Here is a 113696-nt window from a genome sequence, read left to right on the forward strand (position 1 = left end):
CGGCCGGGATATGCTCGCCCTTCATCACCAGGGTCAAGGGGCCCAGGCGCGCGTTGTCGCCGACTTTGGCGCTGTACAGCACCGAGCTGCGCGGCCCCATATAGACGCGCTGGCCGATTTCCACGTGGTCGATCTTCATCACGCGGTCTTCGAACAAGTGCGTCTGCGGGCAGGTCAGCGCGTTCAGTTCGCTATGGTCGCCGATATGCACGCAGTCGAATTCGGTGAGGTCGGTGGTGTCCATGTAGACGCCGCGGCCGATCTTGCAGCCGAGCAGGCGGAAGGCCAGCGGCAGCCACGGCGTGCCGCGCAGGTAGCGCATGAAATTGGGCACGGCGATGCCTTCGTACAGGTTCGTCACGCCTTCGGACAGCCACACGAACGGCGTCCACATCGGCGCCGCATGCTTGCGGTAGCGGCCCAGCAGCAGCCATTTGAGCGCCACCACCAGCAGGAAATTGCCGATGCCGTAAGCGACGCCGGCCATCGCCAGGTCGGCTACCACTTCGCCCCAGCGCCCGGCGCCGGCCAGTGGCATCACGTCGAGCACCAGGGTGTAGCCGACCGCGATCACCAGCGCATGCGGCGCGACGATGCGAAACGCTTCGATCAGGCTGCGGCCCAGGCGCCGTGCCGCCGACGGCTTGAAGGTCAGGTGTTCGGCAAAGCCGCTCACCTGTTCGCGCGCCGGCAGGTGCATCGGCGGCGAGCCCAGCCAGGTGTCGCCGCCATGCATCTGTGCATTGCGCGGCGCATGCGTGTGCACGCCGATCAGCACGTGTTCGGGCAGGATGGTGCCGTCGGGGATATAGCTGCCGTTGCCGACAAAGCTGCGGTGCGAGATGACGGTGGGGCGCATGGTCATCCAGCCGCCGTCGATCTGCTCGTCGCCCAGCATCACGGCGTCGGCGATAAAGGTGTCGTCGCCCAGTGTGAGCATGTCGGGCACCACGCCCAGCGCCGTCGAAATCTCGGCGCCCTTGCCGACCTTGGCGCCCAGCAGGCGATACCAGTACGGCGCGAACACGGTGGCGTAAATGCCGTGCAGCACGTTCAGGCTCGACTCCTGGATATGGCTGACCAGCCATTTGGCGCAATAGATATTGCTGTGCACGGCCGAGGTGCCCGGTTTCAAGCGCGGCAGCGCGCCCCAGCGGATGGCGGCCGACAGCAGGGCCGTCAACACGATCAGCACGGCGCTGGCGGGAAACGCCAGGATAAAATAGCGCGCCAGCTGGACGGTCGGGTCGCGCCCCTGCAGCCACGGCATCATGTCGCGTTCGTCGAACCAGTCGATCAGCACGAAGCTGGGGAACACCGGCATAAAGAACAGCACGGCGATCAGCACCATGCCAAAGCAGAAGAACAGGGTTTCGCCGGTCAGGCGCGCCTTGGATACTTTCGGTCGCGCCGGCTGGCTGGCCGGGTCAAACGCGCCTGTGTCGCGCGCCGGCGAACCGGTCCAGATGCGCCCGGCCGGCACTTGCCCGCCATCGGCCAGCGCCGACTGGCCTTCCAGGTGGCCGAAGTCGCCCACTGCCGTATTGCCTTCCAGGATCGCATACGAGCTGATGCAGGCGTCGTTGCCGATGGTGATTTGCCCCAGCAGCAGACGGCCGCGTTCGACGCGGGCGTTTTCAAAGTTGACGGCGTTGCCGACGCTGACGTTGTCGCCGATGGACAGCAGTTCGGGCGCGCGCAGGGTCATCGAGCCGATCACCACTTCCTTGCCCACTTTGGCGCCCAGTGCGCGCAGCCACCAGCTGTTGAGCGACGAGCCGCTCAGCAGATACGTGGGCGCCGATTCGACCAGGCGGTCGGCCAGCCACCAGCGGTAGTAGGTGATGCCCCACAGCGGATAGCTGCCCGCCTTCAGGCGCCCGGCGATCAGCCATTTGCCGGCGATCGCGATGGCAAATTCGGCCAGGGTGGCGAGCAGGAACACGCCGATCGAGGCGGCAACGGCGCGCGCCACGGTGTCGCCCGGGTCGCCCGTAAAGAAATGATAGGTAAAGAAGGGCGCCATCCACTGCGCCATGCGCAGGGTCACTAACACCGGCACGGCCGCAGCCTGGGCCGCGCCGCAGACCCAGCGCTTGACGCGCGACGGCGGCGTCCAGTCGGCCTCCGGCACGGCCGGCGCGGGCGCTTCGGCCAGCACGGCGGCGATTTTGCCCACCTGGCGGTTGTGATAGATGTCGCGCACCGTCATGTGGGCGTAGCGGGGATCGGCGCGCAGGCTCGACGCCAGGCGCGCGGCGAGAAAGGAATGCCCGCCGAGGTCGCTGAAAAAGTCGGCCCGACGCATGATCGGCTGGCCCGGGAACAGCTGCGCCAGCGCCGCGAACAGCGCCGCTTCGGCCGGCGTTTCCGGCACGTCCGATACACCCGCTTCGCCCGGCGGCGGGGCGCACAAAGGCAGCGCTTTCAAGGCTTTCCTGTCGATCTTGCCCGAGGTCAGGCGCGGCATCAGCGGCAGCAGTTCGAACCGGCCCGGCACCATATACGGCGGCAGATGCAGGTTCAGCGCGGCGCGCAAGGTCCTGGCCGTCAGGGCGTCGTCGGGCGCGTCGTCGCTGCCGACGATATACGCCACCAGCTGGTCGATGCCGTCATCCTTGCGCAGCAATACCGCCACCGTGCCGACGCCGCCTTGTTGCGCCAGCACCGCTTCGATCTCGCCCAGCTCCACGCGAAAGCCGCGAATCTTGACCTGATCGTCGGCGCGGCCCAGGCACAGCACCTGGCCATCGGCATCGATGCGGGCCAGGTCGCCGGTGCGGTACAGGCGCGCGTCGTCCGGGCCCGTCGCCCAGGGGTTGGGCAGGAATTTTTCCACTGTCAGGTCGGGCCGGCCCAGGTAACCGTCGGCCAGGCCCGGACCGATAATGCACAGTTCCCCCGTTTCACCGCGCGCAAGCAAGGCCAGCGGACGATTTTCGCCGGGTTCCGCCACCTGTATCACCAGCAGGCCATAATTGGGCAGCGGCGTGCCGATGGTCACCGGCTGGCCCGGCTGCAGGCGTGCCAGGCTGCACGAGACGGTCGCTTCGGTCGGGCCATAGGTATTGAACATGGCGCGGCCAGGGCGCGACCAGCGCTCGACCAGCGATTCGGGGCACATTTCGCCACCGAGATTGATCAGGCGCAGGCTCGGCACTTCCTCGGCAAACAGCGCCAGCAGGGTCGGTACCGCGTGCAGCACCGTGACCTGGTTGGCACCAAGTGCGCGCGGCAGCGCTTCCGGGTCGCCCGAGATTTCTTTCGGTCCCAGCCACAGGGTGGCGCCCACCAGCCAGGCGATCCAGATCTCTTCAAACGACATGTCGAAAGCGACCGAAAAGCCCTGGTAGACGGTATCGCTTTGCATGACCCCCAGCACCGCGTTCTCGCTGCGCAGGAAATGGCAGATGCTGCGCTGGGAGATCAATATGCCCTTGGGCTTGCCGGTCGAGCCCGAGGTATAGATCACATAGGCCGGGTGTTCGGGCAAGCTGGCATGGCGAACGTGCAAGGTTTCGCCGGGAGCTGCGGGCGCCAGCAGGCTTTCCGCCGTCCACACGGGACGGGTCAGGCCGGCGTCCAGCAGGCGCGGCGCGAACTGCTCGCAGCTGACAATGCCGGCGCCATTGGCGTCATCGAGGCAGACCTGCAGGCGCTCGACGGGCGTGTCTTCATCGACGGGCAGCCAGGCGGCGCCCGCCTTGGCAATCGCCGCCTGCATCAGCAGCAGATCGGCGCCGCGCGGCAGCCACAGGCCGACGATATCGCCGGGCCGCACGCCGGCCGCCACCAGGCGCGAGGCGGCCAGGCTGGCGCTGGCATCGAGTTCGGCATAGCTGATGCGGCGCTCGCCGTCGATCAGGGCAATCTGTTCAGGGCAGCGCCTGGCGGTCGCTTCGAGCAGGTCGGCCAGCACCTCGTTTTGCAGCAGATCCGGTCGTGGCGGGCCGTACAGGATATCGGAATGAAGAGGAAGGCTCAATGCCTGGCGGTCTGCGGTGAAATCGTTCATGGATGACGCTTATCTGTGATGCTGGGTGAGAGATCAAACTTGCGCCAACTTGGTGCGCGGCGCAGTTTGATACATTACAGCAAGCAGGGCATTTCAGCGTTGCGGAACGATAGCATTTCAAACATTTATTGCATGCCGGCTCAATGGCCGCCATTACGGAATGTAAAACGCGGAAACATCGCGCCGATTTGCGCCAGCGTGGCGGCGGCAGGGTAGCCTGGCGTCACGCTGGCGGCCAGGCCGGCATCGGCGCAGCCGTCGGCCCTGAACTGCTGCAGCACATAGTGTTCGACCCCTTTTCCGGCCAGGGTAGTGGCCAGCGCCAGCAGCGCCTCGTCGGGCAGCAAGGCCGGGTGGATGGTGGTGCGGCATTCATAAGCGACGCCGCAAGCGAGGATGGCGTCGAGGCAGGCGCGCGCCGGATCGCCGCTGTTGGCAATGCCGGTAATGGCGCGATACTGCGTGAAAGCGGCTTTGATATCGAAACCGATCCAGTCAACCAGCGGCAGCACTTGGCGCAAGCGCTGCGGATAGATGCAGGCCGTATGCAGGCCCACGCCAAATCCCATCGCCCTGACGTCCTGCATGGCGCTTGCCAGGGCCGGGTCCATGCACGCTTCGCCGCCGCTGAAGACCACCGCGTCAACCAGGCCCGTGCGTCGGCGCAGCAGCGCCAGCACGTCATCCCAGGCGATGGCGCCATCTACTGTCCTCGGCTGCAGGTGCGGATTGTGGCAATAGCCGCAGCGCCACGGGCAGCCCTGCACGAACACCACGGCGGCCAGCTTGCCCGGGTAATCGGTGGCGGAGAACGGCGTGACGCCGCCCACCTTGAGGTTCTTTGCCATCAACGGCAGCGCACAGGCCCCGAGACGCCCGCGCGCGCTTCGCTGAAATACTGGCGCTCGTGGAATTCGCCCTGCTTGCCGATATTGAACGAGGCGACGGGGCGGTGATAGCCCATCACGCGGGTCCAGATTTCGCAGCGCTGGCGTTCGCTGTCGTCGAGTTCAATCACGGGTGTCAGATGTTGTCGTGCGTTCATGGTGTTTCCTCCAGTAGGGTAGTCAGATTGGCCTGCTTGCGGGCGATCAGCTCGGCGTCGCAGGTGGGGCAAAACTCGTGCTTGCCGGCCAGGTAGCCATGGCGCGGACAGATCGAAAAGGTGGGCGTGACGGTGATATACGGCAGCGAAAAGCGGGACAGCGCGCGTTTCACCAGCTCGCGGCAGGCGTTGGCGTCCGACAGCGCCTCGGTCATATACAGGTGCAGCACCGTGCCGCCCGTGTATTTGCGCTGCAGCGCGTCCTGCAATTCCAATGCCTCGAACGGATCGTCGGTGTGGCCGACCGGCAGCTGCGAGGAATTGGTGTAATAGGGATGGTCGTCGGTGCCGGCCTGCAGGATGGCCGGATAGCGCTTGCGGTCCTCGCGCGCGAAGCGGTAGGTCGTGCCTTCGGCCGGCGTCGCTTCCAGGTTGTACATATGGCCGGTCTGCTCCTGGAACTCGATCATGCGCGCGCGCACATGGTCGAGCAGGCGGATCGCCAGCGCATGGCCCTCGGCACTGGTGATGTCATGGGCGTTGCCGCTGAAGTTGCGGATCATCTCGTTGATGCCGTTCACGCCCAAGGTGGAAAAGTGGTTGCGCAGCGTGCCCAGATAGCGCTTGGTGTACGGGAACAGCCCCTCCTGCATCAGTTTTTCGATGGTGGCGCGCTTGATTTCCAGGCTGGTCTTGCCCAGTTCGAGCAGCCGGTCGAGGTCGGCCAGCAGCGCCGCTTCGTCGCCGCGCCACAGGTAGCCCAGGCGCGCGCAGTTGATGGTCACCACGCCCAGCGACCCGGTCTGCTCGGCGGAGCCAAACAGGCCATTGCCGCGCTTGAGCAGCTCGCGCAGGTCCAGCTGCAGGCGGCAGCACATCGAGCGGATCATGTTCGGTTTGAGTTCCGAGTTGATGAAGTTCTGGAAGTAGGGCAGGCCGTAGCGCGCCGTCATCTCGAACAGGCGTTCGGCGTTCTCGCTGTGCCAGTCGAAATCCGCGGTGATGTTATAGGTCGGGATGGGGAACGTGAACACGCGCCCCTTGGCGTCGCCGGCCATCATGATCTCGATGTAGGCCTGGTTGATCATGTCCATTTCACGCTGCAGCTCGCCGTAGCAAAACGGCATCTCCACGCCGGCGATCACGGGAATCTGCTCGCGCAGGTCTTCCGGGCAGACCCAGTCGAAGGTCAGGTTGGTAAATGGCGTTTGCGTGCCCCAGCGCGACGGCACATTGAGGTTGTAGATCAGCTCCTGCATGTATTGCAGCACGTCTGCATAGGCCAGGCCATCCTTGCGGATAAACGGCGCCATATACGTGTCGAAGGAGCTGAAGGCCTGCGCGCCGGCCCACTCGTTTTGCAGGGTGCCGAGGAAATTGACGATCTGGCCGATGGCCGACGACATGTGTTTCGGCGGGCTCGATTCGACCTTGCCCGGCACGCCGTTCAGGCCTTCGTGCAGCAGGGTGCGCAGCGACCAGCCGGCGCAGTAACCGGCCAGCATGTCGAGATCGTGGATATGCAGGGCCGCCTCGCGGTGGGCCGCGCCCACGTCGGGCGGGTAGACCTGGTCGAGCCAGTAGTTGGCGATCACCTTGCCCGACACATTGAGTATCAGGCCGCCCAGCGAATAGCCCTGGTTGGCGTTGGCGTTGACGCGCCAGTCGCGCCGCTCCAGGTATTCGTTGATCGATGCGGCGACGTCGACCTGGCCGCTGTTTTTTGACGGTGATGCGGATGCTGAACTAGCTGACATAAAACCTCCAATGACCACAACATGCGGTGTTTTATTGAAGGTTATCGACTAAATGTAGTGCCGTCAAAGGACTTGTGCCAGCAATGGCCAGAACCTTGATCCAGGTGAAAAACGGCTGGCCGTCACTTTTTGTCCCAGCGCTTTTCGCGCAAAATCAGCAGTGTCGTTGCAAAGAACGCGCCGCCGCAGATGGCGATGCTGGCCAGGGAAGCGGGCAGTACTTGGCCCCAGATTTCAGCCGGCGAAAACGTGCTCCAGGCGGCCACGCGGATGCCGAACGTGATGTAGTTCGCCAGCAGCCACCAGAGGGCCAGGATGGCGGTGCAGATGGCGCTCTGGCGCGGCAGCGGCATCTGGCGGCGCGCAAACACGGCCAGCAGGAACAACAGCAGCACGCCCGGATACACGCCCAGCACTTCGGGCGAGAACAGGTGCGTGCCGTCGATGTCCTGGCCTTCGGGACACGCCCATTGCACTTGCAGGGCGGTGAGAAATAGAGTCAACAGCAGTATCAGCAGGGGTTTGCGGGTCATGGCGGTGGCTGGAATGAATAGGAGTTAGGCACGATGGCAGTGGCGCATTCTACAGCGCAAGGAGGGCGGCCATGCGTCCATTCCTTCACCTGCGTCAAGGACTGCCCACATGGCGCGGGGCTATAGTCTCGACCCTGAGCCGATACAGGAAATCATCATCATGCAGCTTGAAAAATCCACTCCTTGCCGCGTGGCCGGAGCACTGGAACTGGTTTGCCCGGCCGGCAGTTTGCCGGCCCTGAAAGCGGCCGTCGACAATGGCGCCGACACCGTCTACCTCGGCTTTCGCGACGCCACCAATGCGCGCAATTTCGCCGGCCTCAATTTCGATGAAAAGGCCATCGCCGAAGGCGTGCGCTACGCCCACCAGCACGGGCGCAAGGTGCTGCTGGCATTGAATACCTATCCGCAGCCGCATAACTGCATGATCTGGCGCAGCGCCATCGACCGCGCGGTTGATGCGGGCCTCGACGCCATCATCGTCGCCGACCCCGGCCTGATGGCGTATGCCCGCGAGCACCATCCGCAGCTGCGCTTGCACCTGTCGGTGCAGGGCTCGGCCACCAACTACGAGGCGATCAATTTTTACCATGAACACTTCGGCGTCTCGCGCGCCGTGCTGCCGCGCGTGCTGTCGATGGCGCAGGTCGAGCAACTGATCGCCAACACCCCGGTCGAGATCGAAGTGTTCGGTTTTGGCAGCCTGTGCGTGATGGTCGAAGGGCGCTGCGCGCTGTCGTCTTACGCCACCGGCGAGGCGCCCAACACCCATGGCGTGTGTTCGCCGGCCAGGGCGGTGCGCTGGGCGGAAACGCCGGCCGGACTCGAATCGCGCCTGAACGGCGTGCTGATCGACCGCTACGGCCCCGGTGAAAACGCCAGCTACCCGACCCTGTGCAAGGGCCGCTTCGATGTCGACGGCGAGCAGTATTACGCCATCGAGGAGCCGGCCAGCCTGAACACCCTGGCGCTGCTGCCGCAGCTGGTCGCCATGGGCGTGAAAGCCGTGAAGATCGAAGGCCGCCAGCGCAGTCCCGCCTACGTGGCGCAGGTCACGCGCGTGTGGCGCGAAGCCATCGACAGCCTCGACGCCTGCCGTACAGGCCAGCAGCGCTACGCCGTCAAGCCGGGCTGGATGGCGGCGATGGACAAACTGGCCGAAGGCCAGCAGCACACACTCGGCGCCTACCACCGCTCCTGGAAATAAGAAAACCTGCTGCGCGAACCGCTCGCTACGGTTTTGTAACTATTAAATGAAGGAAGAGGTATGCTAAAGCTGTCATTAGGCCCATTGCTGTATTACTGGCCGCGCGCCACCGTGTTCGAGTTCTACCAGCAGATCGCCGGCACCGCCGTCGATATCGTCTACCTGGGCGAGACGGTCTGTTCGCGCCGCCATGAGCTGCGCCTGTCGGACTGGCTCGATATCGCCGACCTGCTGGCGGCCAGCGGCAAGGAAGTGGTGCTGTCGACCCAGGCGCTGATCGAATCGAACGCCGAGCTGGCCACCTTGCGCCGCATCGCCGGCAATGGCCGCTACGCGGTCGAAGCGAACGACTTTGGCGCCGTGCACTGCCTGGAAAAGGGGCATTCCTTTGTCGCCGGCCCGCACCTGAACCTGTTCAATGGACCCAGCCTGCAACTGCTGGCCGGGCTCGGTGCGCGGCGCTGGGTGATGCCGCTGGAAATGAGCCAGGCATCGCTGGCCGAGCTGCTGCGCCAGGCGCCGGCCGGCCTCGAGACGGAAGTGTTTGCCTACGGCCGCATGCCGCTGGCGTTTTCCGCGCGCTGCTTTACGGCGCGCAACCGCAACCTGCCGAAAGACGATTGCCAGTACAGCTGCCTGCAGGAGCCCGACGGCCTGCTGCTGCGCACGCGTGATGCCGAGCCCTTCCTGGTGCTGAACGGCACGCAGACGCAGTCGGCGCTGGTGTATAACTTGGTGCGCGAACTGGGCGCGATGGCCGCGCTGGGCGTGGGCGTGGCCCGTCTCAGCCCGCAGGAACAGCATACGGTCGATGTGATCGCCATCTTCGACCAGGCCCGGCGCGGTGAGTTGTCCGCCGACGAGGCGCAGGCGCAGCTGGCGCCATGCCATGCCGCCGGCACCTGCGACGGCTACTGGCATGGCCAGCCCGGCATGCACAGCCAGGCCGCCTTTCACCATTGAGCTTACGGGAATCACATGCAAAACAAGATTGAAACACTGCCGCCATTTCGCCTGCCATCGCCGTTCGCCGCGCTGCTGGCCAGGCTGCCGCCTTATCCGGCCTCCTGGGCTTTCGTGCAGGGACTGAACCGCTTGCTGGCGCCGCAACTGCCCGACGATGTGCGCGCATTATTGCAGGGGCGCAGCCTGCGCCTGCGCGTGCTCGACGCCGGCGTGGCCGTCGATTTTTGCTGGCAGGGAACGGCGTTCGCGCCGGCCCGCCATGGCCAGGCGCCGGACCTGACCATCGGCGCGGGCGTCCATGATTTGCTGCTGCTGGCGCGGCGCCAGGAAGACCCGGACACCCTGTTCTTCAGCCGCCGTTTGCTGCTGGAAGGCGATACGGAACTGGGCCTGCTGTTCAAGAACACGCTCGACGCGCTGGAGTTGCCGCCGTTCGATGTGCGCTCGCTGCATCCGCGCCGCGTGCTGGCGCGGTTGTGCGGGCAAGTGGAAAAAACTTAGGCCCTGGAGCAGCGGCCGCAGGCGCCCGTGCACGGGATCGTCGCCTGCGCCTGTTCCAGTTCGCCGATAAAACCGGCCTCATTGACGGCATTGATTACGCAGTCCAGCAGGCGTTCCTGCTTGGCCACCGTTTCGTCGAACTGCAGCGTGGCGTCATTGCGCGCCAGCGACACGCACACCGTTTTCACTCCCCTGATCCCTTCCAATACCTGCGTCAGTGCGTCGGCGCAGCCCTCGTGGTCCATGCCGGTAATTGTCAATCGCGCTGTTTGCATCGCTTGCCTCTTGCTTTTCAGATAAAAAAACAGCGTAGGCGAGGGGCCCGCATGCCGTCCAGAGGTGCGCGCAAGATTTCTTTTCTATTGTCGGTTTTCTTGACCTGGATTAATTGCGCTGCTCCTGGCTGGCCGGGAACTGCTGTTTTTCCAGGCACGGATACCTCCTGCTCAGGCCTGTTCCGGCAACTGGCCAGGGCAGATAACGCTGACGAATCAAGCACTTTGCCAGCGCTCAAAACATTACTAATGGTTTTGTTGATTTGCGTCAAACGGTTACGGCTATCGTGCGCAGGATATCTGCTCGAACGCAAAGCGAGCTCAACAAACGCCTGTTGACACTTATAAAATTATCACCGAATATGATTCCACGAAACAACTTTTCTCCAGCGCCAGCCTTCAGGAAAGGCGCGTCACGGGACCCTGTACGCCTCTTTTAACGCCAGCGCCAGCCGGCCCTGGAAGGCGTCGCCATCGGCTTGCATCACCGACATTGTTGGCCTGAGCGCCATCGTCATCGCCAGCGGCCGGCGTGTTGCGCTCCCGCTGCGCGCGCAAGCCGCCCTCCACGGGCTGGCAGCAAAGAATTCCTTCAAAACGAAAGGCGGTCCGCATGGAATGGTTGCACGAGTTATTCAAGAAGTCCCCTGAAATTGCCTTGTTTCTTTCGCTGGCAGTCGGTTATTACGTCGGCAAGATCAAGTTCGGCTCATTTCAGCTGGGCGGCGTCGCCGGTTCCTTGCTGGTGGCGGTCCTGGTCAGCCAGGTCGGCGTCGCCATCGACCCCGGCGTCAAGTCGGTGCTGTTCGCCCTGTTCATTTACGCCGTGGGTTATGAAAGCGGACCACAGTTTTTCAATTCGCTGGGGCGCCAGTCGGTGCGTGAAATCATCCTGGCCGTGGTGCTGGCCGTGACGGCGCTGCTGACGGTGGTCATCCTGGCCAGGATCTTCGGCCTCGACAAGGGCCTGGCGGCCGGCGTGGCGGCGGGCGGATTGACGCAATCGGCGATCATCGGCACGGCCGGCGACGCGATCGCCAAGCTGGGGCTGGCGGCCGACGAGGTGGCGCGCCTGCAGGGCAATGTCGCCGTCGGCTATGCCGTGACGTACGTGTTCGGCTCGTTCGGCGCCATTATCGTTTGCGTCAATATTCTGCCAAAACTGATGGGGCGCAGCATCCGCGAAGATGCGATCAAGGCGGAAACGGCGCTGCAAGCGGGCGTGCAGGTGCTGGGGCCGGGCCAGACGCCGGCCGCGCCGGACCTGATCGGCCGCCTCTATTGCGTCGGCCCTGGTGCCGGCCGCTCCGTGGCGGACATCGAAAGCGCCCATCCGAACACGGCCATCACCATCGAGCGCGTCAGGCGCAATGGCCAGATCAGCGACGTCACGCCAGACCTGGTGCTGGCGGCCGACGATATCGTGTTGCTGGTGGGACGGCGCGAAGCCATGCTCAGCGTCTCTTCCCAACTGGGCAAGGAACTCGATGCCGTCGAAGGCATGGAACTGGTCATGCAACGCCGCGACATAGTGCTGACCAACAAGGCTTATCACAACAAAACGGTGGGTGAAATCCGCAGCGCCACGGCGCCAGGCGTGCGGCACGGCATCTTTGTCGTGCAACTGAGCCGCATGGGCAAGATCTTGCCCATGCAATCGGAAACCGTGGTGCAGACGGGCGACGTGGCGACCATCTATGGCGCCGAGCAGGACGTCAAGCGCGTGTCGGCCGAGGTGGGCTATATGATCCTGCCGAGCGCCAGGACGGACTTCGTCTACATGGGCGCGGGCCTCGTCGTGGGCCTGCTGGCGGGTCTGCTGGTGGCACGCATCGGTGCGATTCCGCTGACCCTGGGCAGCGGCGGCGGCGTGCTGCTGTCGGGCCTGGTATTCGGCTGGTATCGCGCCAGGCGCCAGAGTTTCGGCTACATGCCCAGCGGCGCCGTGCAAATCCTCAAGGACCTGGGCCTGGCCGGTTTTGTCGCCGTGGTCGGCCTCACGTCCGGCCTGCAAGCGGTGCAAACCGTGCGCGAACATGGCCTGACCCTGTTCGGCGTGGGCGTCGTCGTCACCCTTCTGCCGATGATGCTGACCATGCTCATCGGCCGCTACATCCTGCGCTACGACAACGTGGCGGTGTTTGCCGGCGCCTTGTCCGGTTCGCGCAGCGCCAATCCCGCGTTCGGCGAAGTGCTCAATGCGGCGCAGAACGCGATTCCCACCGTGCCGTTTGCCATCACCTATGCCTTGGCCAACGTTTTCCTGACCTTGCTGGGGCCGCTGATCGTGGCCTTCGTCTGAGTCCCCAGGTCGTTGCAATAACCCGAACAATGTCATTCTGAAGGAGTAGCAATAATGGATTTCAGTAACCCCGCCAAACTCGCCCTGTTGAGCCCATTCGAATTGAAGGATGCGCTGATCCAGACGGCCAGGAAAAGCAACCGCCTGATGCTCAATGCGGGCCGCGGCAACCCGAATTTCCTCGCCACTACGCCACGCCATGGTTTCTTCCAGTTCGGCCAGTTCGCCATGACGGAAGCGGAGCGTTCCTATGTGTACATGGACGACGTGGGCGGCTTTCCCACGCGCGAGGGCATCGAGGCCCGCTTTGAAATCTTCGTGCGCCAGCAGGCCGCCACGCCGGGCGTGCATTTCATCGAGGCGGCCGTGTCCTATGTGCGGGACCAGATGGGCCTGAGCGCGGGCGACTTCATCTATGAAATGTGCGAAGCCATACTGGGATGCAACTATCCTGTGCCGGACCGCATGCTGCGCCTGTCCGAGAAAATCGTCGGCCAGTATATTCACCGCGAAATGATCGGCAAGCATCCGTTCGTGGGCAACTTCGACATGTACGCCGTCGAAGGCGGCACGGCGGCCATGACGTACCTGTTCGCCAGCCTGAAATCGAACCACATCATCAAGGAAGGCGACACCATCGCGCTGGGCATGCCGATCTTTACGCCATATATCGAGATTCCGCAGCTCAATGACTACAAGCTCAATACCGTGCACATTGATGCGCCGCAATCGAACAACTGGCAATTTACCAAAAAGGAACTGGACAAGCTGCTGGACCCGACAGTGAAGGCCTTCTTCCTCGTCAACCCCAGCAATCCGCCGTCCGTCAAGATCGATGACGACACGCTGGACTACATCGCCAACATTGTCCGGCAGCGCCCGGACCTGATCATCCTGACCGATGATGTGTATGGCACGTTCGCCGACAATTTCGTCTCGCTGTTCGCCATGTGTCCGTTCAACACCATCCTCGTGTACTCGTTCTCGAAATACTTCGGCGCGACGGGCTGGCGCATGGGCGTGGTGGCCACGCACGAAAACAATGTGATCGACGACAAGATTGCCAACTTGCCGGAAGCCATCAAGGAACAGCTGGACGAGCGCTACCACTCGATCACCACCGAGCCGCGCGAACTGAAATTCATCGACCGCCTGGTGGCCGACAGCCGCACCGTGGCGCTGAACCACACGGCCGGCCTGTCGACGCCCGTGCAGGCGCAGATGACCCTGTTCTCGCTGTTCTCGCTGATGGATGAAGAGCAGAAGTACAAGCAATCGATGCAGCGCATCGTGCTGCGCCGCAAGGAAGCGCTGTACCGCGAACTGGGCCTGCCGATGGTGCACGACGCCAATTGCGTGCGCTACTACCATTTGCTGGACATGGAGTTGCTGGCCGCGCAGATGCATGGGGTGGAATTTTCGCAGTGGCTGCTGAAAAAGCTCAAGCCGAACGAAGCGCTGTTCCGCCTGGCCGAGGAAACCGGCGTCATCCTGTTGCCGGGCCGCGGTTTTGGCGCCACGCATCCGTCGGGCCGCGTCTCGCTGGCCAACCTGAACGAATACGACTACGCCAACATCGGCCGCGCCATCCGCAATATGGCGACCGAGTTTTTTGCCGTGTTTGAAAAGGAAAATGCGGCAATGATGAGCTGACGTCAACGCGCCAGGCGCCAATGGGCAGACAATGACGGTGACGGGCGCCTTCGCAAGAGGCGCCCGTTTTCGCCTGGCGGCAGTGTCCTGCAGTGCGCGCCGCCATGGACGACCTTGCATATAATTGCTATTGTGAAAGTATAAACTTGGCCATCCCGTGCTTTTGCTTTTTTATGGACAGGACACTACATGGGCCCCACCGCCGCACCTTGTTTTCGACTATTTGCCAGCGCCGTGGCGTTGCTGGTGGCGGTTCCCGCCCACGCGCAAATCCTCAGCCTTGACGAAGCGCTGCGCCAGGCGGCCGGCGCCTCGGGCGCCGTGCAGGGCGCCGTGCTCGACGTGCGCGCCAGGACCCTGAAAGCCGAAGCGCTATCGAATATCGACGGCCCTTCGCTGGACCTGACGGCCTTTCGCGGCCGTCTGTCGACCGATCTGAGTCTCGACACCAGCCGTTTGTCCGGCGTGGTGGGCGGCATCGGCGCGGCGCTGCCGAACTTGCCGATTCCCGAGATACCGAATTCCCTGGAGCGCGAGGTGGTGACCAATCTGACCTCGTTCGGCCTGGTCGGCATGTGGCCGATCTACACGGCGGGACGGCTCGACGCCGTCAAGGGCGTGGCGGCCGGCATGGCCCGGGAGGCTGATGCCGAGCGCGTGGAAGCGGAAGAAAAGCTGGCGACCCAGGTGGCGCAGCGCTACTTCCAGCTGCTGCTGGCGCAACGGGTGGTAGCCGTGCGCGCCGACGTGACGGCGGGCGTGGCGCAGCACCAGCGCGACGCCGTCAAGCTGGAAAAGGGCGGCCTGATTTCGAAGGCCGAGCGCCTGCGCGCCGATGTGGCGTTTGACAGTGCGCGCAGCGAAGAAGCCCAGGCGCGCAGCGACGCCGAAATCGCGCAGGTGGCGCTGGACCGGCTGCTCGACGCGCGCAGCCAGGTGCGCCCCGCCACGCCGCTGTTTGTCCATTCGCTGCCGGTCGGCTCGCTGCAGTCCTTTATCAGCAGCGGCCTGCGCGAGAACGCGGCCTGGAAAAAGATCGCCAGCAAGCGTTTGCTATCGGAGCAGGCGCTGCGCCTGCACGGCAAGGAATACAGCCCCACCGTGCTGGCCATCGGCAACTACAATCTGAACCGGGGCGGCGAACGGGTGGTGCGCTCGAACTGGGCGGTCGGCGTGATGGTGTCGGTGCCGCTGGTGCACCGCATCAATACGGGCAAGCTGATCGAAGCGGCAAAGCTGGACCAGGAAAGGGTGGAAGTGACGGCGCGCCAGGCCGGGCGCGATATTCCCACCCTGATCGAAAAGCACTGGCGCGCGCTGGAAAACGCGCGCATCCAGTTTCTGTCCACCGGCTCGTCGGTGGAGCTGGCGCGTGAAAATATCCGCCTGCAGACGGTCGCCTTCCAGCAGGGGCAGGCGACCTCGCTGGAAGTGGTCGACGCGCGCCTGAACCTGGCGAAAATCGAAACTCAGCGTGCGCAGACGGCCTACAACTATGTGCTGGCGCTGGCGCAGCTGCTCGAAGCGGCCGGCGCGACACAGCGCCTGGCCAGCCTGGCCGCGCAGGCCGACCTGCATCTCCCTCTGGATACCCCACAATGAGCATCTTCAAAAAACAGCTTGCCGGGCTGCTCGGCATCGTCATCCTGATCTTTGTCGCCTGGGGCCTGCACCAGGCGTTCCAGCCGCAGCGCCTGCCCTTGCAGGGGCAGATGGATGCGCAGGAAGTCAATGTCTCGTCCAAGGTGGCGGGCCGGGTCGGCCAGGTCAAGGTGAAACTGGGCGACACGGTCAGCCAGGGCCAGGTGCTGTTCCAGCTGACCAGCGCCGAGGTCGATGCCAGGGTCGCGCAGGCGACTGCCGCCGCGCAGGCGGCCGACGCCGTGGCGCAAAAAGCGCAGGCCGGCGCGCGGCCCGAGGAAGTGCGGGCGGCCAGGGCCAACTGGCAGCGCGCGCAGACCGGCGCGGCCATCGCGAAAACCACCTATGACAGGGTCAACGCCATGTTTGCCGAAGGCGTGATCGCGCGCCAGAAGCGCGACGAGGCCGAAGCCCAGTGGCGCGCCGCCGAACAGCAGGCGCAGGCCGCGCGCGCCCAGTACGATATGGCCAATGCCGGCGCCCGACCCGAGGACAGGAACGCCGCCAGCGCCCAGGCGCGCCAGGTGGGCGCCGTGCTGAAGGAAGCGCAGGTGGCGCTGGCGGAAACGACAATCGCCGCGCCGGTGGCCGGCCAGGTCAGCAAGATCCAGATCCAGCCTGGCGAGCTGGCGCCGCAAGGCTTTCCCGTGATGACCCTGGTCAACCTGGCCGACGCCTGGGCCGTGCTGCAGGTGCGCGAAGACGAGATGGCGGCGTTCACGATGGGCAGCACGCATACGGCCAATGTGCCGGCGTTGAAACAGCAGCTGACCTTCCAGGTCAGTTCGGTGGCCGTGATGCCGGACTTTGCCACCTGGCGCGCGGCGCGCCCGGGTGGCACGGACCTGCGCACCTTCGAGATTCGTTTGCGTCCGGCCATCAGGGTCGAGGGCCTGCGCCCCGGCATGTCGGTCGTGTTTCCGCCGCTGTGATTGCGCATGACTGAAGCGATCATGCCGCAGCCAGGCGCCCTGGCGCGCGAATGGGCGCGGCTGCGTGCCGACTTCTGGGATTTCGGCATGCTGAGCTGGATACCGCTGCTGCTGTGCGGCCTGCTGTGGTGGATTTTTTCGGCCGGCATCGCGCGCGATCTGCCGATCGCCGTGATCGACCACGACAACTCCGCCTTGTCGCGCCAGCTCACGCGCTGGCTCGACGCCTCTCCCGGCGTGCAGGTGGCCGCCAGGGTGGGCTCCAGCGACGCCGCATTGCAGCTGCTGCGCGAGCGCAGCGCGTATGGCTATCTGGTGATTCCCTCCGACTTTGAAACAGAACTGCTGGAAGGGCGCCAGGCCACCGTGCAATGGCTGTACAACGCGCAGTTTTCCTCGCATGCGGGGTCGTTATTGCGCGACGTGCGTGCCGTGTCGAGCACCTTGTCGGCCGGCGTGGAGCTGACGGCGCGCGCCAAGAAGGGCGTCTCCGCCGTGCAGGCCAGCGCGCAGTTCGAGCCGATCCGCACGCAGTTGAACAGCTTGTACAACGAGAACCTCAGCTATGAAGCGTTTTTGACCCTGGCGCTGATGCCGTCCATGCTGCAGATCTTTATCGTGATCGCGGTGGTCACCACCATCGGGCGCGAACTGCGCGACGGCAGCGTGCCGCAATGGCTGGCCTCGGCCAAGGGCAGCTGGTGGCGCGCGGTGGGTGCCAAGCTGCTGTTTCCGCTGGCGGCGTACACGGTGCTGGCGCTGTTGTACCTGCTGTTTTTCAGCGTGGTGCGCGGCTGGGCGGTGGCGGGCAGCCTGCCTGGCCTGCTCTTGGCCATGCTGCTGCTGGTGCTGGCCTATTGCGGCCTGGGCCTGTTGCTGATCGCGGCCACCTTGTCGCTGCGCCTGTCGCTGTCGGCCACGGCGTTTATCACCGCGCCCGCGTTTGCATTCGCCGGCCAGGCCTTCCCGCTGATGGCCATGCCGCCGGTGGCGCGCGCCTGGGCGCAAGCGCTGCCGCTCACGCATTACCTGGAACTGCAGACGGTTTACTGGCTGGGTGGCGCGCCCTGGCGCCATGGCGCGGCGCAGTTGCTGGTGCTGGCCGGCTTTGCCGCCGGCTGTGGCCTGCTGGGCATGCTGCTGCTGGCGCGGCGCGCCAATGCGCCTGCCGCCTGGGGGAAAACATGATGTGGACCGCCTTTTTTGCCACCTGGCGCGCCATGCTGACGGACAAGGGCGCCTTGACCTTGCTGTTCGTCGGCGGCGTTTTGTATTCCTTTTTTTATCCGCTGCCTTATGCCAGGGAGATCGTGCAGCGCGTGCCGGTGGCCGTGGTTGACCAGGACCGCAGCAGCCTGTCGCGCCAGATGACGCGCTTTGCCATGGCCCATCCGGCCCTGCGGGTGGTGGCCGTCACGCCCGAGCTGCCCGCCGCCCAGGATATGCTGTGGCGCGGGCAGGTGATGGGCGTGCTGATCATTCCAGAAGGCTTGCAGACGGACGTGCTGGCCGGCCGCGCGGCGCAGGCCCAGGTGGCGGGCAATGGCCTGTACTTGATGCTCAACAAGGTGGCTTTGAGCGGCCTGGCCGAAGTGGTGGGCACGGTCTCGGCCGGCATTGAACTGAAACGCCTGGCAGCGGCTACGCCATCAAGCTACCAGGGCGCAGAGCAGCGCGCGCCGATCACGTTTGACGCCGTGCCGCTGTTCAATGTGAAGGAGGGCTATGGCGCCTATGTGGTGCCGGGCGTGGCCACCCTGATCGTGCAGCAGACCCTGTTGATCGGCATGACCATGCTGTTCGGCACCTGGTACCAGCGCAAGACGTTTCCACTGGAGCGGCGCACGGCGGGCGGCTATGCCGGCATGCTGCTGGCGTTCGCCTCGGTGGCGTTGTTGAACTGCTGCTATTTTTTCGGCTTCGTGTTCTGGTTCCAGGACTATCCGCGCGGCGGCAACGCTGGCGGCCTGGCGCTGCTGCTGGTGCTGTTTTCGCTGACGGTGGCCGCCTTCGGCCTGCTGCTGGCGATGCTGTTCCGCACCCGCGAACGGGGCACGCAGCTGATGATCGCCACCTCGATGCCGATCCTGTTCCTGGCCGGCCTGACGTGGCCCGTCAGTTCCATGCCCGTGGCGCTGCAGGCGCTGCGCTGGCTGTTGCCGTCAACGGCCGGCATCCAGGGCTTTGTGGCGCTGAACCAGATGGGCGCGTCGGTGTACGATATACGCCATGAGGTGGCAGGGCTGCTGATGTTGCTGGTGGCGTGCCTGGCGCTGGGATGGCGGCGCTGGCGCACGGCATGACGAGGCCGCACATTGATCGTATTTGTACATCATACAGAGAGGAAGAGACCATGATATTGATCGGAATGCTCGATTCACCCTACGTCCGGCGCGTTGCCATTGCCATCAAAGTGCTGGGCCTGGAGCATGAGCACCGGCCCCTGTCGGTGTTTGCCGATTTCGACCAGGTGCAAGCCATCAATCCAGCCGTCAAAGTGCCGACCCTGGTGACCGACGACGGCCAGGTGCTGATGGAATCAAACCTGATCCTGGCCTATCTTGAAGAACTGGCGGTCGCAGCTCCCCGCCTCAGGCCGGAACCGGGCCCGGCCCGCCTGCGCGCGCTGTGCCAGACCAGCTATGCGCTGGCGGCCTGCGACAAGGCCGTGCAGATCGTCTATGAACGGCGTTTGCGCCCGCAGGAAAAACAGCACCAGCCCTGGCTGGACCGCGTCCAGCTGCAGCTGCATGGGGCATGGCGGCAGCTTGAAGCGTCGTTGCGCGAGGAGACGCCGGACTGCCTGAGTATGGCCGGCATCACCATTGCGGTGGCCTGGAGCTTTGCGCAGCAGCTGGTACCCGACGTGATGGCTGGCAGCGACTATCCGGCCGTGGCCGCGCTGACGGCCCTGGCCGAGCAGCAGCCGGTGTTTCTTGCCACGCCGATGGTTCGCTGAGCTTGCCAATGACGGGCTTTGCCTTGTGCCGGCGAGGCGTAAAAAGTCGTAAGGGGTTGCAAAAGGTTGCAATGAGCGCCATAATAATCTCACTATTCGGAGGGTTTATGGCGATCGCGTTGAAATTGTCTGACGAACTGGTTGAAATGGCCAAGCCGCATGCCGCTGCCGAGCACCGTTCGGTGCCGAAGCAGATCGAGTATTGGGCGCGGCTGGGCAAGGCCGTGGAGGATAATCCTGGCCTGCCGCTCCAATTCATCAAGGATACCTTGCTTGCTGCACAGGAGGCCAAGGCCGACATGCTGACGCCGTATCAATTCGGGGCGTGACAGTGCTGGAAATTCTCGTTACCCCGACCTTTGCCAAGGCAATCAAAAAATTGCATGCCAGGGATAAGCTCGTGGTGGACAAGGCCGTTTTGGCCATCGCCACCGATCCTGCAACGGGAGAAGAAAAAAAAGGCGATCTGGCGGGAATTTTTGTGTACAAGTTCAAGCTCAACAAGCAAGAGGTTTTGCTGGCATATCAGTTGCATCCGGAAAAAGTCTCGCCCGTTTCCGTACGACTGCTAAGCCTTGGTGCGCATGAAAATTTTTATACAGAATTGAAACGACAGGGCTGATATGCCGGGGGGGGGAGCTTTGCATGCGAACCCATGCTTGCAGGCGGCTTGTGCAATAATTTCATTTCCTTAACGGAAGAGTATTGCCATGCCGCCCTTTAACCTGTTCCAGCGCCTGTCCCAGGCCCCCACCAGACCCAAGGCGTCGCCCGTTGCGCGGCAGTTCGATGTGGCGGACCTGTACCACGGACCGGTGGCGCTGAGCGGAGAGGGCGAAGTTGCAAAGCGGCCGTTCGACGAAAAACTGCGTCAGGCCTATTTCTGGATCGTCAACCACGCCATCATCAGCCCCCATTACGATATCGAATACAACGACGGGCCGTCGCAGACCTATGCGGTGGGCGACAGCCGGCGCGTGCTCAATTTGCCGTCGGCACAAAGCTATTCGAGCTTTATCCTGCTGCCGCTGCTGACCTTCGCCACGCGCCGCAAATGCCTGTTTGTCGGCGGTCCGGGACGCGGCAAGACGGCCAGCGCGCTGTTGATGGGCATTTTGGCCGGCTCCTCCGTGAAAGAGGTCAAGCGCGCGATGCAGCACGGCCATCCGCAGATGACGATCGCCGACTTGCTCGGCAATCCGCTGCCGTTTGATCTGGTCAACGCGCAGAGCATGGACGAGATCCGCATCGCCTGGCGCGCCTGGCTGGGCATGCGCGTGAAAATCGTCGACGAATACAACCGCATCCCCACCCGCACGCAAAGCGCGCTGCTCACCGTCATGGGCGACAATTATGCGGAAGTGCTGAACCATATCTACGAATGCCCGGAGGCGGCCTGGTACCTGACGGCCAATGACGACCAGGGCGGCGGCACCTACCAGGTGATCGAGGCGCTGCGCGACCGGGTCGACGTCACCGTGCAGGCGCTGGCCTTCAATCCGCGCTTTTTGAACGAACTGCTGCTGCGCGTGGAGGAAAACGTGCGGCCCGAAGAGCTGGTGCCGCCCGAGATCATCTTTACTGAAAGCGAAGTGGACCAGATCGGCAACGATATCCGCCAGGTCAGCGTGCCCGACGCCGTGCGCCGCCGCCTCGAGTTTTTCGCCAGCCAGTTCGAGCTGTTCGAAACGGCCGGCGGCCAGTTCGAATACATGACCAAGGATACGGCGCGCCTGTCGGGGGCAGACCGCAATGCCGCGCAGGCGGCCGACAACGGGCGCGACCGCCTGAAGGACCTCGGCTGCCAGACCTTGAACGGCATCTCGGTGCGCACCCTGATGGCGCTGTTAATCTACGCGAAAGCGATGAGCTATTTCCGTGGCAACGGCGAAGTGGAACTGGAAGACCTGCGCCAGGTGCTGCCGTTCGTGCTGCACAACAAGCTGCAGCCGGACCTCGATGCGCCGTTTTTTGCGCTGCCCGAAAACGCCGCCTACCGCAGCGACAGGCTGGGCTGGCTGCGCCGACTGTTCGACCTGTCCAACGACGAGTTCAACCGCCTGGACCTCGATCGTGACGATCCGGTCGGCGTGCTGTCGGCCCAATTCGACCTGGGCCTCGATGGCTTGAGCGAGCGCGAGACGCTGGCGCGCCTGAACCGCATCGAAAAACTGATCGGCGAACGCACCAGAGGGCGCAAGCTGTACGGCCCGCTGTACGACGACCTGTTGAAGCTGAAGTACCTGCACCAGCGCTATACCAATTACCGCAGCTGGCTGCGTTCGCAATAAGCGGAACATGATTTCCCCCGTCTTTGCCGCCATCCTGGCCAGCGGCCGCGCCCAGTTCAACGCCCGCGCCGTGGAAGCCCGGCGCAGCTTTCCCGCGCTCGACATGCAGGCCTTTGCCGGCTTCTTGCAGGACGGCGTCGATCCCGTGGTGCAGGCGGTGGCGGCCAGCGTGCCGGAGCGTGCCGGCAGTTTTACCTTGGCCGCCTACGATATGGCACTCGAATTGGTCGGCCATGGCCTGGCCGGGCCGGCGGCGAAAAAGCCGTTTTTGGGCGCCGTCTGGCGCGAGCTGGCGCCGCGCTTTGCGCCGCTGCTGGCGGCAAACCCTGTCGATGCGCTGGGCATGCTGAGCAACGCTGCCATCCACCTGGGCGGCGTAGCCAGTGCGCGCACGCGCCAGTGGCACGACGAGATGGCCGCCATTGCGCCGCAGGTGGCCTCCCTGGCGCAGCTGCGCGCCGTCGGCCAGGTGCTGGCCTGGCGCGCCGGCGTGGCGCACTTTCGCCTGGGGGCGATTGCCGCCGCTGACAGTTTGCCGCCAGCGCTGGCCTTGGCGGCGTTCGGCGAGCCGCAGCTCGATTGGCCGTCGCTGCGCGAGCAACTGTTGACGCAGCCCTGGCGCGGCAATGCGCAGGGCATCGAGTTTGGCGCCTTTGCCGGCCTGGGGGGCGAGTTTGCCACGCCGCCGCGAGTGCGCGCCACCGGCAACGGCTTTATCGTCAGCGCCGGCGAGCGCTTTTACCTGTTGATGGCCGATGCCCACGGCGCCGTATTGCATGGCGCCAGCGACGACGACTATGCGCAGGCGTCCACCAAGCTGCCTGCGTCCCTGCGGCTCGACGGCGCCACCTTGCATCTGGGCGCACGCACGATGGCGCTGGACCTGCCCGCCGCTGGTATCGCCCTGGCCGCCAACGCCCATACGCTGGCCGTCACCTCGCCTTATACGCATGCAATACGCCTGCTGCCGCTGTCATGAAAGAGGCGCATGCTGAACTGACCGAACAATGGCGCGCGGCGTGGCCGCAGGCGCTGGCCGTCTGGAGCAAGTTCACGCGCTTGCGCGACCCGGCCCTGTGCACCAGCCGCGTGCAGGCCGCCATGGAAGGCCTCGCCGGCAGCTTTGCCATGATCCGCCTGCTCGACCAGAGCGTGGTGGTCGACCTGCCGCTGGTGGTGGAACTGGGACTGCAAGACTATGGCCTGGAAATCCTGGCGCACGAGATCGGCCACCATATCCTGGCACCCGGCAGCGCCGGCGACCAGTTCCGCCTGCTGGCGCGCATGCGCCGCGCCTTGCCGACGCTGGAACAGCACGCGCCCATGGTGGCCAATCTGTACACCGACCTGTTCATCAACGACCGCTTGCTGCGCCAGGCCAGCCTGCGCATGGCCGATATCTATCGCAAGCTCGAGCAGGGCAGAGCCAAGGATAGCCCGGCGTCGGGCAAGGTGTGGCTGCTGTATATGCGCATCTATGAAAACCTGTGGCAGCTGGAAAAAGGCGAGCTGGGAGGCGGTGGCGATGAACGACTCGACACGGACGCCTGGCTCGGTGCGCGCCTGATCCGCGTCTACGCCCATGACTGGATGTCGGCGGCGGGGCGCTTTGCCACCTTGCTGCTGCCTTACCTGGTGGACGACACGGGCGCCCTGCAAGGCAAGGACCCGAGCCGCTATTTCCACGACACCCGCGACGCGGCGCGCGGCTGCCAGACCTATGGCGCGCAGCAGATCGAAGACGACGAAGAGAACGGCGCCATCCATCCCGTGCACGACCAGCGCATCTCGGGACTCGATGACGATGCCGTGGGCCAATCCGACGCAACAGCGCAGAAGCAAAGCGGCGGCCAGTTGCGCGAGCCGTTCGAGCTCGGTGAAATCCTCAAGGCGTCCGGGGTTGACCTGAGCGACCATGAAATCGCCATCCGCTACTACCGCGAGCGCGCCTTGCCGCACCTGGTGCGTTTTCCATCGCGGCCCGCACCCGAGTCCAGCGAGCCGCAGATGGAAGGACTGTCGCCGTGGGAGATCGGCGACCCGCTCGACGACATCGACTGGCTGCAGTCGGTGATGCAGTCGCCGCGTCCGATCCCTGGCGTGACCACCGTGCGCCGCGAATACGGGCGCGAACCGGCGCGCGATATCGACCATCTCCCGGTCGACCTGGACATGTATGTCGACAGTTCCGGTTCCATGCCCAACCCGCAGCAGCACACCTCGTTCCTGGCCCTGGCCGGCGCCGTGATTGCCCTGTCCGCGCTGCGCGCCGGCTCGAAAGTCCAGGTGACCTTATGGAGCGGCAAGCACGAGGTAATGCAGACCCCCGGTTTCGTGCGCGACGAAGACATGATACTGGGCGTGCTGACCGGCTTTTTTGGCGGCAGCACCGCCTTTCCCATCCATTGCCTGCGCGAGACCTACGCGGTCAAACGCAAGCGGCCCGCGCATATCCTGCAAATTTCCGACAGCGGCATCACCACCATGTTCGACCAGGATGAACTGGGCAACAGTGGCTGGGATATCTCTGCCAGGGCGATGGAGCATGGCGGCGCTGGCGGCACCATGGCGCTCAATATTGCGGCCGATTGGGACCAGGATGGCGGCAACAAGTGGATGCGCGATATATACGGCGACCTGCAACGCGCGCGTGACGAGCAAGGCTGGGACATCCATGCCGTGGCGCAGTTCGAGGATCTGCTGGAATTTGCGCGTTTGTTCAGCCAGCGCCATTATGTGAAGAGTTAAAGCATGAAGCAAGCCGGTCCCCATCTCGAAGTGCTCACCCACCGCCTGGCCGACACGCCCGCCGACTTCCTGCGCGAGCCGTGCATCGCCGGCGTGCATAACCGGCAAGCGGTAGTTGTCGCCGCGCTGGTCAACGACATCCTGCTGCTGCACGGCGCGCGCGCAGCGGCTGTCTCGCTGCAGGGTTTTCACGGCGCCCAGGTCAGGGCCGACCGCAACCGCCTGGCGCTGGCCATGATCATGTGCTGGCTGCTGGCCGACGAGTGGTTTGTCGCGCGGCAACTGGCGCAGACTGAGTTGCTGCAGGTGCTCGGCGAAGCGGCGCGCGAGCTGGCCGCCGCCGCGCCCGCCCACCAGTACACGCAAGACCCGGAGCGGCGCGAGGAACTGGCGCGCATCGTGCTGGCACGCCTCGGTTTTCGTCCCGGCGACGAAAGCGAGGCGCAGGCCATCGACAGATTGTCCGCCATCAGCGGCACCGAGCGGCGCCGCCTTTTGGCGGCGAGCCGCGCGGCCGAACAGCGCTCGCGCGAGATTCGCGAAGCGCTGGCCAAAAAGGCCGCCGAGGAGTCGGCCGACAAATGGTCGCGCGAATGACCTCCCCGCACCCGCACCCGCACCCGGAGGCGAACCTGCCGGCCGGCGCCTGGGACAGCGATCTCGCATACTGCCCCACCCTGACGGACGCGGGCCGGCGCATGCTGGCCCAGTTGCGCAATCACGCTGCGGCGCCGCTCTACCGCAACCGCAGCGGCAACAAGCTGCTCGCTGGCGAGGTGGCGGCCTTGCGCGCCCATGAACGCGAAGTGATGGACGCCGTGATCGCCTGGCAACCCGGCGAGCCGCCAGGCTGGATGGCGGCCTTCCTGCGCCAGGTCTGGGCCACGGTGCCGCATTACCGCGACTGCGGCTCGCCCCCGGCGCGCCTGGGCGACGTGCCTTTGATCAGCCGCGCCGACCTGTCGCACGATATTGCCGCCTTCGTGCCGGACGACGCCGACGTGTCGCGCATGATCAATTTCCAGACCACCGGCACCACCGGCCACCCCTTGCTGATCGCCTCGCACCCGGTGGTGGCGGGGCGCTACCTGGCCTACCACAAGCGCGCCTTGAAACGCTTTGGCGTGACCTTGCGCCATGGCGCCGGGCAGGTGGGAGTGATGCTGCTGGGGCACCAGCGGCGCTGCTTTACCTATGTCTCCGTCACGCCCACCATGGGCGAGTCGGGGCTGGCCAAGCTGAACCTGCATGTGGACGACTGGCGCCAGCCCGGCGACCGCGCGCGCTATCTGGACGCGATGGCGCCCGAGCTGATCGCGGGCGACCCGATCTCGTTTGCCGAGTTGCTGACGTTGCCGATGACGCACCGGCCGGCTGCGCTGATGTCGGTGTCGATGATGCTGTTGCCGGGCATGCGCGCGCGCCTGGAACAGCGTTTCGACTGCCCCGTGCTCGATATCTATTCGCTCAATGAAGTCGGGCCGGTGGCCGTGCATGACGACGCGGCCGGCGGCCATGTACTGCTGCAGCACCGCCTGTACGTGGAAATCCTCGATGGCGAAGGCAAGCCTGTAGCGCAGGGTGCGCGTGGCGAAATCACGGTTACGGGCGGCTTCAACTTCTGCCTGCCGCTGCTGCGCTACCGCACGGGCGACTATGCCTCGCTGATGCACGGTCCCGATGGCCCGGTGCTGGTCGGGCTGGCCGGGCGCAGTCCGCTGCGCTACCGCACCCGCAGCGGTGCCTGGATCAACAATATCGATATCACGCACGCTCTCAAACCGCTGGCCATCGCGCTGTTCGGCGTGCACCAGCGGCAGGACGGTTCCATCGTGCTGCGCCTGGCCCCCGGCGCCATGGCGCAGGCGCCACAGGCGCGCGCCCTGCTCGCACCGTTCTTTGGCGAGATCACGGTGGCGGCCCTGCTGGCGGAAGACAAGATCATGCAATACACCTCGGATCTGCAGGAAGCGGCGGCATGAACCTGTACAAACGCGCCCTGGTGGTCGGCAAATTCTGTCCGCTGCACCACGGTCATCAACTGCTGCTCGATCGCGCGCAAGGCGCCTGCGAAGAACTGCTGATCGTCAGCTACACCAAGCCCGAATTTCCGGGCATGGCGCCGGCGCGCAGGGAAGGCTGGCTGCGCGCCCTGTATCCGCAAGCGACTATTCTTGTGCTCGATGATGAGCGGGTAGCCGCCTTGTGCGCGGCGCGCGGTGTTGCCGCCCGTACCTTGCCGCACAATGAACTCGACGATGGCGAGGTACATCGCCATTTTATGGGCTGGCTGTGCTGGACGGTGTTGAACTTGCCGGTCGACGCCGTGTTTTCCAGCGAAGACTATGGTCCCGGCTTTGCGCGGGTGCTGGGCGAGTGCTATGCCGGCGCGCCGGTGGCCCATGTCAGCGTGGACCAGGCAAGACACCTGGTGCCAGTTTCCGGCACGGCCGTGCGCTGCGACCCGCACGGACAGCGCGCGTTTGTGTCGCCGCTGGTGTACGCCAGCCTGGTCACGCGCATCTGCGTGCTCGGCGGCGAATCGAGCGGCAAGACCACGCTCACCGCTGCACTGGCCGCGCATTTCGGCACCAGTTGGGTGGCCGAATATGGCCGCGAACTGTGGGAAAGCCAGGATGGCGTGCTGGAATACGATGACTTGCTGAAGATCGGCCGCGAACAGCTCAAACGCGAGGCGCAAGCGACAGGGCAGGCGCGGCGCTGGCTGTTTTGCGATACCTCGCCGATGACCACCTTTTTCTACTGCGTCGAGATGTTCGGCCGCGCCGAGCCGGAACTGGCGCGGTTGGCCGAGCACCGCTATGACCTGGTGCTGCTGTGCGCACCGGACTTCCCGTTTATCCAGGACGGCACGCGCCGCGACGAGCATTTCCGCGCGCGCCAGCATGCGTGGTACCAGGCGCAGCTGGCGCGGCGCGGGATCGCTTGTGTGGAGGTGGCGGGCACGGTGGACGAGCGCGTCGCCCAGGTGGCCCGCCTGCTGGCGTAAGGAGCCTTACGCCGCCGCCAGCGCCTGCTCCAGGTCCTCGCGCAGATCGTCGATATGCTCGATGCCGACCGACAGGCGCAGCATGTCTTCCGACACGCCAGCCTTGGCCAGTTCTTCCGGGTTCAGCTGGCGGTGCGTGGTCGACGCCGGATGGGTGGCCAGCGACTTGGCGTCGCCGATATTGACCAGGCGGGTAAACAGCTGCAGCGCGTCGAGCACGCGGGCGCCGGCCGCGCGCGGATCTTCCCCGGCCGCCAGCTTCAGGCCGAACGACAAGATGCCCGAGGCGCGGCCGTTCATGTATTTTTTTACCAGCGCGTGGTCCGGGTGGTCTTCCAGGCCGGCGTAATTGACCCACGCCACCTTCGGATGGTGTTTCAGGTGTTTGGCCAGCGCCAGCGTGTTGTCGCAGATGCGGTCCATGCGCAGAGCCAGCGTTTCGATGCCCTGGATCAGCTGGAAGGCGGAGAGCGGCGAAATCGCCGCACCCATATTGCGCAGCGGGACCACCCTGGCGCGGCCGATAAAGGCGGCCGGGCCGAACGCTTCCGTATAGACCACGCCGTGATACGACACGTCCGGTTCGTTGAGTCGATTGAAGCGCTCTTTATGTTCGGCCCACGGGAATTTGCCGCTGTCGACGATGGCGCCGCCGACGGTGGTGCCGTGGCCGCCCAGGTATTTGGTCAGCGAGTGCACGACGATATCGGCGCCATGCTCGATCGGGCGGAACAGATAAGGGCTGGGCACCGTGTTATCGACGATCAGCGGAATGCCGTGGGCGTGCGCTATTTCGGCCAGTTTCGCCACGTCGGTCACATTGCCCAGCGGGTTGCCGATCGATTCGCAAAAAATCGCCTTGGTGCGGCTGTCGATCAGCGCGGCAAAGGTGTCGGGCTGGCGCGCATCGGCAAAGCGCACTTCGATGCCGATCTGCGGCAGGGTGTGGGCAAACAGATTGTAGGTGCCACCGTAGAGCTGGCTGGCCGAGATAAAATTGTCGCCCGCTTCGGCGATGGTCTGGATCGCATAGGTAATGGCCGCCATGCCCGAGGCCACGGCCAGTGCCGCCACGCCGCCTTCGAGCGCGGCCACGCGTTTTTCCAGCACGTCCTGGGTCGGGTTCATGATGCGCGTGTAGATATTGCCGGCCACTTTGAGGTCAAACAGGTCGGCGCCGTGCTGGGCATTGTCAAAAGCGTAGGCCACTGTCTGGTAGATGGGGACGGCGGCGGCCTTGGTGGTCGGGTCTGGGGTATAGCCGGCATGCACGGCCAGGGTTTCGATTCTCATGTTGGGTCTCCGGTTTTGAATTTGTGGGGTTGAAATCCGCCGCCATTGTGCCATGCGGCGCTTGCCAGGTCGGCATGCTTGATAGAATTTTAAGTCATAAGCTAGTGCGGTCCTGATCTAAGCGCAGCAGTTCTGCCCGCGTCACGAAGCGCTCATGCGTGCCATGCCGGGAGCAGGCGAACGTGCCGGCCGGCTGGCGCAAGAAGGCCAGCAGCAGCGCCGAAGCCGTGCTGATGGCGGCCAGCACCTGCAGCAGATGGCGGAACGCCGCGCCATAGGCTTGCGCCAGTTCCTGCACGCTGGCGTGCGGCAGCAGCGCGGCGGCCTGGCGCAAGTCGCCGATCGCCAGCAGGGGCGCGGCGAGGACGGCGGCGGATGAATCCACGCCGGACAGCGCACGCAGCGCCGTTGCGGTGAATGTGGCCAGCAGCGCGGCCACGATGGCCAGCGCAATGCCTTCGCCGGCCACGCGCGTGGTATTGAAAATGCCGGCCGCCATGCCGGCCCGCTCCACCGGCACCACGCTCACCGCCAGGCCATCCATCAAGCCCCAGGGCAGGCTGATGCCGGCGCCGATCAGCAGCAGCGGGCCGAGCAGGGTGGCGGCCGGCACGCCGGGCGCACATAGTGACAGCCACAGCAGGCCGCCGCTTGTCAGCAGCAGGCCGGCGCTGCAAATATGCGCCGCCAGCAGGCGTTGCGCCGCCAGGCCGGCCAGGATCGGCAGCACCAGCATGGGCGCCGACAGGGCCAGCATCATGGCGCCGGCCGCATAAGCGCTGTAGCCCTCGATGCCGATCAAACGCGCCGGCAGCAGCACCAGCAGCACCACATAGGAAAATGCAGGCGCGGCGGCCAGCAGCTGCACGCCGGCAAAGGCGGGCAGGCGGAACAGCGACAGATCCAGCATGGGCCGCGCATGGCGCCGCTCGACCAGCAAGAACAGCGCCAGCAGCAGCGCCGCGCCAGCCAGCAAGACGCAGCTGCTCGGGCTGCTCCAGCCACTGTGGGGCGCCTGCAGCAAACCATAGGTCAGGAGCGACAGCGCGCCGGTGAAGCTGAGGGCGCCTGCAATATCGAGCCCGGCCGCTTGCGGATCGCGCGATTCGCGCATGGTGCACGCCGCCAGGATCAGCGCCGCCAGCCCCGCCAGCGCGGTGAGGGCAAACAGGCTGCGCCAGCCGAGGGACGCGACCAGGCTGCCTGCCGCGATGGGGCCAAAGGCCAGGCCGGTGCCAAAGGACGTACCGATCAGGCTGAAGGCGCGCGCCCTGGCCGCGCCGTCGAATTCCTGGGCCAGCGCCGCCAGCCCGCTGGACAAGGCCAGTGCGCAACCGAGGCCCTGCACGGCGCGCAGCAGGCCCAGCACTGCGATGCTGGGCGCATAGGCCAGGGCCAGGGCGGCGGCGGTGAATACGGACAGGCCGAGCAGGAACAGGCGCTTGCGGCCATGGCGGTCGGCCAGCGCGCCGGCCGCCATCAGGCAGCTGCCAAAGCTGAGCATGAAGGCATTGCTGATCCAGGCCAGCGCCAGTGGGCTGCCGTGCAGATCAAAGGCAATCGATGGGATGGCAATTGCGGGGCCGGTGAAACTGAGCGGCATGCACAGCGCGGCCAGGCAGACGGCGGCCAGCACCAGCCGGCGCCGTGTTCTTGGGGAAACAGAAGTCATGGGAGGCATCCGGTGAGAGAGGAATTCCATGATAGGATGGCTTGAATGATAGAAAAAGTGGCTGAAAATCCATTCATAACGGACAAAAACGCTCTAATTATGGCGATCGACAACCTCAACGGCATTGCCGCCTTCGTGCATGCGGCGCAAACCTGCAGCTATGTGGCGGCCGCACGCAAGCTCGGCGTGTCGGCTTCGGCGGTGGGCAAGAGCGTGGCGCGGCTGGAAGAGAAACTCGGTGTGCGGCTGCTGAACCGCAGCACGCGCCGCATCAGCCTGAGCAACGAGGGCGCGCTGTTCTACGAACGTTGCCAGCGCATCCTGGCCGATATCGACGATGCGCAGGTGGAACTGTCGCATCTGGCCGGGGCGCCGCGTGGCAAGCTCAAGGTCAGCCTGCCGGTGATCGGCTACCGCATTATCCTGCCGCTGCTGGCCGAATTTACCAGGCTGTATCCCGAAATCGAGCTCGATCTCGATTTCAATGATCGCCTGGTCGACGTGGTGGCCGAAGGCATCGACGTGGCCGTGCGCAGCGGCGCCCTGACCGACTCGCGCCTGATGGCGCGCGAACTGGGGCCGTTTGCGTTTGCCATCGTCGGTTCGCCTGCCTATTTTGCCCGCCACGGCGTGCCGGCCACGCCGCAGGCGCTGGCCTCGCAATTGCATGCCTGCGTGCGCTACAAATTCCCCGGCACCGGCAAATTGCAGGAGTGGGCGCTATCGCATGGCGAGGCGCCTGCCGCACCGGAGTTGCGCTTGCGTACCGTGCTCACCTGCAACAATATCGAAGCGCTGATCGGCGCGGCCAGCATGGGCGTGGGCCTGGCTTATTTGCCCGACTTTATCGTGCGAGACGCCGTGGCGCGGGGCGAACTGCAAGCGGTGCTGCAGCCATACCTGCTGGCGTCGAGCAAGTTCTGGGTGCTGTGGCCATCGAGCCGCCATCTGTCGCCCAAGCTGCGGGTATTCGTCGACTTTCTGTGCGCCCATCTGCATTTCTCCGCCGGTTCCTGAGACTGCGCTTCCGGCACGGTTCTGAAGTTGCCAAATTTTCCATGCAGCAACACTTCTTGACAGTCTTTCATAATATTTTTTTTGCTGCACTGCAACACCGGCAGGCCGCATGAACACTGCTTATGGTATTTCTGAATATCGCATATACGACAACTAAATTGCCATATGGAATTAATTTATGTTAATTTAATATCGCATTTTGCAACATTGTTTCACTAAGATAGTGTTGCGGACAGCACAAGCGATTATTCATCCCAGGGGCGCATGACTGCTCCGCCATTCAGGAGTGTGCATGAAACCTAGCAATGTAAAAGTCCCCGCCGTGGCTTCGATGCCGGCCCGCAAGACCGGTTTGCTGCTGGGCGGCGGCGCCCCCAATTCCACCCTGATCGCCGGCGCGCTGGCCGCCTTTGTCGACGAAGGGATCGAGTTCGACGTTATCTCCGCATCGGGCGCGGGCGTTCTGATGGGCTTGCTCTACACCACGCCGCACGAGGCGACGCCGCGGCAGGCGCTGCAAAGCTGGGCCGATACCGGGGTCGCCGACAGCATCTACAAGATGATCCCGATTAACTACAAGATTTTCCAGAAGCCGGGCATGCAGGCCAGCACGTTCCGCGACGTGTTCCAGCCACCTGCCAGCAATCCTTTCGTGCAAGCATTCAAGCAAACGTTTGCGGGGGCGCCTACGGCCTGGTCGGACTGGGGCAAGCTGATGCTGTCGTCGCTGTCGCCATCGGATCTGTCGTCAAAAAGCCTGGGCCTGTGCGCGCACTTGCCCTTCCTGGAAAAAGCCGTGGATTTTTCGGGCGTGAAAACCATGCGCCCGCAGTTCTACATCAATGCCTACAACCTGACCGAACACCGCATGCAGAACTGGGGCAAGCATGAAATCGCGCCCGAACACGTGCGTGCGGCGCTGTCGTTTCCGTTCCTGTACGCACCGACCACGATCGACGGCAACGACTACATCGAAGGCGCGGCGCTCGACACCCTCAATTTCGATCCGTTTATCGAAGGCAAGGGCGAACATCACGATGCCGATACCCTGGTCATTCTCGACATCCTCGGCGATGAGCGCCTGCTGCGCAAGCCGCGCAATCTGTACGACGCCTGGGTGCGCTCCATCATTACGCCGCTGGTGAAAATTTCCAAGTCCGAGCTGCGCCTGTTCGAGCTCGAGCACAACACGGACGCGCGCACGGGCCAGCCCAAGCGCCGCCTGCTCAAGCTCGACCTGATGGGGGGCATCCCGGAGCAGCACTGGCCCGACACCCTGGACTGGTCCAGCTCGAACATGCAGTTGCTGTTCGACGTGGGCTACAAGGCCGGCGCCGCCTTCTGCCGCGAGCATGGCGACTTGTTGCGCCGCACGCCAGAACAGTCGGCGCTGGCCGCATAAGCTGTCGCCGCGCCGCTCCGCTCCGCTCCATTCATTTCAATCATTACTCCTGCTTCACTGACGAGGACACCATGAATATCACCAAGCAATTAATCCTCACGCTATCGATCGCCTTGCTGGCCCTGCTGTTGCTGGGCGCCGGCGGCGCCATCGAGCTCAAGCGCGCCCAGGCACGTTTCGATACGGTCCAGAACCGCATCATTCCCAGCATCCAGGGCCTGAACGCGGCGAAAGCCGCCCTGACCGACTCGCGCCTGGCCGGCTACCGGCTGTCGGTATTTTCCAACCTGGCCGACAAGACCGCGCTGGACAAGGCGCTGGCCGCTGCCAACAAGGATTTCGACGACCTGGTCGCCAAATACCGCGCCGAACGCCTGTACGACGAGACCGACCGCAAGATGCTCGATGCCGACCAGGCCGCGATGGAAGCCTATCGCCGCGCGCTGGTGCCGTTCTTCGCTGCCGCCTACGCGGGCGACATGGACGGCGTGCGCGCCACCTTGCTCGCCGGCACGCCGCTGGCCCTGTCGGCCGCCGCCGCCAAGAAAAGCATGGATGACCATATCGCCTACAACAACAAGCTGGTCGCCGACGTGAAAGCGGAAAGCCTGGCCGCCTATGACATGGCGATCAACACCATGCTGGCCGTGCTGGCCGTGGCCGTGCTGCTGACGGGTGCGCTGGCCTGGCATATCTACCGCACCATCAGCGGCGGCCTGGGCAATATCCAGAGCACGCTCGAGCGCGTCAGTTCCACGCTGGACCTGTCGGCCGCCATGCCGGTCGAGCGCATGGATGAAGTGGGGCGCACCGCCACCGCCTTCAACCAGTTCCTCGCGCGCATCGTCGAAGTGATCGCCACCGTGCGCACCTCGGCCGATACGGTCAGCGTGGCCGCCGGCCAGATCACGGCCGGCAATGCCGACCTGTCCGTGCGTACCGAGCAGCAAGCCTCCAGCCTGGAAGAAACCGCGTCCAGCCTGGAACAGCTGACCTCGGCCGTGCGCCAGAATACGGACAATGCGCGCCAGGCCAATACCCTGGCCGTGTCGGCCTCGGAAGTGGCCAGCAAGGGCGGCGCGGTGGTGGCGCAGGTGGTCGGCACCATGGGTTCGATCAATGCATCGGCCAGGAAGATCGCCGACATTATCGGCGTCATCGACGGCATTGCCTTCCAGACCAATATCCTGGCGCTGAACGCGGCGGTCGAAGCGGCGCGCGCCGGCGAACAGGGCCGCGGCTTTGCCGTGGTCGCCACCGAAGTGCGCAACCTGGCCCAGCGCAGCGCGGCGGCGGCCAAGGAAATCAAGGGCCTGATCGAAGACTCCGTCGAGAAAGTCAACACCGGCAGCGCCCTGGTCGACCAGGCCGGCGCCACGATGGAAGAGATCGTGACCAGCATCCGCCGCGTGACCGACATCATGGGCGAGATCGCCAATGCCAGCGGCGAGCAGAGCGCCGGCATCGAGCAGGTCAACAAGGCCATCTCGCAAATGGACCAGGTGACGCAGCAGAATGCCTCGCTGGTGGAAGAGGCCGCTGCTGCCGCAGCCTCGCTGGAGGAACGCGCCGTGGAACTGGTCGACGTGGTGGCCGTGTTCCGCCTGCGCGGCGAAGCGGGTGCACGCAAGCTGAGCGTGGCCGGTGGCTTGCCGGTGTCGACGGCGCCGCGCCGCGTGGAGCGTGCGCAGCGCCTGCTTGCCTGAAAAGTTTGCTGTAGTCAATTCGCAGCAAACAGTGTCAAATTAACGTGCCGTTGCTGCCGTGATGGAATACAATTCCTCGTGGCAGCAGCTTGCCTGGTCTTGCCAGGCAGGGCGTCACGCTTGATGACCACGAAAGATGTTTGATGATGAATTTGCAGTACCGCCTGCCACTGGCGCCTCGCGCCTGCCTGCTTGCCTTGTCCCTGACCCTCGCCTTGCCCTTGTCGTGCCTGGCCGCAGCGTCCTCGTCCAGCGTGATGCTGGAAGAACTCACCAGCAGCGAATTGCGCGAACGCATCGCGCACGGCGCCACCACGGCCATTGTCCCGATCGGCGGCGTCGAGCAGAGCGGCCCGTATATCGCGCTGGGCAAGCACAATACGCGCGCCGGCATCCTGGCGCGCCAGATCGCGCAAAAGCTGGGCAATACCATCGTCGCGCCGGTCGTGTCCTACGTGCCGGAAGGCGCGATCTCACCGCCGGCCGGCCATATGCGCCATGCGGGTACCATCTCGATACCGCCAGCCGCCTTTGAAGCCGTGCTCGAAGGCGCGGCCGCCAGCCTGCGCCAGCATGGTTTTCGCGACATTGTCTTTATCGGTGACCATGGCGGCTACCAGAAGAACGAACAGAACGTCGCGGCCAAGCTGAACCGCGCCTGGAGCACGGGCGGCAAGGGGCAGGACGCGCGCGCCTGGGCTTTGCTCGACTATTACGACATCACCCAGACAAAATTCATTGCCGAGCTGCAGAAGCGCGGTTTCAGCACGGCCGAGATCGGCCTGCATGCCGGCCTGGCGGACGCGGCGCTGATGCTGGCGACCGAGCCGGCTATGGTGCGCAGCGAAGCCATGGTCCATGGCCCCAGGCCGGGCGTGGCCGACGGCGTGCGCGGCGACGCCACGCGCGCCACCGCCGAACTGGGCCAGATCGGCATCAAACTGCAGGTCGACACCTCGGTGGCGGCCATCAGGCAATGGCTGCAGCACAAATAACTCTTTCCTCCCGGACGCCAGCGGGCGCCCGGCATTTGCAACGACAATATGCGAACTGACATGAAAACACTCCAACGACGCACCCTCGTCACCGTTTCCGCCCTGGCCGCCGCACTGGCCGGCCTGGGCGTGGCCAGCCAGGTCATCGGCGCGGCCGTTTCTGCACCCGCCTCGGCACCTGCAGCGGCGGCGCCCGCTTATTCGCCACTGCCCGGCATGCCGCCGCTGGTGGACCCGAAAAACGTCTATGGCAGCATCGGCGCGGCCAACATGAGCGCCGTGGTCAAGGACCATCTGCCGCGCGTCTACGTACCCAATCTGCGTTCGAACGATGTGTATGTGATCGACCAGGAAAGCTTGAAAGTGGTCGACAAGTTCAAGGTCGGCCTGGGCCCGCAGCACGTGGTGCCGTCGTGGGATTTGCGCACCCTGTGGGTGGCCAACAATGCCGAGCGCACCGACAAGGGCAGCCTGACGCCGATCGATCCGCTGACGGGCAAGCACGGCAAGGAAGTGGCGGTCGACGATCCGTACAATATGTATTACACGCCGGACGGCAAGTCGGCCATCGTGGTGGCCGAAGCGCGCCACCGCCTGGACTTCAGGGATCCGCAGACCATGGCGGTGCAGTATTCGATCGACACGCCGCAGTGCGGCGGCATCAACCATGCCGACTTTTCGAACGATGGCCGCTACGCCATGTTCACCTGCGAATTCGACGGCACCATCGCCAAGATCGACCTGGTGGGTCGCAAGGTCGACGGTTACCTGAAGCTGCAGATGCCGGCCAAGCGCTTTGCCGAGTCCGGCCCTGTCGGCGGTCCGGCCAATGAAATCTGCAGCGTCAAGAAGGGCATGCCGCAGGACATACGCATTTCCCCGGATGGCAAGAAGTTCTTTATCGCCGACATGGACGCCGACGGCGTGCACATCGTCGATGGCGCCACCCTGAAGGAAATCGGCTTTATCCAGACCGGCGTCGGCGCGCACGGCCTGTACCCGAGCCGCGACGGCAAGAAACTGTACGTGGCCAACCGCGGCACGCACCGCATCCATGGCAAGCGCAATGGCAAGGGCAGCGTCAGCGTGATCGATTTCGCCACCGAAAAAGTGGTGGCGCAGTGGGTGATCCCGGGCGGTGGCAGCCCCGACATGGGCAATGTCTCGGCCGACGGCAAATACCTGTGGCTGTCCGGCCGCTTCGACGACGTGGTCTACCGCATCGACACCGCCAGCGGCGACGTGAAGAAAGTGAAAGTGGGCCAGGAGCCGCATGGCCTGACCGTGTGGCCGCAGCCGGGCCGCTATTCGCTCGGTCATACGGGCAATCTGCGTTAAGGATGGCATGAAAGCAGGCAGTACCTTGTACGCTGACGGCAGTGGCCGTTACGCGTACGTGCATGCGGGCTTTTCCTGGCCCGCGTTTTTCCTCGGTCCCCTGTGGGCGGTCGCCAAGCGCCGCTGGTGGTGGCTGCTGCCCATGCTGTGCCTGGACGTTGTGCTGTCGGCCTGCGCCGAGCTGGCCGATATCCAGGGCAGGGAGGCGGCGATGCTGCTGGCCAGCTGCGTGCAGCTGTCCTACCTGCTGCTGCGCGGCTGGTATGGCAACCGCTGGCTGGCGGCGTCGCTGGAGCGCCAGGGCTATACGCGGGTCGGTTGAAACGGCCTGCCCGGCCCGTATGGCGTCTTCTGCTCTGTCTTGCGCCTCGCCAAGGGTGCGCAGGCCCTGCTGCATTCTTTGCGCAGCCTTGCGCATCTTTGAGCCAGATCAACCCTGGCCCGTGGTGCTCACGTAGCCTTGTGACTCGCGTTGTAAAGCAGCTGTCCTCCATGCAGTCATGTTTCTCGCGTATAGCCTGATGCCGTTTTGGCGTCTCAATCCCATGTCACGTTAAAGGAAACTCCATGTATCCATACTCGCGTAATGTCACTCCTGCCGCAAAAAGCCACCTGGAAGCCCAATTGTCGTTCTTTAACGGCATCACGAAATCGTTGTTCCATTCGGTGCAGCAAATCAGCGACCTGCATGTGCAACTGGCGCAAAGCCTGCTGGAAGAAGCCACCATCGCCACGCACAACATGATCACGGTCGAGCGTCCCGAAGATGCGCTCCGTGTGGCTGCCGCCTCGGGCCAGCCGGCCGCCGAACAGCTGCGTGTGTATCAGCAACAACTGTCGCGCGTGGCCGCCGACACCCAGGTGGAACTGGCCACTGTGGCCGAGCAGCACGTGTCCGAAACCAGCCGCACCGCCAAGGCCCTGGCCGAGGAAGTGGCCCGTACGGCTTCGGAAGAAACGGAAAAAAACCTGCGCAAGCAGCAAGAAACCATGCAGCGTATCGCAGAGCCGTTCCAAGCTTTCCAGAACGGTAACGGCTACAGCCGCGACCAGCGCGCCCAGGGTCGTGAAGGCCAGAGCCTGCAAAGCGGCGGCCAGGGCAGCGCCCAAGGTGGTGGCCAGTCCGCCAGCGAAAGCGCCAGCGGCGGTGCACAAGCATCGGCCAGCCATGCCACGGGCAGCCAAAGCAAGACCAGCAGCCGCAAGGAGTAAGAAACAGCATCGGCCTGCCAAGGCAGCGCTGTCGGCACGGGGACCGAGACCCGGGCAGGCAGCGCCATCCTGAACCCTGGCTGATGCGGTAGTTCGCCTGCGCCCGTCCCTTACCGGACGGGCGTTTTTGTTTCTGGCCCGCTGTTGGCGTCGATAAAGGCGCTGATATGGTCCAGCGTGGGCGCCAGCCTGCGCAAGGGACCGGCCAGCGAAGCGACCAGGGTAGCGTGGCTGACGCCGTCCAGATACTGTTCCGTCACGGGACGGCCTTGTGCGCGCAGGGCGGCGGCCAGGCCACCGGTGTTGCGCCTGGGATCGACCAGCTTGTCGTGGCCACGCCGGGGCGCGATCAGCAGCGCCGGCGGCGCCGTTGCCGTGACATGGTTGACCGGCTGCGAGGAGGCGGGCGTGTCGGGGAAGAAAAACACCGGTTTCGTATCCGGGTTCTCGATCGGCAGGAAGTCATACGGGCCGGCCAGGCCGATCCAGCCGCGCAAGTCTTGCTGGCGCATGCCGTGCCGGGCCAGCCAGCTGGCGTCGAGCGCCACCATGGCCGCGTTATAGGCGCCCGCGCTATGACCCATCACGAACAGACGGGCCGGATCGCCGCCGTAGCGGCGCACTTCGAGTGACGTCCAGGCCACGGCGCGCGCTGCGTCCTGCAGTATTTCCGGGTAATGCACTTGCGGATACAGGCGGTAGTCGGCGATCACTGCCACATAGCCGCGCGAGGCGAGCGCATGGCCGACAAACGCATAGTCGGCGCGCCCGCCGCTATTCCAGTTGCCGCCATAAAAAAACACCACCACCGGCGCCAGGCCCGCGTGGTGCTTCGGTGCATACACATCGAGCTTTTGCCGGGACAACGGTCCATACGACAGGTCGGGCGTGACTGTCGATGCGCTGCCTGAGGACAAGGCATTGATGGCGCTCAGCGGAGAACAGGCCAGCAGGCCGGCCGTTACGGGAATAAATGCGAGCAGAGTCAATATCGTGCTGCGTGCAATGCTCATGGAATCTGCCTGTGTTGAATTGTTGCTTGATTGTTGTATCAGTGTAGGCCTTGCGCGGCGGCAGGCGCACACTGCTGGCCAGTAGTCTTACGGTTGCAGCAGCCATGTGCGGGCCGTGGCGATCACCGCATCGGACAGGGTGCGCGTGAGCGGCGTCTGGATATCCCAGGCGTGCCAGATCAACGGCACGTCGAGCGCCTGGCCGGCCGCCACGTCGACCAGGCGGCCGCCGGCCAGCGCCGTTTCCGCCTGCAGCAGCGGCACCATGCCGTAGGCGTAGCCCATTTCGATCAGGCGCACGAAGTCGCGCGCCGAGCCCAGTACATGGTGCGGATAGCGGCCCGTATAGCCGAGCCGGTGTTCGAGGTAGCGTTCATGCAGCGCATCCTTGCTGCCGAAGGTGATGGCGGGCGCCTGGCTGACGGCTTCGGTCGTGAAACCGTCGGCAAACCAGCGCCTGGCAAACGTGGGCGAGGCCACGCACAGATAGCGCATGGCGCCGAGCGGCGTGGCGGTGGTGCCGGCCACCAGGTCGGTGGCGCTGGTGACGCAGGCAAACACGCGTCCCTCGCGCAACTGGCTCAGGGTATGGTCCTGGTCGTCGAGGCGTATGTCGAGCAGGCACGACGGCGGGTTCAAGAGCGGCCCCAGCGCTTCGGGTATCCAGGTGGCGGCGCTGTCGGCGTTGACGGCGATCGCCAGTTCCGGCAGGCGCGTGCTGGGGCCGGGCTGGGTGTCGAGCGCCGCTTCGAGCAGCTTGACTTGCCGGTAGTGGGCAATCAGGCGCTGGCCCGCTTCGGTCGGCGCCGGCGGCTGGCTGCGAATGACCAGCAAAGTGCCTTCCAGGTTTTCCAGCGTGCGGATGCGCTGCGAGACGGCCGGCTGGCTGATGGCCAGCGCCTGCGCCGCTTTTTCAAAGCTGCCCAGTCCGATGACGGCGTCGAGCGCGGCCAGCCCCCGGTAGTCGACTACGCGCATAAACATCTCTTATATAAGGTTAGAATCATTGATTATACTTATATTTACTTTTCCTTTACACTGATGTCTTAGGGTAACAACTTCCTTCGCGCGCGGCACCGCCGGCACAGCCGGCAACGCCAAGATCATGGCGCCCACCGTCCTTCTACCTTTTACAGCCTCGGCTAAGTAAGTGCCAAGAAATTATTGTGAAATTATGACGAACAGAACCGGATGGCGGAGCAGGGAATTCGCGGGACCTGTCCCGCGCCTGCGCAACGGTATCGCCTTGCAAGGCGATACTCCCGCAAAGGCGCCCGATGCGACGCAGTGCGGGCACTGCGAGCAGCGGGCAACGCCGCAGAGCGCCGGTTATGGAAGTCAGAATCCACAAGAATTTATGCGTACTTGCTTAGCCTCTTGCCGGCCGGGCGTGGGCGGCTGCGCGCGAACGGAAAGCACTGGAAAGGAAATACCATGGATAGCGCAATTTTTTTGAAAGGCATGGGCCTGGGCGCCAGCCTGATCGTGGCCATCGGCACGCAAAACGCTTTTCTGTTGAAACAGGGCCTGAAACGCCACTATGTGCTGACCTGCATCCTGGTCTGCCTGCTGTGCGACGCCCTGCTGATTTCGGCCGGCGTGGCCGGCATGGGCACCGTTATCGCCGACAACCCCAGCTTCCTGCTGTGGGCCAAGGCTGGCGGCGCCACCTTCCTGATCGCCTACGGCTTGCGGGCAGCGAAATCGGCCTGGCGTCCCGCCGCCTTGACGGCCTCGACCGCCAAGGCGCCGGACGGCTACTGGGCCGTGATCGGCGCGGCGCTGGCCTTCAGCTTGCTGAACCCGCACGCCTTTCTCGACACGGTGATACTGCTCGGTTCGATCGGCGGCCAGCACGAAGGCAGCGGCCGCGTGTATTTTGCCGGCGGCGCCATCATGGCCTCGGCGCTGTGGTTTTTCGTGCTCGGTTTCGGCGCGCGCTACCTGGCGCCCGTGTTCGCCAGGCCCGTCGCCTGGCGCGTGCTCGACGGTATTATTGCGCTGGTGATGTGGGCGATTGCCGCCTCGCTGTTCCTGTAAGCTACGCCTGCGGAAGGCGGCAGCGATTTCTGCTAAGGTAGGGTTTTTATGAATCAGCCAGCGGCTCCATTATCATGACCTCGACCACGCCAGAAGCCCTGCATATCGTCTGCCCCCATTGCGACGCCGTCAACCGGTTGCCGCCGGCGCGCCTGCGTGAGCAGCCTGCCTGCGGCAAATGCCATAAGGATTTGTTTACCGGCGCGCCGGTGGACCTGTCGAGCGCGCGCTTTTTGAAGCATATCGAGCGCACCGACCTTCCCGTGCTGGTCGACTTCTGGGCGCCATGGTGCGGCCCCTGCCGCACCATGACCCCGTTCTACGCCCAGGCCGCGCGTACCCTGGAGCCGGCGTTTCGGGTGCTCAAAGTCAATACCGAAGCGTCGCAGGACATCGCCGCCCGCTATGCCATCCGCAGCATCCCGACCCTGGCGCTGTTCCAGAACGGCATCGAAGTGGCGCGCCAGCCGGGCGCGGTCGATGCCAATACGATCATCAGCTGGGCGCGCTCGAAGGCGCAGTTGTCGGCGTAGTCATGGCTTCATGGGCGGCTATGTTCCGTTGGTGGACTGTGGCCGCCAGCTTGCCCGGTGCTTAATGCTCAATGCATGCGCTTGCAGTCATGGGGGCATTAATTCTGCCACGACCGTCCCGTGGCGATCGCCAGAATAAAGTCAAGGCGCCGCTCCTCCGAAGCACAATGTCCGTCCACGGCCTCGTCGTCGGCCTTCAGGACCAGCATGGTCCCTTCGAGTTGGGCGGCAATCAGTTCGACACGCTCGTCGAGTTGCGCAGGCGAAAGTGCGCCATTCACGGACTGCAGCACCGTGCGGATTCTGCTGAAGTATTCTTGATAGAGCTGGCGCAACATTTCCTCGATGACAGGGTCGCGCTGCGCCACCGAGGCCAACTCGAAGAAAAAGAAGCGCACCGAGCGGCGCGCGTTCATGCGCAAGTAGTATCGGCAGCATTCCCGGAACGCCGCTTCAGCGCTCGCCATGCTCTGTGTGCTGAGGAAGGCCGCAAGTTCGGCGTCGAACGATGCGACCGCCTGTTCCAATGCCGCATACTGCAGTGACTGGGTGGTCGGGAAGTAGTGCTGGATGTTGAAAAGTCTGATGTTAAGCGCCGTGGCCACACTTCTGAGCGAGAAATGGCTGACGCCATTTTGCAGTAACAAGTTGCGGGCCTCGGTGACAATGGCGGCGACCTTTTCGTTGCCGCGCATGGTCGGCGCGACCGGTATGAAGCTGTACAGCCTGGTTGACATGTTCGATGGTCTTACGGCTGTGCGACTCTCGCGGTCATGATTGTGCGACGAACTCCGAGAGTTGCTCAAACCGATGCGGAGAGCTGTGGCGAAGGTAGACAGCATAAGCGGAAACGGCGCAGCCAACAAGCACGACGCTCAGCGCCAGCGTGTAGCTCGGCAGAGCTGGCTGGCCCGAGAGCAGTTCGACATGCAGTATCATCTGTACCAAAAAATAGATGAGAATGATCGCGCTGAGGGTCGGCGCAAGCTGGGAGCGCCAAAGCGATACGCCGCTTCGATGCTTTCTAAAGAAGCTGACGATGGCGATGGCCGTCAGGCTCTGTGCCATCAGCACACCGATGGCGGCGGGAATACTTGCCAGCGGCAGGACCTGCAGCATAGGGTCGAGCCCGGTACTTGCGCAGACCAGGATCAGCAGCAGCATCACGGCCGTGTGCGCCGCCGACGCGATGTGTGGCGACTGATGCCGGACATGTGTCTTGGAGAGGGCTTGCCAGACCAGGCCGCGAACCGCCAGGACATGCCAGTATCGCGTGACCACGTTGGTGAAACTGAGGACCGCCGCGAACAGGCTGGTCAGTACCAGAACCGCCGCCGCCTTTGCCGCAGTCGGCCCGGCCAGGGTCGCGAACATGTCGAGCCACATGGCGCCGGGATTCTTGGCGGCCATGTCCAGCGATGCGGACATGCCGAAATGATTGAGCATCAGCCAGATCGATCCCACGAACAGCAGGCCGATAAAGAGAATCGAGCTGTACATGGCGAGAGGCACTGCGCGCTGTGGATCACGCACCTCCTGGGAATAGATGGCGGCCGTCTCAAATCCCATGAAGGAGGCGACGACGAAAATCAGCGACGGTCCGAATCCTGGCGTGAAGACGGCGTCCGGCGAAAAAGGTAACAGACTCAGGGAGTCGCTTGCGGGCCGGTGTAGCAACACCAGCAAGTCGGCAAGCAAGATGACGCCGACTTCGGACGCCATGAGCAGCAACAGCAAGCGACCGCTGAACTCGATGCCTCGCACGCAGAGGAAGTTCGCGGCCACGGCGGACACGCTGGCCCAAATCCACCAGGGCGCGTCAATGCCGAGCGCGGCAAATGCCACGTGCATGAAATGCCCCAGCATGCCATAGCACGCGAGCAGCATCGCATTGTAGGAAAACACCGCAATGCCTGCGCCGCCCACACCGGGGATGATGCCGAGACCTTTGGTGATGTAAGCGTAGAATGCGCCGGCGTTCTGCACGTAAGGATTCATCGCACAAAACCCGACTGCAAATAGCAGATACGCCGCGCAGACAATCACGTACGAACCCGGCAGGCCGATACCGTTGCCCAAGGTAATGCTCGCGGGAACGCCACCGGCCATGGATGTCAGCGGTCCGTTGGTCGTGATCACCATCAGGAACACGCTGAACCAGCCGATCGCGTTTTTTTTCAAGCCGGTGTGTTCGTGCCGGCCATTGGTGTGTTCAGACATGTTCTATCTTCCCGGTGTGGGTGGATGGGGCGTTATGGGGCGGTCAGGCGCCGAAGGCGCCCATGCCGTACATGTCGGCCACGATGACCCATGCGTCGCCACGCTTTGCCCAGGCCGTCAGCGAACGAAAGCGCATGGGCTCTCCGGCCATGCCTTGCGCCGGCGGTGACGACCATTCAAGCCAGCTCACCGCCGCGCCTTCGGCCAGTTCGGTGATGCTGACGGCGCGGATCGACAGGTGCGGCGTGACCTTGAGCATGTCGGTCAGCGCCTCGAGCAGCGCAGAGGCTCCGGAAGTGATGTTTTCGGCGCCCTCGCCGCAGAGGGTGGCATCGTCTGCGAAGAGTTCGTCCCGGACTGCTCGCGCGTCGCCACGTTGGCAGAGGGTTTGCAGCTTTTCGATAGTTTGTTGAAGATCCATGCTTGCTCCTTGCGGTGAGAAATGATTTAGTGGTGTTATTGAGCGCGCGACCGTGGCCGCAGAAAGCCGAGCACATCGCGCGCGCCGCGAATGCCATCCTCGATGGCGCCATCGATGAAACCGCGCCAGCCAACGGCCCAATCGGTGTTGGCGAAGAAGAGCGGGGGCGCCTGGCATTGCAGCGTCGCCAGCACCCTCGTCGTCTGGCCGGGCGCAAACCAGGTCCAACCACCTTTGGAATAAGGGTCGTTAATCCAGTCGTGAGCGATCACCTCTTCGACGCGTATCCCGGGCAGCAAGGCTTGCAGTTCCCTCTCGATCTGTTCAAGGTTGGTGACGTCGATCATGTCGTCCGGCCCGAAGCCGACAATGACCGATTTTCCGTCGACCTCGCGATCAGCCACAGCCATCGTGATCGCGTTGGGATAGGGGGCAAACCCGACCCATGCGCCGACGCTGCGATCAACGCGTGCGATGAATTTGGTGCCGGCGCAGACCTGCCGTTCGAGATGCGCGGCCGACCGTGATGGGGCCAGTGGTGGGTGGAAGTTGATACCCTGCAAGACATTCATCGGCACCGCGACGACGACCGCTTTGCATTCGACGCTCATTGCCCCGGTGCTGACCACGACCTTGCCTGCTTCCGACCGATCGATATGGGAGACAGGAGCGTTGAGCAGCAGGTCGGCGTTGGCGTCTTCCAGCATGGCCAGGGCCAGTGCGCAAGTGCCTTCGGCGATCTTGTAGCGGCCCAGGCGTTCAAGCAGCGCTTGGGTCGAGTAATCGCCCAGTGCCCACCACCGCAGTTGGTCAAAAAAGCCGCCCTTGGCCGGATCGGTGGCGGCATTCATGGTGAGAAACGACAGGACCAATTCGCGCTGCACACCGCTCGTCGTCAGGCCGGCAAGACGCTGCGCAAGACTGATCTCGTCCAGGCCAGGCGCTGCCTCGGCCGTTGTCGCGAAGGGGTGCGGCATTGCCTCTCGGCCGCCCTTGCCGTCGACGTCGCAATAGGCCGTCAGCGCCTCATCCATCTGCTTGCCTATTTGCTGCGCATCACCGGTGACCAGGCCTGCGGCCGTCAGCACGCTCATGCTGGAAGGCGTGCCGCTGAGCGACTCGCGGATGGAGAGACCGTATCGGCGTATCTCACTCCATACATGGGCTTGAGTCCAATGTATCCAGGTGCCGCCGACTTCGTACTTCTCCGCGTCTTTCTGGGCGAGAAATGTGCGACCGCCGATGCGGTCGCGCGCCTCCAGAATCGCCACCTTCAGGCCGCGCGAGCCGAGTTCGCGCGCGGCGGCGATGCCGGCAAATCCCGCGCCCACCACCACCACGTCGTAGACCTCGTTCGGTAGTGCCGCCGCTGGCAGGGCGCCAGGGGACCGCAGGCCGGATTGCACGCTGTTTCCGGCCTCAATACTCACGCCATCAGATGTTGTGTTCATGTGTATGTCAATCAAGTTAGGATCGAATTATTTGCCATTGACCATGGAGTGAAACTTGGTATGTTGACCAACTATAGTCAGCACGACTTTGAGTGTCAAGCAAAATAAATAGAAAGTCCCGTATTGTGGGATTTTGATACTTTTAATGGATGGGGAGACGTCATAGGATCGGGCGGGGAGGCTCTCCGGGCGGCGCAAAGACAGCATGTCGCCGATGTCGCTGTTGCGGCAAGCCGGTCATTGCTCAGGCGTGGTTTTCAGCAGGTGTGTGTGGAGGGGGGATGCCGACACGATTATCGGCTGGGGACGCTCGCAGGCGCGGCGCCAGGCTCCAGGTGCCCAGCGGCACGCGTGTGCGCTGGTGGCAACGGCAACGCTGCCAAAGCGCGCAACATGGACAAGCTATTGCTGGACGACTTGGGGCAGCGACCAGACATACTCCACTTCTTCATCAACCCCCGAGCAGGTCAACAGCAGCTCCGCAGGTTCCTGCGACAAGGTGGCAATCTCGTCCTGGAACGCCATCACCGCCCGCAGCATCTGCAGATGAAATTGCTTGTTGACGCGCACGTCGCCGATCTCCTGTCGCGCGATATGGAGCAGGGCGAAGTCGGCCAGCGTCAGGCTCCTGCCGCCATTGGCCGGCCACTGGCTTGCCTCCTTGAGATCGCCGTCAGCCAGTGCTTCCATGAAATACTCGAGGCTGACCGCGTTCGATTCCTGCACCGAGTGCTGCGAGCTGGCTTTCGTATCGACACAGACCGAAACGGCGCGCGCGGCATGGTCATGGCAAAACGCAAACGTGTACACGGAAATGTTGCGGGACTTGATCTCATCGATCGCCGCGCGCAGTATCGCGTGGAAAAATTCGGCCGCTGTGGACATGGGTGAAAAACTTTCTGTGAATGAATCAAGGCGCCGAGTATAGCCCAGGCTTCTCTTCGCGGCGCCCGCTGGCGCGGTGCGCCGCAGGACAGGTCGATCGTGTACAGTCCACCTGTTTCCTTTATCGGCCAGCAAGTAGTCAGGCCGTCCCGGGCGACATTTCCTGCACGATGCCCAGCAGAATGCCCAGCGCCGCATCGATATCGAGCGTGTCGATGGCGCCATAACCGAGGTACAGGCCGTGCCGGCGTGGCGTTCCATGGTAGAACGGCGCGATCGACAGCAGGCCGACGTCGGCCAGGCGGGCGCGGCGCAGCAACTGTGGGATGTCGAGCCGCACATGTTCCCGCAGCAGCGCCGCCACATGAAAGCCGGCCGTGGTCGGCACCAGCGCGAACCAGGGCGAAAGCGGGCCATCGAACCAGTGCCGCAGGCGTTCGCGCCGGCCCGCATAGACCTCGTGGCAGCGGCGGATATGGCGCAGCAAGTGACCATCCTCGATAAAGCGCGCCAGCGCCAGCTGCATCAAGGTGGGCGTGTGCCAGTCCGTCAGGTGCTTGACGGTCTGCACGGCGCGCACCAGCGCGGCGGGCAGCACCACATAGCCCATGCGCAATTCCGGCAGCATGGTCTTGGAAAAACTGCCCACATGGGCCACCAGGCCGTGGCGGTCCATGCTTTGCAGCGCGTCCGTGGGCCGGCCTTCGTAGCGAAAGGCGCTGTCGTAATCGTCTTCGATAATGACGGCGCCCAGTTCGCCCGCACGCGCCAGCAGCGCCTGGCGGCGCGCCATGCTCATCGGCATGCCGAGCGGGAACTGGTGAGTCGGCGTCGCATAGATCAGCCTGGCGCCATCGGGGATCTGCGCCACCAGCATGCCTTCCCCGTCCACTTCCACGCCGACCACCTTCGCGCCCATGGCACCGAACAGCTGGCGCGCCATCGGGTAGCCCGGTTCTTCCACTACCACGACGTCTCCCGGTTCCAGCAGCGTGTTTGCGAGCAGCGACAAGGCTTGCTGGGCGCCATTGGTGACTAGGATCTGTTCCGGTGTACAAACAATGCCGCGGGTAAAGGCGGCGTGGCCGGCAATTGCCGTGCGCAACACGGGCAAGCCCGCCACTGGCCCGTAGTTGCCGCGTTCGCCGCGCTCCTGGCGCAGCGCCGCTTGCACGCAGCGCCGCCATGCGTCGTGCGGAAACAGGGCAGGGGTGGCGCGCCCGCCGATAAAGGCGTAGCGCGCAAACTCGCTGCGCGGCCCTTGCACCAGCGGCCGTTCCATCGACTCCCAGCGCGCGACTCTTTCGCTGCTGGCAAGCCGGGCGCCGCCAGGGCGGGGCGCGGGCGCGGCAGGCGGCGCCTGCACGAAGCTGCCGACGCCAACCTTGCCCAGCAGCAGCTGTTCATAACCGAGCCTGTCATACACGTCCGATACCGTCTTGCGCGACAGGCCCAGCTGGCTGGCCAGCAGGCGCGACGGCGGCAGTTGCTGGCCGTCGGCCAGGCGCCCGCTGCGTATCGCCTCGCTCAACTGGCGGTACAACTGGCCGCCCAGGTCGCGCTTGCCCTCAAAGCTGATATGTAATTGCATGGTGATGGTCTGCTGTTTTCAGGGGAAATTGGCCTGCCGCGACGCCACGCCGCGCTTCTACAATGGCGTATCTCCACCAGTTCAAGGAACACCATCATGACACAGCAACGCATCGATTTTGTACAAGCTTCGCCCGACGCCAACAAGGCCATGTATGCGCTCGAAGCGGCCATCGCCAAACTGGGCATCGAGCCTTCCCTGCTCGAACTGATCCGCCTGCGCGCCTCGCAGATCAACGGCTGCGCCTTTTGCGTCGACATGCATACCAGCGACGCGCGCAAGGCCGGCGAAACCGAACGCCGCCTGTATGCGGTCAGCGTCTGGCGCGAAACCCCGTTCTTCACGCCGCGCGAACGGGCCGTGCTGGCCTGGACCGAAGCGCTGACTCTGATGGCGCAAGCCCATCCATCGGACGACGCCTATGCGGCGCTGGCGGGGGAACTGACGCCGGCCGAAATGGTCAACGTCACGCTGGCCATCGGTTCGATCAATACCTGGAATCGCCTGGCGGTCGGTTTCGGCAAGATGCCGGCCTAGCCTGAGCGTTCGTTCGCGTACAGACGCAGTTCCTGGCAATGCCCAAGATGGCGGCACGACTTATCAGCCAGGAGCAGCCATGCAAGCAAATGTGGGAGAGGTGGGCAACGCCACCGAGAAAACGTCCGAGCAGCAGGAAGCAGCACGCCGCGAGTTCATCGCCGAACTGTGGCGCCGTTTCGAAGCCTTGCAGGAATGGGCCGTGGGCCACTGGCCCGACCGGCAGCATCCATTGAGCTCGGCCGACTTCGTCGAGACGCGCAAGGAAATCCTCGGCCTGCGCTCGCCGGCCGGACCGTTGAGCCAGCCGTCGCAAAACGATGAAGCCGAGCCGGAGGATGGTGGCGCGCAGTATCGTGATGTGACGCCGGCCCCCTGGCCTTAGGCTGTCAGCAGAAATCCGGGGTCAGGCGGGGACGCCGAGTCCCGCCGGTTCTGACCCCAGTTCTTAGCCTCGGGTTAAAGTTGCCTGCGCCAGCACCCAGCACACCAGCGCCACCACCAAGCCACCCATCACCCCATACGCCAGGTTCAAGGCGCTGTCGAACAGCAGCGGCGCCACCAGCCCCGACACCAGCGCGAACAGCAGCATCTGGATGAATGACTGCATCGACGACGCCAGTCCGCTGTTGTTGGGGAAGTGGTTCAGCGCCATCAGCGTCATCGGCGGCATGGCCAGCGACAGGGCGAACGAGTAGAAGAACAGCGGCAGCACGGCCCACGGCACTGCGGCGGCAAAGAAGTAGTTGTAGCCGATATTGACGGCGGCCGCCACCAGCATCAGGGCAAAGCCGGCCCACACCATCTGGCGCTGGCTGTAGCGGTGGGCGATCTTGCTCGACAGGGCCGAACCGAACACCATGCCGCTGATCAAAGGAATGAACAGCCAGGCAAACGCCGTTTCCGGCAAATGCAGGATATTGATGATGAAGTAGGCGGCCGAACCGATATACAGGGCGAAGCCGCCGAAGGCCGCGCCGATGGCGGTCGACAGCAGCAGGAACTGGCGGTGGCGCAGCACGCTCCAGTAGTTGACGGCGATGCTGCCCAGGTGGAAGGCGTGACGCTGTTCCTTCGGCAGACTTTCCGGCAGGGCGCGCCAGACGACGACGAACATCAGCACACCGAAGGCGGTCAGGAACCAGAAGATAGCCCGCCAGCCCAGCCCCACCTGCAACCAGCCGCCCAGCACGGGCGCAATCGCCGGCGCCAGTGCAAACACCATCATGATGTGCGCGAGGATTTTTTGCGCTTCGGCGCCCGCGTAACGGTCCTGCACGATGGCACGGCCGATCACGGAACCGGCACCGGCCGACAGGCCCTGCAGCACGCGCCAGGCCAGCAGGGCGCCCAGCGACGGCGCCAGCGCGGCGCCGACCGAGGCGATCACGTACAGCACCAGCGAGACCAGAATCACGGGACGGCGGCCGAAGGAATCGGACAAGGTGCCGTAGAACAGCATCATGAAGGCAAAGCAAAACAGGAAAAAGCTCAGCGTCTGCTGCACCAGCAGGGGGCTGGCGTTAAAATCGGTGACGATGGCGGGGAAGGAGGGCAGGTACGTGTCGATCGCCAGCGGTCCGACCATTGCCAGGCCCGCCAGTATCCAGGTTAATAATTTGGTCATGTTTCACAGTGTTTTTGTTAGGCCGCTATTTTACGCTAAGCAAGTACGTATAAAATCTTGTCAATTCTGACTTCCATCACCGGCGCTCTCAAGGTGGCCAACGAGGCTTGCCCGCTGCTCGCGGTGCTCGCACTGCGTCGCATCGGGCGCCTTTGCGGGAGTATCGCCTTGCAAGGCAATACCATTGCCCAGGCGCCGGACAGGTCGCGCGAATTGCCTGCTCCGCCATCGGGTTCTATTCGTCATATTTTCACAATATTTCTTGGTACTTACTTAGCTTGCAAAATTCCAAGGAAGTGCTAGAGTAAAAAATGCATTTTTTTGAATCATTCTGCATTAACTGATCTCGCCTTTGGTGATATATGACCTCTGATGCACATCATGATCGCTTCAGGCTTGTAGTGGATGCGGCCCCTACCGGCATTGTCATGGTGAACTCGCTCGGAAAAATGATGCTGGTAAACCGCCACTTGCTTGGACTATTTGGCTATGCCGAATCCGAGCTGATCGGGCAACCGGTTGAAATGTTGTTACCTCAGCACATGCGCGCGACGCATCCGGGTATGCTGCGCGCTTTTTTTAATAGTCCTTCTATCCGTGCCATGGGGGCCGGGCGAGATTTGTATGCGTGCCGGTACGACGGCAGTGAATTTCCCGTAGAGATAGGCCTGACGCCGATAGAAAGTGAAGGGGATCGCCTGGTGCTTGCCACTATCGTCGATATCACAGAGCGCAAGAATGCCGAGAAGCTGCGAGCCCGCAGTCGCGATCAGTTCAATGCCGTGGTCGAAGCCGCTCCTGCAGGTATTGTGATGGTCGACGAGAATTGCCGCATTACGTTGGTGAATTGCCAAATTGAGCGACTTTTCGGGTATGCGCGACAGGACATGGTAGGTCAGCAGATCGACATGCTGTTGCCAGTGCGCATGCGTATTGATCACCCGGAAAAGGTTCGGCAATTCTTTGGCAACCCTGCCAGTCGCGCCATGGGTGCAGGCCGGGACTTGTATGCTGCACGTAGCGACGGTAGCGAGTTTCCAGTCGAAATCGGCCTCAATCCCATTGATCTGCAGGATGGACGACAAGTCCTGGCCACCATAGTAGACATCACCGAGCGCAAGAAGGCCGAGATCAGGTTATTGCGCGCCAATGAGGGGCTGGAACAATTTGTCTATGTCGCGTCACATGACCTTCGCTCGCCGCTGCGCGGCATTGCTGATTTGTTGGAGTGGATCAAGGAAGACATTCAAGACAGTCCAGTCGCCAACGATAAGGCATTGAGTAATCTCGCACGCGCCACGCTTCGGGTAGCCCGACTTGAGTCGCTCATTGCAGACTTGTTGAGTTATGCACGGGCTGGCTCCGCCGATGCTGAAATCAGCCGCATTGATCTGGCCAGTCTAATCTCCCAAGTGCTGGAACTGCAGCCACTGCGCGCCGGGTTTGAGATTAGACGCGAGCTCGCCGCAGGTGTTATCCACGCGGCGCGTACCCCGATCGAGACGGTATTGCGCAATCTGGTGTCGAATGCAGTGAAGCATCATGATCGTGAAGAGGGCGTATTGACACTGGCAGTTCGCGATAATGGCAAGTTTATCGAATTCTCGGTAAGCGACGATGGGCCGGGCATCCCTGAGCATGCGCAGCAACGCATATTCAAATTGTTTCAGACCGCCTCGTCGAGCGAGCGACAGGGGTCCGGGGTTGGTTTGGCGGTATCAAAGCGATTGACCGAGTCGCACGGCGGCTGGATCGTGGTCGAATCACGGGACGGCCAGCGTGGAACAACATTTCGTTTCTATTGGCCCAATGCCCAGCCCAATCAGGATAGAGGGTAATGATGTCGCTCACTGGCAAATCCGCGTTTTCGATCTTGTTGATTGAAGACGACGACGTTGCTGTCGAAGCGGCCACGCGCAGCCTGCGCAAATGTGGCCTCGACCAGCCCATCTACACAGCCGCCAATGGCGCCGAAGGTCTGGCAGCATTGCGCGGCAATGGTCCGCACGGTGTGTTACCCAAAGCCACCATCGTATTGTTAGACCTTAATATGCCAGTGATGAATGGCTTTGAATTCCTTGATGCGCTTCGCGCCGATACTGCGCTGCGATCGCGCGTGGTGTTCGTGCTGACTACCTCTGATGCCGACGACGACCTGACACGTGCCTATCATCACTGCATTGCCGGCTATATGGTGAAGTCTGCTGTAGGCAATCAGCTCGCTAATCTTGCCAACTTGCTTAAATCCTATGTCGCAGCCATTACACTTGCCTGATGCCGTGGTCGAAAGACACCCGATGCGATTGCTGGTGGTCGACGACGATGACGTGGACCGTGAGCGCATTTGCCGAGTTCTGGCAAAAAGCAGCGTCAGGTGCACGGTGACGGAATCGACCACGTTGGAGTCTGCGCGAATTCTGTTGGCACAGGATGAATATGATTGCGTTTTTCTCGACTACCATCTGGGCAGTAATATTGGCACCGAGTTGCTGCACGAGATCAAGGCAGGCCTGATCTCATATGTCCCCGTGATTATGGTCACTGGCAGCGACAATGAACGGCTGGTAGTACAAGCCATGCAAGAGGGCGCGCACGACTTCATCTCCAAAACCCACCTGAAGGTCGGACTGGTGGAAACCACCTTGCTCAACAGCCGACTGCGTGTCAATCTGGAACGCGAATTGAAGTCAAAGCGAGAACGACTGGAGTATTTGAGTTTCTACGATATCTTGACAGGTCTTCCCAACCGGGCACTGTTTTTTGACCGAGCAGAACAGGCACTACTGGCAGCGGCTCGTGGTAGCCAGCGGTTTGCCATTATGCAGATCGATCTGGATTTATTCAAGAATGTCAACGACAGCTTTGGCCACGGGGCCGGTGACATGGTACTGGCAGCAGTAGCGCAACGTATCCAGGCCGTGTTGCGCAGCACCGATACGGTGGCGCGTTTGGGCGGTGATGAGTTCGCAGTCGTTTTGTCTGAGGCTTCAAACGCCGAGGTCGTTTTACGTGTCGCGGAAAAAATCACGCAGGAAATCCGTCTGCCGATATCCATCGGTGAGCACATCCTGGTCATCGAAGGCTCAATCGGAATCGCGCTGTATCCATCTCACGGTGACTCGGTTCAGACCCTGCTGCTTAAAGCAGATTGGGCCATGTATGCGGCCAAGCACGGCGCCAGTCTGTATCTCATGTACGCGGACGGAATGGAGTCGATGCGGCAACGGCCGGCTTCAGAAAGCAATCGTTTGCGACAGGCCCTGGATCATCAGGAGCTGTTTGTAGAGTATCAGCCTATTCTTGACTTGCGCAATCAGTGCGTCACAGGGGTTGAGGCACTTGTACGGTGGCGGACACCTGAGGGAGAGGTTGTGCCTCCTAGTTTATTTATCCCGCTGGCCGAGCGCTCTCCCCTGATCCACCGATTAACTTACTGGGTGCTGGGCAAGGCATTGGATCAGGTGCAGCTATGGTGCTCGCAAGATTTAATACTACCGGTGTCTGTCAATATTTCCGCTCGTATGCTCGATGACCTGACGCTGGCACCGCGCATGCTGCAAGCACTTGAAAGCCGTAGCCTGGCGACGTCGCTGCTGACGCTGGAACTGACCGAGACCGCACTTATGTCCAATGTCGAGCGTGCGCAAAAAATCTTGGGCGAACTCAGAGCTGCGGGTGTACGCATCTCAATTGATGATTTCGGCGCTGGCTTCACTTCCTTTAAATATTTGCGCCAGATGGATGTGTCCGAAATTAAGGTAGATATGGCTTTTACGGGGGATTTGGCGCAAGGGTCACGCGATAGCGTGATTGTTCGCTCGATTGCTCAGATAGCCAACGGGTTTGGCATCACAGCGGTTGCTGAGGGTATCGAGAATTTGGAGGACGCTGCCAAGTTGCTGGCGCTTGGTTGTCATAGCGGCCAAGGGTATGGCATTGCACGTCCAATGCTCGGTGAGTGCATCGCCAAATGGGTGGCGCAATGGAATCTGGAGCATGCTTAAATACACGCGGCGGTGCGGGAGTGCGATTCTGCTGCACCGCGCACCGCAAGTCGAATGACTAACTCAGGCCAACCCTTCACATTCCCTGAGACGAGGTACTAAGTAGTTACGCAAAATTTACTGTGAATGCTTTTCCATAATTTTCCATGATGGAACGAACTTCGTCGCGCAGGCTGTCACCCGTGAGATAACGGAAGCGGCGCCAGACGTACTTGGCTTGTTTCCACAGGATTTCGATACGGTTCAGTTCCGGACTGTAGGGCGGCAGGTAGTATAAGTACAAGCCCTGCTGCTCCCATTGTTGGCGCTTTTCCCGCATCGGCTCACCCTTGTGAATAGCGGCGTTGTCGAGCACCACGATACGCGGCGCCGAATGCGCCTGGTTTGCCAACTCGTCCATGAACGCCATCACGTCCTCGCGTGTCGTACGCTTGTCGTGCATACGCCATATCAGCGAGCGGTCATGGCGCAACGCCCCCAGTACGTTGACTCGTTGCTCATGCGTGCCTGAACGTGCGGCGCGCGTGTGTCCCGTCGACATCCAGCCATACTGGAGCGGGGGATTCGGGCCAAAGCCCGCCTCATCGAAATACAGCAACTCGCATTGACCGGCCCGCGCCATGGCCCGCAGCGAGGCGAGCGCCCCATAGGCGCGCTCGAAGGCCGCCTCATCGCGTTGCCCTTTCAAGCTCAAGCGACAGCGCTTGTAGTGCAAACCCATCCGGCGCAAGTAGCGGCGCACCGTGCAGCGGCTCAGGCGCTCTCGTCCCCGTTCCAGCCAGCGCCGCAGCAGCGAACCCGAACTTCCGCCTTCCTCCCGTGCCAACTGTCCCAGTTCGTGCTGCCGCTGGCGCGACAAACTCGGTGGCCGACCGCTGTGCCGACCCTCATACAAGCCAACCAGTCCCAGGCGCACCCAGCATTGCCGCCAATGCTCCACGCTATTGAGATGCACATTAAACTCATCGGCAACTTGCTGTAGCGTCATCCCTTGACCCAGCAGCCGTACTCCTTGGGCGCGCCGCCGCGTACGCGCGTGCGAATGGTAAATCCCCATCTCCAGCAGCGTCCGGTTCTCTTCCTCACTCAATTCCAATCGTTTCATCGCTGCAAATCCTCCATCTCGCTTCGCATGGAGGTTAGACAGTATTTTTTGCGCGATTACTTAGTGGGCGCGATGCCGTTGGCGAGCTCCGGCCAGCATATCGATATGCGTTTTTCGCATATCGATGCATGAAATGCTTCCTTGGGTTTGCGCACCGCTGCCGCTAAGATCGGGCGACCCGGCCTGCGCGCCGTTTTATTTGAAATGAGCAGCCATGCACAGCATTGATAGTCCGGCCCGCGTCGACGACACGGTCCAGTGGAACCTCGGCCCGGTGATCGCCGCGCTGCGCGTGTCGCGCGAAGAAAAGCACAAGATCCGCCACAACGGCCGCGTGCGCGAACTGCCGTCGCGCGAGGCCTTGACCAGCATCGTCAACGGCCTGTCGGCGGCGCTGTTTCCCACTCACTACGGGCGGCCCAACCTGACCGATGAAAGCATCGACTACTTTGTCGGCGACACCCTCAACACCACCCTGAACCGCCTGAGCGAACAGGTGCGGCGCGCTCTGCTGTTTTCCGCGCCAGGCGGTGCGCAGAGCGAGGCGGTCGATGACGCCGCGCTGGCGGCAAAAGCGCGCGATATCACGCGCCAGTTTGCCGCCAGCCTGCCCGGCATCCGCGCGCTGCTGGTGTCCGACGTGCAGGCCGCCTATGCGGGCGACCCTGCCGCCACCTCGGTGGCCGAGATCATGCTGTGCTACCCGGGCACCATCGCCATCCTGTACCATCGCCTGGCACACCAGTTGCATACACTCGGTTCGCCGTTCCTGGCGCGCCTGGTGGCCGATATCGCCCATACATTGACGGGCATCGACATCCACCCTGGCGCGCGCATCGGTGCGAGCTTCTTTATCGACCATGGCACCGGCGTGGTGATCGGCGAGACGGCCATTATCGGCGAGCGCGTGCGCCTGTACCAGGCCGTCACCCTGGGCGCCAAGCGCTTCCCGGCCGACGAATCGGGCGTGCTGATCAAGGGCACGCCGCGCCACCCCATCGTTGAAGACGACGTGGTGATCTACGCGGGCGCCACGGTGCTGGGACGCATCACGATCGGCGCCGGATCGACGGTGGGCGGCAATGTGTGGCTGACGCAAAGCGTGCCGGCAGGAAGCAATGTATCGCAGGCACACAGCCGGCATGATTGATTATTTCAGCGCCTCATAGCGCGCCACCGCCACCCCGTCCTTCAACAACAGCAACTGCTGCCCGTCAAAGCGATAGCCGTTGACGGTGCCCAGGATTTTGAGCAACTGCTTTTCCAGGTCCATGTCGGCCGCCTCACACGCCATCATGGTGCCGGCCAATTGCGAAAACATCAAAGTGCTGCTGCCGTTGGTGCCGTAGGCGCCCATCATCTGGTTGCAGCCGCTATGGCCGCTGACACGGCCGTCGTTGAAAACGATGGTCACGTCGCGCTGGCGCGGCGGGGTGCGCGTCACGGTCTTGCCGTTCAACAGTTTCAACTTCCAGGTGGTGCCGAAGAGCGGCGGCGCCGGTGTCGCCGGCGCGCTGGCGACAGGCGTGCTGGCGGCCTGGCTGGCGGGCGGGGTTTGCGCGCAGCCGGCGATGAGCAGCGCGGCGCCCAGCATGGAAAAAGCTCGGAAAAACGTCAACATGGCAATCCTCGGTGTAATGAATGGCGGCAGATTAAGAAGTGCGCCGGGCAGGCGCGTCAATGTGGCGGCCACATGGAGTTGGGGATCGTCCGGCCCCACTTTGCCGGCGGCCAGGTCCGAAGGTCCGCTCCTGGGCTGTATCCGGCCATCGGCATACAATGTAGCATCTTGTTATGTGCGATGCCATGTTACATTGCGCGTATATTCAAACTGTTTGAATTCCCTATCGCCTGGAGACACCATGACGTCGTACGCAGAGTATGTTGAACAAATAACAAAATTGCAATCCCTGGCAGAAGCTGCCCGCAAAGATGAAATCAGTGGCGCAATTGCGAAAATCAAGGATTTGATGCAGCAACATGGCATCACTGTGGAGGACCTGTCTTCCGGAACTCGGGCGAGGCCGGCAAAAATCAAGGGCAAGGTCGCGCCGCAATTTAAAAACCCTGAAACGGGGGAGGCATGGACCGGTCGTGGTCGCGCACCGCGCTGGCTTGATGGCAAGGACAGGGAAGCATATCGTATTGCGAGCTAAGCGCGATGACGGGCCGGCGCTGCCGGCAATACCCTGCATGCCCCGGCCGCGACTGTGATCTGGAGCAAAGCGTTCAGGACTTGCCCGCCAGCTCATCTGATGGTTTTCGCAAAGCATCTTCTCAATTCGTCGGACCGCATGACGCTTCTTCCCGCGCGCACGCCTTGTCCAGGCGATTTTGAAGGAAACGCAAGCATGACCGAACATCTGATTGACTTCACTGCCTTGCGCGCCGACCTACGCGCTCTGAACCGTGGCAGTCTTTTGATTATTGCCGAGCGCGCCATTGAACTGATGCCTGCGGCACAACTGAGTACGCTACTGAGCGACTTTATGCGCCTCGCTGGGCGCCCCGTCGAAGCGGGCAAGCCGCCACTATCGCTGCCAGACGAGGTGCGTGCGTTTTACGAAGCGGCCATGGCCGGCAAGTACGACGAGGCAGTCGCAATCAACAACCAGCGCCGGCAAATTCAGTCCGAAAGCACCGACGCGTTTATTGCCGACTTTGACAGGCTTTTGCGGGAGTGCGTCCGTGTTTCAGATAACCTCGCAGACTCAACTGCAAAGGCAAGCTTCGAACTCCTGTTTGGTTTGCTCCGGCACATTGATGAAGGAAACGATGACGTGCTATTTTTTGCTGACGATGATGGAATATCAAGCATCGGTATCAATTGGCACGCCATCTTGCCTGCATACATCAGCAGTTTGGCCAGGACGTCTTTGCCAGATGAATTCGGACACGCCGTCGACGCTACCATTGAAGATTTCGCGAGAGAAGACAGACCGTACTATTTGGCCGTGGCGCGCAATGCAGCCAGCGATGCACAACGTATTTCACTCGATGCTATCGTGGCAAGCGAAAAGTAAACAGGCGGCTCCGATGCAGTCCGGCACCGAACTGCCGTCATGCAAATGGATAAGCGAGTCGAGGGCTGATGCTCCCTATCGCACCGGTCGCACGAGATTTGCTTGCCAGAGCACTTGCGACGGTCATTAGTATATTATTTTTAAATACATAAACAGGCACATGGCAATCGCATACAAATGGCAGTTCGCACCACGTTTCCGTCGCAACGCGTTCGGCTGGAAATCAGATACCCCAATCTTGCGTATCAAAGAGGCGCTCGCTGAAATCAAGGCGGTGGCCAAGAAGGAACCCGTACTGGCGGCCGAAGGCTCCGTGCTGTTGCTGGAGAAACTGGCACCGGCAATCGAGCAGGTTGACAGCAGCTCAGGCAGGATAGGTTCTGCCGTGAATGGCGCTATCGAAACCCTTGTCCCCATCATCGCAAAAGCCGGCGCCGCGCGCGTCGTGCGAGAGAAATGGCTGGACCGGTTGTACGAGGCCCTTCAGGAAGACGACATGCCGTACTTGGAATACCTTGGTGAATTCTGGGGCGAGCTGTGCGCGACACCGGAAATTGCAGCCAAGTGGGCCGACTACCTGTCACCCACGCTGACGACGATGTGGGACCACTGCGCGCGCAGCGGGGAGTATGGATATTTCAAAGGGACGACCGCGTGCCTGAGCGCTCTCTATTGCGCTGGCCGTTACGAAGAGCTGCTCGCATTGATCGCGAAGTCCGAGTACCGGTACAAGTCGTGGCATTGGAGGGTTTGGGGAGCGAAGGCGTTGGCCAAGGCGGGCCGCGGTGCGGAAGCGATTCGGTACGCAGAGGATACAAAAGGATTGAACGCACCGGTGACAGCTATAGCTGCGTTCTGTGAGGGTGTCTTGTTGGACGCAGGGTTTATGGACGAAGCGTACGCGCGCTATGCGGTTGAGGCCACTTGCGCGACGACCAACCTGGCAACCTTCAAGGCCGTGGCAAAGAAGTACCCGCATATGCCAAGAGAGACAATTCTTCGCGACCTTGTTGCAAGTCAGCCAGGCCAGGAGGGGAAATGGTTTGCGGCGGCCAAGGATGCGGGCTTCTTCGAGTTGGCTATCGAACTGGCAAATCGGAGTCCGTCGGACCCACGAACGCTGATACGCGCGGCCAGGGACTTCGCGGTGGAACGACCGGATTTTGCGATGGCCGCTGGCATGACGGCGCTGCGCGGTATCGCCAAAGGATGGGGCTACGATATTACCGGCGCCGACGTCTTGAACGCATACGCTGCGCTTGTCGCGGCAGCCGGCACCGCTGGCGTGGATGTGATGGTGGTCAGGGCGGATGTGCGGGCGGTGATTGCGGCGAGCCCGAGTGAAGGTGAGTTTGTTGGACTTGTGTTGGAGCGGCAATTGGCGATGTGAGCGCGTGATGTCAGCAATGGCCTTTCCACTCATTTTGCTTGCGCCAACTATCAACAGCGCCTGCACCCTGTACGGAAAAGCAACGCATCGCAAGCTGTTACAATATTCGCACTGCATCATCTCTTGCAATAGGCGTCCCCCGCGCAGACGCAAAAAATACGTGATGGAAAGTGCTAGCCGATTCGTGTCCGAACAAGAAGGGGCACTTTCAACGAGCAAGCACATATATCTTCAGCCGTATGCGGCCTACCTGATCTGCGCAGAACCGGCGCCGACGGTCCCGTTGCTCAAGCAGAACGAACTATTTTGAGCTGCAGAAAGCAAGCGCACACTGCGGTCGCCGGCATCTGATCGGTTCCAAGCTGGCGACAACACATCTTTTATGGAGATGGCGATTCAAACCGCCAATGCTGTGTGCGTCACGGCCATGTTTTATACAAACATCAGGAAGCCATCGGCAAAACATACCAGGCCTGCCAGGCCCACCGGGATCGAGGCCCACCAGATACGCTTGACTTTCATGAGACCGGCTATCGAGTTCAGCAGTATCGACACCTGCAGAAAAATCACGGCAATACCAAATGGTTTGCCGTGCTGTTTCGCGGTGTCGCGCTGCTGTTCAAGGTCGCGGGCGCGAACCTGGATGTCCTGCTTTTCAGCAGCATAGCGAACGATGGCAGCACGGTACTGCGCCTCTTTTTCCGCATAAGGGGCACTCGCTGGATTTTCCTTTGATAGCGCCAGGGCCTGCAATTTCAATTGCTCGGCTTGCACCTCATACAGATGCTGCTTGGTGCTTTTCGCCTGGTAAAACGACCACTGGTCCGAAGCGAGCGCCTGGTTAATTACGCTCTGCGTCGAATAGCCACCGGCCTTAAAGGTGGACAATGTTGCGCACACCGCAAGGATCACCGTTGCCAGCGCCATCGTATTGAGCCACGGTGCCTTTGTTTCTTCTGCCATTGTTTGCCTTTTCATCGAAAAAGCCAGATTGTAAACGGCAACGTCGTGAATAACCAGCCATCGTCACGCCCCTGTCAACATGACGATATCGATATCGATATCGATTTCGATGCGGCTGGACCGCAGCTCTTTCAAGGGCGGCTGGGTGGCTGCATGGCAAGCGAACATGAACGGCGGGGTTTGCCACTGGTCCCGCAAGCCGCTGTCAGATCGCGTGCGCGGCATGCAGTTCGCCGAGGATGGCGTCTTTCAGGGCGGCCTGGGTCGCCGGGGTGCGTGAGCGCGGGCGGGGCGCCGTCACGTCGTAGTGGGCGCGCGGCGGGCCGGCGCGGGTGTCCAGCATGACGATGCGGTCGCTCAGGTACAAGGCTTCATCGATATCGTGCGTCACCAGCAGCACCGTCAAGCCGTGGCGCACGGTTACGTCGGCCAGCAGGTCCTGCAGCTTCATGCGGGTAAACGCGTCGACGGCGGAAAACGGTTCGTCGAGCAGCATGATGCGCGGCTGGCCGAACAGGCCGCGCGCGATCGCCACGCGCTGCGCCTGGCCGCCCGAGAGCTGCTTGGGCAGGCTGTTTGCCATGCCGTGCAGGCCCACTTCGGCCAGCAGTTGCGCAACCTTCGGATCGTGCTCGCCGCCTGCGCCCAGGCCAAAGGCGATATTTTGCGCCACCGTCAGCCAGGGAAACAGGCGCGGCTCCTGGAAGATCAGGCCGATATCGGCATGCACTCCCGCCAGCGGCTTGCCGTCGAGGCGCAAGCTGCCGCGAAAGTCGGCGTCGAGGCCGGCCACGATGGACAGCAGGCTGCTTTTGCCGCAGCCGCTGGCGCCGATCAGGCTGACGATCTCGCCGCGCCGCAGTTGCAATTGCAGCTTGTGCAGCACGCGGCGCGCGCCCCAGGATTTGTCGTTGACGGTGATGTCGAGCAGTGCGGTCATGTTTTGAGACTTTCTTCAGGCAGGAGCATAGTTGTCGCGCCAGGCCAGCAGGCGGTTTTCCAGTCGTCGCATCAGGCTGTCGCTGGCCTTGCCCAGGAGGGCCAGCAGCACGATTGCGGACAGCACGATATCGGCGCGGCTGGTTTCGCGCCCGTCGCTGAGCAGATAGCCCAGGCCCTGGCTGGCGGCGATCAGTTCGGCCGCCACCATGAACATCCAGGCCAGGCTCAGGCCATTGCGCAGTCCCGTGAAGATGGCGGGCAGGGCGGCTGGCAGCAGCACGCGGCGCGCCAGCGCGGTCCTGTTCAGGCGATACAGGCGGGCCGCCTCGATCAGTTTGCGGTCGACGTCGCGGATGCCCGACACCACGCCCATATACACGGGGAAGAAGGCGCCGATGCCGATCAGTACCAGCTTGGGCGCTTCGTCGATGCCCAGCCACAGCAGCAGCAAGGGCACCCAGGCCAGCGACGGAATCGCGCGCAGCGCCTGGAACGTAGGATCAAACAGCGCTTGCGCCGTGCGGTTCAGTCCCACCAGCGCCCCCAATAGAATGGCCAGCAGCGCGCCTCCCGCAAAGCCGATGGCCACGCGCACGGTGCTGGCCAGCACATGGCCGCCCAGGCCCTGGTGCGCCAGGCCGGCGATGGTGGCGGCAATCTCGGTGGGCGCCGGCAGCAGGTTGGCCGGTATCAGCCCGGTGCGCACGCCGGCTTGCGCCGCGATCAAGGCCAGCACCGGCAGCAGCAAGCCCAGGGTGGCACGGGGAAGGCGCAGCGTGCGGCGCGTGCCAGGGTCGCACGCTGCCGATGCAGGTGCTGCTAGCGTATCTCTGGCCATGACGGGTCCTATGCCTTCTTGATGTAAGGGACTGCAAAGCGCGTATCGACCAGATCGTTGATGGCGCGGTTCAGGTCCGCGCCCGGCTTGACCAGCGCTTCTTCGACGAGGATGGGCGCGGCCGCCAGCAAGGCTTTTACATGTTCGGTCGACGGTTGCGGAGTTTGAAAATCACTGCGCAATTTCACCTGCAGCAGCGCCACCGGCAGGCTGACCTTGGCTTCCTCGGCCAGGATCCTGGCCGCTTCGGCCGGATTGGCGATGGTCCAGGCGCGCGCCCGTTCATAGGCCTCGATGACCTTGCCCACTTCGGTCGGGCGGCTGGCCAGGAAGTCCTCGCGCACGTTCAGGAAACCGTAGGTGTTGAAGGCCACGTTACGGTAGATCAGGCGCGAGCCCGCTTCCAGTTCGCTGGCCGCCATATGCGGATCAAGCCCTGCCCAGGCGTCGACCTTGCCTTGCTCCAGCGCGGTGCGGCCGTCGGCGTGCTGCAGGCTTACGTGTTCGATATCGCCACGTTTCAGGCCTGCCGTCTTCAGGGCGCGCAGCAGGAACAAATAGGGGTCGGTGCCCTTGGTGGCGGCGACTTTCCTGCCTTTCAGGTCGGCGATGCTGCGGATAGCGCTGTCCTTGCGCACCACCAGCGCCGTCCATTCCGGGCGCGAAAAAATATATGGTGCGCGGATCGGATTGCCATTGGCGCGCGCCAGCAGGGCGGCCAGGCCCGCGCTCGAACCGATGTCGATGCTGTTGGCGTTCAGGTATTCGAGCGCGCGGTTGCTGCCGGCGCTCAGCACCCACTTGATGCTGGTGCCGTCACCCTTGAACGCTTCTTCGAGCCAGCCAAAGCGGCGCAGCACCAGGCTGGTGGGCGAGTAATAGGCGTAGTCGAGGCGCAGCTCTTTCAAGGGCGGCTGGGTAGCAGCATGGGAAAGGCCTGGAAAAATGCCGGCGGCGGCCAGTTGCAACACGGTTCTGCGTTTCATGGAGTCCTGAGAGTGAGGTGAAAGTTCAAGCCGCCAGCGCGGCGGCGTTGCTCGTGATGCTGACCTGCCTGCCCGCATGGCTTTCCGGCAGGCGCGCACCGTGGCCGAAGACCTTGTGGCGCAGGCTGCCTTGCTCGTACTGTGTCCTGTAGCGCCCGCGCCGCTGCAGTTCGGGCACGATATGTTCGACCACGTCCGCCATGCTGTCGTGGGCGACGGCAAACGCCAGGTTGAAGCCATCGATGCCGGTCTCAATCAGCCAGCTTTCCAGCTGGTCGGCCACCTGCCGTGCATCGCCGACGATCACCGGGCCGCGGCCACCGAGGCCGATATATTGCGCCGCCTCGCGCACGGTCCAGGTCCGGTCGGGGTCGGCCTGGCTGAACGAGGCCAGCGCCGAGCGGCCGGCGTCGGAGTCGATGTATTCGATGGTGGCGTCGAGTGGGTGGCGTGAAAAATCCACGCCGGTCCAGCCCGACAGCAGCACCAGCGCCGCTTCGATATCGACATGCTTGAGGTAATCGTCATGTTTGGCGCGCGCCTCGGCTTCGGTGGCCCCCGTGATGATCAGCGCCTGGGCATAGATCACCAGCGCGTCGCCATCGCGCCCGGCTTGCCGCACGGCCGCGCGCAAGTCGTCCGCATAGCGCTTGACCACCGTCTTGCTGGGGCCGCTGACAAAGGTCGCTTCCGCATGGCGCGCCGCAAAGCGCGTGCCGCGCGGCGAGGTGCCGGCCTGGTACAGCAATGGCGTGCGCTGCGGCGACGGTTCGCACAGGTGGATGCCGGGCACCTGGTAGTGGCGGCCGACATGGTTGATCGCATGCACGCGCGCAGGGTCGGCGTAGACACCGCGCGCCTTGTCGTTGATCACCGCATCGTCGTCCCAGCTTTTTTCCCACAGCTTGTAGACCACGTCGAGATATTCGTCGGCCAGGTCGTAGCGTTCATCATGGCTCAGTTGCTGGTCCAGGCCCAGGTTGCGCGCCGCGCTGTCCAGATACCCGGTGACGATATTCCAGCCGATGCGCCCTTTTGTCAGGTGATCGAGGGTGGAGATGCGCCGCGCAAACGTGTACGGATGCTCGTAGGTGAGGGCGCAGGTGACGCCGAATCCCAGGTGGGTACTCGCCTGCGCCATCAGCGGCACCAGCGCCAGCGGGTCGTTCAGCGGCACCTGCACGCCATGCGTCAATGCCGCGTCCAGGCTGTCCTGGTACACGTCATACACGCCCAGCACATCGGCCAGGAACACGGCGTCGAACAGGCCTTTTTCCAGCAGCCGCGCCAGTTCGGTCCAGTGTTCGGGTTCCGTATAGCGGTCGCTGCGGTCGCGCGCATGGGTCCACAGGCCCGGCGACTGGTGGCCGACGGTGTTCATCTGGAAGGCGTTGAAGCGGATTGCCTTGACCATTATCGGGCCGCCGTCTGCAAGGCTTGCTGGTAGTCGGGTTTGACATAGCCGGCAAAGTATTTGTTGGTGATGTCGAGGAATTCACGCGAGCGGTAGGCCGCCGCCAGGTCTTTCGCGAACTGCTTGTCCTTGTCGGCCGTGCGCACCGCCACCAGGTTGATGTAGTTGGGCGGGATTTTCTCGGCCAGCAGCGCGTCCGTCAGCTTCAGGCCCGAGGCCAGCGCGTAATTGCCGTTGACGAAGGAGTAATCGGTGTCGGCCAGCGAGCGTGGCAGCTGCGCCGCTTCCAGCGGCAAGATCCTGATTTTCCTGAGATTGACGGCGATATCCTTTTCGGATGCGCGCACCGGATCGATATTGTCGCGCAGCTTGACCCAGCCCAGCTGGTCGAGCAGCACCAGCGCGCGCGCCTGGTTGGTCGGATCGTTCGGCAGGGCGACGGTCGAGCCTTCTTTCACTTCGGTGAGCGACTTGTGCTTCTTGCTGTACAGCGCGATTGGCGCAGTCGGTACCTGGACCAGGTCCGTCAGCGCCAGCTTGTGTTCGAGCGCGAATTTTTTCAGGTACACGATATGCTGGAAGGCATTGGCGTCCAGCGACCCTTCGGCCAGCGCGAAGTTCGGCTGGATATAGTCGTTGAACTCGACCAGCTTGACCTTGTAGCCCTGCTTTTCCAGGATGGGCTTGATGCCCAGCTTGATCTGGTCCGCATACGGGCCGGCGCTGGCGCCGATGGTGATCTCTTTTGGGTCCTTGGCCTGGGCCAGGCCGGTGGTCAGGGCGAGGCTCAGGGCGCCGAGAAGCAGGGTGCGGCGGGCGATGGTCATGGCGGTGTCTCCGTATGGTTGAGAGGGTGTCAGGAATAAGCGGTCGGCTCGGGCACGGTGCCAGATAGCGCATAACGCCCCAGGTCGCGCAGCTTGTAGTCGACGGGATCGTGCAGGGTATGGACGCGCACATTGCGCCAGTAGCGGTCGTAACCAAATTGCGCCGAGGTCGAGCGCGCGCCCGTCAGTTCGAACATCTGGCTGCTGATTTCCAGCCCCGCCTTGTGCGACAAACACTTCGCTTCGGCCACGGCGACGGCCAGCAGGCCCCGTTCCTGCGCTGTGACGAGGGCGCCCTTGCGCAACACCGTATCGAGTTCCAGTGCGGCCAGGTCGGCCAGCACTTGCGCCGGGCGCAGCAGCAGCCAGAGCTGGCCGTAGCGGTGCTGCACCAGCGGATCGTCAGCCGCTTGCGCCACGCCGGAGGCAAACCAGGCTTTCGCCTGTTCGCTGGTGTAGCCGCGCGCCGCTTCGAACGCGCCTTCGGCGATGCCGAGGTAGAGATTGGTCATGATCAGCTGGGCGATCTGCGAGCGCACCGTCGTCTGCGGCGTGGCCGCCTGCGCGGGCGATTGCAGCACCAGCTCCGCCGGCAGCGCTACCTGCTCGAAATGCACATTGCCGCTGTCGGTCTGGCGCTGGCCGAATGCGTCCCAGTCCGGCTGCACGGTGATGCCCGGCTGGCGCGTGGGCAGGGCGGCGATCAGCGCCGTTTGCGTGGGGGCGTGCCAGGCCGACACCGTCAGCCAGTCCGAGCCCACCGAACCGGACGAAAAACTCTTGATGCCGTCCAAAACAAAGCCGTCGCCGCTGTCGGTGGCGGTGACTCTTTTGTCGAGCGGATTGAGCGCATTGCCCCAGAACAGGCGCTCGTCCACTGTCAAGGTCAGCAAGCGGCGCTGCTGCTGCGCGCTGCCATACAGCTGCAAACCGGCCAGCTGCAAATGGTGAAAGCCGAACACATGGGCCAGTGCGCTGTCGGCGCGCGCCAGGATGCGGATCACTTGATACACCAGCGGCCAGGGGGCGCCCTGGCCGCCGAATTGCGCGGGAATCGACAGGGTCAGGAGGCCAGAGTCGCGTATCCATTCGCGTTCCTCGGCAGCATGGCCGCCGGCCTGGTCGCGGGCATTGGCGGTGGCGGCCAGGCGGGCGGCCAGAAAGGTGGCGACGGCGATGGCGTCAGGTGGCGCCGCAGGCGTTTGTGGCGGGGGGGCAAAGATAAAAGCAGCGGACATGGCAGTCATTTCAGAAAATCGATGGAGTCAGTATTGCATCCGAATTGAAGTGCCGTACACGAAGAAAAGCGCGCATGGATATGCAAAAAAATGTGAGCGGGGTCGTTGCGAGGACGCTGCGGGGCGTCGAGGCGCTTTAGTCGAAAAACACATATCGAAGCGCGAAAGCATTCGTTTTATACGGGCCGTGATGGCGATAGGCTGCATGCATATCGAGCAGCGCCTATCGACACAGACCACTTACAGGGACCACCTCATGAGCATACTTTTATTGGGCGGCAGCCCGCAGATACCTTCGAGCTCCAGCCGCCTGCTGCAGCATATCGGCGACCAGCTGGCGCTGCATGGCCATACATACAGCAAGCTCGATGTGCGCGACCTGCCGGCGCGCGCGCTGCTGCAGTTTGACTACAACGACGTTGATATCGCCAGCGCGGTGCGCGCCGTGGCCGAAGCGCACGCCATCGTGATCGCCACGCCTATCTACAAGGCATCGTACACGGGCCTGCTGAAAGCCTTCCTCGACCTGCTGCCGCAAGACGGCCTGGCCGGCAAGCTGGTGCTGCCGCTGGCCACCGGCGGCGGCCACGCCCACACGCTGGCGCTCGACTATGCGCTGCGGCCGGTGCTGCATGCGCTGGGCGCCAAGCAGGTCTTTACCAGCATCTACGCCAATGCGCAGCAGCTGGACTGGCATGAAGAACGGGGCTTGAGCCTGGACGCGGCGATCGAACTGCGGGTGCGGGCCGGCATTGCCGAGGTGTCGGCCGGCCTGTTCATTTTGCAGGGCGCGCGCCGGCCGCTGGTCCTTGCGGACGAAACCCTGGCGCCACCAGCGCGCACGCTGCAGGAACAACCCTACTGCCCATCGTTGCAAACCGCCTGATTCACCATTCACACCATAGGAAACCGCCATGACCGATCACCAGGAAAAACGCCTGTCCCGCCGCGCCACCGTCGGCCTGCTGTTTGCCACCTTTGCCGGCCTCGGCGTGATGGCGGCCGGCATGCCAACCATGGTTCACGCGCAAGCGCAGGCCGAGCTGCGTATCGGCTACCAGAAATACGGCACCTTGACCCTGCTGAAAGGCCGCGGCACGCTGGAAAAACGCCTGGCCGAGCAGGGCGTGGGCGTGAAATGGACCGAGTTTCCGGCCGGCCCGGTGCTGCTCGAAGGCCTGAACGTGGGCAGCATCGACTTCGGCACCGTCGGCGAAGCGCCGCCGATCTTCGCGCAGGCGGCCGGCGCCAACCTGGTCTATGTGGGCAATGAACCGCCGTCGCCGGCCAGCGAAGCGATCGTCGTGCCCAAGGGGTCTTCCCTGCGCACCCTGGCGGACCTGAAGGGCAAGAAAATCGCCCTGAACAAGGGGTCGAACGTGCATTACCTGCTGTTGAAGGCGCTGGAAAAAGCCGGCGTGGCCTACGCCGATATCCAGCCCGTGTTCCTGCCGCCGGCCGATGCGCGCGCCGCCTTCGAGCGTGGCAGCGTGGACGCCTGGGCCATCTGGGACCCGTTCCTGGCCGCCGCCGAAAAGCAGATCGGCGCGCGCGTGCTGGCCGATGGCAAGGGATTGGTGGCCAACTACCAGTTCTACCTGGCTTCGCGCACTTACGCCGAAAAGAATCCCGAGATCCTGCGCATCGTGCAGGATGAAGTGGCCAAGGTCGATGACTGGGGCCGCAACCATCCCGACGAGGTGGCGACCATCCTGTCGGCCCAGACCGGGTTAAGCCGCGACGTGGTGGCGCTGGCCGCCTCGCGCTATGCCTACGGCGTCAAGCCGGTGTCGACGGACGTGATCGCGGCCCAGCAAAAGGTGGCCGACGCGTTTTCCAGCCTGAAGCTGATCCCCAAACCCATCGTTGTCAAGGACGCGCTGCTGCCGGTCAAGCAGGTCGCCACCAAATAAACCAAGAGAGATAGAGAACACCATGTCATTGAATATATTCTGGTTCATTCCCACCCACGGCGACAGCCGCTACCTGGGCACCTCGCAAGGCGCGCGCGCCGTTGACGCCGATTACCTGCGCCAGGTGGCCGTGGCCGCCGATACGCTGGGCTACGACGGCGTGCTGCTGCCGACCGGCCGCTCCTGCGAAGACGCGTGGGTGGTGGCGTCGTCCCTGATCAGCGTGACGCAAAAGCTCAAGTTCCTCGTCGCCGTGCGCCCCGGCCTGTCGACGCCCGGCCTGGCCGTGCGCATGGCCTCGACCTTTGACCGCCTGTCGAACGGCCGCCTGTTGATCAATGTCGTCACCGGCGGCGACCAGGGCGAACTGGAAGCGGACGGCCTGTTTGCCGACCACGCCAAACGCTATGAAATCTCGGACGAATTCATCAAGGTGTGGCGCGCCACCCTGGCCGGCGAGGGCGGTGCCGCCGGCTATGATTTCGAAGGCAAGCATATCCAGGTCAAGGGTTCCAGGACCCTGTATCCGCCGGTGCAAAAACCGTATCCGCCGCTGTATTTCGGCGGCTCGTCGGAGCCGGCGCATGAACTGGCGGCCGAGCAGATGGATGTATACCTGACCTGGGGCGAGCCGCCGGCCGCCGTGGCCGAAAAGATTGCCGATATCCGCGCGCGCGCGGCCAGGCGCGGTCGTACGGTGCGCTTCGGCATCCGCCTGCACGTGATCGTGCGCGACACCAATGAAGCGGCCTGGCGCGCGGCCGATGAGCTGATCAGCCATCTGGACGACGAGGTGATCGCCAAGGCGCAGGCGGCGTTCTCGAAAATGGATTCGGTCGGCCAGCGGCGCATGGCGGCCCTGCACGGCGGCAGCCGCGACAAGCTCGAAGTGTCGCCGAACCTGTGGGCCGGCGTGGGCCTGGTGCGCGGCGGCGCCGGCACGGCCCTGGTGGGCGACGCCGAAACCGTGGTGGCGCGCATCAGGGAGTACGCGGACCTGGGCATCGATACCTTCATTTTTTCGGGCTACCCGCACCTGGAAGAATCGTACCGCTTTGCCGAACTGGTGTTCCCGCTGCTGGGCAAGGGCAAAGCCGTCGGCGAGCAGTCGCTCTCGGGCCCGTTCGGCGAAGTCATGGCCAGCAATATCGTGCCGGCCGCACCGCAGAAGAAGGCGGCCTGAGATGGCGGCGGCGACCTTGGGGAGCCATGGCAAGGGCGCGCCCACGCCATGGCGCGACAACCTGGCGCCATGGGCCTTGCCGGTGGCGCTGCTGCTGGGCTGGCAACTGGCCTCGCAGCTGGGCTGGCTGTCGAGCCGCATCCTGCCCGAACCATGGGCGGTGGGCAAAGCCTTCTGGACCCTGGCGGAGTCGGGCCAATTGTGGCTGCACCTGAAAACGAGCTTGTGGCGGGCCAGTGTCGGCTTTGGCGTGGGCGCCGGACTGGGCCTGTTGCTGGGCCTGTTGACGGGCAGCTTTCGCCATGCGGAGACCTTGTTGGACACCACCTTGCAGATGGTGCGCAATATCCCGGCGCTGGCCCTGATACCGCTGGTGATTCTGTGGTTCGGCATCGACGAGACGGCCAAGCTGTTTTTGCTGGCCGTCGGCGTCTTCTTCCCCGTCTACCTGAACACTTTTCACGGCATCCGCTCGGCCGACCAGGGCCTGATCGAAATGGCCAGGAGCTACGGCCTGTCCGGCTGGCCCTTGTACCGCGACGTGATCCTGCCGGCCGCCATGCCGTCCATCCTGGTCGGCGTGCGCTTTTCGCTGGGCCTGGTGTGGGTGCTGTTGATCGTCGCCGAAACCATCTCGGCGCAGGCCGGCATCGGCTACATGACCATGAATGCGCGTGAATTTTTGCAAACGGACGTCGTGCTGGTCGGCATCCTGCTGTACGCCTTGCTGGGCAAGGCTGCCGACCTGTTTTCGCGCCGCCTGGAGAAATACTGCTTGCGCTGGAATCCCGCCTACCGTTAAGAAGGAATTATCATGCTGTTAGCTCCCATTCAAGTCGAAACGGATCTGTTTTCCCACTTCGCGCACGATGCTCCTGTCGCTCCTGTCGCTCCCGTGCGGGCCAGGGTGGCGCCACGCGCTGCGCAAGAGCGCAGCGGCGTGCCGCTGCTGCTGGAAAACCTGAGCAAGTCCTATGCCACGCGCCCGGTGCTGAAAAACGTCGACCTCAAGCTCGACGCGGGCGAATTTGTCGCCATCGTCGGGCGCAGCGGCTGCGGCAAGAGCACCTTGCTGCGCTCGATCGCCGGCCTGGAAAGCATCGATCAGGGCGCGATCACGGTGGGCTCTGGCAAGCTTGATCCCGATATCCGCATCATGTTCCAGGAAGCGCGGCTGCTGCCGTGGAAAACCGTGCTGGAAAACGTGGCGCTGGGCTTGCCGAGGGGCGTAGGTTCGGCTGCGGCGTCGCTGTGGACGGTGGGCCTGGCGGAACGGGCCGACGACTGGCCGGCCGCGCTGTCTGGCGGCCAGAAGCAGCGCGTGGCGCTGGCGCGCGCGCTGGTGCACGAACCGCAGTTGCTGTTGCTGGACGAACCGCTGGGGGCGCTCGATGCGCTGACCCGCATCGAGATGCAGCAGCTGATCGAGTCGCTGTGGCTGGCGCGCGGGTTTACGGCGGTGCTGGTCACGCATGACGTGGCCGAAGCGGTGGCGCTGGCCGACCGGGTGCTGTTGATCGAGGACGGCCAGATCACGCTCGACGTCAAGGTCGACCTGCCGCGCCCCCGCCAGCGCGGCAGCGCGCAATTTGCGGCGCTGGAACAGTCTATTCTTGGCCGCGTGTTGCAGCCGACTGCGCCAGCACGATAAAGCCGTCTGCGTCGACGGTCGCCACCATCGCTTCATAGCTGGCGATTGCCGGATGGCGCGTGGCCAGCGGATGCGCGTGCGTGGCCGTGATCACCATCACCTTGGCGCCGGCCGCTACTCCAGCTTCGATGCCGACCGAGGCGTCCTCGAACACCAGGCAGTCGGCGGGCGACACGCCCAGCTTTTCCGCCGCCAGCAGATAGCAGTCGGGCATGGGTTTGCCGGCCTTGACGTCTTCTGCCGTCACCATCACGGCGGGCACAGGCATGCCGGCCGCCTTCAATCGCGCCATGGCCAGCGCGCGCGGCGCCGAGGTGACGATGGCCCATTGCGCCGGCGGCAGCGAGCGCAAAAAGCGCTGGGCGCCGGCAATTTCAATTATACCTTCCACGTCAACGATCTCGGCATCCGTGATGCCCTGCGCTTCCTGGCGCGGATCGAGGCCGGGCAGGGCCAGTCTGGCGATGGTGTCGACCGAGCGCACGCCGTGGATGGTGGGTAGAAAGGTCGCCACATCGAGGCCCTGGCGCTTGGCCCACAGGCCCCAGATGCGTTCGGCGGCCGCGATCGAATTGATCACCGTGCCGTCCATGTCGAACAGGAATGCGCGATAGCGGTTGGGGGCTGCGGAGGGTGGGGTTGCGGGCAAGGCGGACATGGCTTCTTTCCAAAAGTGGGATGGAAGCTATTGTAAGGGCAGAATAAAAGCTGGGGGGCAGACCCGAATGCTGTGCAGTTGTCCGACGCATTGAAAGGCGCAAACGCGTAAAAACGGCGGGCCCGCTTGGCCCGAAAACGGCGGGCCGGAGACGCGGGCCTGAGAAAACGCCGATGGCGGCGTTGCAGCTTCTCGCCGTACATTCGTACTGTCTTCGTCGCTGCGCCTTGCCCTCGACATTTTTCAGGCCCGCTTGGCCCGGTGTGCGTTTGCGGGCGACTGGGGTTTTAATCCTTTTGTGGGCATGCTTGCGGCGCAGTTACGCTACTTGACGGCTTCGGGGTTGGACGCTGGAGGATTATTTCTTGCCCGCGCCGGCTTTTTCCAGCGCGACCTGATAATCGGTCTTCTCATACCCGGCAAAATACTTGTTCGTCACATCCAGAAAGGCGCGCGAGCGGTAGGCCGCTTCCAGGTCTTTCACCCAGGGCTTGCCCTTGTCGGCGGTGCGGATGGCCACCAGGTTGACATAGCTGGCCGAGATTTTCTCGGCCACCAGGGCGCTGGTCAGCTTGATGCCGGCCGCCTGGGCGAAATTGCCGTTGATAAAGGCGAAGTCGGTATCGGCCAGGGCGCGTGGCAGTTGCGCCGCCTCCAGCGGCACCAGTTTCAATTTCTTCGGATTGGCGGCCACGTCGCGTTCGGAGGCGCGCAGCGGGTCGACGTTCGGTTTCAGTTTGATCCAGCCCATCTTGTCGAGCACCACCAGCGCGCGCGCCTGGTTGGTCGGGTCGTTCGGCATGGCGATGGTGGCGCCATCCTTGACTTCCGTCAGGGCCTTGTGTTTGGTGCTGTACATGGCGATGGGGATGGTCGGCACGGTGACCAAGGGCATGATGGCCAGCTTGTTATCGGTGGCGAATTTGTTCAGGTAGACGATGTGCTGGAACACATTGGCGTCCAGCGAACCTTCGGCCAGCGCATAGTTCGGCTGCACGTAGTCGTTGAATTCGACGATTTTTACCTTGTAGCCCTGTTTTTCCAGAATCGGCTTGATGCCGATCTTCAGCTGGTCGCCATACGGCCCGGCACTGGTGCCGATGACGATTTCCTTCGGATCTTTCGCCTGGGCCGAGAAGGCCAGGGACAGGCCGATGGCGGCGGCGAGCAGGTTGCGGCGGATGATGTTCATATGGATTCCCTTGATTCTAAATTAACGTTTGTCGAGGCGCTTGGCAATGCGAGTGCCGGCGAACTGGATGATCTGCACCAGCACGATGAGGATGGCGACGGTGACGACCATGATGTCGGTCTCGAAGCGGTAGTAGCCGTAGCGGATGGCCAGGTCGCCGATGCCGCCGCCGCCCACCACGCCGGCCACGGCCGAATAGGACAGGAAGCTGATCGACAGCACGGTCAGGGCCAGCACCAGGCCGGAGCGCGCTTCGACCAGCAGCACGCGCACGATGATCTGCATTTCCGAGGCGCCCATGGCGTGCGCCGCCTCGATCACGCCGCGCGGCACTTCACGCAGGTTCTGTTCCACCAGTCGCGCCAGGTAGGGAATGGCGGCAAACGACAGCGGCACGCTAGCGGCCAGCGGGCCGATCGAGGTGCCGGCGATAATGCGTGTAAATGGCGTCAGCGCGACCAGCAGAATGATGAAGGGGAAGGAGCGCACGGTGTTGACCAGCCAGCCGAGGATCATCGACAGCGGGCGGTTTTCCAGCGACTGCTTTTCCGACACGAGAAACAGCAGTACGCCCAGCGGGCCGCCGATCAGAATGGCGGCGGTGAGGCCAATGCCCAGCATGGTCATGGTCTGGCCGAGGGCGACCCAGATTTCCGGCAGCAGGGCGACGACGTTATTGAAGGACTCGTTAAACATGGCTGGCATCCTTCCAGGCGCTTGCTTCAAATGCTTCGGTGCCGTAATAGGCCAGCTCGCGGCCCAGCGCCGTCTTGCGCGGGGTGGCGGTGTCGGCGAGTTCGAACTGTTCGGCGATCGCGCCGTTTTCCACCACCGCCACGCGGTTGCAGATGGCGCCCAGCACCGACAATTCATGGCTGACAAACACGATGGTCACGCCCAGGCGCGCGTTGATGTCGCGCAGGGTGGCCAAGAGGGCGCGCGTGGTTTCCGCGTCCAGCGCCGAGGTCGGCTCGTCGCACAGCAGCACGTCCGGATGGCTGGCCAGGGCGCGGGCGATCGCCACGCGCTGCTTTTGGCCGCCCGACAACTGCGCCGGATAGCTGTGCTGCTTGTCGGACAGGCCGACCAGCGCCAGGCATTCCTCGACGCGCGCGGCAACCTGCCCGCCCTTGGCCGTGCCATGGATTTTCAAGGGGAAGGCGACGTTGTCGAACACGGTGGCGTTTTGCAGCAGGTTGAACTGCTGGAAGATCATGCCGATATTCTGGCGTGCGTCGCGCAGTTCGCTTTTCGACAGGCGCGTCAGTTCTCGGCCAGCCACGGTGATGGTGCCGCTGTCCGGGCGTTCGAGCAGGTTGATCAGGCGCAGCAGGGTCGATTTGCCGGCGCCGCTCTTGCCGATCAGGCCAAAGATATCGCCAGGGTAGACATCGAGCGTGACGTCCCTGACCGCGTGAAATGGCGCGCCCTTGGGCAGCGCAAAGGTCTTGTTCGCGCCTTCGATGCGGATCACCGGCGGGCGGGATGGTGTGGTCATGCGGATTCCTTTTATTATTGGCGCCTCGCGGCGCTGGCAGTGCCCGAGCGACGTCGGTTGCACAGTATACCCGAAGCGCGTTATTACTCTAACGACAGATTCTTGCTTTGGATATGCGAATAATGTCTATGCAGGGCTTTCTGACAGGGAAAAGCGGATGACCGGACTATTTGCCGAATAAAATTCAGTTCGTCGGCGTGCCGTTGTTCGGCGCAGGGCCTTCCGGGCGGCGCAGCAGATAAATCAAGACGGCGATTTCGATGGCGCCGACCAGGGCGATCACCCACCAGGGCGGATGGCCAAGGCACATGGCGACAAAGCCGATCGCCATGCCGGTGCAGGCCATGGCCTTGCCGCGGCGCGAGACGGCGCGGTGCTCGCGCCACTGGCGCAAAGGGTGGCCGAAGCGCGGATGGTGCAGCAGCCAGTGTTCCAGGCGCGGCGAGGCGCGGCTGAAACAGGCCAGCGCCAGGATCAGGAAAATCGTGGTGGGCATCACGGGCAGCATGGCGCCGATAATGCCCAGCGCCACCATCAGCATGCCGGCCGCCGTCCAGGCCCAGCGGCGCAGGCGCGCGCCATGCGCTTCGCGCACGGCAGGCGTCGCCACCGGGGCCGGACCCGTATCGATCATAGTCCCTGCGCCTCGACATGGCCGTGCATGCGCATGAAGGCGGCGCGCGCGCCTTCGATCAGGCGCGCTTCGCCATCCTGGCCCAGCGGGACGACATCGAGCACGGCGGTGAATTCGCGCCAGTGGCGCGCGCGGCCGTCCGGGTGGCCGGCCAGGTGGCGCGCGCCGTGGTGTTCATCAAGGCCGAGCTTGCCGGCCAGTTTGTACAGCACGGCCGCGCCCAGCTTCGAGCCTTCGCTGACATACAGCCAGCCCAAAGCGGTGGCCAGGTCCAGCTGCGCATCGAAGGGCGGCGTCGGCGAGTCGGTCGGCAGGCTGGTAGCGAGGTCGCGCAGGTCGGCGGCGATGCTGGCGTAGCGGCGCCGCTGTTGCAGGTCGGGCAGCAGGGCGGCCAGGCCGGCATGGTCGTACAGGGTATCGACATCGCGCAGGAAGGCATATTGCGCCTGCAGGAAGCGCACATAGTTTTGCTGGTTGTCGAACGGTGCGGCGGCCATGATGCGCTTGTCGAGCACGTCGTGGGTGGCCGAGGTATCGGCTTTCAGGCGCGCGCTGCGCGGCAGGGCGGGAGTATGGCTGGTGCTCAAATCGGTGGGGTCCAGGCTGGCGGTGATGGTCATGAAGGGAGGGTTCGCTGTAGGTCTCTTATTATGGAGGATGTGGCGCGATATTGCAGGCGCAGCAAAAGGTATGGATAATAACAAGAATCATTCGCATTTAACGGCTTGGCGTTTTTCAGCAGGGCGGTGAATAATCGGCAACAGACGTATGATATGCAGGGATTTTGCTGGTACTATCGATTTTTTCGATGCTAACTAGGTAAATTTTCCGTTTTACATCGATCTTCATGCCATGCATAATCATTGCAACAGAAGCCACACCAGCTTGCCGAGCCCAGTGCATGGGCGCTGCTGGCGGTTTTACCTTAATCCACACTTTCAGGAACTGACCATGAAAAAACTGTTCGCCTTTATCGCCGCCGCCGGCTTCTCGCTGTCCGCCTTCGCCGCGCCGGAAGTCTATGTCATCGATGGCAGCCACACTTTCCCGCGTTTCGAATACAGCCACATGGGTTTCTCGACCCAGCAAAGCCGTTTCAATAACACCACCGGCAAGATCACCCTGGACCGCGCCGCCAAGACCGGTTCCGTCGAAGTGCTGATCGACACCAAATCGGTGGACACCGGCTCGACCCTGTTCAACTCGCACATCCAGGGCGAAGACTTCCTCGACACCGCCAAGTTCCCGGTCGCTACCTACAAGTCGACCAAGTTCAACTTCAAGGGCGACAAGCTGGCTACCGTCGAAGGCAACCTGACCCTGAAAGGCGTGACCAAGCCAGTCACCCTGACCGTCACCTCGTTCAACTGCGCACCGCACCCGATGCTGAAAAAAGATGCTTGCGGCGCCAACGCCACGGCCCAGATCAAGCGCTCGGAATTTAACGCCGGTAAATATGCGCCAGCCGTCAGCGATGAAGTGACCCTGACGTTTGCGATCGAATCGGTCAAAGAGTAATTGTTTTACATGAAAAAATGGCGGCGGGCCGGTGGCCCGCCGCCATTTTTTTCGTCTGTCGATCAGCTCATCAAGACAGGTGGTGCACCTGCTGCTGCCCGTACACGGGCGTGTCCAGCCCCTCCATTCTCGCTTTCAGCTGCAGCGACAGATACTGCGAGTAATGGCGCGACTGGTGCAGGTTGCCGCCATGGAACCACAGCGCTTGCTGCTGCGTCGGCTTCCACATATTGCGCTGTTCGCCTTCCCACGGCCCCGGGTCCTTGGTGGTGTTTGACCCCAGCCCCCACACCTTGCCCACCTTGTTGGCCACTTCAAGCGAGATCAGGTCGGCCGCCCAGCCGTTCATGGAGCCGTAGCCGGTGGCGTACACCACCAGGTCGGCCGGCAGTTCGGTGCCGTCCGTCAGCACCACCGAATGGGCTTTCAGCTCCGTCACGCCGACGCCGCTTTTCAGCTTGATCTTGCCTTCGGCCACCAGTTCCGAGGCACCGACGTCGATATAGTAGCCCGAGCCGCGCCGCAGGTATTTCATGAACAGGCCCGAATCGTCGTCGCCAAAGTCGAGCATGAAGCCTTTTTCTTCGAGCCGCGCATAAAACCCGGCATCGCGCTCGCGGATGGCCTTGAACACGGGTTTTTGAAAATCCGCCAGCAACTTGTACGGAATCGAGGCGAACGTCAGGTCGGCCTTGGCCGTCGTCATGCCGGTCGCCAGCGCCCGCTCCGAATACAGGTCGCCCAGCGCCAGGTCCATCAGCGAATCGGATTTCACGATATGCGTCGACGAGCGCTGCACCATGGTCACGTCCACGCCGGCTTCCCATAGCGCCGCGCAGATATCGTGGGCCGAATTGTTGGCGCCGATCACCACCACTTTCTTGCCCACATACGCGTCCGGTCCGGGGTGTTGCGAGGAGTGCTGCTGCCCGCCCTGGAACACCTCCATGCCCTTGAATTTGGGCATGTTGGCCTTGCCCGACATGCCGGTGGCCAGCACCAGCTGCTTCGGGCGCAAGGTGACGGCCTGGCCGTCGCGCAGCACCTTGACGCTCCATTCGCCGGTAGCCTCATTGAAACTGGCCGACTCGCAGGTGGTCGAACCCCAGTAGTTCAGCTCCATCACCTTGGTGTACATTTCCAGCCAGTCGCCGACCTTGTCCTTGGGCGTGAAGACGGGCCAGTTGTCGGGAAACGGGATATACGGCATATGGTCGTACCAGACCGGGTCGTGCAGGCACAGCGACTTGTAGCGCTTGCGCCAGCTGTCGCCGGGCCGGGCATTCTTTTCGATGATAATCGTCGGTACGTTCAGCTGGCGCAGCCGCGCGCCGAGCGCGATGCCGCCCTGGCCGCCGCCGATGATCACGCAATAGGGCTGGCGCTCGTAGCCCAGTTCGGCCGCCTCGCGCTCGCGCTGTTCCAGCCAGCTGCTGCGATTGGTGTGTGCGCCGTGCTCGGCGCCCATGGGCCGCCGGCCTCCCTTGGCTTCTTCGTAGCCCTTCAGTTCGCTCATGGTGGTGAGCAGGGTCCAGATCTTGCCGTCGCGGATGCGGATAAAACCCACGCCGCGCGCCACGTTGGTCTCGACCGTGATCCAGCATTGCGTCACGCCTGCAGCTTCGCTGGCCTGTTCGCCGTCGGCGATGCGCATCGTCACCGGCTGCACGGCACCCAGCTGGCTGGCGAGCATGGCGGCGATCTGCGCGCGCCCTTCCAGGGTTTTCAGGTTCCAGGTAAACAGCACCAGGTCGCGCCAGTAGCCGTCGTCTTCGAACAGCTGTGCCGCGCCGTCAAAGTCATTGGCGCGCAAGGCGCCTTCGAGCTGCTCGAGCAGGGCAGCTACCGTGTGTTGATGGGGGGTGATCGTCATCGTGTCTCCTCATGTCGTGATGATGGAATGCGGTGTTGCAGGTTCAACTGCGCCGCTGACGATGTTGTATCACGCGCGCTTTGGCAAGGCATTGCGCATTGCAGCACGACGCGCCGTGAGACAAAAGTCTCACGCTATTGTTTGTGCGGCGGCACGATCTGGAAGTGTTTCAGGCGCCGGTACAGGGTGGCGCGCGAGACGCCCAGCATGGCCGCCGCGATCAAGGGCCGCCATTTCGATTGCCTCATTGCCTGTTCGATGCGCGTGCGCTCGGCCAGTTCCTCGGGCGTGCAGGCGGGAGCTGGCGCTTGCGTGAGGCTTTTCAGGCGGCTGCGCAGGGATTTCACCGGCGCGCGCACCCGCGCATGCAGCCAGCTGCCGGCGCCGGCCAGGCGCAGCGACAGCAGGTTCTGGCCCGCGCGCGCATCGAACAATCGCTCGGCGCGCACTTCCAGCACCTCGTTGACTGGCCGGGGCAGGGCGTCAAGGCCACCGATCACCTGGCGCGCGCAGCGATTGGCCGCCACGATATCGCCGTGTTCATCGATGGCCAGCAGCATTTCCGGCTGCACTTCGACGAAGTGGCGGTTGCGGTGCGCCAGCACGATGCAGCAATGGCTGTACGACTTGAGGAAAAAACCGTCCTCGATCACGGTGGCGCTTTGCCGCACCAGTTGCCTGACCAGCCGCTGGCTGTCGCGCGCGTCGGGCGAGGCCAGGGCGGACGCGTCAAGCACGCCGATCAACTCGCCGTGCGGCGCAAAGATCGGCGCCGCGCTGCAGGTCAGGCCGGTGAAGGCGGCGCGGAAATGGTCGCTCTTGTGCACGGTGATCGCCTCGTGGTCCAGCAGCACGGAGGCGACGCCGCAAGTGCCTTCCTCGTGTTCGGACCAGCACGAACCCGGGTACAGCCCGGCCTTCTTGAAATGCTTGCGCTGCGCCTGGTCGACGACGTAGTCGATGGTCACGCCATGCACGTTGGCCAGGATCACGCAGTAGCCCGCTTCGCGCACCATGGCGTGCAGGCGCGGCAGGCACTGGCCGGTCGAGCGCAAAAACCCTTCTTCGGCCTGCTGGATCGCTCGCAGCTCGCCGCTGGTCAGGATGCGCGGGCCGGTGGTGCAGGCCGGGTCGAGCCGGTAGTCGTCGAGCGAGCGGCGGTGGGACGAAGCCAGCCGCGCGACATCCTCGCCGGGGTGGACGATGCGGCCGGCGATCAGGTTGCGTACCCGCTCGAGATGACTGGTCTGGCGCACATAGGGCATGACGGTCTCCTTTTCCTGTGCCTGCGGTTGTAGCACGAAGCGGCGCGCGGCGCATCCTGCGGTGCAGCATGGGATTTCAAGATGCCGGTCAAGGGTGCGCTGCTTCTGAGCACTATTGCAATACCATATTCTTTTCGTTATTGACTCTTGTCGTTACTAACTGTTATCAAGAAGCACGCTTCAGAAAGACCATCAACACATGAATGCCGACCATCGCGACGACCACGCCGCACCGCCGCCACCACGGCTGAGTTTGGGAAAACGCCTGCTGTGGCCCTTCGTGCAACTGGGCCATGCCTTCAAGCTGACGGGCACGCATTTACTGCACCATATTATCGGCGCGGCCCTGATCGCCTCGCTGATGCTGGCGCTGGAGGGCTTTCATGTGCTCGAGTGGCTCGACGCGGCCATGCTGCGTTTCAGCGCCGAGCACGGACAGCTCGTGCGCGCGCGTACCGACCAGGGAGCAGCATACCGGCCCGGCATTATCGAGATCGACCAGCCCGCGTTCGAGCAGGTGTTTGACGAGCGCGAACCTTTGGCGCGCTCGCGCCTCGAACAATTGATCACCAGCGCGGCCGCGCGCGGCAGCAAGGTGCTGGCCATCGACCTGGACCTGGCGCCGGCCGTGTATGAGCAGCACCAGGGGGGCGCGCGAGCGCTCGACCGCCTGCTCGACCAACTTGCCCGGGACGGCCGGCAACTGGTGCTGATCCTGCCCGAGCAGTCGGACCAGAACGCCAACCTGCCATGGATACGCGCGCGCTGCGCCGCCGGCCTGCATTTCGCCAGCGCCCGCATTCGCGAGCGCATGGGCGCCGTCACGCGCATCGAAGTGAAAAGCCCGGTGCTGGCCGCCGTCGCCTTCGAGCTGGCGCATGGCGTCAAGGAGCAGGAGCAACTGCAGCCGATTCCGGCCGTGCTGTCCGAGCAAAAGGAAGTGGTGGGACTGGCCGACCGCGTGTGCCAGCTGGCCAGGCGCACCAACAGCGAAAAGGAACTGGCGCGCTGGGCGTTCGAACCGGTAATCCATGGCGACGCCAGGGACGCCCAGGAGCAGAACGCCGTCACCGCGCCACTCCACCCGACCGCCGTGGCGAAGGAATTTCTCGACCCCACGCGCACGCGCGTGAAACTGATCGACGGCAAGGCCGGCGTGGCGGACCACGCGCTGCGCAAGAACGTGGTGTATATCGGCAGCACCTATGACGTGCGCGACCGCTACACGACGGCCGAAGGCGAGCAGGCCAGCTTGCACCTGCATGCGGCCGCCCACACCTCGCTGGGCATCGGCACGGCCGACGTCAACAAATATGCGGTGTTCGCCGCCGACATCGTGATTGGCATCCTGCTCGGTTGCCTGTTCGGCGGCTTGTGGACCTTGTATGGCCGCGCCGAACTGGCGATCGACAAGCGCATGGAAGACACGGATATCACGCGCCTGCACCGCATGGGCACCTTGGCCGAGTTCTATGGCATCCGCATGATCCTTGCCGTGGTGTGGGCTTCGCCCGTGGTGATCGGGGTGCTGGCCGTCTACCTGTCGCACGGCTTGCTGGAACAGGGCTGGTGGGTCAATCCCGGCCCTTTGATCGCCGGCATGTTTTTGCATGCCATGTCGCTGCGCGACGAAGCGCACCACCCGCATGAGGAAGTACCGGGCCTGAATGTATGGGCCCAGTTGCGCCGCACGCATCCCGGCATCGTGCTGGTGCAGGCGCCGATGGCGGTGCTATTATTTATCATTGCCGTCGTGTAGGTCCATGGAGGATGCCATGCTGAACGGAGGATGTTTGTGCGGAGCAATCCGCTATGAAGCGGGCGCGGGCGCCTTTCACCAGAGCGCCTGCCACTGTTCCCTGTGCCGCCGCGCCTCGGGCGCGCCGTTCGTCGCCTGGTTCAGCGTGCCGCGCGCCAACTTGCGCTGGCTGCAGGGCCAGCCCGCGACCTATGTCTCCAGCGAACACGGCAAGCGCAGCTTTTGCCCGCGCTGCGGTACCCAGCTGATGTTCGAAGATGACCGCTACGCGAACGAGGTCGACCTGACCACCTGCAGCCTCGATGAGCCTGGCCAGTTGCCGCCGCAAAGCCATATTTATACGGCAACGCAGGTGGCGTGGGTGCAGCTGGCCGATGGCTTGCCGAGGTATGCGGGGTCGCGCGACGCGGGCTAATTGGACTTGGCTGCCGGCGTTTCCGGTTTTTCGACCTTGGGCTGAATGGGCTCTGCAGGAAGTGCTTGCCTTATCCTGGCGTCGATAGTCGAATTTGCGGCATTAAATTTACCATACCCATATGCAATCAGGGCAACCAGCACGATGGTGAGGAAATTGGTAACTAATGCGGCGCCGACTTCCGCCATCCAGCCATAGATGCCGCGCTTGGCTGCCAGTTCCCTGCGGTACGATGCCAGTTCAGTGGCCACAGCCTGATGCGTAGCATCAAATTTGCTTGCGAGTGCAGACTGCAGCGTGTCACCACTCAATTCATCAAGGCGCTGTTGGGTCGCAACGCTCAGGAAGTTGGCCGCGAGCGCAGTGGCCCGGTCCTTGTATCCCTGTAGCTGAGCTGGTAACACGTTGAAGTCATGAAACATCACGCTCTCGGCAGCCGTCGGTTCCAGTCCACCGTTGGCTGCTTTCAAATTGACGACCCACTCCACCTTGGTTTGCTTGTACAGCGAATATGCCAATGCCCCGATAAAGTCATTGGGGCCTGTTACCAGCTGGTCATAGACGTGCACTGCCATGGTGACACACGCAGCTTCACGCCGCTAACAACGCTCTGGCCTTGGTCATGGCGTCATTCATCTCCTTGACCGAAAAAGTCATGCTGCCGCTTCTTGCTTGCCTTGTCGCAATTTGCTCCGGGTTGTCGCCGTGGCTCAAGGATGTCGCAGCCGTATTCGCAGCAGCTTTCTGCGCCATCATTTTTTTGTTGATGCGCAGGGCATCAGCCGGGGTGAAAAGAAAATTATGCCGCATGATTTACCTCGCAATGCAATCAGTAATCAATGTCAATAGCATAGCACGTTGAAGACCGGGATATTTGCACCGGTCGCTGGAATAACGAGGTGTAGCCACATCGATCAATGTTTCAAGCCAGCAGCTTCAGCCCCGGCGGCAGCGCCTCCCCGAGCATGCGGCGGGTAGCAGCCTCGTCGAGCTGCACCACTTCGCGCACCATGGCGACCCAGGTTTCGGGCGCGCCAATGCCCTTGAGCCTGGCGATTATCGCGGCGCGCTGCGCGTCGGCTATATCGCGCGAGCGGTCGCCTGTCATGCGGGCGATATGGGCGCTGGCAAAGGCGGCCGCTTCGGTTTTTTTCCAGTCCAGCGCCAGCAGCCGCTCCAGCCATTGCGCCGCTGTGACTGCATCTACCACCTCATGCGCGCTGCCATGGAAGGGCTGGCGCGCGCCGACCCGTGCCAGCGCCCACAGGCTGTGCGCGTCGCCGGCATCGGTCCGGTTTTTTGATTTTTCCAGGCGTTTCAACAGCCAGGCGCCTACTTCGGCCTTGTAGCTGCCGGGAATGCGTTCGAGCGAGGCGCCCAGGCGCAGCATGTCATCAATGCTGCCGTTGACCAGGGTGACGGGGCGGCTGCCGCGCTGGGCTGCATCGGCCTGCAGGTTGAAGGCGAAGTCGTCGAGCAGGCGCAGCTGCGAGGTAGCGTCGAGGCCGCCGGTGACGCGGCGCCACAGGGTCCACCATTCGGCGCAGACCTGGCTGTCCTTGTGGTGCTGCACGCCGCTGTCGAACATGGCCCACAATTGTTCGATGCGCCAGGGGTCGAGCGCGTCGCCGTAACCGGGGCGCAGGCACCAGCCGGCCAGATTCAGCCACACCCGTTCATGGTCGGCGGAGCGGCGCCGGCCCCGGTTGCGCTGCAGCAGGGCGTCGAACAGCTGGCGCAGCAGGGCGGTGTCCCAGCCTTCGCGCCCGCCCAGGCCCTGTTCCAGGTGCTGGCGCAGCTGGCGCACTTCCTTGGGCGTGACTTTTTGCGCCTTGCCGCCAAAGATGCGCTCGATCTTGTCCACCGCTTCTTTTACGCGCGGCGAGACCGTCGATGCTCCTGCGTCCACGTCTTCCTCGCCGCGCAGCTGGAATTCCAGCAGCCAGCGCAAGCCGGGATTGTCCTCGGCCACGCAATGCACTTCCAGGGTGCCCACTTCCGTCATCACGGTGGCCAGCTGCACCGTGATTTCGCGCTTGTCGTTCGGGTAATCCGGGTCGTGCAGCACGCTGGCCAGCGGCGGCAGGCGCACGAAATCGCCATCGGCCAGATCGACCAGGTCGCCCAGCTGCGGCGGCGTGCCGGTCTCGCCGGTGGACGAGGCCAGGTGAAAGCGCACGGGGCGGCCCAGGCGCAGCGCGAAGCGGCGCTCAAGCAGGCGGATTTCCTCGCCGCTGGCTGCACCGCGCGGCAAAATGCAGACGGCGCGCTGGTCCTTGCCCTCGCCGAGCACCAGAAAAAAGCTGCGCGGCGAGCCGCCGGCGATGCGCGGCGCCTGGCCGTGGCGCGCCAGCGCATAGGCCACCGCGCCGCGCGCCACGGCCACGTCGGGGTTATCGTTGTGCAGCACCGTGACGGCGGAACCGCGCCAGGCGCTCATGGTTTCCATCAGGCGCTGCGCCAGCGCGTCGGCGCGAAATACGCCGCCGTTCAGCAACAGGGTGTCGGGCAGTTCGCCCGGGTGCTGCTGCAGAAAGCTGGCCAGGTGGCGCGTGATGGCCGCGTCCTGGGCGTAGGGCAGGCCGAATTCGACGATGCCGGCGCGGCCTTTTCTTGCCACATCGTTTTTTTCCACCAGCGGGAAAAAGCCGTCGACCACCATGCTGGCCACTTCCTTGCGCGTGAGCTCGACCGAGCGCGTGCCCTTGACCAGGCGCGAGCCTGAACCGAGCAGGGTGACGGTGGCCTTGTCGGGTGCGTCGCGTGACAGCAGCACTTCCTTGGCGGCGCGGCAGCGCTCCATCAGCTGCGACAGGCGCGCGGCCGACAGCTTCATGCCACCTTCGGTACCCGCCGACATGCGTGTTTCCACCAGATGCGCCAGCGCCAGGTCCATATTGTCGCCACCGAGGATCAGGTGGTTGCCCACGCCGCTGCGCGTCAATCGCGGTTCGCCCTGCTCATCGAGGTCGACATCGATCAGGCTGAAGTCGGTGGTGCCGCCGCCCACGTCAACCACCAGGATGCGGCGCGTGTGCGCCAGCTGCGCGTGCAGGTCGTCGCGGTGGCGGTGCAAAAAATCATAAAAAGCGGCTTGCGGTTCTTCCACCAGCCTGAGCGTGGACAGGCCGGCCAGCTTCGCCGCTGCCAGCGTGAGGGCGCGGGCGCCTTCGTCGAACGAGGCGGGAATGGTCAGCACCAGTTCCTGGCGTTCCATCGGGGCGCCGGGAAAACGCGCATTCCAGGCCGCGCGCACATAGGCCAGGTAGCTGGCGCTGGCGGCCACCGGCGAAACCTTGGCCACGTCGCCCTCTGCGCCCCAGGGCAGGATGGGCGCATGGCGGTCGACATTGGCATGCGACAGCCAGCTCTTGGCGCTCGCTACCAGCCGGCCCGGTACCTGGCCGCCCAACACGCGCGCGAGCATCCCGGTGACGGCGTGCTCCACGCCGGCCACGTCTGCTGGTGACCACGGCAGGCGCAACTCATCCTGCGCCAGTTCGCCTTCGGCCGGGTGATAGCGCAGCGACGGTAGCAGGGCGCGCGGCCCCACTTCGCCTGGCGCCAGCAGCTGCTCGATCTCGAACAGCCGGATGCCGGCTGCCGTATCGCTGGCGTCAGCCGCATTTGCGTAGGCCACCACCGTATTGGTGGTGCCCAGGTCGATGCCGACAAGGTACGAGGCGCTTCCCTTGGCCTTGCTCATTTACTGCGCCGTGCCGCGCACGTCGAATTCCACTTTCCAGCGCGCGGCGCCGTCAAGGGAAACGGCCAGCAGCTCCAGGGTGCCCGCTTCCGTCACGCGCGCATGCAGTTTCACCTGCACGACGTCGCCGGCCTGGCGGTTTTCAGCCGACAGGGTGGCCTGGATCTCGCTTAGTTCCTGCAGTTCGTCCGGCGCCCAGAAGTCGAGCAGCTCGCCGATCTGATCGGTGCGGCGGGTGGACGAGGCGAAGAAGCGGAAGTGCACCGGTTCACCCACCACCAGGCCGAATTGCTGGCCCGGCAGTTCCAGCTCGCTGCCTTCTTCCATGCCGAACGGCGCCACGCACAGGGCCTGGATCGGCGGCTCCATGCCGGGGATGGCCGGCATGGCCGACTCGATTGCCACATAGAAGGCGCTGGCCGTGCCGCCGCGAATGCGCACGCCATGGCCGCGCCGCACATAGCTGTAGTAGGCGGCGCCGCGCGCCACGGCCAGGTCGAGGTCGGCGCCGGCCAGCATGCGCGCCGGCTGCGCGCCTTCCAGGTACAGCCAGTCGTTGACGGCGCCCATGATGCGCTGTGCCAGCAGCTCGGACTTGAACACGCCGCCGTTGAACAGCACGGCGGTGGGGTGCAAAAAGCTGGCCTCGCTCGACTGGCGGCTTGTAAAACCTTCCAGGTCGGCGGTGGCCGCCACCTGGCGGCCCAGGAAGGCCGCCAGGTGGCGCGTGATGGCCGCGTCCTGCGCATACGGCAGGCCCAGTTGCGTCAGGCCCGCGCGCGCGCGCACGGCAGGGCGGCTCGATGCCTCCACCTGCGGGAAGAATCCCTCCAGGATAAAGGTCGACACTTCCTCGCGCGTCAGTTCCGTGCGGATCGAGCCGCCGATCAGTTTGGAACCGCGGCTCGGCACCACGATCGCCGCGCTGTCCATGCCGCTGTCGGCCAGCAGGCTTTCCTTGGCGCTGCGGCAGCCGTAGGTCAGCGCGCGCATCTGCCAGGCGTCGAGCTGGGTGCCGTTGGCGGCCAGTTTGCGCGCCACCAGGTGGGCCAGCGCCAGGTCCATATTGTCGCCACCGAGCAGGATATGTTCGCCGACGGCGACCCGGTGCGGTTCGAGCACGCCATCGCGCTCGAGCACGGCGATCAGCGAAAAGTCGCTGGTGCCGCCGCCCACATCGACGACCAGGATGATGTCGCCCGGTTTCACGTCCTTGCGCCAGCGCCCCTCGCTGGTCTGAATCCAGCTATATAAGGCCGCTTGCGGCTCTTCGAGCAAGGTCAGATTGCCGAAGCCTGCCGCCTGCGCCGCTTCCATGGTCAGCTCGCGCGCGGACGGATCGAACGACGCCGGAATGGTGACGGTAATTTCCTGCTCAAGAAACGGCGCTTCGGGGTGAGCGTGATCCCAGGCCTGGCGCAAATGCGTCAGGTAGCGCGTGGCGGCCGTGATCGGCGAGATGCGCGCAACTTCCGGCGGCGCGTCATTCGGCAAGATGGCCGCGCGGCGGTCCACCCCCGGGTGGCACAGCCAGCTTTTTGCGCTGGAGACCAGGCGGATCGGCGTGGTGGCGCCACGGCTGCGCGCCATTTCACCGACCACGAACGGCGCCTCGGCCTCTTCGGTCACCCACGGCAGGGCCAGGTCGCCGGGCGCTATTTCTTCGGCATGGGGCAGGTAGACGAAGGAGGGCAGCAGCGGCAGCTCTTCCACGGTGCCGGGGTTGGATAACTGCGGCACCTGCAGCACGCCGTGGTTTGAGTGCTCGCCGTCGCTCTCTTTCAAGTTCACATACGACAGGGCGCTGTGGGTGGTGCCCAGGTCGATGCCGATGGCAAATTGCGGCGTGGAAGTCTGACCGTTCATAACTCCACCTCGGCCGGCGCCAGGATGGATGCGTCGTGCTTGTCGTTCAGTTTCGGCAGGCGCACGCTGGACGCGCGCCAGCCGCGGTGGCTCAGGGTACCCTTGAACGGCGCCGTGCCGACCACATTGCCGGTCAGGCGCACGGCAGCTGGATCAAAGCCTTCCTGCAGCACGATGCGGCTGCCTTCGTTCTCCGCACGTACCGGCTCAATGCTGAAGTATTCGCGCAGGACCTTGGCGCAGCCTTCGTGCACCACGCGGGCGGCCGCGCCGATATCGGCGTCGGCATGGCTGGCCAGGTTTTCCTGGGTGAAGTCGATCAAACGCGCTTCGCGCTGCAGCAGGGCCAGCAATTGCAGGGCGGCGTCGGGCGTGGCTTCTTTCAGGATCACGGGCGCGGCGGCAGGCGTTGGCACGGGCGCAGGAGCAGGGGCGACAGGCGCGACCGGGGCGGCCTCGGGCAGGTTCAGCTTTTCCACGCGGGCGGCATAGGCGCCGTCGGACAGGGTGCTGAAAAAGGCGCCAAAAGCGAGCGGAATACGGCGCCAGAACGACGGGTGGTTTGCTGTGTTCATGATCGATGGTTTCTCTTATAGTATGGCGTCAGCGGCGCACGCTCAGGCAAGGCTGTGCGCGGACCCGCTTCGCGGTGTGTTGCAGTGCCGGGGCCGATTGAAAGGCCAGCGTTTGCCCGCATGATACCAGTTAGCGGCGCTGCGCCAAAGCGGGCGGGTTTGCCGGCTTGCCTGTCGCGTTGGCGACTATTCAGGTTTGGCAATAAAATGCGCGCGACGATATATTAATAAAAAGGAAATCATGCAATTTTCTCTCAAGCCGGCGAAGGTGGGCAGGGTCGCGGCGGCGATTGCGCTGGTGGCGCTGGCTGGTTGTGGCAGCAAGAACGAGCCTGGCGGCCAAGCGAGCGTCGCGCGCCTGCAGGGCAAGGAACAGGGCGCGCAGTTTCTCGCCTACGAACACGCGGTCGGCGTCGACACCAGCGAAGCCCAGGTGCAGCCCCTGTATGAAAAAGTGGTGGCCGCCTGCAAGGCCGATACGGTCAATGGCTGCATGCTGCTCGACTCCAGCCTCGACAGCGGCCGCTACATGCAGGCGCGTATCAGCCTGCGCGCCAGGCCGGCCGGCGTCCGGAAAATTGTTGGCCTGGTGGCGGCCGCAGGCGAGCTGACCAGCCAGGGCACCAAGGCGCAGGACCTGGGCCGTCCCGTGATGGACAGCCGCAAGCGCCTCGAGATGCTCAAGCAGTACCAGGCGCAATTGCAGGAACTGGAAAAACGTTCGGGGAACAATGTCGATGCCTTGATCAAGGTCACGAAAGAGCTGGCCACCGTGCAGACGGAGCTGGAAGAGGCGACGGCCGCCAACGCGCTGTTGATGCAGCGCATCGATACCGACTTGCTCAATGTCTCGATCAGCGCGCAAGGCAAGCGTTCGTTCTGGTCGCCCGTCAAACGCTCGCTGGGCAACTTTACGGACAACCTGTCCGAGGGCACGGCCAATGCCATCACGGCGCTGGCGTTCATCCTGCCGTGGCTGCTGGCGTTCGCCATCGTGTTCCCGCTGGGCCGCAAGGGATGGCGCCGGCTGCGCGCACCACGCAAGGGCGTCGCCAGGTAAAGCACCAGCGCGTTGCATTTGTCGAACCCGGCTGCACAGTCCTTGTGCGGCCGGGTTTTTTTTCGTGCAACAAAAACACGGGCGCACCAAACAGTGGCGTTTTGTTCATGTGGCAACGGGGCCGATGCTGGCATGCATTCTGCTTTAACAGCAAGGTATGCCCCTCTCGACCATTTCTTACCCTCAGGAGTCCACATGTCACGACGCATCATCTTGAAAGCGGCAGCAGCAGGCGCATTGGCCATGATTGCCTCGGCCTACACGCAGTCGGCGTTTGCCGCCGACACCATCAAGGTAGGGATTTTGCATTCGCTGTCCGGCACCATGGCCATTTCCGAAACGTCGTTGAAAGACGTGGCGCTGATGACGATCGCCGAGATCAACGCCAAGGGCGGCGTGCTGGGCAAGCAGCTCGAACCGGTGGTGGTCGACCCGGCCTCGAACTGGCCGCTGTTCGCGGAAAAAGCGCGCCAGCTGGTGGCGCAGGATAAAGTGTCGGTGGTGTTCGGCTGCTGGACCTCGGTGTCGCGCAAGTCCGTCTTGCCGGTCTTCAAGGAGCTCAACAGCCTGCTGTTCTACCCGGTGCAGTACGAGGGCGAGGAACTGGAAAAGAATGTGTTTTACACGGGCGCCGCACCGAACCAGCAGGCGATTCCCGCCGTCGAATACCTGATGAGCGCCGATGGCGGCGCAGCCAAGCGCTTCGTGCTGCTGGGTACCGATTATGTGTATCCGCGCACCACCAACAAGATCCTGCGCGCCTTTTTGAAAAGCCGTGGCGTCAAGGACAGCGATATCAGCGAGGTCTACACGCCATTCGGCCACGCCGACTACCAGACCATCGTCGCCAATATCAAGAAGTTCTCGGCCGGCGGCAAGACGGCTGTCATTTCCACCATCAATGGCGACTCGAACGTGCCGTTCTACAAGGAACTGGGCAATGCCGGCCTGAAAGCGACCGACGTGCCAGTGGTGGCCTTCTCGGTGGGCGAGGAAGAGCTGCGCGGCATCGACACCAAGCCTTTGCTGGGCCACCTGGCGGCATGGAATTATTTTGAGTCCGTCAAGAACCCCGTGAATACCGACTTCATCAAGAAGTGGAAAGCCTACGCCGTCAAGCAGAAGCTGCCGAACGCCGGCTCGGTGGTCACCAACGACCCGATGGAAGCGACCTATGTCGGCATCCATATGTGGGCGCAGGCCGTTGAGAAGGCCAAGTCGACCGATACCGACAAGGTGATTGCCGCCATGGCCGGCCAGAGCTTCAAGGCGCCATCGGGCTTTACCCTGACCATGGATGCGACCAACCATCACTTGCACAAGCCGGTGATGATCGGCGAGATCAAGTCCGATGGCCAGTTCAATGTGGTGTGGAAAACCAAAGAGCCGATCCGCGCGCAGCCGTGGAGCCCGTTTATCAAGGGTAATGAAGGCAAGCAGAAGTTGTAAGTCCTGAGCCGGGGCAGGGCGTAGCCATGCCCCGGCTTATCGTTCAGTCTTACTGCAAAGGTCTTCCCGCATGCGTCCGCTCCGCCGTATTTTGCTATTACTTTGCCTGCTGCCGCTATGCGCCCAGGCCGCCATCGACCCCGCGCTATTGAAACCGCTGTCCGGCGACGATCCCGAAGCCCGGGTCGCGGCCGTCGGCCAGATCGCTGCGCTGGCCACGCCCGAAGCGGCCCGCGTGTTGCAGGCGCTGCAGGCCGAAACCCTGTACGCCACGCCAGGCGGCCAGGTGGTCATCGTCGAAGGCGATGGCGCGCAAGCCTATGACCCGGCCACCGGCAAGACCGGGCCGGCGCCGGACGGCATCGACGGCGTGATGGTCAACAACCGGCTGCGCGGCGTGGTGGACGGCGCCTTGTCGGGTTTGAAACTGCTGGCGCCGCAGCGCGAAACGCGCCTTGCCGCCGCGCGCGAGTTGCAACAGGCCGTGAGCACGGCGCAGCTTCCATTGATCCGCAAGGCGCTGGCGCAGGAAACCGATACCGAGATCAAAACGATGCTGCAGGTGCTGATCGCCAGCGCCAACCTGCATGCGCCCGATGTGGCCGCGCGCAAGCAGGCGGTGCAAGACCTGGCCATCAGCAGCGATGCGCGTTTGCTTGCGCCCTTGCAGGCGATGCTCGACAAGGGACCGGATGGCAAGCCTGGTGAGCCGGACGAGGCGGTACGCCTCGCTGCCGTCGATACCATCGGGCAGATAAAAGGACGGGTGCAGCGCACCGAATTGGTCGGCAATATTTTCTATGGCCTGTCGCTGGGCAGCGTGCTGCTGCTGGCCGCTCTTGGTCTGGCCATCACCTTTGGCCTGATGGGCATCATCAATATGGCGCATGGCGAGCTGCTGATGATCGGCGCCTACACCACCTACCTGTGCCAGCTGTTCTTCCGCGCCTATTTGCCGGGCCTGCAGGACTGGTATCTGCTGGCCGCGCTGCCGGCCGCATTCTTTGTCGCCGGTATGGTGGGCGTGGTGCTGGAGCGCACGGTGATCCGCTGGCTGTACGGCCGGCCGCTGGAAACCCTGCTGGCCACCTGGGGCATCAGCCTGATCCTGATGCAGCTTGTCCGCACCATCTTTGGCGCGCAGAACGTGGAAGTGGCCAATCCGGTCTGGATGTCGGGCGGCGTGACGGTACTGGGCTCGCTGGTGCTGCCGTACAACCGCATCGCCATTATCGTGTTCGCCATGCTGGTGGTGGTGGCCGTGTGGCTGATCCTCAATAAAACCCGGCTCGGTCTGTTCGTGCGCGCCGTCACGCAAAACCGCCGCATGGCCGATTGCGTGGGCGTGGCCACCGGCAAGGTCGACATGCTGACCTTCGGCCTCGGCTCCGGCATCGCCGGCCTCGGTGGCGTGGCGCTGTCGCAACTGGGCAATGTGGGGCCGGACCTGGGACAAAGCTATATCGTCGACTCCTTCATGGTGGTGGTGCTGGGCGGCGTGGGTCAGCTGGCCGGCACCGTGATCGCGGCCCTGGGCCTCGGCGAAGTCAACAAATTCCTGGAACCGGTGGCGGGCGCCGTGCTGGCCAAGATCGCCATCCTGGTGTTTATCATCATCTTTATCCAGCGCCGGCCGCAGGGCCTGTTTGCCATGAAGGGACGCAGCGTCGAATGATTACCTCTTTACGCGTCAAGCAGGGCCTGTTTTCGCGGCCCGTGTGGGCGGCGATTGCCGTCTTCACCATCGTGGCAGCCTTGCTGCCGATCTTTAACCTGGCGTTCGCCGAAGGCCATCCCTTGCACGTGTCGGCCTATACGGTCGGCCTGGTCGGCAAGTTCATGTGCTATGCGCTGGCCGCGCTGGCGCTGGACCTGGTATGGGGCTATACCGGCATTTTGTCGCTGGGCCACGGCGTGTTCTTCGCGCTGGGCGCCTATGCGCACGGCATGTACCTGATGCGCGCCATCGGCGCGGAGGGCCAGTATCACAGCGCCTTGCCCGACTTTATGGTGTTCCTCGACTGGAAGACCTATCCCTGGTACTGGGCGTTCACGGAGCACTTCTGGTACTGCATGGCGCTGGTGGTGCTGGTGCCTGGCCTGCTCGCCTTTGTGTTCGGCTACTTTGCCTTCCGCTCGCGCATCAAGGGCGTGTATTTTTCCATTATCACGCAGGCCATGACGTATGCCTTCATGCTGCTGTTTTTCCGCAACGACACCGGCTTTGGCGGCAACAACGGCTTTACCGACTTCAAGACCATCCTCGGCTACAGCGTGACGGCGCCCGCCACCAAGGCCGTGCTGTTCCTGCTGACCCTGGCCGTGTTGCTGGCCGCGCTGGTCGGCGCGCGCGCCATCGTCAGCTCCAAGCTGGGGCGCGTGCTGCAGGGCGTGCGCGACGGCGAAGCGCGGTTGATGTTCCTGGGTTACAACCCGCTGTGGTTCAAGCTGTTTGTCTGGACCCTGTCAGCGGTGCTGTGCGGCATCGCCGGCGCCCTGTATGTGCCGCAGGTGGGCATTATCAACCCGTCCGAAATGTCGCCCGCCAACTCGATCGAGATGGTGGTGTGGGTGGCCGTGGGCGGGCGCGGCACGTTGATCGGCCCCATCCTGGGCGCGTTTACCGTCAATGGCCTGAAAAGCTGGTTTACGGCCGCCTTGCCGGAACTGTGGCTGTTCGCGCTGGGCCTGCTGTTTATCGTCGTCACCCTGTTCATGCAGCAGGGCATGCTCGGTGTGCTGGCCAAACTGAAACGTCAAAAATCCGCCGTGGTGGCAGAGGAGGCGGCATGAGCATCCGCATGGTAGCCGGCATGGCCGCCGGGGAAACCGGCTCGTCGTATGCGCGGGTCAAGGGCGAGGGCGTCGACACCACCCATGGCGCGATTCTGTACCTGGAAGATATCACGGTGTCATTCGACGGCTTCAAGGCCATCAACAAACTGAGCCTCGATATTTCCGTTGGCGAGCTGCGCTGCATTATCGGGCCCAATGGCGCCGGCAAGACCACCATGATGGACGTGATCACCGGCAAGACGCGGCCCACGTCCGGCACGGCCTGGTTCGGCCAGACCATGGATCTGTCGACCATGACGGAATATGCGATCGCCCACGCCGGCATCGGACGCAAGTTCCAGCGTCCCACCGTGTTCGAGCAGCACACGGTGTTCGACAATCTGGAACTGGCGATGAAGATGAACAAGCGCGTCGCGCCCACCCTGTTCGCGCGGCTGAACTCGGAGCAGGAAGGCAGGATCGAAGCGATTTTGCGCCTGATCCGCCTGCACGGCCAGGAAGCGCGGCCCGCCGGCCTGCTGTCGCACGGACAGAAGCAGTGGCTGGAAATCGGCATGCTGCTGATGCAGGAGCCGCAACTGATCCTGCTCGACGAACCGGTGGCCGGCATGTCGGACGCGGAAACGGCGCGCACGGCCGAACTGCTCAACGAATTGCGTGGCAAGCATTCCATTATGGTGGTCGAGCACGACATGGGTTTTGTCACGGAAATCGCGCAGCAGGGCATCGTCACCGTGCTGCATGAAGGTGCGGTGCTGGCGCAGGGCCGCATGGACGAAGTGCAAGCCGACGAGCGCGTCATCGAAGTCTACCTGGGAAGATAAGCATGCTGGAAGTGACGCAACTGAATCAATACTATGGCTCCTCGCACACCTTGCGCGGCGTGTCGCTGACGGCGAAAAAGGGCGAATGCCTGGCTTTGCTGGGCCGCAATGGCGTCGGCAAGACCACCTTGCTCAAATGCCTGATGGGCGTGCTGCCGGTGACGCAGGGCAAGGTGGTGTTCAATGGCCGCGACATCACCAAATTGTCGCCGCATGCGCGTGCCAAACTGGGCATTGCCTATGTGCCGCAGGGGCGCGACATCTTCGCGCACCTGACGGTCGAGGAAAACCTGCTGATGGGCATGGCCGTCAAAAGCGGCCGGCAGGCCGCGCGCATCGACGACATGGTCTACGACCTGTTTCCTGTACTTAAGGAAATGCTTGCGCGGCGCGGCGGCGATTTGTCCGGCGGCCAGCAGCAGCAACTGGCCATCGCGCGCGCCTTGCTGGCCAGCCCCGAACTGATCATTTTCGATGAGCCGACCGAAGGCATCCAGCCGTCCGTGATCAAGGACATCGGCCGCGTGATCCGCCTGCTCAAGCAGCGCGGCGATATCGCCATCGTGTTGTGCGAACAGTATTTCGATTTTGCCCGCGAGCTGGCCGATCAGTTTGTCGTGCTGTCACGCGGCAGCGTGGTGGCCAGCGGCGCAGCGCAGCTGATGGACGGCGAGGATGTCAAACGGCACCTGGCTGTCTGATTCAGACCAGCTGAAACCACCCCAGCACGGCGCCCGCCGCCAGCAGCCACAGCAGATGTATCCTGGTGCGCCAGATAATCAGGCCGGCCACCACCGATAAGGTCCAGATCGGCCAGTCGGTGGCCAGCCTGTAGTTGGCGCCGCCGAGGATCATGCCGGTGGAGATCAGCAGGGCGATGACGATGGGCGCCATGCCCTGCTTGAAGGCGCGCACGCCGCGCAGGTGGCCGTTGCGGTGGCCCCAGCTTGCGGCCAGGTAGGTCAGCGTGGTGCTGGGCAGCAGGATGCCGACCATGGTGACCAGTACGCCCAGGCAGGCGGCGGTGGTGCTGCCGGCGTTCATGCCCACGTTCCAGCCCATCAGCGCGACGAACAATACATTGGGGCCGGGCGCGGCCTGGGCGATGGCGATCGATTCGTTGAACTGCGCCTGCGTCAGCCAGCCATGCTGCTCCACCAGGTAGCGCTGCATCTCGGGCGTGGTGGAAACGGCGCCGCCGACCGACATCAGGGACAGCATCAGGTAGTGGCCGAACAGGTTGAGCCAGTCGGCGGCGCTCAGCACCAGTTGCAAAGGTGGATTCATGGCGACAGCTTGCGGTAAGTGAGGGTACAGCCCAGGCCGCCCAGCACCAGCAGCACATAGACCAGCGGCAGGCGCAGCACGGCCACGGCCAGCACGCCCAGCACCACCAGGGGCAGGGTCAGCCACAAGGGCAGCGGATGCCTGGCCAGGGCGGCGGCCAGCTTGATGCCGGTGGCGGCGATCATGCCGGCCGACACGGCCGCCATGCCGCGCAGCGCGCCGGCCATTTGGGGGTGGTTGCCCAGGCCGGTGTACAGCACACCGAGCACCAGCACGATCAGCAGCGGCACGGTCAGCATGCCGGCCAGCGCCGCCAGCGCGCCGCGCAGGCCGAAATGGCGCCCACCCACCATCAGCGACAGGTTCACCACGTTGGGGCCGGGCATGATCTGCGCCACTGCCCAGTCTTCCAGAAATTGTTCCTGTGTCAGCCAGCGCTTGCGCTCGACCATTTCGCGCTGGATCACGGCCAGCACGCCGCCGAAGCCTTGCAGGGCCAGCCAGGTAAACGAGAAAAACAGGTCGGACAGTGACTCCGGCCGTGGTTGGTCCGGGTCATCGGCGAGGGTGGGGGCGTGCGGCGCGGTCATGACCGATTATGACCGTGCCGGGCCCACCTTGTCCATCCCCTGGCCCCGCCGCCTTGCCGGTTTACTGATCAGTTATACACAAATGATGGCTTGATGAAACAGCGTAAATAATTTTCCGCTGACGATGTCTGATCCTGTGACATTTTTCAAGTAATTGATTTCATTGAATATTTTTTCTGCTGCTTGATTGAGCAGTTTATTGAAAGCCGCATGGGCTGTGGCTTTGAAGGCTGTCAAGTGGCGCTTATCCACAAAGATATCCACAGTCCTTGTGGATATCCGAAAAAGCGCTTAACAATCCGCCACTTAGCAATTTTCAACTGGAATATCGGCAACTTTGCGGCGCCTGAGTCTGCTGCAAATACTGCTGTATGTCCATCCAGTGGTGCCATGCAACTCAGGCCACCGGGTCGTGCGGCAGGTCGATGCAGTGTTCCAGCGCCGCCGCCAGGTCGGCCACTTGCCGTTGCGCATCGCGCAGGCTGGCATAGGTGCGCAGCGAGGAAATCACGGTGGTAAACAGTTTACGCGTGGTCAGATCGGTCTTGCACCAGAAGTCGTTGATGTCGTAGTCGATGATGATGCGGTGCTCGAGCGCCTGGCCCGGCTGGCCGGTGCGCAGGATGATGCGCACGGCGCTGTTGTGCAAGTCCTCGCGGATCTGGCGCGCCACGTGCAGGCCCGCATCCTGGGTTTCCATGATCACGTCGAGCAGCACCACGGCGATGTCGGGCGTGCCGCGCAGCAGGGCCAGCGCTTCCTCGCCCGTATAGGCGTGCAGAAAGCTCAGCCGGCGGCCTTCGAAGCTGGCCTGGCTGAGGGCGAATTTGGTCACCACGTGGACATCGACGTCGTCATCGACGATCAGCACGCGCCATGGCTGCGCGCTGGCCTGGACGGCCTCGTTGTCCTCGCCGTGCTGCGGATCGTCGATCAGCCAGTCCGGTTCATCATCCGCGTTGGTGGCTTTTACAGTATCGGTTTTCATGCATTTCCCAGCGTTGAGCGTGCGCGCCGCATCTACATTAGGCCAGTGCGTGCGCTTTGTCAAAGGGCAGGCCCGCCAGGGCGTGGTTTTTCGCCCTGTCTTTATGCACAGAAAAAATATTTTTCCTCTTGGACAAAATACTGTTGATGCCGCACCAAGGTGTCATCCCAAGTCATTGATTATAAACAGGAAAAAAATTGCCTGCGAATTCAGCAAATTATTGAAACCCGCACCACTACTGGCGTTGCGGCTTGTCAAGAGGGGCTTATCAACAACTTTATCCACAGTTGCTGTGGATATCTGGAAAAACCGTGCAAAAACCGTGGCTTAGCGCGGTATCAGGGGTACGCCTGCGGCCTCAGCCTTGGCGCAATTCATGGAAACGCCGCAAGAAGCACTGCTTCGCTTCGCCGGGGTCCATGGCGACAATTATACCGGGCAAGGCGGCGATGCCGTCAAGGTAGGCCCAGCGCTCGGCCGAATGGGGCATCAGGTCGCGCTTTTCCGTCGCCAGCGCGATCAGGTCGGCGCGCTTGATGGGCGCGTAATCGGAAAAGTCGATGCCGTAGGTGGCGGCGATCATCGCCGTCACCTGGTCTTCCAGCGCGGCAAATTGCGGCATCAGTACCTTGAGCGGCTTGACCATGTCGCCCAGGTAGGCTTCGGCCGCGTCATGCAGCAGGGCGGCCAGGCGCAAGGGTGGCGGCACCAGGTCGGCCACGATCAGGCTGTGCTGAGCAATCGAATAAAAGGTTTTCGTCTGGCCATTGAAGCGGCACTGATAGGCCAGGCCATGGGCGATATCCTCGATGGCGACCCGGTCGATATGGGGCCGCAGCGGGTAGAAACGGTTGCCGGAAAAGGTGGAAACGTAGTCGGTGGTGATGGCGGCGGCTTGCATGTCGATAGTGGATATGGCGGGGGCTGTGGGCATGCCGCTATCGTACACCGCGCCGCGCGGCAAGGCGGTTTCCGGTTGGCGAACTCCGCCATTAATTTCATATCGTCAATCTTTCATTTTCACCTAGACTATGTGCACCACTATTTCCTATCAGCGGGAGCACACGATGACGGCAAGACCTTCTTATATCTACCAGGGCGGTTCGGTGATGATGCATTCGCCGCTGCAACTGAAACAGTCCGAAATGTACGGCTACTTCGTCAAGGGTGAGCTGGCCAGGCTGCAAGCGACCATCGACGCCAGCCTGAACCAGGTAGCCGGCAAGCGCATGCGCTTCAAGGCCTTGTCGCCGTATGTGATGCTGACCTTTACGCGCGTCAACCACGCCAATTCGGCCAATCCGGTCGACCAGGCCAAGGGCTGGATCACGGAAGTCGATATCGTCACCTGGATCATGGTCGGCCAGATGGACGAGCACGGCAAGCTCGCGCAGATCTACTGGTACCCCTGCCATATCTTTGTCGATGACGCGATGGCCCTGATTAACGGGCGCGAACTGTTCGGCTATCCGAAATACCTGTGCGAATACGAGATCCCCGCAGCCGGCAGCGATCCGCTGCGCTGTTCGGTGGCCACGAGGGGTTTCCAGCCTTTTTCGCCCGAAACGCAACTCGCCCTGCACCCGCTGCTGGAAATCAACGCCACCGTGCAGACGGGACCGCACAAGCCCATCACCAGCTTCCTCGACCTGCTCGAGCAGGCTTTCAGGATCTTCGTGGCTATCCCCGACTTTTTCGACCTCGACGCCGCCGGCTGGCAGGATATTTTCTCGCTGCTGCGCAAGCCGCGCATCGACCAGATCTTCCTCAAGCAGTTTCCCGACAGCGCGGGCGTGAAAGCCGTCTACCAGGCGCTGGTGGCCGCGCCGGCCGAAGTCAACCGCCTGCACAGCGGCCATTTGCTGGGCCATGAATACGAATGCACCTTGCACCCTTTCGACAGCTTTCCGCTGGACCGTACCCTGGGCCTGAAGCTGGGCACGCAATCGGCCATCCTGCCTTTCAACATCAATTTCGACTTTACCGCCATGCCGGGCGAGGAACTGGTCGACAATTCGGTGATCGCGCCCGAAAAAATTGCCATCCTCGGCGGCGGCGTGGGGGCGTTGACGGCCGCCTATTACCTCACCGACCAGCCGGGCTGGCAGAACCGGCACGAGATCACCGTCTACCAGCTGGGCTGGCGCCTGGGTGGCAAGGGCGCCAGCGGGCGCAATGCGCAGCATGGCCAGCGCATCGAGGAACATGGCCTGCATATCTGGTTCGGCTTCTATGCCAACGCGTTCAGGATGATCAAGGAGGCTTACGCCAGCCTGGCGCGCCCTGCCGGCTCGCCCCTGGCGACCTGGCGCGACGCGTTCAAACAGCACGATTACGTGGCGCTGTCGGAAGACGTGCGCGGCCAATGGCGCAACTGGTCGATCGTGTTTCCCACCCTGCCGGGCGAGCCGGGCGAAGGTGGCGAAGACCTTACCCTGTGGCAGATGGCGGTGGCCATGGTGGGCTGGATCGAGCAGTGGATACGGCAGATCCGGCAAGTGGCCGAAGCCGACGCGCGCATTGCCCGCGCTGGCGCCGACCCCGGTCACGCGGGCGAAGGCAGGTGGCCGGGCTGGCTGCACAAGCTGGCCGATGAAGTGGTGGAACAGGCCGACGAGCTGGGGATCGACGTGGGTTTGTCGGTGGGCGCGCTGGTGGCGCTGGTGGCCGAGCTGGCGCCCGACTCCAGGCGCCACGATGCGGCCCGCCACCAGCTGCTGGCCGGTACTCTGGCGGGCATCCGCGCCTGGCTGCGCCTGCGCTACCGGGCGCTGATCGATGCCGATGAGGAGGTTGACGACAGCCTGCGCCGGCTGTTTACCTGCCTCGACCTGGGCATCACGGTGCTCAAGGGCTGTTTCGAGGACGGCGTGTTCAAGCACGGCTTTGACGTCATCAACGATATCGATTTTCGCGACTGGCTGAGAAAACACGGCGGCGACGAGCGTTTCAGCATCGATTCGGCCCCCGTGCGCGGCTTCTACGACCTGGTGTTTGCCTATGAAGGCGGCGATTTTTCCCGGCCCAATATCGAGGCCGGCACTTTGCTGCGCTCGATGGCGCGCATCGGCCTGGCCTACAAGGGCGGCATCATGTTCAAGATGCAGGCCGGCATGGGCGACACCATCTTCACGCCGCTGTATGAAGTATTGAAACAACGCGGCGTGCGCTTCAAATTCTTCCAGCGGGTGGAGGAACTGGTGCCTGGCAAGGGCACTGGCGAGATCGACAGCATCCGCATCACCGAACAGGTGGCGCTGCGCGAGCCCGCAGCCGGCTACGCTCCGCTGGTCGACGTGAAAGGCCTGGCCTGCTGGCCCAGCGCGCCTGACTACACCCAGCTCGAGCCGGCCCAGGCGGCCTTGCTGCAGGATGCTGGCGTCAACCTGGAATCGTACTGGAGCGACTGGCCGCAGCAATATCGGCAGGCCTTCGGCGAGCCGCTGCCCGTTACCGAATTGAAGAAGGGCGTCGACTTCGACAAGGTGGTGTTCGGCATTTCCATCGGTTCGCTGCCAGCCCTGTGTCCGCAATTGCTGGCCGCTAGCAGCGCCCTGGCGCAAACGGCCGACAAGGTGAAAACGGTGGCCACCCAGGCCTACCAGGTATGGCTGAACAAGAACCTGGCGCAAATGGGCTGGACCACGCAGCCAGGCGGCCAGCAGCCGGTGCTGTCGGCGTTTACGGAACCCTTCGATACCTGGGCGCCGATGGACCAGTTGCTGGCGCGCGAGGACTGGCCTGCGGGCAGCGAACCCCAAAACGTCTCCTATTTTTGCAGCGCCTTGCCGGTGGACCGCTATCCTCCCGTCACCGATAGCGGCTTTCCGGCCCGCTGCGCGGAACAGGCAAAACGTGGCGCGATCGACCAGCTGGAAAACCAGATCGCCGCGCTGTGGCCGGAAGCGGGGCCGGCCGGCGCCTTTCCCTGGCAATGGCTGGTCGACGCAAAAGAAGCCAGCGGTCCGGCGCGTTTCGACAGCCAGTACTGGCGCGCCAATGTCGACCCGTCCGAGCGTTATGTGATGTCGGTGGTGGGCAGCACCCGATACCGGCTGGCCACCGACGGCTCGGGTTTTGCCAACCTGTTTTTGACCGGCGACTGGATCAGGACGGGCCTGAACGCCGGCTGCGTCGAGGCGGCCGTGATGGCGGGCATGCAGACCTCGCGCGCGATGACGGGGCATCCGGCGGTGATCCAGGGCGAGACCGACTTTTAAGTTGCTATCATGGAGCCTCCTTTTCACCGGAGTGCCCATGAAACGCCTGCTCGCTGTCGTTTTTGCTTTTGCCTGCCTGCCTGCGCCGGCCATGCCGGCTGGCGCGATTCGCCTGTGGCCCGGCGCGCCGCCCGGCGGTGGCGCCGCCGCAGCGCAACAGCAGAGCGGCAAAGGCTCGATCACGCAGGTGGCGCAGCCTTATCTGGTCGCTCACCTGCCGGCGCAGCCCAATGGCATGGCGATGCTGGTGATCAGCGGCGGCGGCTACGCGCATATCGAGGCGGGCAGGGAGAGCGCGCCGGCGGCCGCCTGGCTGCAAGCGCAGGGCATTGCCGCCTTTGAGCTGGTCTACCGCCTGCCGCAGGAAGGCGGCGGCGTCCCGGCGCCATTCCAGGATGCGCAGCGCGCCATGCGGCTGATCCGCAGCCGCGCGGTAGCGTGGCATATCGATCCGGCGCGCATCGGCGTACTCGGCTTTTCCGCCGGCGCGCACCTGGCCGGCATCACGGCGGCACGGCCCGATGCGCCGCTCGCCCCGGCCATCGACGCAGTTGACGCCGTGTCGGCACGGCCCGATTTTGCCGTGCTGCTGTATCCCGTGTTGACCATGCAGGCGCCGTTCGACACCACGCATGCGAAAAAAATCCTGCTCGGCGCCGCGCCCGGGCAAGGCGCGCGCGACGCGCTGTCGGTCGAATTGCTGGTCGACGGCCGCACGCCGCCCGTCTTCCTGGCCCAATCGCTCGACGATTCCGTCGCTCCCGTCGACAACAGCCTGCTGATGTTCGCGGCGCTGCGCCGCGCGCATGTGCCGGTGGCGCTGCATATATTCCAGTACGGCGGCCATGGCTGGGGTGTTGGCAAAGCCGGCAGCGAGCCGGCCGCCTGGCCTCAGCTGCTGCTGGCCTGGCTCAGGGCCGGTTCATACTGAGGAGGCGGCCAGGTCGCGCCGCGCCTCGCCCAGCGCCGCCTCGATCTGCGGCAGGCAGGCTTCCACCTCGTCGAGCCTGCCGTTCGAGGCCAGCGTTTCCATTTGGTGGCACAGGGCATGCAAGGTGGGGCGGCTCAGGTACCCCGCGCTGCCTTTCAGGGCATGGAAGGCGGCAGCCACCGCGCTGGCGTTGCCGTCGCGTACCGCCTGGCGCGCCAGGTCGAAGCGGCGCGGCGCTTCTGCGAGAAATGCTTGCGCGATGCGCTGCACGTGCTGCGCGGACAGGCCGGCCAGCGGCAGGATATGTACCGGCGCCGTCATCGGGTCGACAGAGGCTGGCGTACTGGCTGGCTCGTGCACGGCTTTGCCCAGGCCGAACTGGCGCGCCAGCGCATCTTCATGCACCTGGGCCGCCGGCACCGGCACGGTGGACGGCAGTTCATGGCCGCGCGCCAGCAGCAGGTCGATCAGCGCGTCGATCTTCTGGAACAGCAGCGCTTCGTCGACCGGTTTGCTGAGGAAGTCGTCCATGCCGGCGTTCAGGTAGCGTTGTCGGTCGTGTTCGCTGGCGTTGGCGGTCAGCGCGATAATCGGAATGCGCGGATCGAGCACGGGGATGCCTTGTTTGCCGCCGGCGCGGATCAGGCGCGCCGCCTGTTCGCCGTCCATCAGCGGCATGCGCCCGTCCATCAGCACCGCGTCATAGGGCGCGCTGGCCAGTGCGCGCAGCACTTCCTCGCCATTTTCGACGATGGTGACGGCGTGGCCCATGCTCTCCAACAGGGTGCCGATGATGATCTGGTTGGTGCGCACGTCTTCGGCGCACAGGATATGCAGGCGGCATTCGTGGCGCGCATTGCGGGCCACCTGGCATGCATCGACGGGCGGCGCGACGCCTTCCTGCAGGGGCAGGCTGAAATGAAAGCGCGAGCCGATGCCGACCCGGCTTTCGACGCCGATGCTGCCTTGCATCAGTTCGACCAGCTCCTTGCAGATGGCCAGGCCCAGGCCCGTGCCGCCATAGCTGCGCGTGGTGGAGTGGTCGGCCTGTTCGAACTTCTGGAACAAACGGGGCAGGGTGTCGGCGGCGATGCCGGTGCCGGTGTCGCTGATGACGAAGTCGATCTGGTGGCAGTGCTGGCGGCGCGACGGCGTACGGCTGCGGCGCACTTCCAGCAGCACTTCGCCATTGGCCGTGAACTTGATGGCGTTGCCCAGCAGGTTGATCAGGATCTGGCGCAGGCGCGTCGGGTCGGCCCGCACGTAGCGCGGCAGGTCCAGCGCCAGTTCGCGCCGCAGCAGCAGGCTCTTGGCGTCTGCCTGGCCCTGCACGATGCCGGCCGCGTCGCCGATCAGGGCCAGCAGGTCGAAGTCCACCATTTCCAGCGTCAGCTTGCCGGCGTCGATCTTGGAGAAATCGAGGATATCGTTCAATATCGTCAGCAGCGACTCGCCGTTGTGCAGGCCGATGCGCAGGTATTCCTGGGTGCGGCCGCGCACGGTCTGGTCGCGCAAGGCGAATTTGAGCATGCCGATCACGCCGGCCAGCGGGGTACGGATATCGTGGCTCATGGCGGACAAAAAATCGATGCGGTGGCGGCTGACCACTTCGGCCTGGGTCTTGGCCGCCAGCAGCGCGTCATTGCTGTGGGTGAGCGCCTGCGTGCGTTCCTGCACGCGCCGCTCCAGGTGGTTGCGCAGCAGCCGTATCTGTTCGGCCAGCGCAAAGGCCAGCAGCAGGCCATCGAGAGTGCCGCCCAGCAGGGTCAGCAGCTGGGCATTGGCGACCAGGGCCGGGGTCAATCCCAGGTTGGCCGGCAGGATCACGAAGGCGGGCAGCATCAGGGCGATAAAACCGAGCACGAAAAAGCGCGCTGGCTGGTAGCCGCCGCGCCACACGACGATGCCGCAGACCAGGGCCTGCACCATCCAGACGGTAATGGCGATAGAGGCCAGCGCATGCGCGTACTGCGGCGCGAAAAAGCAGCTGGGCAGCAGCAGCAGCGGCAGCACCAGGTTGAGGCGGCTCCAACGGTGGAGCCGGGGCGCCAGTTCGCGCAGGCGCAGGAACTGCCTGTAAAACAGGGTGCTGAGGATGGGCAGCAGGAAGAACGGCACGTAATGGAAGCGCAGGCAGCGCCAGTCCAGCAAGTCGGAAAATACGTGGAAGGTGATGGCCCAGGCCAGGCCATACATCAGCACATACAGCGCATAATAGAGCGAGGCTTTTTCGCGCGTCAGCGAAAAAATAAAGAAATTGAACAGGCCCAGCGCCAGCAGGGCGCCGATCGAGGCGATGGTCAGGAAATTTTCCTGGCCCACCAGCTTGCGGTACGCGAACTGCGTCTTGACGGCAAACAGGGGCGGGCGCGCGTAATAGGGGCTGGAAAAATGGATCAGGATGTCATAGGTGGCGCCCGGCGCCAGGGTGACGTTCTTGCCATAGTGCAGCAGGTAGTCGTGTGGCCGCTGATAGCCGGACAGCAAGGTGAGCGGCGCGCTGCTATCGCCGGGGCCATAGACATGGATGTCGACCGTGTCGATCAGCGTGTCGTTGGGGTCGATCACCCACGCCGTTTCATTGCTGGTGTTGCGCACGCGCGCATGCAGCCAGTAGGCGCCGCCGAACAGGTCCACATCAAGCACAGGCCGCTGGCGCGCCAGCCAGCCGGGCAGGGCGCTGGCGTCAAGGGGCGCAGCCTCATTGCTGGCGCTGTACAGCTTGCCCTGCGTGCCCAGATGGACGATGCCCTGCGGCGGCAAGGCGATCGTGCCCGCCGCCACTTGTGCCTGCGCGCCGCCGGCCAGGCAGCCCAGCATGAGCAGCACCAGCCACGCCGCCACCATGCGTAGAGCAAGGCAGGGGCAGGGGCGGCGGCAAAAAAGGAAGAAGTGCTCTGGCATTGGTTGGTATGGTGGCCCGTGCTGGGGTCTCTCATTCTAATCGACAAGTACCGGGCAGAGGCAAGTGCTTGCCATTAATGCATCAAGGCTGATGCAGCAGCAACACTTCCTGTATCATGACGGTTTTTTCCTGCGAGGGCGAGCATGCTCAGTGCCGAACAATTGACGGCCTTCCTGGCCACCGCCATGCTGGTCACGGCCAGCCCCGGCCCCGACAACCTGATGGTGCTGGGCGTCGGCATGTCGCGCGGGCGGCGCCAGGGCATGGTTTTCGGCCTGGGCTGCGCGCTGGGCTGCCTCACGCATACCTTGCTGGCGACCCTGGGCGTATCGGCCCTGCTGGCCGCCTCGCCGGCGGCGTTTACGGTCTTGAAAGTGGCAGGTGGCCTGTATCTGGTGTGGCTGGGTGTCGCTGCCCTGCGCAGCCGCGGCGGCGCCAGAGTCGATGGCGCTGCCGCCTTGCCCGACGAATCGCTGGGCCGCCTGTTCGCCAAGGGCCTGTTCGCCAATAGTATCAATCCGAAAGTCGTGTTGTTCTTTTTGTCGTTCCTGCCGCAGTTCGTGGTGGCGTCACAGGGCAGCGCCAGCTGGCAGACGATGCAGCTGGGCCTGGTCTTCACGGCCCAGGCTTGCGTGCTGTTCGGCCTGCTCGGTTACTTTTCGGGTGCTGTCGGCAAGTGGCTTAACCGCCGTCCGCGCGCCGGCCTGTGGCTGGACCGCGTGGCCGGTACCATCTTCATTGCGCTGGGACTGCGGCTGATCCTGGCGCGTTAGTCGCCATACCGGCGACGATGTCGAAGGCCAGTTCCATCGGGTCCTGTACCGCCATGGCGCCGCCCATGATGGCAAACGGCACGATGCCGAAATCGCTTTGCTTGAGCACGAAGGCGCCGCTGGCGCGCAGGCCGCGCCCGTCGGGCGATTGCGCCAGCCTGACCGGCACCACCACCTGGCGCGTCACGCCGTGCAGGGTGATGGCGGCGTCGACCGCGTTTGCGCCGGCCTGCAAGCGCGCCTGGATCTGCACCAGCGGATAGCGCCCGGCGTCGAGCACGCGCACCAGCATATTGTGGCGCGTGCCGGCGATGGCCTCGGCCGACGGCGTCGTTTCCAGGCCGGCGCGTTCGCGCAGCACGCCTTCGTCGACGCTCATGGCGTCGAGCCGGAACTGGAAATCGGCCTGTTTCAAGTCAGGCGCCACCCAGCCCGTGACCGTGCGGCTGGCCACCACATGGTCGTGCCCCAGCCGCGCCAGCGCGCCGCCGCGCCGCACGGTAATCGTCAGCAGGGTGGCCCGAGTGTCGATGGGCCACAGTTTCTCGCCCTTGGCTGGCGCCGCCAAAGGCAGGCTGGCCGCCTCCGTGCTGGCAGGCGCGGGCGGCGCGACGGCCAGCGGGGTACAGGCGGCCAGCAGCAGGCAAGTGAACAGCAGGCAGGGGTGGCGCATGTAGGTTCCTGGGAAAAAGTAATAGCGAGTCATATCGGATGGTAAGCGATTGCAGGCAATCGGCAAAGAAAGCGGATAAGTTGGTGTGCGTCATGCTGGCGTCATATGGCGCTGTTATCCTGCTGTCGTTGGCACAGCATATGTGGCGCGGATCACTACGCTCGGGGAGCGATAGGATGCCCATATGACTCAACAGCTTAGCCGGTGAGCTCAACCATCGGCACCAATTTTGCAGGGAAGCGGGAGCAAAATCAGGCAGGCTTAATGAAGTCCTAAGCCTGATGAAAGGAAGGACTGGCATAGTACGGTCATGGCGCACGGACATCCCCGAGCGCAAGGTTGCCGGACACCTCAATGACCGGCACGAATATGTTGTGACGTACTGTACCGCAATACTGTACTGCCTCCCTGTTTATCCCTGCGCTCTGAACAAGCGTTTCAACCGGCTGCCGCTTGCGCGAAGCCGGTTTTTTTTTGCTTGTGTTTACGATTGCGTGGCCAGCCACTTGTCGATCGCCGGCAAGCGTTGCGTGCGCACCTTGATGCGGTACGCGATATCGGCAATCGAGGTATCGGCGTCGCCGCGCGCGGTGGCGGCCAGGTGGGACTTGGCGTAGGCGTCGAGCTTGCTCAGCATGGCCGGCTCGCCGGAGGCGGCGGCCAGGCGCGGGAAGTAGCGGCTGCGCGAGCTGGCGTCGATGCGCGCATTGACCTGGTCGATATGGGCCAGCGCGAAGTCAAACGCCAGGTCCGGGTGCGCATGGGCCACGCGGCTGATCATGGCCGGGCTGTTGGTCACGCCCGGCTCGTCCGTCAGTGCCAGCGCCAGGGCGCGCCGGGCCAGCGCCGTGTCGTCGCTGGACGCCAGCAGGTCATACAGCTGGTTGCGGATCAGCGGGGTTTTTTCGGCTTGCGCTTCGGCGTGCAACTGCTCCCAGGTGGCGCTGTCGGCATGCTGCGCCACCACGCCCAGGATGGTGCGGCGCAGCGCAGCCGGCATGGCGGACGGGTCGCTGCCGGCAGCGGCATGGCGGCGGCGCGCTTCGGCGATTACGGCCGGGTCGCCCAGGTCGCTCAGGGTGCCGATCAGCTGGCTGCGCAGGGTGGCCACGGTGGCCGCCTCGCCGTCGCGCGCCTGCCAGCCGGTTTGCACCATCACCGGCGCCAATCTGGCAATGGCCCAGGCGTCGAAGCGGCGCTGGCGCGCCTGGTCGCCCGCATACCGGTCATGCAGGTCATTGAGGCCGCCGGCTACCTTGCCCCATACCTGCGGATCGGCCTGCAAAGGTGCGGCTTTGACCAGTTCCAGGAAGCCGGCCGGGTTTTGCAGGCCGGCCATGCCCAGCGCCTGGCTGTCCGACAGCAGGCCCAGCTGATCGATGGCCGGCAGTTGGGCAAAGCTGGACGCCAGCGCGCCCGCCTGTGCCGGCGCATACAGGGTGCGGTAGTAGCCGCTCTGGCCAGCGTTGACCAGCAGCGGGCCGCATCCGGGCACGCTCAACGTCGTCTTGCCGTTTTGCACCAGCACGCGCGCCTGTCTGGCGTTGCCCAGGGTTTGCGCGATCACCGGCACGCGCCAGGACAGCGGTTTTTTCTGTTCGCGGTCCTTGGTAAATTCGCCCTGGCTCAAGGTGACGCTGGTATTGCCCGCCTTGCAGACGGCCTCGCCCACGCGGATCAGCGGCACGCCCGGCTGCAAGGTGAAGTCGTGCGCAATCGCGCTGACCGGCTTGCCGGCGGCCGCGTCGACTTCGCGCCACAAGTCATCCGAGACGGTATTGCCGTAGGCGTGCTTGCGCATGTAGCTGCGCACGGCCGTGCGCCAGGTGTCGGCGCCGACATAGGCTTCGAGCATGCGGATCACCGATTCGCCTTTTTGATATGTAATGGTGTCGAAGGCCTGGCTGGCCTGCTCGACGGTGGCGATGCGCTGGACCACCGGATGCGTGGTGACGAGCGCGTCGCGCGCCATCGCGCCGTCGCGCACGCGCACGGACGACAGCGCCGAGTTCCATTCCGGGTGCATGCGTTCGGTGGCGCGGCTTTCCATCCACGAGGCGAAGCCTTCGTTGAGCCACAGGTCGTCCCACCAGCGCATGGTGACCAGGTCGCCGAACCACTGGTGCGCCATTTCATGGGCCAGGGTGGTGTAGATGTTTTCCTTGTCTGACTGGGTCGAGATGGCCGGGTCGAGCAGCAGGCTGTATTCGAAGGTAAATACGGCGCCCCAGTTTTCCATGGCGCCGAAGAACTGGCTGCGGCCCGGCGCGGCGATGTTGTCGAGTTTCGGCAGCGGGTAGCGCACGCCAAAATAATCGTTGTATTCGCGCAGCAGGGCGGCTGACTCGTCGAGCGCGAAACGGCTTTGCGCCAGCGCGCCCTTCTTGGTGATCACGCCCACTTCGGTGCCGTCGGCCATGGCCGTGGCGCGTTCGAAGTCGCCCAGGCCGAAGAACAGCAGATAGGTCGACATGCGCGGCGTGACGGCAAACGTCACGCGCTTCTTGCCGTCGCCCAGCTCCGTGCTGCTGGCCACGGGCATGTTGCCGACCGCCATCTGCGTGCTGGGCACCGTCACGTCGAGCGCGAAGGTGGCCTTGTAGTCCGGTTCATCCCACGACGGAATCACGCTGCGCGCGTCGGAGTTTTCAAACTGCGTGTACAGCGCGCGCTGGCGGCCGGTGGGGGTATCGTAGTCGAGCGAGAACAGACCGGTGGCCTGGGTGCCGATCTTGCCGCTGTAGCTGATCACCAAGGTGTGCTTGCCCCTGGCCAGCGGCCGGGCAAAGTGCAGGGTGGCCGTCTGCGTGGTCGCATCGACATCGATACGGCTGGCCTGCTGCGTGCCGCCCGCGCCTTCGGCGGTGGCGCCGGCAAAGCTTAGCTCCAGCGCGTTGAGGGTGACGCTGCTGGTGGGCGCGGCCACGTCCACCGTGATGGCCACTTTGGCGGCGAAGGTGGCTGCCTGGGCGTCGGGCGTGAGCGACAGCGCATAGTGGCTGGGCGTGACCCCGCGCGGCAGCTGCGTGGTGGTGCTCACGGCGTGGCTGGCCGGGGTGGGTGTGGAGGGCGTCGGCGCGGCGTGGCTGGCCAAGGACGCCAGCGCCAGGACGGCGGCGGCGATACGGGTGCGTGTGAGATGGCGATGCATGAGAACCCTGTGGATGAAGAGTGTGGCGCCGGCCGGCCTTGTAAGCGGCAGGCGCAATGGATTGAGTGCGGGTGCGCTGGCGTCGGCATGGCGTGGTCAGCATTCCCGCCCAGCAATCTAGTTGTAAACCGCAGCAAAGTCAAACGCCGCTGCCTGCAACGGCTGATAAGATAACAGCCGTAATCCACATCCATAACCACACGGAGACCCTCATGAAACTGTATGTCAGCCCCCGCACGCCGAACCCGCGCCGCGTGACCATGTTCATTGCCGAAAAAGGTATTGCAGGGATCGAGGAAATATCGCTCGACCTGATGGCCGGCCAGCACCGCGATCCGGGTTTTCTGGAAAAGAATCCGATGGGCAGGGTGCCGGCCCTGGTGTTGCCCGACGGGCGCGTGCTGGCCGAAACGCGCGCCATCTGCACGTATCTGGAAGGGCTGCAGCCGGAGCCGAACCTGATGGGCGAGGGCTTCGAGGAACGCGCTTTTATTGAAATGGCCGACCGGCGGGTGGAACTGCATCTGTTCCTGGGCGTGGCCAACTGCGTGCGCCACAGCCATCCGGCGCTGGCAGTGCTGGAAAACCCGCAGTTCCCGGACTTTGGCGCGGCCCAGGGCCTGAAAATGCGCGAAACGGCGCTATGGCTGGACCAGGTGCTGGCGCGCCAGCCCTACGTGGCCGGCGCGCGCTTTACCATCGCCGATATCACGGCGTTTTGCGCGCTGGAATTCGCGCGCGGCCTGATGAAATACCGGCCCGGCGCGGAAGGCCTGCAACATCTGCAAGCCTGGCGCGACCGCATCGCCGAGCGCCCCAGCGCCCAGGCCAGCAAGTAGTCCGCGCTTACTTCAACTGACCCTGCAGGAAGGTATAGGTCAGCGCCCACATCAGCGCCTGCTGGTCGTTGTTGGCGGCGCCCGCATGGCCGCCTTCCGTATTTTCCCAGTACAGCACGTCGTGGCCCTGCTCTTCCATTTTGGCCACCATCTTGCGTGCGTGGCCGGGGTGGACCCGGTCGTCGCGCGTCGAGGTGGTAAAGAACACGCGCGGATATTTTTTATCCCTGAACACGTTCTGGTAGGGCGAGTACTTGCTGATATACGCCCATTGTTCCGGCACGTCCGGGTCGCCATACTCGCCCATCCACGAGGCGCCCGCCAGCAGCTTGTTATAGCGGCGCATGTCGAGCAGCGGCACCTGGCTGACCACGGCGTTGAACAGGTCCGGCCGCTGCGTCAGCACGGCGCCCACCAGCAGGCCGCCATTGCTGCCGCCCATGATGCCCAGGTGGCGCGGGCTGGTCAGCTTGCGCCTGATCAGGTCCTGCGCCACCGAGATGAAGTCGTCGTAGGCCTTCTGGCGGTGTTCTTTTAACGCCGCCTGGTGCCAGCGCGGGCCGAATTCGCCGCCGCCGCGGATATTGGCCAGCACATACACGCCGCCCTGGCTGAGCCACGCCGTGCCGGTAATGCTGCTGTAGCTGGGCTTGAGCGAAACTTCAAAGCCGCCATAACCATACAGCACGGTGGGGTTCTTGGCGTCGTATCTGATCTGCTTGTTCATGATGACGAAATACGGCACTTTGGTGCCATCTTTCGAGGTCGATTCGAACTGTTCCACCTTGTAGGGCCTGGCGTCGAAATAGGCGGGCAGAGACTTGATCTTCGTGCGCGCATCGCTGCCGGCGGTGGCCAGGTACAGCGTGGTGGGGGTCAGGAAGTCGGTCACGGTGAGGAAATACTGGTCCGAGTCGACCGGGTCGAGCGGGCTGGCGGCCAGGGTGCCCAGCTTGGGCGCGTCGACCGCGCGGCGCTGCCATGTGCCGTTGACATGGCGCAGTTCCGTCAGGCGGTTCTTGACCTTGTCGAGGGTGGTCAGCAAGATCGCCGATTTGGTCGCCGATACATTGTCGAGCGAGGTGGTGGCGGTCGGCGCGAACAGCACCTCGAATTGCTGCCTGCCCTGCATGAAGGACTTGAAATCGGTGGCCAGCAGGGCGCCTTGCGGGTAGGTCTTGCCGTTGACTTTCCAGTCCGAACGCAGATTGATCACCAACTGGTCGCGCACGGTAAAGGCGGTGGCGTCGTCCGGTTTCGGCACCTTGTTCAGGCTGTCGCCTTCGCGCAGGAACAGCTCGCCGCTGTAGAAATCGATCTGGCGCTCGACGAACTGGTATTCATGGCCGGGCGTGAAATCCTTGTAGGCGCCGGCGCTCATGTCGGTGGCCTTGGCTTCATACAGGGTTTTGGCCTGCTCCAGGGGCGTGCCGCGCTTCCATTCCTTGATGATGCGCGGGTAGCCCGAGCTGGTCATCGAGCCGGGGCCGAAATCGGTGGAGACGAACAGCGTGTCGTCGTTGATCCAGCTGGCGTTGCTTTTTGCTTCAAGCAGGGTGAAGCCGTCCGCCACGAAAGCGCGCTTGCTCACGTCGTATTCGCGCACCACCTTGGCGTCGCCGCCGCCGCGCGACAGCGAAATGAGGCAGCGTTCGCCTTTCGGATACAGGCAGGACGCGCCGCCCCAGACCCAGTTCTCGTTCTCGCTGGCGGACAGCTGGTCGAGGTCGATCACGGTTTCCCAGGCCGGGTCAGGCAGCTGGAACTGCGCCAGCGTGGTGCGGCGCCAGATGCCGCGCACATGCTGGGCGTCGCGCCAGAAATTATAGTAATACTCGCCTTCCTTGCTCACATAGGCAATGCGTTCCTTCGAGTTGAGGATGGTTTTCAGGCGCGCCTGCAGCGCCGGGAACGAGCTCTTGCCTTCCAGTTCCTTCAGGCTGACGGCATTGTGCTGGCGCACCCAGTCCATCGGCTTGTCGCCGG

General features: G+C 63.6%; 104 protein-coding genes (2 of these 104 cut by a window edge). 55 read left to right on the forward strand and 49 right to left on the reverse strand.

Annotated elements, in window-relative coordinates; translation table 11 throughout:
• The 5 genes from CD932_RS20965 to CD932_RS20985 form a co-directional block, all read right to left on the reverse strand.
• A protein-coding gene (locus CD932_RS20965) for a Pls/PosA family non-ribosomal peptide synthetase (RefSeq protein ID WP_094444739.1) crosses the window boundary here: on the reverse strand, positions 1-4015 show its 5' portion. It extends 44 nt beyond the left edge of the window; the window shows 4015 of its 4059 coding nt (coding positions 1-4015); its start codon is at positions 4013-4015; its stop codon lies beyond the left edge, outside the window.
• Between the two features lie 140 nt (positions 4016-4155).
• Complete coding sequence (locus tag CD932_RS20970; protein ID WP_094444740.1) at positions 4156-4863, reverse strand: anaerobic ribonucleoside-triphosphate reductase activating protein; 708 nt, start codon at positions 4861-4863, stop codon at positions 4156-4158.
• Positions 4863-5060 (reverse strand): anaerobic ribonucleoside-triphosphate reductase, encoded by a 198-nt coding sequence (gene nrdD / locus CD932_RS20975; protein WP_094444741.1) that lies wholly within the window; start codon positions 5058-5060, stop codon positions 4863-4865. The genes CD932_RS20970 and nrdD overlap by 1 nt, the downstream gene beginning before the upstream one ends.
• The gene (locus CD932_RS20980) at positions 5057-6817 is read right to left on the reverse strand and encodes a ribonucleoside triphosphate reductase (RefSeq protein WP_094444742.1); all 1761 of its coding nucleotides are present in this window, start codon (positions 6815-6817) and stop codon (positions 5057-5059) included. The genes nrdD and CD932_RS20980 overlap by 4 nt, the downstream gene beginning before the upstream one ends.
• Before the next feature lie 122 nt (positions 6818-6939).
• The gene (locus CD932_RS20985; RefSeq protein WP_094444743.1) at positions 6940-7350 is read right to left on the reverse strand and encodes a hypothetical protein; all 411 of its coding nucleotides are present in this window, start codon (positions 7348-7350) and stop codon (positions 6940-6942) included.
• Positions 7351-7510: 160 nt separating this feature from the next.
• On the opposite strand from CD932_RS20985, the gene CD932_RS20990 reads away from it, so the two are divergent.
• From CD932_RS20990 to CD932_RS21000, 3 genes are read left to right on the forward strand one after another with little or no spacing between them, the layout of a single operon-like run.
• On the forward strand, positions 7511-8557 hold the full coding sequence (locus CD932_RS20990) for a peptidase U32 family protein (protein WP_094444744.1): 1047 nt from the start codon (positions 7511-7513) through the stop codon (positions 8555-8557).
• A gap of 60 nt (positions 8558-8617) precedes the next feature.
• On the forward strand, positions 8618-9520 hold the full coding sequence (locus CD932_RS20995; protein WP_094444745.1) for a U32 family peptidase: 903 nt from the start codon (positions 8618-8620) through the stop codon (positions 9518-9520).
• A 15-nt stretch (positions 9521-9535) separates the two neighbouring features.
• Positions 9536-10024: an SCP2 domain-containing protein gene (locus CD932_RS21000; protein ID WP_094444746.1), complete on the forward strand. Its 489-nt coding sequence runs from the start codon at positions 9536-9538 to the stop codon at positions 10022-10024.
• Here the strand turns inward: CD932_RS21000 and CD932_RS21005 are convergent.
• On the reverse strand, positions 10021-10299 hold the full coding sequence (locus tag CD932_RS21005; protein WP_094444747.1) for a heavy-metal-associated domain-containing protein: 279 nt from the start codon (positions 10297-10299) through the stop codon (positions 10021-10023). The genes CD932_RS21000 and CD932_RS21005 overlap by 4 nt on opposite strands.
• 613 nt (positions 10300-10912) lie before the next feature.
• On the opposite strand from CD932_RS21005, the gene aspT reads away from it, so the two are divergent.
• The 15 genes from aspT to CD932_RS21080 all read left to right on the forward strand — a co-directional run bounded on the left by aspT (position 10913) and on the right by CD932_RS21080 (position 27835).
• Positions 10913-12601 carry an aspartate-alanine antiporter gene (gene aspT, locus CD932_RS21010; RefSeq protein WP_094444748.1) on the forward strand — a complete coding sequence of 563 codons (1689 nt, stop codon included), beginning with the start codon at positions 10913-10915 and terminating at the stop codon, positions 12599-12601.
• Between the two features lie 54 nt (positions 12602-12655).
• Complete coding sequence (locus CD932_RS21015) at positions 12656-14254, forward strand: bifunctional aspartate transaminase/aspartate 4-decarboxylase (RefSeq protein WP_094444749.1); 1599 nt, start codon at positions 12656-12658, stop codon at positions 14252-14254.
• A gap of 189 nt (positions 14255-14443) precedes the next feature.
• Positions 14444-15856 (forward strand): TolC family protein, encoded by a 1413-nt coding sequence (locus CD932_RS21020; protein ID WP_094444750.1) that lies wholly within the window; start codon positions 14444-14446, stop codon positions 15854-15856.
• The gene (locus tag CD932_RS21025; RefSeq protein ID WP_094444751.1) at positions 15853-16827 is read left to right on the forward strand and encodes an HlyD family secretion protein; all 975 of its coding nucleotides are present in this window, start codon (positions 15853-15855) and stop codon (positions 16825-16827) included. The genes CD932_RS21020 and CD932_RS21025 overlap by 4 nt, the downstream gene beginning before the upstream one ends.
• A 6-nt stretch (positions 16828-16833) precedes the next feature.
• Positions 16834-18015, forward strand: a complete 1182-nt coding sequence (locus tag CD932_RS21030; RefSeq protein WP_094444752.1) for an ABC transporter permease — start codon at positions 16834-16836, stop codon at positions 18013-18015.
• On the forward strand, positions 18012-19130 hold the full coding sequence (locus CD932_RS21035; RefSeq protein ID WP_094444753.1) for an ABC transporter permease: 1119 nt from the start codon (positions 18012-18014) through the stop codon (positions 19128-19130). Before CD932_RS21030 ends, CD932_RS21035 begins: the two co-directional genes overlap by 4 nt.
• Before the next feature lie 50 nt (positions 19131-19180).
• Positions 19181-19786, forward strand: a complete 606-nt coding sequence (locus CD932_RS21040; protein ID WP_094444754.1) for a glutathione S-transferase — start codon at positions 19181-19183, stop codon at positions 19784-19786.
• A gap of 71 nt (positions 19787-19857) precedes the next feature.
• On the forward strand, positions 19858-20115 hold the full coding sequence (locus CD932_RS21045; RefSeq protein ID WP_254926696.1) for a ParD-like family protein: 258 nt from the start codon (positions 19858-19860) through the stop codon (positions 20113-20115).
• On the forward strand, positions 20112-20408 hold the full coding sequence (locus tag CD932_RS21050) for a type II toxin-antitoxin system RelE/ParE family toxin (RefSeq protein WP_217907340.1): 297 nt from the start codon (positions 20112-20114) through the stop codon (positions 20406-20408). The genes CD932_RS21045 and CD932_RS21050 overlap by 4 nt, the downstream gene beginning before the upstream one ends.
• An 88-nt stretch (positions 20409-20496) precedes the next feature.
• Positions 20497-22077 (forward strand): AAA family ATPase, encoded by a 1581-nt coding sequence (locus tag CD932_RS21055; protein WP_094444756.1) that lies wholly within the window; start codon positions 20497-20499, stop codon positions 22075-22077.
• Positions 22078-22084: 7 nt separating this feature from the next.
• Positions 22085-23056 (forward strand): hypothetical protein, encoded by a 972-nt coding sequence (locus CD932_RS21060; RefSeq protein ID WP_094444757.1) that lies wholly within the window; start codon positions 22085-22087, stop codon positions 23054-23056.
• Entirely contained in the window at positions 23053-24825 is a 1773-nt protein-coding gene (locus tag CD932_RS21065; protein WP_094444758.1) for a VWA domain-containing protein, read from the forward strand. Before CD932_RS21060 ends, CD932_RS21065 begins: the two co-directional genes overlap by 4 nt.
• Positions 24826-24828: 3 nt before the next feature.
• Entirely contained in the window at positions 24829-25422 is a 594-nt protein-coding gene (locus CD932_RS21070; protein WP_094444759.1) for a hypothetical protein, read from the forward strand.
• Complete coding sequence (locus tag CD932_RS21075; protein ID WP_094444760.1) at positions 25419-26807, forward strand: AMP-binding protein; 1389 nt, start codon at positions 25419-25421, stop codon at positions 26805-26807. Before CD932_RS21070 ends, CD932_RS21075 begins: the two co-directional genes overlap by 4 nt.
• Positions 26804-27835: an AAA family ATPase gene (locus tag CD932_RS21080; protein ID WP_094444761.1), complete on the forward strand. Its 1032-nt coding sequence runs from the start codon at positions 26804-26806 to the stop codon at positions 27833-27835. Before CD932_RS21075 ends, CD932_RS21080 begins: the two co-directional genes overlap by 4 nt.
• 6 nt (positions 27836-27841) lie before the next feature.
• Here the strand turns inward: CD932_RS21080 and CD932_RS21085 are convergent, their stop codons facing one another.
• Entirely contained in the window at positions 27842-29128 is a 1287-nt protein-coding gene (locus tag CD932_RS21085; protein ID WP_094444762.1) for an O-acetylhomoserine aminocarboxypropyltransferase/cysteine synthase family protein, read from the reverse strand.
• A gap of 94 nt (positions 29129-29222) precedes the next feature.
• Positions 29223-30800: an MFS transporter gene (locus CD932_RS21090; RefSeq protein WP_094444763.1), complete on the reverse strand. Its 1578-nt coding sequence runs from the start codon at positions 30798-30800 to the stop codon at positions 29223-29225.
• A gap of 105 nt (positions 30801-30905) precedes the next feature.
• On the opposite strand from CD932_RS21090, the gene CD932_RS21095 reads away from it, so the two are divergent.
• From CD932_RS21095 to phaP, 7 genes are all read left to right on the forward strand, one after another.
• On the forward strand, positions 30906-31817 hold the full coding sequence (locus CD932_RS21095; protein ID WP_094445297.1) for a LysR family transcriptional regulator: 912 nt from the start codon (positions 30906-30908) through the stop codon (positions 31815-31817).
• Positions 31818-32109: 292 nt separating this feature from the next.
• On the forward strand, positions 32110-33219 hold the full coding sequence (locus CD932_RS21100; RefSeq protein ID WP_254926697.1) for a patatin-like phospholipase family protein: 1110 nt from the start codon (positions 32110-32112) through the stop codon (positions 33217-33219).
• A gap of 71 nt (positions 33220-33290) precedes the next feature.
• Entirely contained in the window at positions 33291-34925 is a 1635-nt protein-coding gene (locus tag CD932_RS21105; RefSeq protein ID WP_094444765.1) for a methyl-accepting chemotaxis protein, read from the forward strand.
• Positions 34926-35068: 143 nt separating this feature from the next.
• Positions 35069-35920: a creatininase family protein gene (locus CD932_RS21110; RefSeq protein ID WP_254926698.1), complete on the forward strand. Its 852-nt coding sequence runs from the start codon at positions 35069-35071 to the stop codon at positions 35918-35920.
• A gap of 60 nt (positions 35921-35980) precedes the next feature.
• Complete coding sequence (locus CD932_RS21115; RefSeq protein WP_094444766.1) at positions 35981-37258, forward strand: YncE family protein; 1278 nt, start codon at positions 35981-35983, stop codon at positions 37256-37258.
• Positions 37259-37265: 7 nt separating this feature from the next.
• Complete coding sequence (locus CD932_RS21120) at positions 37266-37580, forward strand: DUF2628 domain-containing protein (protein WP_094444767.1); 315 nt, start codon at positions 37266-37268, stop codon at positions 37578-37580.
• Positions 37581-37825: 245 nt separating this feature from the next.
• Positions 37826-38470, forward strand: a complete 645-nt coding sequence (gene phaP, locus CD932_RS21125) for a TIGR01841 family phasin (protein WP_094444768.1) — start codon at positions 37826-37828, stop codon at positions 38468-38470.
• 110 nt (positions 38471-38580) lie between these two features.
• On the opposite strand, the gene CD932_RS21130 is transcribed toward phaP, so the two are convergent.
• On the reverse strand, positions 38581-39483 hold the full coding sequence (locus CD932_RS21130) for an alpha/beta hydrolase (protein WP_094444769.1): 903 nt from the start codon (positions 39481-39483) through the stop codon (positions 38581-38583).
• Between the two features lie 87 nt (positions 39484-39570).
• Complete coding sequence (locus CD932_RS21135) at positions 39571-40461, reverse strand: LysR family transcriptional regulator ArgP (RefSeq protein WP_094445299.1); 891 nt, start codon at positions 40459-40461, stop codon at positions 39571-39573.
• Between the two features lie 456 nt (positions 40462-40917).
• Between CD932_RS21135 and CD932_RS21140 the strand changes: the two genes are divergently transcribed.
• Both CD932_RS21140 and trxC read left to right on the forward strand, forming a co-directional pair.
• A complete protein-coding gene (locus tag CD932_RS21140; protein WP_094444770.1) occupies positions 40918-41523 on the forward strand; it encodes a LysE/ArgO family amino acid transporter in 606 nt (201 codons plus the stop codon).
• Positions 41524-41597: 74 nt separating this feature from the next.
• Positions 41598-42056 (forward strand): thioredoxin TrxC, encoded by a 459-nt coding sequence (gene trxC / locus CD932_RS21145; protein WP_094444771.1) that lies wholly within the window; start codon positions 41598-41600, stop codon positions 42054-42056.
• A gap of 98 nt (positions 42057-42154) precedes the next feature.
• Here the strand turns inward: trxC and CD932_RS21150 are convergent, their stop codons facing one another.
• The 6 genes from CD932_RS21150 to CD932_RS21175 form a co-directional block, all read right to left on the reverse strand.
• A complete protein-coding gene (locus CD932_RS21150) occupies positions 42155-42793 on the reverse strand; it encodes a TetR/AcrR family transcriptional regulator (RefSeq protein WP_094444772.1) in 639 nt (212 codons plus the stop codon).
• Positions 42794-42827: 34 nt separating this feature from the next.
• Positions 42828-44276 carry an APC family permease gene (locus CD932_RS21155; RefSeq protein WP_094444773.1) on the reverse strand — a complete coding sequence of 483 codons (1449 nt, stop codon included), beginning with the start codon at positions 44274-44276 and terminating at the stop codon, positions 42828-42830.
• Positions 44277-44319: 43 nt separating this feature from the next.
• Positions 44320-44697 carry a DUF4440 domain-containing protein gene (locus CD932_RS21160; RefSeq protein ID WP_094444774.1) on the reverse strand — a complete coding sequence of 126 codons (378 nt, stop codon included), beginning with the start codon at positions 44695-44697 and terminating at the stop codon, positions 44320-44322.
• Positions 44698-44732: 35 nt separating this feature from the next.
• The gene (locus tag CD932_RS21165; protein WP_094444775.1) at positions 44733-46148 is read right to left on the reverse strand and encodes an NAD(P)/FAD-dependent oxidoreductase; all 1416 of its coding nucleotides are present in this window, start codon (positions 46146-46148) and stop codon (positions 44733-44735) included.
• Between the two features lie 402 nt (positions 46149-46550).
• A complete protein-coding gene (locus CD932_RS21170) occupies positions 46551-47033 on the reverse strand; it encodes a hypothetical protein (RefSeq protein WP_094444776.1) in 483 nt (160 codons plus the stop codon).
• Between the two features lie 139 nt (positions 47034-47172).
• Positions 47173-48624 carry a PLP-dependent aminotransferase family protein gene (locus CD932_RS21175; RefSeq protein ID WP_094444777.1) on the reverse strand — a complete coding sequence of 484 codons (1452 nt, stop codon included), beginning with the start codon at positions 48622-48624 and terminating at the stop codon, positions 47173-47175.
• Between the two features lie 96 nt (positions 48625-48720).
• On the opposite strand from CD932_RS21175, the gene CD932_RS21180 reads away from it, so the two are divergent.
• Entirely contained in the window at positions 48721-49161 is a 441-nt protein-coding gene (locus CD932_RS21180) for a carboxymuconolactone decarboxylase family protein (RefSeq protein WP_094444778.1), read from the forward strand.
• 79 nt (positions 49162-49240) lie between these two features.
• On the forward strand, positions 49241-49546 hold the full coding sequence (locus CD932_RS21185) for a hypothetical protein (RefSeq protein WP_094444779.1): 306 nt from the start codon (positions 49241-49243) through the stop codon (positions 49544-49546).
• Positions 49547-49609: 63 nt separating this feature from the next.
• Here the strand turns inward: CD932_RS21185 and CD932_RS21190 are convergent, their stop codons facing one another.
• Positions 49610-50788 carry a multidrug effflux MFS transporter gene (locus CD932_RS21190; protein WP_094444780.1) on the reverse strand — a complete coding sequence of 393 codons (1179 nt, stop codon included), beginning with the start codon at positions 50786-50788 and terminating at the stop codon, positions 49610-49612.
• Positions 50789-51150: 362 nt separating this feature from the next.
• On the opposite strand from CD932_RS21190, the gene CD932_RS21195 reads away from it, so the two are divergent.
• Genes CD932_RS21195 through CD932_RS21205 form a run of 3 tightly spaced genes read left to right on the forward strand, consistent with a single transcriptional unit; the run spans position 51151 to position 54792 of the window.
• Positions 51151-52626: a PAS domain-containing sensor histidine kinase gene (locus tag CD932_RS21195; RefSeq protein ID WP_094444781.1), complete on the forward strand. Its 1476-nt coding sequence runs from the start codon at positions 51151-51153 to the stop codon at positions 52624-52626.
• Entirely contained in the window at positions 52626-53063 is a 438-nt protein-coding gene (locus tag CD932_RS21200; protein ID WP_217907341.1) for a response regulator, read from the forward strand. Before CD932_RS21195 ends, CD932_RS21200 begins: the two co-directional genes overlap by 1 nt.
• 22 nt (positions 53064-53085) lie before the next feature.
• Positions 53086-54792, forward strand: coding sequence for a GGDEF domain-containing response regulator (locus CD932_RS21205; RefSeq protein WP_176461081.1), 1707 nt, complete (start codon positions 53086-53088; stop codon positions 54790-54792).
• Positions 54793-54898: 106 nt separating this feature from the next.
• On the opposite strand, the gene CD932_RS21210 is transcribed toward CD932_RS21205, so the two are convergent.
• Positions 54899-55897, reverse strand: coding sequence for an IS630 family transposase (locus tag CD932_RS21210; protein WP_094444783.1), 999 nt, complete (start codon positions 55895-55897; stop codon positions 54899-54901).
• A gap of 214 nt (positions 55898-56111) precedes the next feature.
• On the opposite strand from CD932_RS21210, the gene epsC reads away from it, so the two are divergent.
• The gene (gene epsC, locus CD932_RS21215; protein ID WP_094444784.1) at positions 56112-57047 is read left to right on the forward strand and encodes a serine O-acetyltransferase EpsC; all 936 of its coding nucleotides are present in this window, start codon (positions 56112-56114) and stop codon (positions 57045-57047) included.
• Here epsC and CD932_RS21220 read toward each other — a convergent pair whose 3' ends face one another.
• Positions 57048-57518 (reverse strand): META domain-containing protein, encoded by a 471-nt coding sequence (locus CD932_RS21220; RefSeq protein ID WP_094444785.1) that lies wholly within the window; start codon positions 57516-57518, stop codon positions 57048-57050.
• 241 nt (positions 57519-57759) lie between these two features.
• On the opposite strand from CD932_RS21220, the gene CD932_RS21225 reads away from it, so the two are divergent.
• From CD932_RS21225 to CD932_RS21235, 3 genes are all read left to right on the forward strand, one after another.
• A complete protein-coding gene (locus tag CD932_RS21225) occupies positions 57760-58053 on the forward strand; it encodes an H-NS family nucleoid-associated regulatory protein (RefSeq protein ID WP_094444786.1) in 294 nt (97 codons plus the stop codon).
• A 195-nt stretch (positions 58054-58248) separates the two neighbouring features.
• The gene (locus tag CD932_RS21230) at positions 58249-58920 is read left to right on the forward strand and encodes a hypothetical protein (protein ID WP_094444787.1); all 672 of its coding nucleotides are present in this window, start codon (positions 58249-58251) and stop codon (positions 58918-58920) included.
• A gap of 160 nt (positions 58921-59080) precedes the next feature.
• Positions 59081-60310 carry a hypothetical protein gene (locus CD932_RS21235; RefSeq protein ID WP_094444788.1) on the forward strand — a complete coding sequence of 410 codons (1230 nt, stop codon included), beginning with the start codon at positions 59081-59083 and terminating at the stop codon, positions 60308-60310.
• A gap of 432 nt (positions 60311-60742) precedes the next feature.
• On the opposite strand, the gene CD932_RS21240 is transcribed toward CD932_RS21235, so the two are convergent.
• The 8 genes from CD932_RS21240 to CD932_RS21270 all read right to left on the reverse strand — a co-directional run bounded on the left by CD932_RS21240 (position 60743) and on the right by CD932_RS21270 (position 67518).
• Positions 60743-61273 carry a DUF4337 domain-containing protein gene (locus tag CD932_RS21240; RefSeq protein ID WP_094444789.1) on the reverse strand — a complete coding sequence of 177 codons (531 nt, stop codon included), beginning with the start codon at positions 61271-61273 and terminating at the stop codon, positions 60743-60745.
• Between the two features lie 63 nt (positions 61274-61336).
• Entirely contained in the window at positions 61337-61498 is a 162-nt protein-coding gene (locus tag CD932_RS29000) for a hypothetical protein (RefSeq protein ID WP_176461082.1), read from the reverse strand.
• The gene (locus CD932_RS21245) at positions 61479-62213 is read right to left on the reverse strand and encodes an ABC transporter ATP-binding protein (protein ID WP_094444790.1); all 735 of its coding nucleotides are present in this window, start codon (positions 62211-62213) and stop codon (positions 61479-61481) included. Before CD932_RS21245 ends, CD932_RS29000 begins: the two co-directional genes overlap by 20 nt.
• A 15-nt stretch (positions 62214-62228) precedes the next feature.
• The gene (locus tag CD932_RS21250) at positions 62229-63053 is read right to left on the reverse strand and encodes an ABC transporter permease (protein ID WP_094444791.1); all 825 of its coding nucleotides are present in this window, start codon (positions 63051-63053) and stop codon (positions 62229-62231) included.
• An 8-nt stretch (positions 63054-63061) separates the two neighbouring features.
• Positions 63062-64039, reverse strand: coding sequence for an aliphatic sulfonate ABC transporter substrate-binding protein (locus tag CD932_RS21255; protein WP_094444792.1), 978 nt, complete (start codon positions 64037-64039; stop codon positions 63062-63064).
• Between the two features lie 25 nt (positions 64040-64064).
• On the reverse strand, positions 64065-65453 hold the full coding sequence (locus tag CD932_RS21260; protein ID WP_094444793.1) for an LLM class flavin-dependent oxidoreductase: 1389 nt from the start codon (positions 65451-65453) through the stop codon (positions 64065-64067).
• Positions 65453-66280, reverse strand: a complete 828-nt coding sequence (locus CD932_RS21265; RefSeq protein WP_094444794.1) for a MetQ/NlpA family ABC transporter substrate-binding protein — start codon at positions 66278-66280, stop codon at positions 65453-65455. Before CD932_RS21265 ends, CD932_RS21260 begins: the two co-directional genes overlap by 1 nt.
• A 29-nt stretch (positions 66281-66309) precedes the next feature.
• The gene (locus CD932_RS21270) at positions 66310-67518 is read right to left on the reverse strand and encodes an acyl-CoA dehydrogenase family protein (RefSeq protein ID WP_094445301.1); all 1209 of its coding nucleotides are present in this window, start codon (positions 67516-67518) and stop codon (positions 66310-66312) included.
• A 256-nt stretch (positions 67519-67774) separates the two neighbouring features.
• Between CD932_RS21270 and ssuE the strand changes: the two genes are divergently transcribed.
• The 5 genes from ssuE to CD932_RS21295 are packed head-to-tail and all read left to right on the forward strand — an operon-like array spanning position 67775 to position 72265.
• The gene (gene ssuE, locus CD932_RS21275) at positions 67775-68404 is read left to right on the forward strand and encodes an NADPH-dependent FMN reductase (protein WP_094445302.1); all 630 of its coding nucleotides are present in this window, start codon (positions 67775-67777) and stop codon (positions 68402-68404) included.
• Between the two features lie 28 nt (positions 68405-68432).
• Positions 68433-69431: a sulfonate ABC transporter substrate-binding protein gene (locus CD932_RS21280; RefSeq protein ID WP_094444795.1), complete on the forward strand. Its 999-nt coding sequence runs from the start codon at positions 68433-68435 to the stop codon at positions 69429-69431.
• 22 nt (positions 69432-69453) lie between these two features.
• Positions 69454-70614 carry an FMNH2-dependent alkanesulfonate monooxygenase gene (gene ssuD / locus CD932_RS21285; protein ID WP_094444796.1) on the forward strand — a complete coding sequence of 387 codons (1161 nt, stop codon included), beginning with the start codon at positions 69454-69456 and terminating at the stop codon, positions 70612-70614.
• Between the two features lies 1 nt (position 70615).
• A complete protein-coding gene (ssuC, locus tag CD932_RS21290) occupies positions 70616-71416 on the forward strand; it encodes an aliphatic sulfonate ABC transporter permease SsuC (RefSeq protein ID WP_094444797.1) in 801 nt (266 codons plus the stop codon).
• Positions 71417-71428: 12 nt separating this feature from the next.
• Positions 71429-72265 (forward strand): ATP-binding cassette domain-containing protein, encoded by an 837-nt coding sequence (locus tag CD932_RS21295; RefSeq protein WP_094444798.1) that lies wholly within the window; start codon positions 71429-71431, stop codon positions 72263-72265.
• Here CD932_RS21295 and CD932_RS21300 read toward each other — a convergent pair.
• The 6 genes from CD932_RS21300 to CD932_RS21325 all read right to left on the reverse strand — a co-directional run bounded on the left by CD932_RS21300 (position 72222) and on the right by CD932_RS21325 (position 76867).
• On the reverse strand, positions 72222-72923 hold the full coding sequence (locus tag CD932_RS21300; RefSeq protein WP_094444799.1) for an HAD-IA family hydrolase: 702 nt from the start codon (positions 72921-72923) through the stop codon (positions 72222-72224). The genes CD932_RS21295 and CD932_RS21300 overlap by 44 nt on opposite strands.
• Before the next feature lie 358 nt (positions 72924-73281).
• Positions 73282-74115, reverse strand: coding sequence for a MetQ/NlpA family ABC transporter substrate-binding protein (locus tag CD932_RS21305; protein ID WP_094444800.1), 834 nt, complete (start codon positions 74113-74115; stop codon positions 73282-73284).
• Positions 74116-74136: 21 nt separating this feature from the next.
• Positions 74137-74811, reverse strand: coding sequence for a methionine ABC transporter permease (locus tag CD932_RS21310; RefSeq protein WP_094444801.1), 675 nt, complete (start codon positions 74809-74811; stop codon positions 74137-74139).
• Positions 74804-75613: a methionine ABC transporter ATP-binding protein gene (locus CD932_RS21315; protein WP_094444802.1), complete on the reverse strand. Its 810-nt coding sequence runs from the start codon at positions 75611-75613 to the stop codon at positions 74804-74806. Before CD932_RS21315 ends, CD932_RS21310 begins: the two co-directional genes overlap by 8 nt.
• A 184-nt stretch (positions 75614-75797) precedes the next feature.
• Positions 75798-76247 carry a YbaN family protein gene (locus CD932_RS21320; protein WP_094444803.1) on the reverse strand — a complete coding sequence of 150 codons (450 nt, stop codon included), beginning with the start codon at positions 76245-76247 and terminating at the stop codon, positions 75798-75800.
• Positions 76244-76867 (reverse strand): biliverdin-producing heme oxygenase, encoded by a 624-nt coding sequence (locus tag CD932_RS21325; RefSeq protein WP_094444804.1) that lies wholly within the window; start codon positions 76865-76867, stop codon positions 76244-76246. The genes CD932_RS21320 and CD932_RS21325 overlap by 4 nt, the downstream gene beginning before the upstream one ends.
• 331 nt (positions 76868-77198) lie before the next feature.
• Here CD932_RS21325 and CD932_RS21330 point away from each other — a divergent pair, with 331 nt between their 5' ends.
• Positions 77199-77765 (forward strand): YceI family protein, encoded by a 567-nt coding sequence (locus tag CD932_RS21330; protein WP_094444805.1) that lies wholly within the window; start codon positions 77199-77201, stop codon positions 77763-77765.
• Between the two features lie 70 nt (positions 77766-77835).
• On the opposite strand, the gene CD932_RS21335 is transcribed toward CD932_RS21330, so the two are convergent.
• A complete protein-coding gene (locus tag CD932_RS21335) occupies positions 77836-79638 on the reverse strand; it encodes an NAD(P)/FAD-dependent oxidoreductase (protein WP_094444806.1) in 1803 nt (600 codons plus the stop codon).
• 134 nt (positions 79639-79772) lie between these two features.
• On the reverse strand, positions 79773-80903 hold the full coding sequence (locus CD932_RS21340; RefSeq protein ID WP_094444807.1) for a sigma-54-dependent Fis family transcriptional regulator: 1131 nt from the start codon (positions 80901-80903) through the stop codon (positions 79773-79775).
• Positions 80904-81102: 199 nt separating this feature from the next.
• Here CD932_RS21340 and CD932_RS21345 point away from each other — a divergent pair, with 199 nt between their 5' ends.
• Together CD932_RS21345 and CD932_RS21350 are read left to right on the forward strand one after the other, a co-directional pair.
• Positions 81103-82662, forward strand: a complete 1560-nt coding sequence (locus CD932_RS21345) for a CHASE2 domain-containing protein (RefSeq protein WP_094444808.1) — start codon at positions 81103-81105, stop codon at positions 82660-82662.
• A 34-nt stretch (positions 82663-82696) separates the two neighbouring features.
• The gene (locus tag CD932_RS21350; RefSeq protein ID WP_254926699.1) at positions 82697-83077 is read left to right on the forward strand and encodes a GFA family protein; all 381 of its coding nucleotides are present in this window, start codon (positions 82697-82699) and stop codon (positions 83075-83077) included.
• Here CD932_RS21350 and CD932_RS21355 read toward each other — a convergent pair.
• The 5 genes from CD932_RS21355 to CD932_RS21375 form a co-directional block, all read right to left on the reverse strand.
• On the reverse strand, positions 83074-83652 hold the full coding sequence (locus CD932_RS21355; RefSeq protein ID WP_094444810.1) for a hypothetical protein: 579 nt from the start codon (positions 83650-83652) through the stop codon (positions 83074-83076). The two genes, CD932_RS21350 and CD932_RS21355, sit on opposite strands and share 4 nt — an antisense overlap.
• A 16-nt stretch (positions 83653-83668) precedes the next feature.
• Positions 83669-83887 (reverse strand): hypothetical protein, encoded by a 219-nt coding sequence (locus CD932_RS21360; protein WP_094444811.1) that lies wholly within the window; start codon positions 83885-83887, stop codon positions 83669-83671.
• 112 nt (positions 83888-83999) lie between these two features.
• Positions 84000-86783, reverse strand: coding sequence for an Hsp70 family protein (locus CD932_RS21365; RefSeq protein ID WP_094444812.1), 2784 nt, complete (start codon positions 86781-86783; stop codon positions 84000-84002).
• On the reverse strand, positions 86784-88649 hold the full coding sequence (locus tag CD932_RS21370; RefSeq protein WP_094444813.1) for an Hsp70 family protein: 1866 nt from the start codon (positions 88647-88649) through the stop codon (positions 86784-86786). It lies immediately after the preceding gene.
• Entirely contained in the window at positions 88646-89224 is a 579-nt protein-coding gene (locus CD932_RS21375) for a DUF2760 domain-containing protein (protein ID WP_094444814.1), read from the reverse strand. The genes CD932_RS21370 and CD932_RS21375 overlap by 4 nt, the downstream gene beginning before the upstream one ends.
• Positions 89225-89465: 241 nt before the next feature.
• Between CD932_RS21375 and CD932_RS21380 the strand changes: the two genes are divergently transcribed.
• From CD932_RS21380 to urtE, 6 genes are all read left to right on the forward strand, one after another.
• A complete protein-coding gene (locus CD932_RS21380; RefSeq protein ID WP_094444815.1) occupies positions 89466-90284 on the forward strand; it encodes a DUF4349 domain-containing protein in 819 nt (272 codons plus the stop codon).
• Between the two features lie 195 nt (positions 90285-90479).
• The gene (gene urtA, locus CD932_RS21385; RefSeq protein ID WP_094444816.1) at positions 90480-91733 is read left to right on the forward strand and encodes an urea ABC transporter substrate-binding protein; all 1254 of its coding nucleotides are present in this window, start codon (positions 90480-90482) and stop codon (positions 91731-91733) included.
• Between the two features lie 70 nt (positions 91734-91803).
• Positions 91804-93408: an urea ABC transporter permease subunit UrtB gene (gene urtB / locus CD932_RS21390; RefSeq protein WP_094444817.1), complete on the forward strand. Its 1605-nt coding sequence runs from the start codon at positions 91804-91806 to the stop codon at positions 93406-93408.
• Positions 93408-94526: an urea ABC transporter permease subunit UrtC gene (gene urtC, locus CD932_RS21395; RefSeq protein WP_094445303.1), complete on the forward strand. Its 1119-nt coding sequence runs from the start codon at positions 93408-93410 to the stop codon at positions 94524-94526. Before urtB ends, urtC begins: the two co-directional genes overlap by 1 nt.
• 20 nt (positions 94527-94546) lie before the next feature.
• Complete coding sequence (gene urtD, locus CD932_RS21400; protein WP_094445304.1) at positions 94547-95353, forward strand: urea ABC transporter ATP-binding protein UrtD; 807 nt, start codon at positions 94547-94549, stop codon at positions 95351-95353.
• Between the two features lie 2 nt (positions 95354-95355).
• Positions 95356-96054: an urea ABC transporter ATP-binding subunit UrtE gene (urtE, locus tag CD932_RS21405; RefSeq protein WP_094444818.1), complete on the forward strand. Its 699-nt coding sequence runs from the start codon at positions 95356-95358 to the stop codon at positions 96052-96054.
• Between the two features lies 1 nt (position 96055).
• Here the strand turns inward: urtE and CD932_RS21410 are convergent, their stop codons facing one another.
• From CD932_RS21410 to CD932_RS21425, 4 genes are all read right to left on the reverse strand, one after another.
• A complete protein-coding gene (locus CD932_RS21410) occupies positions 96056-96640 on the reverse strand; it encodes a chromate transporter (protein ID WP_094444819.1) in 585 nt (194 codons plus the stop codon).
• Positions 96637-97230 (reverse strand): chromate transporter, encoded by a 594-nt coding sequence (locus tag CD932_RS21415; RefSeq protein ID WP_094444820.1) that lies wholly within the window; start codon positions 97228-97230, stop codon positions 96637-96639. The genes CD932_RS21410 and CD932_RS21415 overlap by 4 nt, the downstream gene beginning before the upstream one ends.
• Positions 97231-97302: 72 nt before the next feature.
• Positions 97303-97482, reverse strand: a complete 180-nt coding sequence (locus CD932_RS21420; protein WP_141213331.1) for a hypothetical protein — start codon at positions 97480-97482, stop codon at positions 97303-97305.
• A 145-nt stretch (positions 97483-97627) separates the two neighbouring features.
• The gene (locus CD932_RS21425; RefSeq protein ID WP_254926700.1) at positions 97628-98218 is read right to left on the reverse strand and encodes a response regulator; all 591 of its coding nucleotides are present in this window, start codon (positions 98216-98218) and stop codon (positions 97628-97630) included.
• 49 nt (positions 98219-98267) lie between these two features.
• On the opposite strand from CD932_RS21425, the gene CD932_RS28425 reads away from it, so the two are divergent.
• Entirely contained in the window at positions 98268-98549 is a 282-nt protein-coding gene (locus tag CD932_RS28425; RefSeq protein ID WP_141213332.1) for a hypothetical protein, read from the forward strand.
• Positions 98550-98576: 27 nt separating this feature from the next.
• Here CD932_RS28425 and CD932_RS21430 read toward each other — a convergent pair whose 3' ends face one another.
• Complete coding sequence (locus CD932_RS21430; protein ID WP_254926701.1) at positions 98577-99152, reverse strand: phosphohydrolase; 576 nt, start codon at positions 99150-99152, stop codon at positions 98577-98579.
• Between the two features lie 133 nt (positions 99153-99285).
• Between CD932_RS21430 and CD932_RS21435 the strand changes: the two genes are divergently transcribed.
• Both CD932_RS21435 and CD932_RS21440 read left to right on the forward strand, forming a co-directional pair.
• Positions 99286-102438, forward strand: a complete 3153-nt coding sequence (locus tag CD932_RS21435; protein ID WP_176461084.1) for an FAD/NAD(P)-binding protein — start codon at positions 99286-99288, stop codon at positions 102436-102438.
• 37 nt (positions 102439-102475) lie between these two features.
• Positions 102476-103369, forward strand: a complete 894-nt coding sequence (locus CD932_RS21440) for an alpha/beta hydrolase (protein WP_094444823.1) — start codon at positions 102476-102478, stop codon at positions 103367-103369.
• Here the strand turns inward: CD932_RS21440 and CD932_RS21445 are convergent.
• Entirely contained in the window at positions 103361-106216 is a 2856-nt protein-coding gene (locus CD932_RS21445) for a hybrid sensor histidine kinase/response regulator (RefSeq protein WP_094444824.1), read from the reverse strand. The genes CD932_RS21440 and CD932_RS21445 overlap by 9 nt on opposite strands.
• A 201-nt stretch (positions 106217-106417) precedes the next feature.
• Between CD932_RS21445 and CD932_RS21450 the strand changes: the two genes are divergently transcribed.
• On the forward strand, positions 106418-107047 hold the full coding sequence (locus CD932_RS21450; RefSeq protein ID WP_094444825.1) for a LysE family translocator: 630 nt from the start codon (positions 106418-106420) through the stop codon (positions 107045-107047).
• Here the strand turns inward: CD932_RS21450 and CD932_RS21455 are convergent.
• A complete protein-coding gene (locus CD932_RS21455) occupies positions 107010-107720 on the reverse strand; it encodes a YceI family protein (protein ID WP_094444826.1) in 711 nt (236 codons plus the stop codon). The two genes, CD932_RS21450 and CD932_RS21455, sit on opposite strands and share 38 nt — an antisense overlap.
• Before the next feature lie 484 nt (positions 107721-108204).
• The gene (locus CD932_RS21460) at positions 108205-110871 is read right to left on the reverse strand and encodes a M1 family metallopeptidase (RefSeq protein WP_094444827.1); all 2667 of its coding nucleotides are present in this window, start codon (positions 110869-110871) and stop codon (positions 108205-108207) included.
• A 212-nt stretch (positions 110872-111083) separates the two neighbouring features.
• Here CD932_RS21460 and CD932_RS21465 point away from each other — a divergent pair, with 212 nt between their 5' ends.
• Positions 111084-111710 (forward strand): glutathione S-transferase family protein, encoded by a 627-nt coding sequence (locus tag CD932_RS21465; protein WP_094444828.1) that lies wholly within the window; start codon positions 111084-111086, stop codon positions 111708-111710.
• A gap of 7 nt (positions 111711-111717) precedes the next feature.
• Here the strand turns inward: CD932_RS21465 and CD932_RS21470 are convergent, their stop codons facing one another.
• A protein-coding gene (locus CD932_RS21470; RefSeq protein ID WP_176461085.1) for a prolyl oligopeptidase family protein crosses the window boundary here: on the reverse strand, positions 111718-113696 show its 3' portion. 136 nt of this gene lie beyond the right edge of the window; only the last 1979 of its 2115 coding nucleotides appear in the window; its start codon lies off the right edge, out of view; the stop codon is at positions 111718-111720.

The organism is Janthinobacterium sp. PC23-8 (assembly GCF_002250505.1).
GTDB lineage: Bacteria > Pseudomonadota > Gammaproteobacteria > Burkholderiales > Burkholderiaceae_D > Janthinobacterium.

Coding starts and splice junctions, on each gene's coding strand:
- CD932_RS20970 (WP_094444740.1), bottom strand. CDS start 4,863: ATGGCAAAGAACCTCAAGGTGGGCGGCGTCACGCCGTTCTCCGCCACC.
- nrdD (WP_094444741.1), bottom strand. CDS start 5,060: ATGAACGCACGACAACATCTGACACCCGTGATTGAACTCGACGACAGC.
- CD932_RS20980 (WP_094444742.1), bottom strand. CDS start 6,817: ATGTCAGCTAGTTCAGCATCCGCATCACCGTCAAAAAACAGCGGCCAG.
- CD932_RS20985 (WP_094444743.1), bottom strand. CDS start 7,350: ATGACCCGCAAACCCCTGCTGATACTGCTGTTGACTCTATTTCTCACC.
- CD932_RS20990 (WP_094444744.1), top strand. CDS start 7,511: ATGCAGCTTGAAAAATCCACTCCTTGCCGCGTGGCCGGAGCACTGGAA.
- CD932_RS20995 (WP_094444745.1), top strand. CDS start 8,618: ATGCTAAAGCTGTCATTAGGCCCATTGCTGTATTACTGGCCGCGCGCC.
- CD932_RS21000 (WP_094444746.1), top strand. CDS start 9,536: ATGCAAAACAAGATTGAAACACTGCCGCCATTTCGCCTGCCATCGCCG.
- CD932_RS21005 (WP_094444747.1), bottom strand. CDS start 10,299: ATGCAAACAGCGCGATTGACAATTACCGGCATGGACCACGAGGGCTGC.
- aspT (WP_094444748.1), top strand. CDS start 10,913: ATGGAATGGTTGCACGAGTTATTCAAGAAGTCCCCTGAAATTGCCTTG.
- CD932_RS21015 (WP_094444749.1), top strand. CDS start 12,656: ATGGATTTCAGTAACCCCGCCAAACTCGCCCTGTTGAGCCCATTCGAA.
- CD932_RS21020 (WP_094444750.1), top strand. CDS start 14,444: ATGGGCCCCACCGCCGCACCTTGTTTTCGACTATTTGCCAGCGCCGTG.
- CD932_RS21025 (WP_094444751.1), top strand. CDS start 15,853: ATGAGCATCTTCAAAAAACAGCTTGCCGGGCTGCTCGGCATCGTCATC.
- CD932_RS21030 (WP_094444752.1), top strand. CDS start 16,834: ATGACTGAAGCGATCATGCCGCAGCCAGGCGCCCTGGCGCGCGAATGG.
- CD932_RS21035 (WP_094444753.1), top strand. CDS start 18,012: ATGATGTGGACCGCCTTTTTTGCCACCTGGCGCGCCATGCTGACGGAC.
- CD932_RS21040 (WP_094444754.1), top strand. CDS start 19,181: ATGATATTGATCGGAATGCTCGATTCACCCTACGTCCGGCGCGTTGCC.
- CD932_RS21045 (WP_254926696.1), top strand. CDS start 19,858: ATGAGCGCCATAATAATCTCACTATTCGGAGGGTTTATGGCGATCGCG.
- CD932_RS21055 (WP_094444756.1), top strand. CDS start 20,497: ATGCCGCCCTTTAACCTGTTCCAGCGCCTGTCCCAGGCCCCCACCAGA.
- CD932_RS21060 (WP_094444757.1), top strand. CDS start 22,085: ATGATTTCCCCCGTCTTTGCCGCCATCCTGGCCAGCGGCCGCGCCCAG.
- CD932_RS21065 (WP_094444758.1), top strand. CDS start 23,053: ATGAAAGAGGCGCATGCTGAACTGACCGAACAATGGCGCGCGGCGTGG.
- CD932_RS21070 (WP_094444759.1), top strand. CDS start 24,829: ATGAAGCAAGCCGGTCCCCATCTCGAAGTGCTCACCCACCGCCTGGCC.
- CD932_RS21075 (WP_094444760.1), top strand. CDS start 25,419: ATGACCTCCCCGCACCCGCACCCGCACCCGGAGGCGAACCTGCCGGCC.
- CD932_RS21080 (WP_094444761.1), top strand. CDS start 26,804: ATGAACCTGTACAAACGCGCCCTGGTGGTCGGCAAATTCTGTCCGCTG.
- CD932_RS21085 (WP_094444762.1), bottom strand. CDS start 29,128: ATGAGAATCGAAACCCTGGCCGTGCATGCCGGCTATACCCCAGACCCG.
- CD932_RS21090 (WP_094444763.1), bottom strand. CDS start 30,800: ATGACTTCTGTTTCCCCAAGAACACGGCGCCGGCTGGTGCTGGCCGCC.
- CD932_RS21100 (WP_254926697.1), top strand. CDS start 32,110: ATGAAACCTAGCAATGTAAAAGTCCCCGCCGTGGCTTCGATGCCGGCC.
- CD932_RS21105 (WP_094444765.1), top strand. CDS start 33,291: ATGAATATCACCAAGCAATTAATCCTCACGCTATCGATCGCCTTGCTG.
- CD932_RS21110 (WP_254926698.1), top strand. CDS start 35,069: ATGATGAATTTGCAGTACCGCCTGCCACTGGCGCCTCGCGCCTGCCTG.
- CD932_RS21115 (WP_094444766.1), top strand. CDS start 35,981: ATGAAAACACTCCAACGACGCACCCTCGTCACCGTTTCCGCCCTGGCC.
- CD932_RS21120 (WP_094444767.1), top strand. CDS start 37,266: ATGAAAGCAGGCAGTACCTTGTACGCTGACGGCAGTGGCCGTTACGCG.
- phaP (WP_094444768.1), top strand. CDS start 37,826: ATGTATCCATACTCGCGTAATGTCACTCCTGCCGCAAAAAGCCACCTG.
- CD932_RS21130 (WP_094444769.1), bottom strand. CDS start 39,483: ATGAGCATTGCACGCAGCACGATATTGACTCTGCTCGCATTTATTCCC.
- CD932_RS21135 (WP_094445299.1), bottom strand. CDS start 40,461: ATGCGCGTAGTCGACTACCGGGGGCTGGCCGCGCTCGACGCCGTCATC.
- CD932_RS21140 (WP_094444770.1), top strand. CDS start 40,918: ATGGATAGCGCAATTTTTTTGAAAGGCATGGGCCTGGGCGCCAGCCTG.
- trxC (WP_094444771.1), top strand. CDS start 41,598: ATGACCTCGACCACGCCAGAAGCCCTGCATATCGTCTGCCCCCATTGC.
- CD932_RS21150 (WP_094444772.1), bottom strand. CDS start 42,793: ATGTCAACCAGGCTGTACAGCTTCATACCGGTCGCGCCGACCATGCGC.
- CD932_RS21155 (WP_094444773.1), bottom strand. CDS start 44,276: ATGTCTGAACACACCAATGGCCGGCACGAACACACCGGCTTGAAAAAA.
- CD932_RS21160 (WP_094444774.1), bottom strand. CDS start 44,697: ATGGATCTTCAACAAACTATCGAAAAGCTGCAAACCCTCTGCCAACGT.
- CD932_RS21165 (WP_094444775.1), bottom strand. CDS start 46,148: ATGAACACAACATCTGATGGCGTGAGTATTGAGGCCGGAAACAGCGTG.
- CD932_RS21170 (WP_094444776.1), bottom strand. CDS start 47,033: ATGTCCACAGCGGCCGAATTTTTCCACGCGATACTGCGCGCGGCGATC.
- CD932_RS21175 (WP_094444777.1), bottom strand. CDS start 48,624: ATGCAATTACATATCAGCTTTGAGGGCAAGCGCGACCTGGGCGGCCAG.
- CD932_RS21180 (WP_094444778.1), top strand. CDS start 48,721: ATGACACAGCAACGCATCGATTTTGTACAAGCTTCGCCCGACGCCAAC.
- CD932_RS21185 (WP_094444779.1), top strand. CDS start 49,241: ATGCAAGCAAATGTGGGAGAGGTGGGCAACGCCACCGAGAAAACGTCC.
- CD932_RS21190 (WP_094444780.1), bottom strand. CDS start 50,788: ATGACCAAATTATTAACCTGGATACTGGCGGGCCTGGCAATGGTCGGA.
- CD932_RS21195 (WP_094444781.1), top strand. CDS start 51,151: ATGACCTCTGATGCACATCATGATCGCTTCAGGCTTGTAGTGGATGCG.
- CD932_RS21200 (WP_217907341.1), top strand. CDS start 52,626: ATGATGTCGCTCACTGGCAAATCCGCGTTTTCGATCTTGTTGATTGAA.
- CD932_RS21205 (WP_176461081.1), top strand. CDS start 53,086: ATGCGATTGCTGGTGGTCGACGACGATGACGTGGACCGTGAGCGCATT.
- CD932_RS21210 (WP_094444783.1), bottom strand. CDS start 55,897: ATGAAACGATTGGAATTGAGTGAGGAAGAGAACCGGACGCTGCTGGAG.
- epsC (WP_094444784.1), top strand. CDS start 56,112: ATGCACAGCATTGATAGTCCGGCCCGCGTCGACGACACGGTCCAGTGG.
- CD932_RS21220 (WP_094444785.1), bottom strand. CDS start 57,518: ATGTTGACGTTTTTCCGAGCTTTTTCCATGCTGGGCGCCGCGCTGCTC.
- CD932_RS21225 (WP_094444786.1), top strand. CDS start 57,760: ATGACGTCGTACGCAGAGTATGTTGAACAAATAACAAAATTGCAATCC.
- CD932_RS21230 (WP_094444787.1), top strand. CDS start 58,249: ATGACCGAACATCTGATTGACTTCACTGCCTTGCGCGCCGACCTACGC.
- CD932_RS21235 (WP_094444788.1), top strand. CDS start 59,081: ATGGCAATCGCATACAAATGGCAGTTCGCACCACGTTTCCGTCGCAAC.
- CD932_RS21240 (WP_094444789.1), bottom strand. CDS start 61,273: ATGGCAGAAGAAACAAAGGCACCGTGGCTCAATACGATGGCGCTGGCA.
- CD932_RS29000 (WP_176461082.1), bottom strand. CDS start 61,498: ATGCCGCGCACGCGATCTGACAGCGGCTTGCGGGACCAGTGGCAAACC.
- CD932_RS21245 (WP_094444790.1), bottom strand. CDS start 62,213: ATGACCGCACTGCTCGACATCACCGTCAACGACAAATCCTGGGGCGCG.
- CD932_RS21250 (WP_094444791.1), bottom strand. CDS start 63,053: ATGGCCAGAGATACGCTAGCAGCACCTGCATCGGCAGCGTGCGACCCT.
- CD932_RS21255 (WP_094444792.1), bottom strand. CDS start 64,039: ATGAAACGCAGAACCGTGTTGCAACTGGCCGCCGCCGGCATTTTTCCA.
- CD932_RS21260 (WP_094444793.1), bottom strand. CDS start 65,453: ATGGTCAAGGCAATCCGCTTCAACGCCTTCCAGATGAACACCGTCGGC.
- CD932_RS21265 (WP_094444794.1), bottom strand. CDS start 66,280: ATGACCATCGCCCGCCGCACCCTGCTTCTCGGCGCCCTGAGCCTCGCC.
- CD932_RS21270 (WP_094445301.1), bottom strand. CDS start 67,518: ATGTCCGCTGCTTTTATCTTTGCCCCCCCGCCACAAACGCCTGCGGCG.
- ssuE (WP_094445302.1), top strand. CDS start 67,775: ATGAGCATACTTTTATTGGGCGGCAGCCCGCAGATACCTTCGAGCTCC.
- CD932_RS21280 (WP_094444795.1), top strand. CDS start 68,433: ATGACCGATCACCAGGAAAAACGCCTGTCCCGCCGCGCCACCGTCGGC.
- ssuD (WP_094444796.1), top strand. CDS start 69,454: ATGTCATTGAATATATTCTGGTTCATTCCCACCCACGGCGACAGCCGC.
- ssuC (WP_094444797.1), top strand. CDS start 70,616: ATGGCGGCGGCGACCTTGGGGAGCCATGGCAAGGGCGCGCCCACGCCA.
- CD932_RS21295 (WP_094444798.1), top strand. CDS start 71,429: ATGCTGTTAGCTCCCATTCAAGTCGAAACGGATCTGTTTTCCCACTTC.
- CD932_RS21300 (WP_094444799.1), bottom strand. CDS start 72,923: ATGTCCGCCTTGCCCGCAACCCCACCCTCCGCAGCCCCCAACCGCTAT.
- CD932_RS21305 (WP_094444800.1), bottom strand. CDS start 74,115: ATGAACATCATCCGCCGCAACCTGCTCGCCGCCGCCATCGGCCTGTCC.
- CD932_RS21310 (WP_094444801.1), bottom strand. CDS start 74,811: ATGTTTAACGAGTCCTTCAATAACGTCGTCGCCCTGCTGCCGGAAATC.
- CD932_RS21315 (WP_094444802.1), bottom strand. CDS start 75,613: ATGACCACACCATCCCGCCCGCCGGTGATCCGCATCGAAGGCGCGAAC.
- CD932_RS21320 (WP_094444803.1), bottom strand. CDS start 76,247: ATGATCGATACGGGTCCGGCCCCGGTGGCGACGCCTGCCGTGCGCGAA.
- CD932_RS21325 (WP_094444804.1), bottom strand. CDS start 76,867: ATGACCATCACCGCCAGCCTGGACCCCACCGATTTGAGCACCAGCCAT.
- CD932_RS21330 (WP_094444805.1), top strand. CDS start 77,199: ATGAAAAAACTGTTCGCCTTTATCGCCGCCGCCGGCTTCTCGCTGTCC.
- CD932_RS21335 (WP_094444806.1), bottom strand. CDS start 79,638: ATGACGATCACCCCCCATCAACACACGGTAGCTGCCCTGCTCGAGCAG.
- CD932_RS21340 (WP_094444807.1), bottom strand. CDS start 80,903: ATGCCCTATGTGCGCCAGACCAGTCATCTCGAGCGGGTACGCAACCTG.
- CD932_RS21345 (WP_094444808.1), top strand. CDS start 81,103: ATGAATGCCGACCATCGCGACGACCACGCCGCACCGCCGCCACCACGG.
- CD932_RS21355 (WP_094444810.1), bottom strand. CDS start 83,652: ATGGCAGTGCACGTCTATGACCAGCTGGTAACAGGCCCCAATGACTTT.
- CD932_RS21360 (WP_094444811.1), bottom strand. CDS start 83,887: ATGCGGCATAATTTTCTTTTCACCCCGGCTGATGCCCTGCGCATCAAC.
- CD932_RS21365 (WP_094444812.1), bottom strand. CDS start 86,783: ATGAGCAAGGCCAAGGGAAGCGCCTCGTACCTTGTCGGCATCGACCTG.
- CD932_RS21370 (WP_094444813.1), bottom strand. CDS start 88,649: ATGAACGGTCAGACTTCCACGCCGCAATTTGCCATCGGCATCGACCTG.
- CD932_RS21375 (WP_094444814.1), bottom strand. CDS start 89,224: ATGAACACAGCAAACCACCCGTCGTTCTGGCGCCGTATTCCGCTCGCT.
- CD932_RS21380 (WP_094444815.1), top strand. CDS start 89,466: ATGCAATTTTCTCTCAAGCCGGCGAAGGTGGGCAGGGTCGCGGCGGCG.
- urtA (WP_094444816.1), top strand. CDS start 90,480: ATGTCACGACGCATCATCTTGAAAGCGGCAGCAGCAGGCGCATTGGCC.
- urtB (WP_094444817.1), top strand. CDS start 91,804: ATGCGTCCGCTCCGCCGTATTTTGCTATTACTTTGCCTGCTGCCGCTA.
- urtD (WP_094445304.1), top strand. CDS start 94,547: ATGGCCGCCGGGGAAACCGGCTCGTCGTATGCGCGGGTCAAGGGCGAG.
- urtE (WP_094444818.1), top strand. CDS start 95,356: ATGCTGGAAGTGACGCAACTGAATCAATACTATGGCTCCTCGCACACC.
- CD932_RS21410 (WP_094444819.1), bottom strand. CDS start 96,640: ATGAATCCACCTTTGCAACTGGTGCTGAGCGCCGCCGACTGGCTCAAC.
- CD932_RS21415 (WP_094444820.1), bottom strand. CDS start 97,230: ATGACCGCGCCGCACGCCCCCACCCTCGCCGATGACCCGGACCAACCA.
- CD932_RS21425 (WP_254926700.1), bottom strand. CDS start 98,218: ATGAAAACCGATACTGTAAAAGCCACCAACGCGGATGATGAACCGGAC.
- CD932_RS21430 (WP_254926701.1), bottom strand. CDS start 99,152: ATGCCCACAGCCCCCGCCATATCCACTATCGACATGCAAGCCGCCGCC.
- CD932_RS21435 (WP_176461084.1), top strand. CDS start 99,286: ATGACGGCAAGACCTTCTTATATCTACCAGGGCGGTTCGGTGATGATG.
- CD932_RS21440 (WP_094444823.1), top strand. CDS start 102,476: ATGAAACGCCTGCTCGCTGTCGTTTTTGCTTTTGCCTGCCTGCCTGCG.
- CD932_RS21445 (WP_094444824.1), bottom strand. CDS start 106,216: ATGGTGGCGGCGTGGCTGGTGCTGCTCATGCTGGGCTGCCTGGCCGGC.
- CD932_RS21450 (WP_094444825.1), top strand. CDS start 106,418: ATGCTCAGTGCCGAACAATTGACGGCCTTCCTGGCCACCGCCATGCTG.
- CD932_RS21455 (WP_094444826.1), bottom strand. CDS start 107,720: ATGCGCCACCCCTGCCTGCTGTTCACTTGCCTGCTGCTGGCCGCCTGT.
- CD932_RS21460 (WP_094444827.1), bottom strand. CDS start 110,871: ATGCATCGCCATCTCACACGCACCCGTATCGCCGCCGCCGTCCTGGCG.
- CD932_RS21465 (WP_094444828.1), top strand. CDS start 111,084: ATGAAACTGTATGTCAGCCCCCGCACGCCGAACCCGCGCCGCGTGACC.